The organism is Dictyobacter alpinus (genome assembly GCF_003967575.1).
GTDB classification, from domain to species: Bacteria; Chloroflexota; Ktedonobacteria; order Ktedonobacterales; family Ktedonobacteraceae; genus Dictyobacter; species Dictyobacter alpinus.
The window spans coordinates 2,076,169-2,191,511 of record NZ_BIFT01000001.1 but is presented as its reverse complement, the minus strand read 5'-3'; the positions used below and the strand labels follow the sequence as shown (position 1 = coordinate 2,191,511).

General features: G+C 50.0%; 82 protein-coding genes, 6 tRNA genes and 2 rRNA genes (1 of these 90 running past the window's edge). 53 read left to right on the top strand and 37 right to left on the bottom strand.

What is annotated here, in order from left to right:
• Nucleotides 1–344: 344 nt before the first annotated feature.
• The 3 genes from EL633_RS08650 to EL633_RS08640 form a co-directional block, all read right to left on the bottom strand.
• Nucleotides 345–1,244 (bottom strand): CHAP domain-containing protein, encoded by a 900-nt coding sequence (locus EL633_RS08650; protein ID WP_126626794.1) that lies wholly within the window; start codon nt 1,242–1,244, stop codon nt 345–347.
• A gap of 1,168 nt (nt 1,245–2,412) precedes the next feature.
• On the bottom strand, nt 2,413–3,522 hold the full coding sequence (locus tag EL633_RS08645) for a Gfo/Idh/MocA family protein (RefSeq protein ID WP_126626793.1): 1,110 nt from the start codon (nt 3,520–3,522) through the stop codon (nt 2,413–2,415).
• Between the two features lie 229 nt (nt 3,523–3,751).
• Nucleotides 3,752–4,243, bottom strand: coding sequence for a hypothetical protein (locus EL633_RS08640; RefSeq protein ID WP_126626792.1), 492 nt, complete (start codon nt 4,241–4,243; stop codon nt 3,752–3,754).
• Between the two features lie 345 nt (nt 4,244–4,588).
• Here EL633_RS08640 and EL633_RS08635 point away from each other — a divergent pair, with 345 nt between their 5' ends.
• On the top strand, nt 4,589–6,343 hold the full coding sequence (locus tag EL633_RS08635; RefSeq protein ID WP_126626791.1) for a glycosyltransferase family 39 protein: 1,755 nt from the start codon (nt 4,589–4,591) through the stop codon (nt 6,341–6,343).
• A gap of 395 nt (nt 6,344–6,738) precedes the next feature.
• Here the strand turns inward: EL633_RS08635 and EL633_RS08630 are convergent, their stop codons facing one another.
• Nucleotides 6,739–7,320 carry a TetR/AcrR family transcriptional regulator gene (locus EL633_RS08630; protein WP_126626790.1) on the bottom strand — a complete coding sequence of 194 codons (582 nt, stop codon included), beginning with the start codon at nt 7,318–7,320 and terminating at the stop codon, nt 6,739–6,741.
• 438 nt (nt 7,321–7,758) lie between these two features.
• Here EL633_RS08630 and EL633_RS08625 point away from each other — a divergent pair, with 438 nt between their 5' ends.
• The 3 genes from EL633_RS08625 (at nt 7,759) to EL633_RS08615 (ending at nt 10,772) form a co-directional block, all read left to right on the top strand.
• Nucleotides 7,759–8,955: a M20/M25/M40 family metallo-hydrolase gene (locus EL633_RS08625; RefSeq protein WP_126626789.1), complete on the top strand. Its 1,197-nt coding sequence runs from the start codon at nt 7,759–7,761 to the stop codon at nt 8,953–8,955.
• A 516-nt stretch (nt 8,956–9,471) separates the two neighbouring features.
• Nucleotides 9,472–9,924 carry a DUF1634 domain-containing protein gene (locus EL633_RS37465; RefSeq protein ID WP_246039108.1) on the top strand — a complete coding sequence of 151 codons (453 nt, stop codon included), beginning with the start codon at nt 9,472–9,474 and terminating at the stop codon, nt 9,922–9,924.
• On the top strand, nt 9,924–10,772 hold the full coding sequence (locus EL633_RS08615) for a sulfite exporter TauE/SafE family protein (RefSeq protein WP_126626788.1): 849 nt from the start codon (nt 9,924–9,926) through the stop codon (nt 10,770–10,772). The genes EL633_RS37465 and EL633_RS08615 overlap by 1 nt, the downstream gene beginning before the upstream one ends.
• Here EL633_RS08615 and EL633_RS08610 read toward each other — a convergent pair.
• The 5 genes from EL633_RS08610 to EL633_RS08590 form a co-directional block, all read right to left on the bottom strand.
• Nucleotides 10,769–12,511, bottom strand: a complete 1,743-nt coding sequence (locus EL633_RS08610; protein ID WP_161982040.1) for a sensor histidine kinase — start codon at nt 12,509–12,511, stop codon at nt 10,769–10,771. The genes EL633_RS08615 and EL633_RS08610 overlap by 4 nt on opposite strands.
• A 307-nt stretch (nt 12,512–12,818) precedes the next feature.
• Nucleotides 12,819–17,378 carry a GAP1-N2 domain-containing protein gene (locus EL633_RS08605; RefSeq protein ID WP_126626786.1) on the bottom strand — a complete coding sequence of 1,520 codons (4,560 nt, stop codon included), beginning with the start codon at nt 17,376–17,378 and terminating at the stop codon, nt 12,819–12,821.
• A 914-nt stretch (nt 17,379–18,292) separates the two neighbouring features.
• Nucleotides 18,293–18,367, bottom strand: a tRNA-Gly gene (locus EL633_RS08600).
• Between the two features lie 27 nt (nt 18,368–18,394).
• A 5S ribosomal RNA gene (rrf, locus tag EL633_RS08595) occupies nt 18,395–18,511 on the bottom strand.
• Between the two features lie 169 nt (nt 18,512–18,680).
• On the bottom strand, nt 18,681–19,088 hold the full coding sequence (locus EL633_RS08590) for a PPOX class F420-dependent oxidoreductase (RefSeq protein WP_126626785.1): 408 nt from the start codon (nt 19,086–19,088) through the stop codon (nt 18,681–18,683).
• A 247-nt stretch (nt 19,089–19,335) separates the two neighbouring features.
• Here EL633_RS08590 and EL633_RS08585 point away from each other — a divergent pair.
• The 6 genes from EL633_RS08585 (at nt 19,336) to rrf (EL633_RS08560) (ending at nt 23,226) form a co-directional block, all read left to right on the top strand.
• Nucleotides 19,336–19,410 (top strand) — tRNA-Lys (locus EL633_RS08585).
• A gap of 341 nt (nt 19,411–19,751) precedes the next feature.
• Nucleotides 19,752–20,150, top strand: coding sequence for a response regulator (locus EL633_RS08580; protein WP_126626784.1), 399 nt, complete (start codon nt 19,752–19,754; stop codon nt 20,148–20,150).
• 182 nt (nt 20,151–20,332) lie between these two features.
• Nucleotides 20,333–20,587 (top strand): YtxH domain-containing protein, encoded by a 255-nt coding sequence (locus EL633_RS08575; protein WP_126626783.1) that lies wholly within the window; start codon nt 20,333–20,335, stop codon nt 20,585–20,587.
• Between the two features lie 193 nt (nt 20,588–20,780).
• Nucleotides 20,781–21,713 (top strand): metallophosphoesterase family protein, encoded by a 933-nt coding sequence (locus EL633_RS08570; RefSeq protein WP_126626782.1) that lies wholly within the window; start codon nt 20,781–20,783, stop codon nt 21,711–21,713.
• 340 nt (nt 21,714–22,053) lie between these two features.
• Complete coding sequence (gene larC, locus EL633_RS08565; protein ID WP_126626781.1) at nt 22,054–22,905, top strand: nickel pincer cofactor biosynthesis protein LarC; 852 nt, start codon at nt 22,054–22,056, stop codon at nt 22,903–22,905.
• A 204-nt stretch (nt 22,906–23,109) separates the two neighbouring features.
• A 5S ribosomal RNA gene (rrf, locus tag EL633_RS08560) occupies nt 23,110–23,226 on the top strand.
• A 201-nt stretch (nt 23,227–23,427) separates the two neighbouring features.
• Here the strand turns inward: rrf (EL633_RS08560) and EL633_RS36515 are convergent.
• The 8 genes from EL633_RS36515 to EL633_RS08520 form a co-directional block, all read right to left on the bottom strand.
• Nucleotides 23,428–24,075 (bottom strand): DUF4870 domain-containing protein, encoded by a 648-nt coding sequence (locus EL633_RS36515; RefSeq protein ID WP_161982039.1) that lies wholly within the window; start codon nt 24,073–24,075, stop codon nt 23,428–23,430.
• A gap of 324 nt (nt 24,076–24,399) precedes the next feature.
• Nucleotides 24,400–26,997, bottom strand: a complete 2,598-nt coding sequence (lon, locus tag EL633_RS08550) for an endopeptidase La (RefSeq protein WP_126626780.1) — start codon at nt 26,995–26,997, stop codon at nt 24,400–24,402.
• Between the two features lie 75 nt (nt 26,998–27,072).
• A complete protein-coding gene (gene clpX / locus EL633_RS08545) occupies nt 27,073–28,368 on the bottom strand; it encodes an ATP-dependent Clp protease ATP-binding subunit ClpX (protein WP_307720616.1) in 1,296 nt (431 codons plus the stop codon).
• A 49-nt stretch (nt 28,369–28,417) separates the two neighbouring features.
• Nucleotides 28,418–29,851: a trigger factor gene (gene tig, locus EL633_RS08540; RefSeq protein WP_126626779.1), complete on the bottom strand. Its 1,434-nt coding sequence runs from the start codon at nt 29,849–29,851 to the stop codon at nt 28,418–28,420.
• 343 nt (nt 29,852–30,194) lie between these two features.
• Nucleotides 30,195–30,269 (bottom strand) — tRNA-Gly (locus tag EL633_RS08535).
• Between the two features lie 35 nt (nt 30,270–30,304).
• Nucleotides 30,305–30,387: transfer RNA gene (locus EL633_RS08530), tRNA-Leu, on the bottom strand.
• Between the two features lie 211 nt (nt 30,388–30,598).
• Complete coding sequence (locus EL633_RS08525) at nt 30,599–32,221, bottom strand: serine/threonine protein kinase (RefSeq protein WP_126626778.1); 1,623 nt, start codon at nt 32,219–32,221, stop codon at nt 30,599–30,601.
• A gap of 760 nt (nt 32,222–32,981) precedes the next feature.
• The gene (locus EL633_RS08520; RefSeq protein WP_126626777.1) at nt 32,982–33,827 is read right to left on the bottom strand and encodes a DUF4397 domain-containing protein; all 846 of its coding nucleotides are present in this window, start codon (nt 33,825–33,827) and stop codon (nt 32,982–32,984) included.
• Nucleotides 33,828–34,531: 704 nt separating this feature from the next.
• Between EL633_RS08520 and EL633_RS08515 the strand changes: the two genes are divergently transcribed.
• Nucleotides 34,532–35,722: a helix-turn-helix transcriptional regulator gene (locus tag EL633_RS08515; RefSeq protein ID WP_126626776.1), complete on the top strand. Its 1,191-nt coding sequence runs from the start codon at nt 34,532–34,534 to the stop codon at nt 35,720–35,722.
• 143 nt (nt 35,723–35,865) lie between these two features.
• A complete protein-coding gene (locus EL633_RS08510; RefSeq protein ID WP_126626775.1) occupies nt 35,866–37,617 on the top strand; it encodes a tetratricopeptide repeat protein in 1,752 nt (583 codons plus the stop codon).
• Between the two features lie 15 nt (nt 37,618–37,632).
• On the opposite strand, the gene EL633_RS37805 is transcribed toward EL633_RS08510, so the two are convergent.
• Nucleotides 37,633–37,764, bottom strand: a complete 132-nt coding sequence (locus EL633_RS37805) for a hypothetical protein (protein WP_281275864.1) — start codon at nt 37,762–37,764, stop codon at nt 37,633–37,635.
• 307 nt (nt 37,765–38,071) lie between these two features.
• Between EL633_RS37805 and modA the strand changes: the two genes are divergently transcribed.
• The 9 genes from modA (at nt 38,072) to ilvA (ending at nt 47,373) form a co-directional block, all read left to right on the top strand.
• The gene (modA, locus tag EL633_RS08505) at nt 38,072–38,911 is read left to right on the top strand and encodes a molybdate ABC transporter substrate-binding protein (protein WP_161982038.1); all 840 of its coding nucleotides are present in this window, start codon (nt 38,072–38,074) and stop codon (nt 38,909–38,911) included.
• A gap of 64 nt (nt 38,912–38,975) precedes the next feature.
• Complete coding sequence (locus tag EL633_RS08500) at nt 38,976–39,899, top strand: ABC transporter permease (RefSeq protein WP_246039107.1); 924 nt, start codon at nt 38,976–38,978, stop codon at nt 39,897–39,899.
• 183 nt (nt 39,900–40,082) lie between these two features.
• Nucleotides 40,083–40,409, top strand: a complete 327-nt coding sequence (locus tag EL633_RS08495) for a hypothetical protein (RefSeq protein WP_126626773.1) — start codon at nt 40,083–40,085, stop codon at nt 40,407–40,409.
• Nucleotides 40,406–40,825: a type II toxin-antitoxin system PemK/MazF family toxin gene (locus tag EL633_RS08490; protein WP_126626772.1), complete on the top strand. Its 420-nt coding sequence runs from the start codon at nt 40,406–40,408 to the stop codon at nt 40,823–40,825. The genes EL633_RS08495 and EL633_RS08490 overlap by 4 nt, the downstream gene beginning before the upstream one ends.
• 317 nt (nt 40,826–41,142) lie before the next feature.
• Entirely contained in the window at nt 41,143–42,030 is an 888-nt protein-coding gene (pdxS, locus tag EL633_RS08485) for a pyridoxal 5'-phosphate synthase lyase subunit PdxS (RefSeq protein ID WP_126626771.1), read from the top strand.
• Nucleotides 42,031–42,050: 20 nt separating this feature from the next.
• The gene (gene pdxT, locus EL633_RS08480; protein WP_126626770.1) at nt 42,051–42,659 is read left to right on the top strand and encodes a pyridoxal 5'-phosphate synthase glutaminase subunit PdxT; all 609 of its coding nucleotides are present in this window, start codon (nt 42,051–42,053) and stop codon (nt 42,657–42,659) included.
• Between the two features lie 44 nt (nt 42,660–42,703).
• Nucleotides 42,704–43,777: a hypothetical protein gene (locus tag EL633_RS08475; protein WP_126626769.1), complete on the top strand. Its 1,074-nt coding sequence runs from the start codon at nt 42,704–42,706 to the stop codon at nt 43,775–43,777.
• Between the two features lie 10 nt (nt 43,778–43,787).
• Nucleotides 43,788–45,701, top strand: coding sequence for an AAA ATPase domain-containing protein (locus EL633_RS08470; protein WP_126626768.1), 1,914 nt, complete (start codon nt 43,788–43,790; stop codon nt 45,699–45,701).
• A 400-nt stretch (nt 45,702–46,101) separates the two neighbouring features.
• Nucleotides 46,102–47,373, top strand: a complete 1,272-nt coding sequence (gene ilvA, locus EL633_RS08465) for a threonine ammonia-lyase (protein ID WP_126626767.1) — start codon at nt 46,102–46,104, stop codon at nt 47,371–47,373.
• A gap of 144 nt (nt 47,374–47,517) precedes the next feature.
• Here the strand turns inward: ilvA and EL633_RS08460 are convergent, their stop codons facing one another.
• From EL633_RS08460 to accC, 3 genes are all read right to left on the bottom strand, one after another.
• Complete coding sequence (locus EL633_RS08460; protein WP_126626766.1) at nt 47,518–47,982, bottom strand: acetyl-CoA carboxylase biotin carboxyl carrier protein; 465 nt, start codon at nt 47,980–47,982, stop codon at nt 47,518–47,520.
• A 6-nt stretch (nt 47,983–47,988) separates the two neighbouring features.
• Nucleotides 47,989–49,227, bottom strand: coding sequence for a beta-ketoacyl-ACP synthase II (fabF, locus tag EL633_RS08455; RefSeq protein WP_126626765.1), 1,239 nt, complete (start codon nt 49,225–49,227; stop codon nt 47,989–47,991).
• An 82-nt stretch (nt 49,228–49,309) separates the two neighbouring features.
• Complete coding sequence (gene accC / locus EL633_RS08450) at nt 49,310–50,662, bottom strand: acetyl-CoA carboxylase biotin carboxylase subunit (protein ID WP_126626764.1); 1,353 nt, start codon at nt 50,660–50,662, stop codon at nt 49,310–49,312.
• Between the two features lie 237 nt (nt 50,663–50,899).
• Here accC and EL633_RS08445 point away from each other — a divergent pair, with 237 nt between their 5' ends.
• The 7 genes from EL633_RS08445 (at nt 50,900) to EL633_RS08415 (ending at nt 58,534) form a co-directional block, all read left to right on the top strand.
• A complete protein-coding gene (locus EL633_RS08445; protein WP_126626763.1) occupies nt 50,900–51,361 on the top strand; it encodes an FAS1-like dehydratase domain-containing protein in 462 nt (153 codons plus the stop codon).
• A gap of 236 nt (nt 51,362–51,597) precedes the next feature.
• Complete coding sequence (locus EL633_RS08440) at nt 51,598–52,050, top strand: MaoC/PaaZ C-terminal domain-containing protein (RefSeq protein WP_126626762.1); 453 nt, start codon at nt 51,598–51,600, stop codon at nt 52,048–52,050.
• A 251-nt stretch (nt 52,051–52,301) separates the two neighbouring features.
• On the top strand, nt 52,302–53,495 hold the full coding sequence (locus EL633_RS08435) for a sensor histidine kinase (protein ID WP_126626761.1): 1,194 nt from the start codon (nt 52,302–52,304) through the stop codon (nt 53,493–53,495).
• Nucleotides 53,496–53,641: 146 nt separating this feature from the next.
• Nucleotides 53,642–56,266, top strand: coding sequence for an FAD-binding oxidoreductase (locus EL633_RS08430; protein ID WP_126626760.1), 2,625 nt, complete (start codon nt 53,642–53,644; stop codon nt 56,264–56,266).
• 385 nt (nt 56,267–56,651) lie between these two features.
• On the top strand, nt 56,652–56,903 hold the full coding sequence (locus EL633_RS08425; RefSeq protein WP_126626759.1) for a hypothetical protein: 252 nt from the start codon (nt 56,652–56,654) through the stop codon (nt 56,901–56,903).
• 669 nt (nt 56,904–57,572) lie between these two features.
• Complete coding sequence (locus tag EL633_RS08420) at nt 57,573–58,214, top strand: RNA polymerase sigma factor (RefSeq protein WP_126626758.1); 642 nt, start codon at nt 57,573–57,575, stop codon at nt 58,212–58,214.
• Between the two features lie 116 nt (nt 58,215–58,330).
• Nucleotides 58,331–58,534, top strand: a complete 204-nt coding sequence (locus tag EL633_RS08415; RefSeq protein WP_126626757.1) for a hypothetical protein — start codon at nt 58,331–58,333, stop codon at nt 58,532–58,534.
• Between the two features lie 265 nt (nt 58,535–58,799).
• Here EL633_RS08415 and EL633_RS08410 read toward each other — a convergent pair whose 3' ends face one another.
• Nucleotides 58,800–59,249 (bottom strand): nitroreductase family deazaflavin-dependent oxidoreductase, encoded by a 450-nt coding sequence (locus EL633_RS08410; protein WP_126626756.1) that lies wholly within the window; start codon nt 59,247–59,249, stop codon nt 58,800–58,802.
• Nucleotides 59,250–59,512: 263 nt separating this feature from the next.
• Here EL633_RS08410 and EL633_RS08405 point away from each other — a divergent pair, with 263 nt between their 5' ends.
• From EL633_RS08405 to EL633_RS08385, 6 genes are all read left to right on the top strand, one after another.
• Nucleotides 59,513–60,109 carry a TetR/AcrR family transcriptional regulator gene (locus tag EL633_RS08405; RefSeq protein WP_161982037.1) on the top strand — a complete coding sequence of 199 codons (597 nt, stop codon included), beginning with the start codon at nt 59,513–59,515 and terminating at the stop codon, nt 60,107–60,109.
• A 402-nt stretch (nt 60,110–60,511) separates the two neighbouring features.
• Nucleotides 60,512–60,667 carry a hypothetical protein gene (locus EL633_RS36510; RefSeq protein ID WP_161982036.1) on the top strand — a complete coding sequence of 52 codons (156 nt, stop codon included), beginning with the start codon at nt 60,512–60,514 and terminating at the stop codon, nt 60,665–60,667.
• Between the two features lie 301 nt (nt 60,668–60,968).
• The gene (locus EL633_RS08400) at nt 60,969–62,000 is read left to right on the top strand and encodes a WD40 repeat domain-containing protein (RefSeq protein ID WP_161982035.1); all 1,032 of its coding nucleotides are present in this window, start codon (nt 60,969–60,971) and stop codon (nt 61,998–62,000) included.
• Between the two features lies 1 nt (nt 62,001).
• Nucleotides 62,002–63,120, top strand: coding sequence for a lipid II:glycine glycyltransferase FemX (locus tag EL633_RS08395; protein ID WP_126626753.1), 1,119 nt, complete (start codon nt 62,002–62,004; stop codon nt 63,118–63,120).
• Between the two features lie 105 nt (nt 63,121–63,225).
• Complete coding sequence (locus tag EL633_RS08390; protein WP_126626752.1) at nt 63,226–63,618, top strand: hypothetical protein; 393 nt, start codon at nt 63,226–63,228, stop codon at nt 63,616–63,618.
• Nucleotides 63,619–63,788: 170 nt separating this feature from the next.
• Entirely contained in the window at nt 63,789–65,174 is a 1,386-nt protein-coding gene (locus EL633_RS08385) for a S53 family peptidase (protein WP_126626751.1), read from the top strand.
• Nucleotides 65,175–65,323: 149 nt separating this feature from the next.
• On the opposite strand, the gene EL633_RS08380 is transcribed toward EL633_RS08385, so the two are convergent.
• Entirely contained in the window at nt 65,324–65,704 is a 381-nt protein-coding gene (locus EL633_RS08380; protein ID WP_126626750.1) for a hypothetical protein, read from the bottom strand.
• 540 nt (nt 65,705–66,244) lie between these two features.
• On the opposite strand from EL633_RS08380, the gene EL633_RS08375 reads away from it, so the two are divergent.
• Nucleotides 66,245–66,826 (top strand): RraA family protein, encoded by a 582-nt coding sequence (locus EL633_RS08375; RefSeq protein ID WP_126626749.1) that lies wholly within the window; start codon nt 66,245–66,247, stop codon nt 66,824–66,826.
• Between the two features lie 125 nt (nt 66,827–66,951).
• On the opposite strand, the gene EL633_RS08370 is transcribed toward EL633_RS08375, so the two are convergent.
• The 3 genes from EL633_RS08370 to EL633_RS08360 all read right to left on the bottom strand — a co-directional run bounded on the left by EL633_RS08370 (nt 66,952) and on the right by EL633_RS08360 (nt 68,414).
• A tRNA-Val gene (locus EL633_RS08370) sits at nt 66,952–67,025 on the bottom strand.
• A gap of 41 nt (nt 67,026–67,066) precedes the next feature.
• Nucleotides 67,067–67,146, bottom strand: a tRNA-Leu gene (locus tag EL633_RS08365).
• A 41-nt stretch (nt 67,147–67,187) separates the two neighbouring features.
• Entirely contained in the window at nt 67,188–68,414 is a 1,227-nt protein-coding gene (locus tag EL633_RS08360) for a glucosaminidase domain-containing protein (protein WP_126626748.1), read from the bottom strand.
• A gap of 365 nt (nt 68,415–68,779) precedes the next feature.
• Between EL633_RS08360 and EL633_RS08355 the strand changes: the two genes are divergently transcribed.
• The 4 genes from EL633_RS08355 (at nt 68,780) to EL633_RS08340 (ending at nt 73,369) form a co-directional block, all read left to right on the top strand.
• Complete coding sequence (locus EL633_RS08355; RefSeq protein WP_126626747.1) at nt 68,780–71,167, top strand: serine/threonine protein kinase; 2,388 nt, start codon at nt 68,780–68,782, stop codon at nt 71,165–71,167.
• A 10-nt stretch (nt 71,168–71,177) separates the two neighbouring features.
• Entirely contained in the window at nt 71,178–72,116 is a 939-nt protein-coding gene (miaA, locus tag EL633_RS08350; RefSeq protein ID WP_218027444.1) for a tRNA (adenosine(37)-N6)-dimethylallyltransferase MiaA, read from the top strand.
• Between the two features lie 405 nt (nt 72,117–72,521).
• Entirely contained in the window at nt 72,522–72,800 is a 279-nt protein-coding gene (locus EL633_RS08345; protein ID WP_126626746.1) for an Lrp/AsnC family transcriptional regulator, read from the top strand.
• A gap of 17 nt (nt 72,801–72,817) precedes the next feature.
• Nucleotides 72,818–73,369 (top strand): GNAT family N-acetyltransferase, encoded by a 552-nt coding sequence (locus EL633_RS08340; protein WP_126626745.1) that lies wholly within the window; start codon nt 72,818–72,820, stop codon nt 73,367–73,369.
• A gap of 59 nt (nt 73,370–73,428) precedes the next feature.
• On the opposite strand, the gene EL633_RS08335 is transcribed toward EL633_RS08340, so the two are convergent.
• The 4 genes from EL633_RS08335 to EL633_RS08320 form a co-directional block, all read right to left on the bottom strand.
• The gene (locus EL633_RS08335) at nt 73,429–74,472 is read right to left on the bottom strand and encodes a helix-turn-helix domain-containing protein (RefSeq protein WP_126626744.1); all 1,044 of its coding nucleotides are present in this window, start codon (nt 74,470–74,472) and stop codon (nt 73,429–73,431) included.
• A gap of 108 nt (nt 74,473–74,580) precedes the next feature.
• A complete protein-coding gene (locus EL633_RS08330; RefSeq protein ID WP_126626743.1) occupies nt 74,581–75,459 on the bottom strand; it encodes an ABC transporter ATP-binding protein in 879 nt (292 codons plus the stop codon).
• 124 nt (nt 75,460–75,583) lie between these two features.
• Nucleotides 75,584–76,366 (bottom strand): ABC transporter permease, encoded by a 783-nt coding sequence (locus EL633_RS08325; RefSeq protein ID WP_126626742.1) that lies wholly within the window; start codon nt 76,364–76,366, stop codon nt 75,584–75,586.
• A gap of 28 nt (nt 76,367–76,394) precedes the next feature.
• Entirely contained in the window at nt 76,395–77,108 is a 714-nt protein-coding gene (locus EL633_RS08320; protein ID WP_126626741.1) for a hypothetical protein, read from the bottom strand.
• Nucleotides 77,109–77,508: 400 nt separating this feature from the next.
• On the opposite strand from EL633_RS08320, the gene EL633_RS08315 reads away from it, so the two are divergent.
• Entirely contained in the window at nt 77,509–78,960 is a 1,452-nt protein-coding gene (locus EL633_RS08315; RefSeq protein ID WP_126626740.1) for a sensor histidine kinase, read from the top strand.
• Nucleotides 78,961–78,977: 17 nt separating this feature from the next.
• Entirely contained in the window at nt 78,978–79,640 is a 663-nt protein-coding gene (locus EL633_RS08310) for a response regulator (protein ID WP_126626739.1), read from the top strand.
• A gap of 298 nt (nt 79,641–79,938) precedes the next feature.
• On the opposite strand, the gene EL633_RS08305 is transcribed toward EL633_RS08310, so the two are convergent.
• The 6 genes from EL633_RS08305 to EL633_RS08280 all read right to left on the bottom strand — a co-directional run bounded on the left by EL633_RS08305 (nt 79,939) and on the right by EL633_RS08280 (nt 90,206).
• Nucleotides 79,939–80,940: a Gfo/Idh/MocA family protein gene (locus EL633_RS08305; protein ID WP_126626738.1), complete on the bottom strand. Its 1,002-nt coding sequence runs from the start codon at nt 80,938–80,940 to the stop codon at nt 79,939–79,941.
• 21 nt (nt 80,941–80,961) lie between these two features.
• Nucleotides 80,962–82,005 (bottom strand): helix-turn-helix transcriptional regulator, encoded by a 1,044-nt coding sequence (locus tag EL633_RS08300; protein ID WP_246039106.1) that lies wholly within the window; start codon nt 82,003–82,005, stop codon nt 80,962–80,964.
• 96 nt (nt 82,006–82,101) lie between these two features.
• Nucleotides 82,102–83,124: a Gfo/Idh/MocA family protein gene (locus EL633_RS08295; protein WP_126626737.1), complete on the bottom strand. Its 1,023-nt coding sequence runs from the start codon at nt 83,122–83,124 to the stop codon at nt 82,102–82,104.
• A 279-nt stretch (nt 83,125–83,403) separates the two neighbouring features.
• A complete protein-coding gene (locus tag EL633_RS08290; protein WP_126626736.1) occupies nt 83,404–85,695 on the bottom strand; it encodes a transglycosylase domain-containing protein in 2,292 nt (763 codons plus the stop codon).
• Nucleotides 85,696–86,554: 859 nt separating this feature from the next.
• On the bottom strand, nt 86,555–89,248 hold the full coding sequence (locus EL633_RS08285; RefSeq protein ID WP_126626735.1) for a transglycosylase domain-containing protein: 2,694 nt from the start codon (nt 89,246–89,248) through the stop codon (nt 86,555–86,557).
• 325 nt (nt 89,249–89,573) lie between these two features.
• A complete protein-coding gene (locus EL633_RS08280; protein ID WP_126626734.1) occupies nt 89,574–90,206 on the bottom strand; it encodes a MerR family transcriptional regulator in 633 nt (210 codons plus the stop codon).
• A 560-nt stretch (nt 90,207–90,766) separates the two neighbouring features.
• On the opposite strand from EL633_RS08280, the gene EL633_RS08275 reads away from it, so the two are divergent.
• Nucleotides 90,767–93,835: an ABC transporter permease gene (locus EL633_RS08275; protein ID WP_126626733.1), complete on the top strand. Its 3,069-nt coding sequence runs from the start codon at nt 90,767–90,769 to the stop codon at nt 93,833–93,835.
• A gap of 15 nt (nt 93,836–93,850) precedes the next feature.
• Nucleotides 93,851–96,829 (top strand): ABC transporter permease, encoded by a 2,979-nt coding sequence (locus EL633_RS08270; protein WP_126626732.1) that lies wholly within the window; start codon nt 93,851–93,853, stop codon nt 96,827–96,829.
• Here the strand turns inward: EL633_RS08270 and EL633_RS08265 are convergent.
• Complete coding sequence (locus EL633_RS08265; RefSeq protein WP_161982034.1) at nt 96,826–97,332, bottom strand: NUDIX hydrolase; 507 nt, start codon at nt 97,330–97,332, stop codon at nt 96,826–96,828. The genes EL633_RS08270 and EL633_RS08265 overlap by 4 nt on opposite strands.
• 789 nt (nt 97,333–98,121) lie before the next feature.
• Between EL633_RS08265 and EL633_RS08260 the strand changes: the two genes are divergently transcribed.
• The 10 genes from EL633_RS08260 to EL633_RS08215 all read left to right on the top strand — a co-directional run.
• Nucleotides 98,122–98,484 carry a hypothetical protein gene (locus EL633_RS08260; protein ID WP_126626730.1) on the top strand — a complete coding sequence of 121 codons (363 nt, stop codon included), beginning with the start codon at nt 98,122–98,124 and terminating at the stop codon, nt 98,482–98,484.
• A gap of 133 nt (nt 98,485–98,617) precedes the next feature.
• Nucleotides 98,618–100,426 (top strand): M3 family oligoendopeptidase, encoded by a 1,809-nt coding sequence (locus tag EL633_RS08255; protein WP_126626729.1) that lies wholly within the window; start codon nt 98,618–98,620, stop codon nt 100,424–100,426.
• 318 nt (nt 100,427–100,744) lie between these two features.
• Nucleotides 100,745–101,935, top strand: coding sequence for an FIST signal transduction protein (locus EL633_RS08250; RefSeq protein ID WP_161982033.1), 1,191 nt, complete (start codon nt 100,745–100,747; stop codon nt 101,933–101,935).
• Between the two features lie 453 nt (nt 101,936–102,388).
• Nucleotides 102,389–103,648 carry a lactate racemase domain-containing protein gene (locus EL633_RS08245; protein WP_126626727.1) on the top strand — a complete coding sequence of 420 codons (1,260 nt, stop codon included), beginning with the start codon at nt 102,389–102,391 and terminating at the stop codon, nt 103,646–103,648.
• Between the two features lie 211 nt (nt 103,649–103,859).
• Nucleotides 103,860–106,013, top strand: a complete 2,154-nt coding sequence (gene ppk1, locus EL633_RS08240) for a polyphosphate kinase 1 (protein ID WP_126626726.1) — start codon at nt 103,860–103,862, stop codon at nt 106,011–106,013.
• A 480-nt stretch (nt 106,014–106,493) separates the two neighbouring features.
• The gene (locus EL633_RS08235) at nt 106,494–107,861 is read left to right on the top strand and encodes a CCA tRNA nucleotidyltransferase (RefSeq protein WP_126626725.1); all 1,368 of its coding nucleotides are present in this window, start codon (nt 106,494–106,496) and stop codon (nt 107,859–107,861) included.
• A gap of 21 nt (nt 107,862–107,882) precedes the next feature.
• Nucleotides 107,883–109,664, top strand: coding sequence for a phospholipase D-like domain-containing protein (locus tag EL633_RS08230; RefSeq protein ID WP_126626724.1), 1,782 nt, complete (start codon nt 107,883–107,885; stop codon nt 109,662–109,664).
• Between the two features lie 55 nt (nt 109,665–109,719).
• Nucleotides 109,720–110,214, top strand: coding sequence for a hypothetical protein (locus tag EL633_RS08225; protein ID WP_126626723.1), 495 nt, complete (start codon nt 109,720–109,722; stop codon nt 110,212–110,214).
• Nucleotides 110,215–110,824: 610 nt separating this feature from the next.
• Complete coding sequence (locus tag EL633_RS08220; protein ID WP_126626722.1) at nt 110,825–112,495, top strand: ribonuclease J; 1,671 nt, start codon at nt 110,825–110,827, stop codon at nt 112,493–112,495.
• Between the two features lie 892 nt (nt 112,496–113,387).
• Nucleotides 113,388–115,343: the 5' portion of a DNA translocase FtsK gene (locus EL633_RS08215; protein ID WP_126626721.1), read on the top strand. It continues 1,371 nt past the right edge of the window; the window shows 1,956 of its 3,327 coding nt (coding positions 1–1,956); its start codon is at nt 113,388–113,390; its stop codon lies beyond the right edge, outside the window.

Here is a 115,343-nt window from a genome sequence, read left to right as displayed (position 1 = left end):
GTCAAGTAGCGGCAGGGCTCGTCCCTGCTCCAGTACCACGTACGACACGTCCCTGAGACACGTGGTCATGTTAAGGCGAGCATGGCGAAACATGTCAGCCTCTAACCTGGACCTGATCGTACGTGGTACTGGAGCAGGGACGAGCCCTGCCGCTACGCTGTGATGTGGTTGGAGAGGAGAGGAGGAGGAGGGGGAAAATGCGGGGGCCAGATATCAGCGCTGATATCTGGCCGTCATATTATGCATGGGGTCTTTAAACGTTATCACTAGCCCGGCTGTTCGGCTTCTTTAAATATTTGTGAGACGGTTAAAGAAGTAAGAGCAAGCGGGTTACAAGCAAGTAACTAATGACTTACGAAAGTGACGCCTGTTCCCATTCGGAACAGAGAGTTTGTGACCGCTCCAGGTTTGTTTCCCCAGTTCATGGAACTGGCGATCACCATATTATTATTGAGAATCTGTTCAACTACAGCAACGTGTCCGACACGGTTCGCGCCTTGTACGCCACTGCCCAGGACAAGAATAGAGCCAAGGGCAGGAATACTGGATACATGCCACCCAAATTGTGAGGCACGATCGACCCATTGTCCAGCATTCGCGTTCATTGTCCACGGCACAACTACATTGTGTAGTTGGTAGTAGCGTTGCGCAGCCCACCACGTACATTGTCCAAATGGATAAGTACTCTGGAGCCTGCTCCCCATCACGTATGGGGCAGCCAGTGCTCCCAGGCCTTTTGAGCCTCTATGCGTACCTACACTGAGAGGAAGGGATACTACTCCAGATGGCACGGCCTGAAATTCCGGTGCCATTGGCCGATCACGTTTCTCTACACTTTTATGTGCCGCATGTTTCACCAGTGCCAATGGGGCTGCTATCTTATGCTGCACCCTGAAAGGATGTATAACGCTACTCATACTATCTGCCGGTGCGCTTGGAATACAAATACTCTGGTTGGTGTATATTGAATTGGGTTTGTGCAGGCGATTAAAGGCCGCGATACGGTGTTCGCTAAACCCATAATATGCAGCGATACTCGCCAGTGTTTCCTTCCCAATAACAACGTGTATGCGGTCAGCTTGTGAGCAAGCGACAACTGTTCGCGCGTGCGCACCCTCCACCTTCGCTCGCGACGTTACTCCAGTTAAGCCAAGTCCAAAGACTACAATAAAACAAGTACTCACTACAAAACTCACTACGGTATACCGCTGGAAGCTTTTCCAGCTTCGTGGTTGTGTTTGCAATGTATCCTCTTTCGAATATACAACTTGCAGACCCCCGCAAACGCCCTTGTTACATCTTTGTCTGTTTGCAATGTGATTTGCTTAACATATACATAGATGATCGCGGACGTACATTTGCAATATACACTACCACAACGAATAGTATATGTTGATATATTTTTAAAAGGCATTTTATGAATTTAAAACATAAAATAATCAAAAAATTATAATTATCTATTTTAAAATAATTATCAATCGTAATAATCGCCATAATACTTAAAATGTAACAATGCCATTAAAAGCCCTTCAAATACCCATAGGGGCGTTTTATCGCTATGAGATGCCCTATTAACGCGCCAGATACCTTACAAGGCCCTGAGCGCCATCCAGACGCGATTTAGCACTCCTCCCTTCATCACGACCACGTCATTTGCGTGGTAAGGGGAGGGATCGCTGGGGGATGGCCTCATGGTTACGCTGGCAAAACAATGCACGTCACCGAGGTTTCTGATGACTATGCAGGAAACATAAAAATAAGAACATAAGAAGCCTACAAGATATAAAAATCATCAATCAGGTAGGAAAGATATCACATATACAATTGTTAGCCATGTATCACATATACAATTATTAACCAGGCAGGAAAGATATCACATATACAATTGTTAGCTATGCATAAACATAAGCATAAGATCATAAGAAGCCTATTGCATAGTAAATTGCAAAGGATAAAGGATTTTATTTAGGTTGTTTATAGAATATATACCTTTCAGTAATAAGTGAAATGATTATTGTATCCTTCTCCATTTTTCTGCATGGATACGTATCAATTTTAATAATGTATCTAATAAAAATATAAATCAAAATAATATATATTAAATAATAAATAATATATATTTATATATATAATAATATAATATAATATACATAATAATACATTATTACGCACCGAAATTGGCGCTGTATGGTAAGTTTCTATCTTCTTATGTTGCAAGGTAATATTTACATAAAATTATGATGTTATAGGCATCTTACGTTCTTATTCTTACGTTGCAAGGGAGTATTTATATAAAATTATGATATTGTAGGCGTCTTACGTTCTTATGCTTATGTTTGTGGTACAGGCTATTAACGTAGTCGTGTGAGGAACGAGTAGATGGGTTTAGCTGTTCCCATCTGCTCGTTTGGGTTAGATGGTTTTGTCGGCGAGTTGTGTGAGGAGGGTGGCGTATTTCTGGCGGTCGAGGGGGAGTTCGACGGGACTGCGGGTGTAGTTGGAGTAGATGCAGGCGTTGGCCAGTTCGAGAGCCATGATGCCCTGGGCTCCGCCGGATGTGAAGGGGGTGTTGGTGAGTATGGCGGTGTTAAAGGCACGGTAGACGGTTTCGTGGTTGCCAATCTGGCTCTGGTCGAGGGTGATTGGCAGGTCGTGGCTGGCAGGGGTGGCCATGGCTTTGGGTGAGGTGGCGACAAAGCTGGTGATATCCTCTTCCAGTCCGTGGGCTTTGAGTTGGCCACCCTGGATCTCTAGCTGTCCATGGGTTCCGACGATCTTGAGGTATTCAGATTGATCGGCTTCGGCAGTACTGATATGGAGTGAGCCGAGCGCCCCATCGGGCCATTCCAGGGTGGCTTCTACGGTATCTTCGGTCTCGATAGCGTGTAGTAAACGCCGTGTCCAGGCAAACACGCGGGCGGGCTGTCCAACCAGATGGCATAGTAGGTCCAGTTGGTGGGGAGCCTGATTCATCAACACGCCACCGCCTTCGCCTTTCCAGGTTCCACGCCAGCCAGCGGACTGATAGTAGCGCGCGGTACGTGTCCAGACGGCGGACATGGTGACGTGTTGGATGTGGCCAAGCTTGCCATCCTGGATCAACTGGCGGGCGGCCCGAATCTCAGGCCGGAAGCGCTGCTGAAAAATCACGCCTACGGTTCTGCGCGCGCGCTCGGATGCTTCAACCATCGCATCGGCTTCCGCGACCTGGACCGCCATTGGCTTCTCCACCAGTACATGGCTACCGGCCTGTAAACAATCGATCGCGATACGCGCATGAAAAGGATGGGGTGTCATCACCACCACTACATCTGGTCGTACTTCGGTCAAAAGTTGCTGATGATCCACATAAAAAGGACACTGTAATTCAGCGGCCCGCTGCTGTCCCAGTTCAGGATTAATATCTGAGACGGCAACCACCTTCATACCCGGCAATTTCAGGGCGCTCCGATGCATATTGAACACACCGGCACCCGCTCCAATAAGCGCATAACGCAAAGTAGTTATCTGCTCCGACTGCATAATAATAAAAACTCCTTTATTTGTATTATTCGGCGTCATAAAGAGAAGATACAATAATGCCGCTGTCATCTATCCATTGAGCGAAGTTCTTCGATCTATGTGTGAGTTATAGAAGAAGCTGCGACTCAGAATGATGGCAGCGGCCAGTATCCATCCATGGAAAAAAGTTAGCTATTCGCCGGGTCGAAAGCATCCATAGATGCCACTAGCAACGGCCCGTAGTACAGCGTTATAGGCGCTGTTTACGCTTACCCAGCACATCCTGTCCTGTCCGAGGTTTCTGATCGAAACTAACAGCATCCTTCAGATCTGGATCAGGCATTGGGCGCATCGGACTGGCATCGATAGGCTTACCAGTCTCCTGATTATAGCCAACCTCTACCACCTGTTCGCGACGATAGGCATTCAATGGACGCATTCCCTGAGGCGGTGGCATGGTGGTTGGTCCAGGCTTAGATGTCGGCCAACTGGGCCAGCTTGGTTGCACCGTGGTCACCACCTGCTCCTGATGCTGTTCCTCTTTCACCAACGTCACATCCGTAGGATTCTGAGTCTCCTCGCGAATAGGATTTTCCGCCACCGTCTGAGGGGCAGGTGCCTCTGCAACCGTCTGAGCAGTAGGATTTTCCGTCACCGTCTGAGGGGCAGGTTTCACAACAGGTTTGGCTGCCTTCGCTGAAGTCTGGGATGATTTATTTCTTGCTTTTTGGTCCCGAGCCATAATTACTCCTTTATAATATGTTTTGCCTGTAGCGCAATGATTTTTTTATGTCGTGAACGAGACAGAAAGATACAACCAGCCTTTTAACCCATTCTACCTTCTACTACGTAATAGCCAGGTGCATACGGGTACTGATTTTTCTGCAGTAATATTACTCGCTCCATAATTTAGACAAGCAAAGCTTATTAAATATTGTACACCCTTATAGCCACATATGCGATTCACCTTCGTCAGAAAAATGCTAAGAAATAAAGAAGTCGTCTCTGCGTAACATGTGTGCTATTTGAGCGATCCTTTATAATTTGCATAGGGATATGATGTGTGGCAAGGAAGGGGGGTGTGGAGGTGAGTCGTTTGATGAAATTCGTGCTCAAGGGACGGGATGGCCTGGGGAAAAAGGTTTGCTGGCCGAAGATAGCTATTTGTATGCTGGCCGTGATGGGACTGGCTATGCGGCTCTATGGATTGAATTGGGATCAAGGCTATCGGTTTCATCCAGATGAGCCTTTTATCATTGTATCTTCCCAGCAGGTCCATTGGCCTCAGAGCCTGGGACAATTCCTGGATGCGGCAAATTCTCCGCTTAATCCCCACTTTTTCGCGTATGGTTCTTTTCCGATTTATCTGATGGCTTTCCTGGCTCATGTATTGACCATCTTTATGCCCGATTTTGTCTCCTTTGAACATCTTGCGCTACTGGGACGGGTGGTGTCGTCGGTGCTGGATTGTGGCACTATCCTGCTGACAGCCTGGATGGGATGGCATCTGGTACGTTCAGAGCACGCGGATCATGTGGATCAAAGTGGTTCGCCATGGGCTATGGCCCTACTGGTAGCTGTATTGGTGACGTTTACGCCGTTACAGTTGCAGCAGTCACATTACTGTACTGTCGACACAATGCTACTCTTTTTTGTGATGTTGACCCTGGCGGGCTGTGTGGCGCTGGTCGATGGACATGTCCCGTCTCGGGCGGCGCTACTGATAGGACTGGGCTATGGCCTGGGGATGGCCACCAAAACCAGTGCGGCCCCGCTGGCTATTCCTATATTCATCGCGATAGTGTTACGCTGGCGACGGCATAGCCTGGTTTCAGCGGTACACCTGCTGGTCCTGGTCGTGGGTGCGACCGGTTGGACTTTCATGCTGGCCATGCCATATGCGCTATTAGATCGACATAATTTTTTGTACCAGCTTTCCGAGCAAGGCAATATGTCGATTGGCAAACTTCTCCTCTCCTACACCATACAGTTCGCCTACAACACCCCCTATCTCTATCAGATACAAGATATCCTTCTCTGGGGACTGGGCCCTCTCCTGGGCCTTACAGCCTCACTGGGGCTGCTCTGGATGCTATATGTCACAGTAAGGCGTAAGATGATTCTCTGGCTCATACCGTTGTCCTGGGTGCTTATCTATGGAGCCATTACTGGTGGGCTATATGTCAAATATGTGCGCTATATGTTGCCGATCTATCCTGTGTTGACCTTGTTAGCGGCGGGAGGCTTATTCGCTTTTCTACGCTTTTTACGAAGAAAGGAAAGCTCCACCCAAAGATCATTGACATGGTTTGGATATAGCCTGATCAGTCTAGTTGTCCTGGCCACCGCGTTTCAAGGCCTGGCAATGCTGAATATCTACAGTCAGCCGAACACATTAATCCAGGCGTCCCATTGGATATATGCGCACATCAAGCCTGCGAGCACCATCAGCTATGAGCAAGGTGATGTGGTCATCCCGGTTGGAGATAATGGTGCCTATCCCACCCCGACCTATCATCTACTTGCGCCCGGCCTGAATATGCTGGCAGAAGATACCCCTGAAAAGGCGCAATTTATCATGAGCATGCTGCAGAAGTCTGATCTCCTGATCATCACTTCGGACCGCTCCATCCAACCGGCTCTGCACCTGCCACAGCGCTATCCGTTCACGTCACGCTATTATGAACGGCTCTTGCACGGCCAACTCGGCTTCCATCTAATCGCCCAATTCGAAAATCACCCCAACCTGTTCGGCATCACCTTCAACGACAGCGATGCCGATCCCAGTTTCTCTATCTTCGACCACCCCATTGTGCGCATCTTCATGCGCAACACCCCATAATAAATAATCCTGGTCGAAGAAACATGATTGGTGTAAGCGCCAGACGCGAGGCCGATCGTACGTAGCGACCTTTCAGCCCCAACATGATCATGCTCAGGAACCTTCATATGGAGCGAGGAGACGGCAACCCGCAAGGGGATTGCCGTCTCCTCGCTTGATGCCAATGTCCCTGTTTACGAGCATGATCGCCCTCACATCGACACGTTGTTCGGTTGCTTCATCGCATGCCTGTGGCGCCTACACCAATCTTGGTTCTTCATGCATAATCGCTTAGCAACGTTTTGGTTGGCGGCACTATATAACATAAGAATAAGAACGTAAGAAGCCCGAGACATATCATTTACATGGTTCATGTGTGCGAGATGGGAGGTCGAGGGATTTAAGAGATGAACATTTTAGGGGGCCATAAGGATATCAATCGCGCTTTCTAGTCTGTCATTCCACTTCTCGTTTGTCATCTGCAACCAGCCTTGATGTTGCCAGGAAACGGTGGTGTAGAGGAAGCCTAATAAGCTGAATGTGGCGCTCTCAATATCGATACCTGGACGTAACATCGGGGCCGCCTGTTTCAATGCCTGGGTGACGAGTTGGCAGGCTGCCAGTGCATGGAAGGCCATTTCATCGTGCAAAGTAGAGAAACGCCGATAATCTCTCACGCCTGAGAGTAACAATTGAGGATGTTCACTGAAAATAGTACGCAAAAATTTCATGCATTCTATCAATCCAGACCTTGTTTGCGCGGCTGTGGAAGTATCTATCGCAAGCTGATAGGCAACAATACGCTTTCCGGGGGAAAAATGCTCATATGCCTGACGCATCAAGTTTTCCTTGTCTTTAAAAATACGAAAAATAGTGACCTCGTTGACTCCCGCCTCTTCTGCAATGGCGCGTGTGGTCGTTGCTTTGATGCCGCGCTCATCGGCAAGTTTTAAGAACGCTTCTAGAATCCGAATTGCCGTCTGTGAGGCCTTCTCCATTACTTCTCCTCATCATAATTCTGTTTCCTGATGGGTCCGCTGTATGTCTCCACTATTTTTGCATGAAGCTTGTGCTGAGATCCTATTGATATAATCCCATGAAGCTTTTACACCTATCCAGATTATAAATTGTAGACATGTATTCTTTGAGATCGTTAACCATCGTCTATCTATCGTTTGCTCTGATCTGGATAATCTCATCTTTTAGCGGGCCTGATTTGCTGTAAATACCTTTTGATAGTTGCTGAAAAGTGCTCAAACTCAGAGTATCTGCCTCATGTATGAGATAGTGATGAATAAGAGTGTGTCGATAATGCAATTGATGCAACGATGCTTCATATGCTTTATCTTTTTCCGATCCCTGGTACGTGTCATGTATATACCTGATGGCGTTGGTGGTGATACCTATATGTTGGCGATTTAGAGAAAGCAGGTGTTATGTTTCATCCAAATGAGATACAAGATGGTGTCGCGGCCCTGGTGGTGGATGGTGTGTCCTACATTGAAGGAATCATGCCGCGTTATGTGCAGGATTTGCAGATGCTGTGCGCGATAGATTCGCCTTCAGACCATGCGGCTGGATTACATGCGATGGCGGACGCTTTAGCTACATTGTTGCGGCGCGTGGGGATGCAGACTGTTATGATTGAGCATGCACGTGGCAAGGCCGTACTTGGTACTCTGACAGGAAACGATTCACAGGCTCCAGTCTATTTGTTAATCGGGCACCATGATACGGTCCATCCCGTTGGCTCAGCGGCGGCGCAGATGCGTACGGAGGGGGACAAGTTTTATGCTCCCGGTACGGTTGATATGAAGGCTGGCCTGCTTCAGGGTATCTATGCGCTGGAAATTATCCAGCAGCAACGCTTCCAGAACTTTTCAAAAATCCTGTTTCTATCTGTTCCAGATGAAGAGATCTCTGCGCGCTACCATGTGGATTTTATCAGGCAGTTGGCCCGTGATGAGCAACCCTATGTACTGGGTCTGGAGGGTGCGCGCTCGATTGGCAATGTGGTGACGCGCCGTAAAGGTTGCGTCCACTATCGCCTGATCGCCGAAGGACTGGCCGCCCACGCCGGTAGTAATCCCGAGCGTGGTCGTAATGCGGTCCTGGAACTGGCCCATCAGATTGTGCAGGCTCAGAACTTTATGGGCTGGCGCGAAGGCTCCACTATCAACGCAGGTCCAATTAAAGGTGGCTCTATGCCCAACATCGTCTCAGACTATGCCGAGATCACCTTTGATCTACGCTTCCTGAGGCCGGAAGATCGTGCGGATACAGAGCAGCGCTGGCATGAATTATTGCAGCAGCAGCTTGTACCTGGGGTCAAACTCACGCTTGAGCCAGCACCTGATTACATGGTACCCATGGTCGCCACCGAACAAAGCCTGGCCCTGGCCGCCCGCGCCCAGGTGTTAGCGGAACAACTCCTGCACACCCCCTTTGATCCCGAGACCAGAGGAGGCGCCTCAGATTGCTGTAATACCGCCGCCGCAGGCTGTCCAACCATTGATGGACTGGGCGCAATCGGTGGGGGAGCGCATACCTCCAATGAATACGTCCTGCTCTCGCCTATCCCTCAACGCACCGCCTTATTAGCTGGTCTACTCTCGCCGCTGCCATCCAGATAAGCACTGGCTGTGTCCTCTTTTAGATTTATGAGTACACAGCCAATAGTCTGACCCCCATTATGTGTAAAGCGAAGATGCAATGGGCGGCGAGCCCGGATAAAGGGTCGTGCTCCCGAAACCTCCTCCCTCCCACCCGATCACAAAAAGTGAGTCCTAATAGTCTGACCCACATTGTGTGTAAAGCGGGGATGCAAGGGGCGGCGAGCCCCTTGACTGGGGGCTCGGGGGCTGTGCCCCCGCAACCTCCTCCCCACCCGCCCGCGTAGCGGGCGAAGAGTCCATCACATGAAGTGAGTCAGACCATTAGCTCAAATCATTCATTTTAATTATGACTTATATTATAATCATTCATTTGTATTATGAATAAAGATCAACTATACTTTATATAGGACTTATTGAAAAAGATATCTTTGGATTTAGCAGTGCCATCCAGGCAAGCTAATTCGTTTTTTCTCCCCCTAAAGCTATAGGTTTGATTTATGCAGGGAAAAAATATTGGTAATAGGTAACATAGATATGTCAGAGCAACCTGAAACTATACATAAAAACAACAGTAAAATTACAAATACCCAGGCTTTGGTGGCGGTCGTACCACCAGCAATGAATGATAAGCAGCCAATAGAGGACGCTGGTTTGATGGTCGTGATTGGCTGGGTGTTGCAGATAGGTGTGCTTGTGAGTGCGGTCATTATTGTGCTGGGGGTAGGACTCTACTTTCTCCATCCGTCCGGACAGGCGGGCATCCAGATACCTCACACACTGATACAGATTTTTCAAGGCGTACTGGCCTTCCAGCCAGAAGCTATTATCGCGCTCGGGCTGATTGTATTGATCGCAACCCCTGTTGTCCGTGTGGCCATCTCTATTCTTGGCTTTGCGCTTGAACATGATCGTACATTCGCGCTGATCTCGCTCCTGGTGTTGCTGATCCTGTTGGTAAGCTTCTTCCTGGGAAAAGGGGGCGCGTAATGGATGTTTCTTTATTGTCGATGATGGGGATTTTTGCCGGATCTGTACTGGCAGGTGTGCTTGGTTCTCTTGTGGGCCTTGGTGGTGGCGTATTGATTGTTCCCCTGTTGACGCTGGCTTTTGGTCTGCCGATACAATATGCCATTGGAGCCAGTATCGTGGCTGTTATTGCCACCTCCAGCGGGGCAGCCGCAGCCTATGTGCGGGACCATCTCTCGAATGTGCGCATTGGCATGTTTCTGGAGATTGCCACCACCGTAGGAGCTGTCAGTGGCGCTTTTGTTGCTGGTTTGCTGGCACCGCAACTGCTCTTTATCATCTTTGGGGTTATCTTGTTGATCTCGGTTGCGCCTATCATCTTTAAGCTGGGCGAAGAGTTGCCGCAGGGTGTCCATAATGATCAGCTGGCCACCAACCTGCATCTGGCCAGTAGTTATCCTGATCAACATCTGGGCCAGACTGTTTCCTACCAGGTTACTCGTACTGGATATGGTTTTGTGATGATGTATGTGGCTGGCCTGATTTCAGGCTTACTGGGGATTGGTAGTGGCACCTTTAAGGTACTGGCCCTGGATACGATTATGCGTTTGCCGATGAAGGTTTCGACCACCACCAGCAATTTCATGATTGGTGTGACCGCCGCCGCCAGCGCGGGCATCTACTTCTTCCGTGGCGATATCCTCCCACTAATCGCGGCCCCTGTCGCGTTAGGTGTGCTGGTAGGAGCCTTCCTGGGAGCGCGTCTGCTTACGCACCTGAGTAATAAAACCCTGCGCCTCATCTTTATTCCAGTCATGGCTCTGATCGCCCTGCAGATGATATTTCGTGGCGTGGGTATCTCCCTTTAATTCTCTAGTGGCAGAGGCAGCGAAAACCAGAAGGTCTTGCCATGACCGCGACTACTCTCGACCCCAACCTGGCCATGATGCAAATGGATCAAGGCACGGCAGAGATAGAGGCTGAGCCCCTGGCTTAAATCCAGCTCATTCTGTACTCCGGTCCCCTTTGCCCGATAGAAGCGGTTCCAGATATTCGGCTGATCTTCTGGTGGTATATCAGATCCATTATCATGGACTGAGACCGTGACCTGGTGCTCCTCCAGCACAATGCGGATCGTTACAGGCTGGCTCGGAGGCGAATGGCGGATAGCGTTAGACAAATAGGTATGGAGGACCTGCTTGATACGGTCAGCGTCTATTGCCAGCTTGATATGCGTTGTCGTTGGTGGATCAATCACAATCTCAATGCTGCGCTCAAGATAGCGCTGCTGATATTTTCTGACGACTCTCTGTACCAGATCGATAAGATCGTGTTGCTTGATATGCAGTTCCAGCTCATTGGCTTGAATCCGTGAATCATCGACAATATTGCTAATCATGCGTTCATGCAGGCGTGTGCTCTGGGTCGCATATTCCAAAGGATTTTGCACGCGTGCGATCTCCTGACTGAGCGTATCTAACTCTGACTGACCTGCGAGCTGGCTTCTCAGTTTCTCAAGCCGTCTGAGGGCCAGTTGAATATTACCCATCGTTACCGTCAGGGGTGTCCTTAACTCATGGCTGGCAAGATTCAAAAATTCATTGATAATCTGATTGGTTTCCTGGAGCACAACCTCTTCCGTATTCTCGCCTTTAAGACTGGTGATCAACTTTACGCAGTCAATAATCATCGTTATCAGCGTCCCCACCGCATTGATCAGATCCCTTTCTGGAGGCGTACATACGCGCTCTATGGCAATGATCAGCGCGCCAGCAAATTGTTCCTGCGCAAATAGTGGGACCCAGATAGTATATCTGATTGACTCATTGGGTAACGTGAACGGAGTGCGCTGGCGTTGTCGTTCAACACAGATGGTCTGCCCTGCCTTAAGCTGGTCAATCTGCTCCTGATCCAGATAGTCATCCAGGGTATAGCGCTCATCCCGATCTTTACGCACCTGAACTTGCTCTGCCGTCAGGCCACTCAAAGCCACATAATGGATGCGCTGTTCAGGTTGCTTAAAAGACATCAGTAAGACCATCTGAGTTTTGAGCAACTGGCTGATCAAGTCAGTCATCTGTTGACCGATCACATCGATCGACTCTGGCAAGAGGCGATTCTTATCACCTGAGGTTTGATAGATACAATTATGAATACTGGCAATAGCCTTGATCAACGTGAAGATCGCAGTATTCGCCCGCATTGAATTGGACGCAGCCTCATAAATCTCAGTTAAATCATGCAAGAGATAGACAGTAGCCAGTGCTTGCCCATCCCGCTCTGTCATCTTATTACGGCTGATACTGACACAGATCTCACGTCCTGATGGCACCGTAAAGAGCGTACAATCGCTAAATGGCGCATGGTTCTCACCCTCAGCCACCGTTATTCCCTCTATCCTATTCACCGAGTCAGGAACATGGCTATGATAGCGGCTAATAAAATCCTTATAAGGCACATCCCGATACGGCTCTACAGACGATATTTCAAAGAGGGCCATGGCGGCTGGATTCATCTGCTGAATTCTTCCTTTTGGATCACAGATAATCACGCCATCCGACAAAGACGTAAAAAAATCGTTCATCTGCTGAATCCCAGATGTATTCATGCTCTCATCTCTTTCAGCCGCAGGTTTTTCGCACCGCTTTAACCTGTGCTGTTGAGCTAAAAAACGGCTAAACTGATGCATTGAAGAAGATTTACTTTATCTCATAATGCTAACACGTTTCGCTCCAATCGACTAGCGGTGGTCATGCATTCATATTCGAGTTACTGAACAACGTGGCGGGGAGACGCCGATCATGATCATAAACAGAGACCTTGACGTGGGGCGATGGGTTGGCCTCTGTTACGCTCCCTGAGAATAACCATGTCGGATGTGAAATATCGTTACGTGAAATGTATTGGTCCCTGGATTACCAATCAAGCTCAATATTGATCTGATCTTTATAAAGTTTCTTGCGCTCATCCAGCCAGCTATCGAGGTCGTAGCGTTCTTTGAGGAGCCGTTCAGCGAAACGTTCACGGCGGCGGAAGATTCTGAGGACCTGCTTGACGTCGGTCTCTGAGAAATTATACATGTTGATGAGCGCATCATAATCATCCGGCTGAAACTGACGGAACTGCTCTAATACGCGTGGCTCCAGCAAGAATTCTTCGATACCACATTGGCCCTGTTTGATCCTGGTTTCGATGCCAGCATTGATAAAGACATTATCGATCAGATCATGCAGCGATTTCTGGCGCAGGAACTGATCGGTCTGCCGATGCCATTCGTGGAGATCTCTCTTCTCTTTCTTGTAGTACGCTCGATCTTTGCTGTTCCAGGTCGTATTCTTGATCTTATTATCCACAATCGTGATTCTATAGCCGATATACAGGCGCTTGAACGCATGAATTTTATTGAGTTGATCAAGCATAATCGACTTGGATTGTACGGTGCCAATACTGGTGCGCGCATTGGTTTCCTGTACCGATTGTTCTAGAGCCTTCAGGATCTCGGCGTTGGGTTGGGCCGCTATCTTGGTGAGCATCTGTGAATTGCGATGTTTGAGCAATGGGCGCGTGGCCTTGGATTTTGGTATCAGCACCTCTGGAAGATTGGCAATGCTATACTCGATCTCTGGCGTATAGTGGATCTGATCCTTATATGGCGATTGCTGTAACTCCTGGTGAGCCTGGTGCAGCGCGGCCGGATCCTGTAGTTTGTAGGCGCTAACAATATCGCCAGCGAGCAGTGCGATGTCGCGCTCCTGTTGATTGACGCGCGTACCTGGATATTCAACTTCTTTTAGAACCTGTTGATAAGCCTGGCTAATCTCCTCGACATCTTTCTCTTGGATCGCCTCTTTGAAGATGGCCAGAATGCGCTCAATATGTCTTGCGCGTTGCTGGCGCGCAAAGCTCTGCCAGTTATCCTTATATTCGGTTGGCCAGAGCTCACTGTGGATTGTAATCAGTTCATAGATCTTGAAATTGGTCTCCTCGCCAAAGAGGCGTTGATAAAAACTTTCCAGGAAGGTTTCATTATCTGGATAGAGGATCTCCTGAGCGTGCTCCAGCGCCGCTTTTAGATAGGGGAGTAGACGGCTCACCTGTTGTTTTTGTAGATAGTAGGCATGGACATGGGGAGCCATCTCTAGCAGAAGTGTGGTACTGGTGGTGGTATCCGCCTGTTCCAGCGGGGTGCCCGTCATTACTGCGCTGAGATTATCCAGTATACGGGCAAGATCGAGCTCACTGGTCAAATTCGCGACCAGGATTGGCCAGAGCACATCGCCCAGCGAGACGCGGGCGGTAGGCTTGAGTTTGAGCATACCGTTTAAGCTGGCTCGGGCCTGGCGAAGCCACTGTTTGCTACTGGCGGGCTGCTTGAGTAGTTCTGCTATATAGAGCCATCCCTGTACATAATCGGACAATCCATCTACGAGTGGTTGCATGCTTGTCTGTTCACGTTCCTGCAACCGCTGCAAAAAGGCCTGAGTTGTGGGCTGTTCCAGGCGCTGAGCATCCAGTCCAGCCAAGTAATCAGTCAGCAGTGGCGTAAACGACTCGGGCCAATCGCTCTCCTGAAGCAAAATTTGGGCATCTTGTTCTAAAAAGTTGGCCAGATCCGTATCGGTTAACTGAATCAGGCTGAGTAGCTCTCTGGTAGTCTCGGGCAACTGACTACTGGCCATGAGCAAGCTGCCAAGTACGCGGGTCAAATGAGGATATTTGACCTGGATCAGATGGCGAAAGAAGTTGATGACAATCGGCGCCGTCTCGATTTGTTGGACCAGGTTTTGTAATACCGACTCAAAGAGCTGCCAGTGCTGAGGTGTTGAGAGGAGCGCTTTGAGTTGCGCCGCTCCAAGCGTCACGGGTGCCAGCAGCACACTTTCGATCGCGATAGTGTGCCAGGCCGCTGGTAACTGCTCATCATCGATCAAGCGTCCGATACTATCCCAGGATACGTTCAGCCAGGGATAAAGCGCGGGATGATTTTGTAGCGCAGTCACCCGGGTCCAGGACTCCAGCAAGGTTCTGTGCATCTCCCAGGGATAAAAATCATCAACGGTAATCTGGATTGTCTGGCTTAAGTACTCAAGCAGGCCGCCATCAGTATCCAGCCAGACCGCTTCCTGGTGATGTTTAGGGGTCGCGCTAAGCAAGACACGCAGCAGGATAAACAGATTGTTACGCGGATCTTCCAGTCCCTGATCTTCTTCTTGTTCCAGGAGCAGGTCGATCTGGTCATAGGTCAGAGGCAAAATAGATTCAAAAATAAAGATGGAAAGGTTTTGCTCAACCTCGCACTGTGGATGTAGTTCTGCGCACTGACGAATCGTATTGGAAACTTCCGCCCCCTGGCGTTGCCACCATTGTTCGTATGTTGGAGTAAAAATATAGGGCCAGAGGTTGCCCCACAGGTCCAGCCAGATGCGGCAGGACTCGACATCCGCATGATTCAGGACGATGAGTGCGGAGAGCATCTCATTCCAGATCGACCAGATCGGCCAGCTGGCCGAGGATTGCATGCCCTTAAATGGATCATCCTGCTGCAATATAGCCACGATATTATTGATCAGCAGGTCGCCCAATCCAGCCAGCTTCTGGTTAACTGGCGCATTCTGACGACCGAGCTGGCTGAGTCCATCGGCCCCATATTTACCATAGGCGTTCCACCATTCCCAGTAGAGGGAATTGTATGTATTGGTGATCAGGTTCTCAAACACATAGAGCCAGACCGCAGGTTCTTCGTCGGGTGGTGCCACCTTGATCAGTTTATCCTGCCAGTTATCGATGCCCCAGCGGTCCTCAGCATGGATAGCGGCCAACAACTTATTGGCCACAATCTTACCAAAAGGCGTCAGGACCGTCTCCAGGTCTGGATTGTTGGGCTGCTTGAAGGTCTGGTGAATAGTCACAAAGATCTTCTCACTTTTAACCTGCCACCAGGGTTGAAAGATGGGGGTATCCAGTTCCTCGGCCTTCAGTCCCTGTACCAATGTCAGCCAGACAGGTGCGCACTGATGGAGTGGCGCCGTCAGATCAAGCATATCCATCCAGAAATACATTGAATCCATGGTATTATTGCTGATCGCCTCATTAACCTGTTGCGCCACCAGATTTCCCAGTTCGTTCATCGTATCGCGCAACGTATCAATGATATGCTGAATATTGGATGGGAGAGGATAATTCGCATATTTAGCCAGGCAAGCAAAAAAAGTCACCAGATCGTTACGGCAGATATTCTCCCACCAGCTGCGATTACGGGCGATCCACTGCACAATTGAGCGCTGCACATTCGGACGCCTGAGCCGTGCCAGATCTGCGAGCAAGCTTTTTTCTTGATCGACAATATCATCCAGCCGCTGCTTGACTATGAGTATGAGTTCCTGGACATCATTCTGGGAAAGCGTTTCCTGATAAGAAAGATAGACACGCATAAAGTGCGCCAGCTCACGGCAATTTTCCAGTTCCGCCTGCTTGAGTATTTCTGTGAGTTCCTGATAGTTATGATTATTCTCATCCAGTAGACAATCGACGGCAAAAAGCACAAAGCGGGCCACCACGCTATCTGGTAACAGGGACGTACTGCGACCAGTGTAGCTATTCAGTGCATAGCCATTAATGCCTTGATCCTGATAGTAAGAAGTAGGCAGATCGCCTGTGGAAGAAGCAGGCCAGCAAGTGCCAGTGATCGTGGGATAGCCAGGCGCCTCATCATATTTCCCGTAGAGAGGGGCCACCCGTTCCGCATCCAAGCGCTCATACGTACTGAACGTCAAATTACCCATGATCTCAAGAGTACGGGGCAGACTATGGGTTAACCCCCATAGCAACCTGGCCACCACCTCAGGTTCTGCGGCAATATAGATCCGCTGTCCCGGCTGATGCATCAAAAAGGCCCGCAGGATAAACTCTAACTGTTCGCGGCTAACCAGCTTCAAAGCATCCCGATTCAGGGAACCCTCACGTACCTTATCACTTTCCGTCGTAGTCGTACCAGGTTCCTGTAACGTAGGAAAAGTAATGCGCGGCAGCTCAGTCTGACCTACATTGAGATCAGCATATGTCTTCCAATAGCTAGAGCCCCAGACAGAAATGGCCTCACGAGCCGTAAAGGGCAGGGGGCCAGCTGGGGTAGAAATTCGTGGGAGATCGCTCAACAAATGCGTAAAAGCATTGCCTGATCGACTCACTCCCTCAGGCATAGAGTACGTTTTCTGGAGTAGAATAAACTCCTGCTGAACCCTGACAAATGCCAATGAGACGGGTGCTTCTGGAAAAGGCACATCCGCAGAATCCTTCGTATTTTGGGGGAGCACATAGCGTGCATGCTTAAGAAACGCCTGGATACGCTCGCTAGCGGGATTGGCCGCATTACCCTCCTCCATCAAACCCGGAGAGGCCGCACGAATCTTAAATCCCATGCCCCCTGGCCCCTCCGTTGACCAGGCATACCAGAGTTGTTCGCTCTCCGTCTTCATTACAATACCGCCTTTGTCTCAAGCATATCTAATAGTGTTATTACTTTATATATAGGTGTTATATGTATTCAGGGAGTAAATGAAAGTATATGTATGCCATTGAAGTTGCGATGCTAGCTTTTTTTCGTTCGTTCGTCTACAACTGATCCGTGATCAAAAGCCGCACGTAGAAAGTGCCGCTTATCCGCCAGAGAGCGGCATTCACGATTGAATATAGATTGCAGGTGGATACTGTATGGCGATTTTCAATGGCTCTTTATTCTAGCGAATTAAATAAGAACTATGCCCCTGGAAAAGCTTGAAATATGGACTCAGTATAATATAGATATATATATATTACAAGACAACCCAAATATAAATACAGCATCTGCTACACCCTTCAATCTATTCATGAGCGTGTAGGATCATTGCTGCCAAAAAAAGAAACATCTTGAAACAGTTCTATTTCCATTACCAATTCATTTTCGCTCCCCCCACAAGTCCTATTTACTGTCAATCAGAGATTTGGCCCCAGACAACTTAAGAATAAGAAAATTTTTCAAATAGTATTTGTTTTTCACTCTCATTGTGGAGCGTGCCGCCAGCCGCACTCGGGCCCTGAAGGGCCCTTGCTTCTTTTATGTGTGGTGTTAAAAACTGAGCTTTGCTCAGTTTTTAACACCACACATAAAACCGTTGGGCTCCAAAGACGCGAAAACAACAATCGGCGGAGCATAGATTTCATGTGCTTCAAACACTATTTCATATCCTATTTGTGGTGGAGACGGTGGTGGGGCATTCCGGGCCAATTGGCCCGGAATGCCCCACCACCGTCTCCACCACAAATAAATGCTTGCACCGCAGGTGCAAGAGTGTGCGCCATCGAAAAAGAAAAAAGAACATAAAAAAAAGACACCATCTGTATTGATGGTGTCTGGAGCGGGAGACGGGATTCGAACCCGCGACATCTTCCTTGGCAAGGAAGTGCTCTACCACTGAGCCACTCCCGCGTATCGACTCGCCCGTGTGGGCAGGTGAAACGGCGATGTCCTATTTTCCCATGCAGTTGCCCACATAGTATCATTGGGGCTGAAGAGCTTAACTACCGTGTTCGGGATGGGAACGGGTGTGCCTTCTTCGTTAAAATCACCGGTTCGCCTGCACATACAAGCGGTTCGTTTCGACGTGGTTTATATTAACATGGGTGAGTAGTTCTGTCAACACTTTTAGCAGCTTTTTTTTACGTTCTGGGAAAATTTCACGTTTTCGCCCCCTCAGGTGGTAGCTAAACACGAAATTTTCCCGTATAGATAGCTCTGGCGCTTACGCCTGGGTCGGGCGAATCTCCAGGATGGTTTGTTGTGATTTACGCAATTTGCTGACAAATGTGATCATCTTAAACATGAAACCATATTTACGGGCCAGCAAGGCTCGGGCCGCAGGTTGTTCAGCACTCGGTAACTCTCTACCCTGGGCCTCTATTTCAGCACCATGGACCACGCCACCCCGATTACATGGAGCTAGCAAGACACGTCCATTGTTGCGGATACGTTTGACTTTGCCAATGTTCTGTACTGTTGTGATATAGAGTTTTCCATCATCCTCAACAAACCAGACGGCGGTAGGAACCGCTACGCCAGATTTACGAAAGGTTTTTAGCAAGATAAATTGTTCACCCTTTAAATAAGCAAATGGATGTGGGGTGGTTGTCTGCGAATTCTCGATAGCCATAGAAGCATTTCTCCTTTAGAAACAGGAATGAATACGATAGAAAATACTGATCAATACATATGACGATTGATCGCCTGGAACAAGGTAGCTGAGTTGTAAGATAGTAATTGAGCCATTTCCACAAGCCTGGGAAGCAGCTTTATGGTGATGAATTTTTCATCAACCTCTAAAAAATGGTGAAATTGCCCTCAAATCCTCTTGCATTGATTTAATATATGCACTATAATAGGCAACGTCAAATGTTGATGAGCGTGTAACTCAGTGGTAGAGTATCCGACTTTTAATCGGGTTGCCGTGGGTTCGAATCCCACCACGCTCACCATGAACACTACGCTGGCTTTCCAGGATGCCTGTCCCAATAGGCTGATCGGTGATTGTGACATAGAGCACAACAAAGTTCCAGCGTAGTTTTTTTTTATCTGTACACATGTCGATTTCCTGAATCGTACTATATACAGAACTGAGATACCCTTGTATCCGCACTAGGTAAACTCTACTACTACCCTTGTTTTGATAACCTGTATCGTGATACACTTACTGGCAGTATTCAAGCAAAAAAGTTGTGGCAGAACTTTGGCCAATTGAGGAATTCTGCATACAGTAACAGCAATAACGGGAGGCAGTGCTACCGGGCAATTGCGCGGGTGATGGCACTGATTGGATGTGACAAAACGCATACTTGTTGTCGATGACAGAAACGAATTACTCCACCTGATGCGCCGTGTTTTAGAAGACGAGCAATATCAGGTTTCAATCCTGCAAGAAGGCAAAGATGCTTTTACAACCGTGAAGAGTATGCTTCCAGATCTACTCATTCTCGACTTGAAACTGGGCGACATGTCCGGGCAAGATGTTTTAAAGCAGATCAAGGCTGACTCTAACACGGCTGATGTTCCTGTAATTGTCTATACTGCAGCGGTCCTTGAGGCCGAAGAGGTATCGAAGTCAATTGAGAGCCAGCCTGAATTTTATAATGACGTGCACCTGTTGCGCAAACCATTTGAATTGACGGCACTCCTTGACAAAGTTGAAGAGCTTTTGGATCATCCTGGTCATCAATAAGCCACGGCTAATAAGCGGGCGGCGGAGTATGGCAAGGGTATTGGATAGTGTCTGACATATTTCCCTCTACTAGATTTTAAAATTTGCACCTTCTATCTAAAAGTAGTACATAAAGGCGAATGTTGCTTTAGCACCTTCGTTTATTTGCTATACTTAAGTTATATAAGGAAAGGAATCAAGCAATGAAATTTACGATAGGTTTACTCGTTGGATTTGGTTTAGGTATTGCGGCAGGTTTATTGATCGCCCCTCAGTCGGGTGAGGCTACACGTGCTCAATTAAACGAGCAGGGTGTTCAGTTGCGCTCAAGTGCCTTTAACGATGAGATCCGTGCTCGTGCCCAGGAGGCATTGGTGCAGGGTCGTGAACTGTATTCACGTACAAAAACTGAATTGAATGATCGTTATAGCCGTGCTAAAAGCGGTAACGAGCTCTAGTTTTCTCCAGGCGCATATCATTTATACAATTATGACCTGTTACTCATCTCTGAGTATCAGGTTTTTTTTTGTAATCAGCCGCCGGTTATTGAACGCATCCTCATTACATCTGTTTAACAATCAAGCAGTACAATGGGGCAGGTAATAAGTACTGAGTTTTGTCGTGAATGCGAGAAGAGGAGTTAATGCTACTATGTCACAACCCATATTTTCTTTCTGGGGCCTTGGAGATTTCCATTACCGCGCTATTAAGGCCTGGAATGATTGTCATACTCAGCGTCTATCTGCACTCTTTGATGATCTTCATGAACTCTGGCAAGCTGACGGCCAGCCCGCATTCTGTGTCTCACCTGGCGATCTCATTGATACATGCGCACCCGAAAATTATGAGCTTGCCAGAACCAGCCTGAAGGCCCAATTGGGTGATATTCCCTTTTATCCAGGTGTTGGCAACCACGAATACCATGGACCTGATGGAGAAGATCCCACGGGTATGGCCGCCACCTTTACCGCCATGTGGGACAAGCCACTGCGCTACTCCTGGGAAGTCGAAGGAGCGGTATGCGTGATGCTGGACTATCCAGATCCTACCACCCTGGCAGATCCACAGCGTGTCTATCTTTCGCAGGAGACGCTCACCTTCTTAGATACCACCCTGCAGCAATACCAGGATCGTCCGGCCATTGTTTTCCTGCACTGTCCGCTGCACAATACCGTCCTGGGCCGGGAAGGAGAAGGGAAGCGAGACTATCATTCGCTTGAACACTTCTTCGCGCCCGAGAATTCAGCTGAAGTACGTGCTATCATTGCTCGTCACCAGAACGCCTGCCTCTTCATTAGCGGCCATACCCACTCAGGCTGGGAGGCTCCCCATCTTGTCACGATCGAACATCTTGGTGAACATCCAATCACCTACGTGAACCTGATGTCCCCCTGGTACACAGGTTATCAAAAAGGGCCTGTGCTGAGCGATGACCATCAATCGGTGCGCTATCGAGCCGACGATCCCGATATCATCCCCAGTTTTTCGTTTCAGATCCATGGGGATCGTGCCTCTATCCGCATCCGCAATCATGCCACCAAAAGCTGGCTAAAAGAGTGGAATGTACCCTTCCATACTAAGTGACATCGTGCGAGCTGCTCTCCCAACGTAACGGCAGGGCTTGCCCCTGAACCTGTAACACGTAAGACCAGGCACAAGCCAGAGGCTGACATGTTTAGCCATGCTCGCCTCACGACGACTACATGTTTGAGGAACATTTCGTACGTGAACTGGAGCAGGGGCAAACCCTGCCGTTACGTTGGGAGACATACCAATGTTCGCTGGCATAGCAGCAAACTTGCAACTTCGCGATCTACGGCATAAGCTAAAGACATCATTGAGCAGAGCTACATACTCTCTATTATCCACTGGGAAGAATTCAGGGATAGTACTGGTATTTTTTGTGTAGAAAGACAGGTTGATAATGTCTCAAAAGATAGCTTATCTGGATTGCCATTCTGGCGTTAGTGGCGATATGTTGTTGGGCGCGTTCCTGGATGCAGGCCTCTCATTTGAAAAGTTGCGTGAAGACCTGAAGGCGTTGCCTGTCGAGGGCTATGAACTGAAGTTGACGCCATATAGCGATCAAGGCATCATCGGATCGCGTTTTGAGGTTGTGTTAACCGATCAGGAGCAGCCTACGCGGGGCTTTACGGCTATTGCCGCCCTGTTAGCCTCATCCCAACTCTCACCCTGGGTACAGCAGACCGCGACCGCTATTTTTCGTACGCTGGGAGAAGCTGAGGCGGCGGTCCATGGTGTGAGCCTGGAAGAGATCCATTTTCATGAGGTTGGCGCAGTCGATTCAATTGTTGACATCGTCGGCAATACGCTGGCCATTGAAGCCCTGGACATCACCCAGCTCTACGCTTCGCCGCTACCATTAACACGAGGACACCTCAAGATGGCCCACGGTCTGATGCCAGTACCCGCACCCGCCACACTGGAGATCCTGAGCGCCGTCAAAGCCCCCTGGGTCCCTACCCAGCTCGAAGGAGAGTTTGTCACCCCCACCGGTGCCGCCATCCTGGCCACCCTGGCTCGTTTTGAGATGCCCGCCATCGCCATCGAGCGCGTCGGCTACGGCTTCGGCAAAAAACGCGTCATCTGGCCCAACTGCCTGCGTGCCTGCCTCGGCGAAACCTATGGACTCCCCTTAACAGCACACAATCATGACCATCATCATGATGAGCATAACCATGAGCACGATCATAACCATGGGCACGATCATAGCCATGGACACGATCATAACCATGAGCACGATCATAACCATTAATTTCCGATACTATGATGGCATGAAAAAACACTGGGCGGCGCCCAGTGTTTTTTCATGCCATCATAACAACCCCAGGTTCCCGTCAGGGAACGAGTACAGGTAATAGTATGAATATTTTTTTACACCTCGAAAAAGCTTGACTTTTGACTCTACTTCTGGTAATATTAACTATGTTGAAACAAAAACACCTGTATGTGCAGGCGAACCGGTGATTTTAACGAAGAAGGCACACCCGTTCCCATCCCGAACACGGTAGTTAAGCTCTTCAGCCCCAATGATACTATGTGGGCAACTGCATGGGAAAATAGGACATCGCCGTTTCACCCGCCCACATGGGTGTTTTTTTTATGCCCATTGCTCCCTCACGAATCATTATTGAGATAGAATCTCGTGTGGAGTCAATCGACCGCAAAGGTCGAACCTACCTGTTTGGCTTCCTTTGATTCTTTGAGCATATGCTCATAAAGAAGGCCAGCTAGCTGATTGAGCTAGCTGGCCTTCTTTATGAGTGAGTCACAGGTCTTAGAATGTGCTAGGAGTCTGGTTTGCGTACTTTTCAGCGTATTCGCCAATATATGGCAGCTTGAAGTACTTACCCTGGAACGCATTGACCAGGCAAATGATCCAGACGACAAAGAATGCTATGCCTGCCAAACCACTAAGGCAGCTTAAGGCTGTGTAGGCCCCTGGAATTGAATTTGCTCCAACGCTCAGAACAATATTTACTACTGTCCATGCGCCAGTGAACATGATAGACTGCATCGCATGGAAGCGCACCATACGATTTTTTTTCTCCATCAGGAAAAAGATCAGTCCACTGACCCACCCAAAGATATAGCTCAGTCCGCTGGCCAGATTTGGGTCGATATTCATGCTCGAGCCTTCACGTCCAGGCGTATTGCTGGTGTATGGGTTCTGCTGACCATAGGGAGGCGGCTGCTGGCCGTAAGGTTGCTGCTGCTGACCATAAGGCTGCTGCTGCTGACCATAGGGAGGCTGCTGGCCATATCCTGGCTGCTGACCATACCCAGGCTGCCCCGGTTGACCATATTGCTGGCCGCTGTAAGGGTCTGTTGGTTGAGGCTGCTGGGGATTATTAGGATTGTAACCGCCGTACTGGCCTGAGCCCGGATACTGACCGGATGGTTGATTTGGATCTTGATAACTCATGATGTCAACCTCTCTTTATGCAAGAATATATTGTGCGCCATGGATGCTTAAATATCCAACTTTCTCAACCCAATAAACGCTTGCTAGTCGAGTCTTTTGTACCTGGATTTTCATTAGTAGATGGGTGCGTCTCAATTTTTTAATTGGCGGTTATCTATAATGAGCTATTTTAGTACAGGCCACTCGGGAAAAGATAAAAGATGTAAGTCCTGATGATAAAAACATGCATTATTGGATTTGAAAGTAGCGCTACGAAGAGGCAATTTATGCCTGCCTCTTCGTATGTTAATCTTTCACTACTATTATAACGGATGAGGATACGATTTATCCAATGTTTTTGTCATCAGGTTTGGTACGCGCGGAAGAATAGAAGTTTGGCTCTGATTGATCTTTAGATGGCAGAATGAAGTCGGCTGATTCTGAGTTATCAGTGTCATCATCCCTATCTTCACGGCCGGGCATGCCAGTGCGCCTCAAGCTTTCTGGCAGGGTTGAAGGTCGTTCATCAAAATGCAGTGGACGTGGTTGGTTGCCCTGATTCTCGTTTACAGGAGCTTCGAGCAGGGCGTATTCAATGACTTGATCCATATTTTCGACCGGCATAAAGTGAATTTGCTGGCGAATCTTGGCAGGAATTTCCTGTAAGTCTTTCTGGTTGGCGGCCGGAATAATCAAGTTGTGGATATGGGCTTGTTGTGCGGCCAGCACTTTCTCTTTGAGTCCACCAATCGCCAGGACGCTTCCGAGCAAAGTTACCTCACCAGTCATTGCCAGATCTGTACGGACCGCTCGATGGGTGAGCGCGGACACCAGGGCCGTAGCGATAGTGATGCCGGCCGACGGACCATCTTTTGGAATGGCATTTTCTGGCAAATGGATATGGAGATCGGTATTATCCTGGAAGCTGGAATCAATATTAAATTCATCGGCCCGGGTACGTATATAGGAGAGTGCGGCGATAACCGACTCGCGCATAACATCCCCAAGCTGGCCCGTGACGAGTAGTTCGCCTTTGCCGATCATTGTGACCACCTCAACCGGCAAGAGAATTCCCCCCATCTCCGTCCAGGCCAATCCCATCGCAGCCCCGATCTGGGTACGCATGATCGGTGGCGCGGTCGTATAACGTGGCGCGCCCAGATACGGCTCCACACTGTTGCTGGTCAGCCGAATATGGGTTTTGGGTTTTTCAAGCACGCGGCGAGCGACCTTGCGACAAATGTTGGCCAGCTGGCGCTCAAGATTACGCACACCGGCTTCACGGGTATACTCGGTTACAATCTTCTGCATCACAGTCTGCGGAACCTTTAACTGTTCCGGAGTCAGTCCATGTTCCTGTAACACCTTTGGTAGCAGGTGTTTCATGCCAATATTGACCTTTTCCTCCAGCATATAGCCGGGTAGATCAATGATATCCATGCGATCGGCTAGAGGACGTGGAATCTGATACTTGATATTACCCGTACAGATGAAGAATACTTCTGAGAGATCAAAGGGTAATTCAAGATAGTGATCGGTAAAAGTACTATTCTGTTGGGGATCGAGTACCTCAAGCAGAGCCGCCGCTGGATCACCACGGGACTCGGAGGAAAGCTTATCGATCTCATCGAGCAGGAAGACTGGATTGCTGACACCGACCGTTTTCATGCTTTGAATGATACGACCGGGGAGGGCCCCGACGTAGGTACGGCGATGACCACGGATCTCCGCTTCATCATGTACACCACCCAATGAGATACGGGCGAATTTGCGACCGAGCGCCTTGGCAATCGACTGTCCCAGCGATGTTTTACCGACACCGGGAGGGCCAATCAGACAAAGGATCTGCCCCTGACTCATATTCTTGGTATTACCATTGCGATGGGCGGCCTGAATACGCAACTGCCGCACCGCCAGAAACTCCAGGATGCGCTCTTTAATACCCTCAAGCCCATAATGGTCTTCATCCAGAATATTGCGTGCATTCTCGATATTAAAGTCCTCGGCACTATGCTCGTTCCAGGGCAGAGCCAGAACCCAATCGATGTATGAGCGGATCACTGTAATTTCGGCGGACTGCGAGGGGGTGCGCTCCAGACGATCGATCTCTTTGCGTACCCGTGTAGCGACTTCAGGTGGGAGATGCTTCTCATTCAACTTGGTACGTAGCTCATCGGCCTCAGACGACGTTTCCATCCCCAGTTCTTCCTGGATGGCACGTAGCTGCTCACGCAGATAAAATTCTTTTTGTGAGCGATCAACCTGTGAACGTACACGGCTACGAATAGTTGTTTCAAGTTCCAGAATTTCAATCTCATTACCCATAATCACACAGATCTTCTCCAGCCGCTCCATTGGATCAAGCGTCTCAAGGAGATCTTGTTGCTGGCCCATATCAGTGACCAGATGGGCTGCCAGGGTATCGGAAAGAATCTGTGGAGTTTTGAGGGCGATAATTGAATTAATATCTTCAACGGAAAAGCGCCGATTTAACTGGGCATAGCGCTCAAAAAGGCTTGTGGTATGGCGGACGAGTGCGTCTGCCTGAGGTCCTGTATGTACAGGTTCAGTTTGTACTTTCACACGCACGCGAATGAAAGGCTCATGGTCCAGATACTCCTCAATAGCAACCCGGCTAATGCCACGAATCAGTACCTGTAGACTACCGTCTTGCTGACGATGCATCGTCACAACCTCGATCAGCGTCCCGACAGGGTAGATATCCTTGGGCTGAGGCTCGTCAATCTCAATGCTACGTTGAGTAGCCGCCACCAGAATATGTTCTGGTTGCATCATAGCTTCTTCTATAGCACGTATGGTCTTCTCACGAGCGATGGGGAGCGCTTGACGATTGTGAGGAAACGCAACGATGCTTTTTAACGCCACAAGAGGATAATCAGTATGCGACTCTTCTATCACTTCCAGGCGTTCTTGCTCACTCATTGGTTTCCACCTATCTTCTAACTGATCAACCACAGAGATTTACACAACTATATGGAAAAAGCAGATGAGTCTGCATTAAGCAGACTCATCTTCAGAATACGTTGTATTGCGTTCACCGCGCGTCACCAGTAGCGGCTTATTATGGAGGTTTATCACATCCCCGTTGATCATCACTTTTTTGACATCTGCACGGGAAGGTATCTCGTACATAATATCTAAGAGGACATCCTCAATAATTGTTCGCAGGCCACGAGCGCCAGTCTTTTGCCGTAAAGCACATTCGGCAGCCGCCTCAAGGGCATCAGTGCTAAAGACCAGTTCAACGCGATCAAGTTGTAAGAATTTCTGATACTGTTTTACGATAGCATTTTTAGGTTCAGTCAAAATACGAATCAGTGCCTCTTTATCCAGGCTATCAAGAGTAACCTCGACTGGTAGACGTCCAACAAATTCTGGAATCAGACCATACTTGAGCAGATCATCAGGGATGAGTTGTGTCAGGATGGTTTCCTTGTGTTCCTTGTTTTCCTTTGTTGCTTTTTCTTCTTTGTCTGAATTGCGGAAGCCCATAGACTTGTTACTGCCGAGACGCTGCTCAACAATCTTGTCCAGTCCTTCAAAAGCACCACCACAGATAAACAGAATATTCGCTGTATTGATCTGAATAAAATCCTGATGTGGATGTTTGCGGCCACCTTGTGGTGGAACATTTGCTACGGTCCCCTCAATGATTTTCAAGAGGGCCTGCTGCACACCTTCGCCCGAGACATCGCGTGTAATTGAAGGGTTATCGGATTTGCGAGAAATCTTATCGATTTCGTCGATATATACGATACCGCGTTCCGCGCGCGCTACATCAAAATCAGCCGTTTGGATCAAGCGCAAGAGAATGTTTTCAACATCCTCACCAACATAGCCAGCTTCAGTCAGGGCAGTCGCATCTGCGATACAGAAAGGTACATCCAGTACCTTGGCGAGAGTCTGAGCCAGGAGAGTCTTACCGCTACCGGTTGGACCAATCATCAAGATATTACTCTTGCCGAGCTCGACATCATCTACCTGCATTCCGACGCCAACGCGTTTATAGTGGTTATAGACCGCTACAGATAACGACTTCTTGGCTCGTTCCTGTCCAATAACATACTGGCTGAGTTGTTCGTAGATCTTCTTCGGGGTGGGTAGCTTGCCTGTCTGGAGGCGAGGTTTGGCAACTGTAGCTTGCTCTTCTTCAATGATTTCTCGACACAAGTCAATACACTCATCGCAGATATAAACGCCACCAGGGCCAGCGATTAAACGCTGAACCTGGTCCTGGCTTTTACCACAAAAAGAGCAACGGTATGTCGTACGCATATTCTTTGAGTTTGCCACGTCTGTCACCTTTCCTGCATGTACAACACAGCACCAAGTGGTTGCATTGCTACTCTACGGTCTCCGTCTTTTGGTCGCCAGATAGAGTTGTTGCTGTTGCGGATTCCTCGGCATCATCTTCAGTTGCCTCGGTTTCGCTCGCGAGTACCGCCGCCTCAGCGTTTGCTATAGCTGCATCTTCTTCTGCAGCTTCCTCACTCTCCGCATCGGGATCGGGATCAGTTGTCAACTCAATTAAGCGCGTAAGAGTTTTCTCACGGCGATAGCTCAGCATGAGTGCACGGATCTGCTCTTCAGTTTTGGGGAGAGGCTGTCCAATCTGCTCATAAGCATTGAAGAGGGCTTCAATCTCGCCGGGATCAACCATGATCTGTTCGTCATTAGCGATCTGCTCCAGTACCAGCTGGCGTTTGACACGCTCTTCGGCATCGGCACGTAGCTCCTGGCGATATTCTTCGCGTGACTTCTTCACCATGTTCAGATACTGATTCATATTCAGATGCTGCTGTTCGAGCATATGCCCAAATTGGTGTTCCATCTCATCAACCTCTTGATCGATCAAGGTTGGATGGATGACAAACGTGGACTTCTCAATGACTTCCTTGAGGGCTTTATCGCGCAACTCTTCGGTTGCCGAGCGTTTCTTGCGCTCAAGAATATTGTCACTGATCGCCTTGCGCAGATCTTCCATGTTGTCGAACTGGTCGTCGCTCACCTTTTTGGCAAAATCATCATCTAAAGCAGGCTCTTGCTTGCTCTCGACGGATAGCACGGTCAGGTCATAGTTGGCTTCTTTTCCTGCCAGTTTCTCATTGGAATAGTCTTCAGGAATGGTCGTGGTAAAGCTCTTACTCTCGCCGGTTTTCATGCCAACGATATGCTCGTCCATACCACTAAATAAACCATGACGCTCTTGCGTAATCTCAAAGGTATTATCTTTAAGATCCGAGATCTGCTGCTCACCAGAGGTTAGTTTAAGATCAGCTTTAATACGATCATCATACTCTACCGGCCGCTCAACAGTCTCCCAGTCGGACAAGCGGTTCTGGAAGCCTTTTAGCTCCTCCTCAACCTCTTCAGACGACACCGTGACCTCTTCGCGGTCAAAATGCATTGACTTATAGTCAGCCAGTTCAACTGGTGTAATCACGGGAACTGTCAGGCTGAAGTGGTAGTCCTGGCCCATCTCGAAGACCGGGGCATCCAGCTTGGGCTGGCTGATCGGGGTCAGGTCGTTTTCTTTCAGAGCGTTACTATAGGCCTCTGAGATCAGGTCGTCTAGACCTTCCTGGTAGATATATTCTTTACCTACACGACGTTCCAGGACTGTACGTGGTGCTTTACCACGGCGGAAGCCCTGTATATCTACTTGTTTCACTAATTTACGATATGCCTTGTCTGAGGCCTTTTGCATTTCGTCCCATGTCACATCTACATTCAGGACGGCCTCACTTGTTGGCAACTTTTCTACAGAGACCTTCACATTTCCTCCAAAGGGTTGTTCTTTACTGTATTTGTGTCACTTGTCTGTGTTTATTATAACTTTATACCAGACGCTTTTCACTTCCCTCTAAAAATGTCGCTGATAAGCTAAAGCATAATGCAATGACACCGTTTGAAAAAAGGAATTGCGTTATTGATACCAGACTGCGGAAAGCGCGAGGGGGAATCACATCCATAGACCACCCCACAGCAGAAGCTTGCATAACCGCATTAACCAACTATCTGTATATGTTACAAACGCGTTGTGATCTACGTCTGATGCAGGTTGCTTGTGCGCTTACCAGAAAGGGCATCCAGAAGGGTACCCTCAGTCTTAGATAAGTTGGAGCGGGAGACGGGATTCGAACCCGCGACATCTTCCTTGGCAAGGAAGTGCTCTACCACTGAGCCACTCCCGCTTAACTGCATTTGTCATTATAATACATCTAGTAAGTGGGCGATGAGAGACTCGAACTCTCACGGTTTATCACCAACAGATCCTAAGTCTGCCCTGTCTACCAGTTTCAGCAATCGCCCCTGTTACTACGGATAGGAGACTATGATCTCCACTTGTGGATAATACATCAGTAGCTCACCTGATGTCAAGACAATTTTGGCTGTATTCTGTCGGGATCGCCGTTATTTCTTAGCTTTGCCGCTTTATCCCGTCACTAATAGCCTTTTGCAAGTGTTTGTCTATGGTAATATGCTCGTTACTTACTGCACTACCCAAAATTTTCGTGCTGTATTAATGATTATTATCTCTCTCTATGTCTGCTGTCCAATCGCCATAATCTTCTTTAACCTTCTCGGTTGCATCAGTATACGTCGCAAAATTTCCCCCTGCCAGATTACCACCAATGTAGGTGTGACAAGTAAGTTTCATAATTTCCCCAGAGGTTAAGGTGACCGTAATATTGACCGCGCCCGCTGTAGTAATGGTCCCTTTAAATGGTCCCGCTTGACCCGCAGTGTGAAATTGGCCACTAATATTGCCATCAGGAGTTTGCCGAATAGTCTGCAATTGGAAAGCCGTTTTGTTCAGAGCAAGCCCTAAATGATGTAAATTTCCACTATAGCATGAAGACATGAGAGCACCACTGATATACTCAGGAGGGGCAGCAGTGGGTGGGTCACATGGTCCTCCATGGTGATCACCATCAGGAGGTGGTGGGCGATTAGGATCAGGCCCATAATAATTATTGCCCTGTGTTTGTTGTGTGTTTGTTGCCGCTGGCGGTTGTTGACGCCAGACCGTGCTCATTAGTACTAATTCTACCGCAACGCCAACCAGAATCAAGGCCAGCAGGCCGAAGAGGATTCTCTGTTGAAGGTGATTCTTCCCATCCACATAGACATGAGCCCTGGCAAGTTTTTTGCTACTTTGAGGTTGTGGTTGGCTGATAACCTTTTTGACATCAACCTGCTTGCGGCTATTCGTGAGCACCTGAATATCTTGTTCGGTGAGGACTGGCTGCTTATGGGTCAGGGCCTTACTGATAGGATCAATTTCTGGTTGCATGGCAGCGATACTTAAGGCTTGCCAGAACTCTTCAACCGATGCATAGCGATCCTTAACCCGTATACTCATTGCCTTTTCAATCACTTTTGACACATTGATGGAGACCTGAGGACAAATTTGATGGGCTGGTTCCAATGGATCTCTCAGGTGTTGTCCTACTGTACGGGTAAGCGCATCGGTTGGTACTTTTCCTGTTAACAAGGTGTAGAGCGTCGCCCCCAGAGCATAAATATCTGTGCGTAGATTGGTGCCCTGTCCATATTGTTCAGGAGAGGCATAGCCGGGTGTGCCGAAACGAAAAACGCTGGTAGTTTTATCCTCGACATATTCTTTCGCCAGTCCAAAATCCACCAGCACGGTCTCGCCGCTCCCCTGGGGAACAATGATATTTGACGGCTTAATATCTCGATGGATAATGGGTGTCTCCTGGGTATGGAGATAAGTCAATGCATCCACGATTGGTGTAAGCAAAGTCAGGGCCAGAGCCAGTGAGAAACGTTTCTCAGGCTGATCACGGCGCAGTTGTTCTAGGTCCCTGCCCTGCACATAATCCATAAGCATATATGTACGATTGAGACTAGTATCCTCAAAGACCTGATATACTTTGGGTAGTGACCGATGGGAGAGACGTTGCAACAGACTGGCTTCAAATGTCAGGTGATTTCGTTCCTCACTATCTGGATCAATAATTTCTTTAAGAGCATAATACTCTTGTTTGGAACGCCGTGTTCGGATAAGATAGACGGCGCTAAAGCCCCCCTGCCCCAACAGCGTTTCTATGATGTAACGTTCTCCCGAAGGATCCTGGATGGTTGCTCCTACGGGAAGCGCCTGTTGTTCTTGCAGCACACAACACCTCTCATGCGCAAACCAATACGATGATTTTAAGCCCTATATATATATAACATGTTCCTTAACAGATTAGAAGTATGTCCTGCCGCACACGGGTAAAAACGATCATTCCGAGTGACTTTTGTCGTTGGGTTGGATCTCGCTTTTACCGAGGAACATATGACCAGCCACACGCGGGCCCTGAAGGGCCCAACCTTCTATTCAGGGTGGCGTGAAATCGGGTGCCTGGCACCCGATTTCACGCCACCCTGAATAGAAGGTTGTCATGGTACCAGATGCGCTCAAAAACCAATGGGTGAACCAGGGATTTCACGCCCCCCCTGAATAAAACTGTCATGGCGCCAGAGGCGCTCAAAAACCGATGGATGAACCAGGGATTTCACGCTCCCCCTGAATAAAACTGTCATGGCGCCAGAGGCGCGCAAACACCAGTAGGTGAACCAGGGATTTCACGCCCCCCCCTGAATAAAACTGTCATGGCGCCAGAGGCGCGCAAACATCGGTGGGTGAACCAGGGATTTCACGCCCCCTTGATTGAAATTGTCAGGGCGCCAGAGGCGCTTCAACGGTTTTACGTGTAGTGTCAAAAAATGAGCTGTGCTCATTTTTTGACACTACACGTAAAAGAGGCTAGGCCCTTCAGGGCCCGCGTGCGGCTAGCTGCACACTCCACAATAAGAGTGGGAAACAACCACTATCTCTAACATAGAGTGACCAGCAGAGCTAGCAAGACAAGAAAATCACCAACAAAATCAGACTATGCCCTGCGCTGCTGCACATGCCGCCCTACACCAAGTCCAATCATGGCTAACATTGTCATAACCAGCAGCCAGATGGCGGGAACCGGAGTGGCAAAATCTGCCAGGACTGGTGGGGCTCCAGTTTGTGGCAAGCCAGGAATTCCCTTTGCTGTTGCCGTTACTAACTGGGCTTTAGGATCGCCATCAAGCATACCGACAGCGAAAACACTTGTCACCGTATTTGCTTCCAGTACTTTTGGGATGGACAACGTCTTATTCGTCTGTGGTACTGTGAATGTGAATGTACAAGGGCCGGTATCAACCGTAGTGTATGGGCTATCATCTTCATAATCCATACCGGTAATCTTGTCATCCTCACCAATGGAGACATCCACTTTGCTGGCATCTGGAATCAGGTGATAGATGCGTACTTTAGCGCGATTACTCACGACCTGATTATCATCCACAAAAACCTGTAGATTCAAAGCATCAGGTTTTTCACCCACGGCCGCAATCGTATATGCTTTTCCGGCTTCAACAGGAAGCGTCTTGCTGAGCGCGGATGCATTAATGCCTTTTCCTACCAGTGCGATTTGCACCTTATGATTGCCGGATGGTAGAGCCGCATAATCTGTAATAGAGGCGAATTGGAAGCTGTTTAAGAACGGTTTTCCATCGACAAATACATCAGCGGTACCAACATACGGAGAAGCATGAATGACACGTACATATGATGTATCTGTATCCGCAAACGCATGTGGTGTAGAGCCACTAGCAATAGTGTAGAGTCCAAACAGAAAAAATATTACCATTAATACACAAATGCGGCGAAGAAACGTGTTACAGAACAGTGAACCCTTCATACAATCTTCCCCTTTCCTGATTCTTAAAAGGTTATACAATAAGAGATATTATTATATACACGGAAATAGACATGTAAAAAGTTTGACGATGTCGAATATTAGGGTATGATTACAATCTAATAATATTCTTATTATACCTTTAAGGCCAGCTAATTCCGGTAATGATCTGGTTGCGAAAAATGGATTCTCCTCTGTTTTTCATCCGGTTTCTTAACCAGCAGAATGCAGGGCTTTTTCATTTTCAGCCGGGAGTAACTGTCAGGCAAATCATATACAGAGTATTTCTGGTGTGGTGTGTGTTCTGTGGGCGGCCGCGGCCGCCCACAGAACACACACCACACCAGACTCCGGCGCCGTAGGCGCCAGGAAGAGGAAAATTAAAAAGCCCTGGGCAGAATGAATCAATTTTGCGCTATAGAAAGATCTTTACTAGTATATATAGTATAGTAACTACCAGATTTTTTGTAATGGGATTTTTGTGGCGTCATTTAAATTAGTCACATTTTCAGAGTGACATCATCCTATGATTATAATAAAGTACATATTCTACCAATTTGCTTCCTGGTGTATAGAAAGAAGAGATAGGTTCTTACATAACGCCATGGACAACCTGATCCCTCCACAGAGGGGGTACACACATCAGGCATAGCGTTTTACATGGCATTGAAGCAAGATAGAGGTAATCAGGTGTGGTTGAGGAAAATATGGACAAACAGAATGGTATGCTGAAATCGGTTCGCATGCAGAAGTGCTGGACCCCTGATTTTGTGAGTAAGCAAGTTGGAGTTAGTCGTCATACCTATATTCGTTGGGAAGCCGGCATCCAGACTCCTCGTCATTCTTCACTACAAGCTTTATGTACAATCTTCGAGATGTCACCTGCCGAGCTTGGCTTTGCTGCACAGATGTCGTCGGTTCAGGTGAAGGATGCCGCCCCCCCCAAGGCTTCGGTCCATGATGATCAGCGAGAAGAGGATAATGGAGTAACCAGCGAGGCTGAACATGATCTTTCGGCTCTGCTGACAACGTGGTCGCTGGGCCTCAATTCATGCTGGCAGTGGTACATGGCTGGTGGACAACGTGAGCTAGAGAGCCTGGTACCAACCTATGTCACGCGCTTAATTAAACCTACCCTCACACCAGGGCCCGAGCAGAAAACGGCGGCCAGTTTAATGTCGCAGGTCTATCAGTTGCTCGCGTTATTGGACCTGCAGCGTGGGGATTTCACGTCTGCACAGGCCAATGGTACCCAGGCTTTAGTCTATAGCCAGCTGGCCAAGGATTGGAATCTTTATGTTGCAGCCCAGATCCGCCTGGCTAATATCTATTCGGCGCGCAAGCGGATTGGGGCGGCCCTCAATGCATTTAATGAAGCGCTGCATTGTATTAACATCAATAATGATTTGATCTCGCCGGCCCTGCATAGCTGGATTTTCGCTGGTCTGGCCGAGATTCAAGCCGCCATGGGACGTGAGACTGAGGCGTTGCAGTTTTTGAAGCTGGCAATTGCGGTCTTCCCTGAAAAGCCAGAGGAAGATGCCTGTATGTCCTATGCGCAATGCGATCATTCCATGCTTTATTTGTATCAAGGTCTGGTCTTTCTCCGACTGGGGCAGCCTAGACTAGCCTGGGAGGCTTTCTCACAGGTTGATGAACTTAAGCCGGTTCCTTCAGAACGGATGCGTGCGGAGTTCCTCAAGTATCGTGCCTATACCTCCCTGGTGCTTGGCAATATGATTCAATGTTGTATTTATCTTGAGGCCGCAACCAGGGCCGCCCTGGCCATTAATAGTGATCTGGCCTTCAGCGAGATTTATGCTTTGTACGAGCATATGCTGGCGATCTGGGGTCAGGAGCCGCGTGTTAAGGCTCTGGCCGCTCTCTTTCAAAACTGAGCCTTAACATTATTAGTAGAGCTATTGTGGTTGACAAGCAGCAAGGCACAACATACAATCCATATGAGAAGTTTTTAGTTTTAGGCACATAACGCGCTCCTGGAGGTGTCCCTCCTTTTTCACATGCAGGATGTTATTTCGGAATGAAAGATGACAATGAGTGGCGTACAGCCGCTGATACTCAATATACATTGGGTATGACCTATCGTAATACTTCAACTGGAGATCAGCAGGCTAATTTAGAGCAGGCGATTGCCTGTTTTCAAAGAGCCCTTAATCTTTATTCATTACAAACCACACCTATCGAATGGGCCAGAACCCAGCAGCAATTGGGTATGGCATATCGCGGTCTGATGCATGATCGTCAGCAGTATTTGAGTAAAGCTCTGGCCGCTTTTCAGGCCTCCCTGGAAGTGTTTACTAGCGAAGAATACGCTGTAGATCGGGCTCAAACCCAATATGAGTTAGCCCTTACGTATCTTCAAATGTTGGGAAGCAATCGGCGTCCCTTACTCTTCAAGGCATTAGCTTGCTTGCAATCTTGTCTTGAGGTCTATACCTTTGAGAGGTTTCCTGAACCGTGGGCCCAGACACAGTATAATCTGGGTAATCTGTATTGCTTGCTACCTACAGATGATCGCTATGCCACATTACGCAAAGCGGTTGCTTGTTATGAGTCCGCATTGCGCGTCTATACTCCTGAGTCTGCGCCTGAGGAATGGGCAATGACGCAATACAGCCTGGCCAACGTGTATGCGTTCTTGCCAGGAGGGGAACGTCAAACCAATCTGGAGCGCTCCATCACCCATTACCAGGCGGCCCTCCAGGTCAACACCTATGAGTTACATCCCGACTTATGGGCCAACACCATGCAAAGTATGGGGAACGCCTATCGCAATATGCCAGGTGATGAGAGCGAAGCCAGCCTGCACCATGCTGTGGACTGTTATCAAGCTGCCCTGAGTATCTATACTCGGGAGCACATGCCCCTGGATTGGGCCTCGATCTACACCAATCTTGGTATCACTTATAATCTCATGTCGAGCGGCAATGAGCAGTCCCGTTTAGAGCAGGCCGTCGTCTGTTTTCGCGCGGCCTTGGAAGTCTATACACGCGAATTCTATCCCTCTGAATGGGCCAAAACCACCAATATGCTTGGATTGACCTATCTGGACATGCCCGAAGGCAACGAGCAGTCCCAGTTGCGCCAGGCCATCATTTGCTTTGAGGCTGTACTGGATATTTATACTTTTGCGCAGCATCCACTGGCCTGGGCTAATGTGCATTATAATCTGGGTCATGTCTATCTGCTCGTGCAACCCAAGGATAACCAGGAGCAGCAGGCCAATCTACAGAAGGCCATTATTTCCTTTGAATCGGCCCTCCAGGTCTATAATCGCAAGGATACACCCTATGAATGGGCGAGGACCCAGAGCAATCTTGGTAATGCCTATAAAGATGTACACAGCGATGATCCAGAACTGCACTTGCAGCAAGCCCTCTCCTGTTACCGTGCCGCTTTGCTGGTATATGCCCGTGAGAACATGCAGGACGAATGGGCCGCGACACAGGGTAATCTGGGCCAGACCTACTGGAAGCTAGCGCGCGGCACACACCAGGGTTATCTGGAGCGAGCCATCGCCAGCTTCGAAGAATCCTTACAGATCCAGACCTATGAAACCGCCTTATTAGAATGGTCACAGAATAAATACTTCCTGGGACAGTCCTATGCTAATCTCACTCGTGGAGATCAACAGCATAATATCCGTCAGGCATTAGCCTGTTACGAAGCGGCCCTACGCGGCTTTCAAGCCTTACATCTGCCTGTACAGATCCAGGACGTACAGCAGCACATTCAGCAGGCACGCGAAAGTCTCTCACGAGATCTCGCCTGATCGTAGCTGCGACCCTCAGCGGTCGCTTGCCACCTGCCGCAGCGTGGTGGCCTTGTATCCAGCCTGTTCGGCTCCCCTATAGTTGTTTCCTCGGGTAGAGAGGGTTGCCCCGCGATGCCGCTGGGCGGCCCTGCACTGTGCATTCATGGGAAAGTCTCTTTTGGGCACCGCGTGGGGGAACGTGTCTGGCAAGAGGTAAATGGATCGCAGGGATAGTGGGCCACCACGCTGCGGCGGGTGGCAAACGGCCGCTGAGGGCCGTAACTACGGGGGGCTGGTTCGTGATGAAGGAGAGGGGTCGCTGGGGTACGGTTTTTCTTCTTATGGTTGTGTTTGCAACAAAATTCATAGTACCTGAGTTCTGGACAAGAATGCAAATATACTGAATTTTATGCTATACTCAATTATTGAGTATTCAAGCATAAAGTAACGTTGTGCTAAGAGGAGGTCCCTGGTGAAATTGTTTCGTTCCGCGCTTCCCCTGTTGCTACTGGTGCTATTGATAATCGTCAGTGCATGTGGAGAAAGTGCTCCTGCCCCATCAAGCAATGCTCCGTCGAGTCCGAAGGCTACTCCAGCGCAGGTCTCATTAAAAATTTTTGCCGCCTCATCCCTGACAGAATCTTTCAATTCGCTGAAAACGTCCTATCATAACGCACATCCCAATGTAGATATTACCTATAATTTCAATGGTTCACAGGCCCTGGTTCAGCAACTCACCAATGGTGCTAACGCTGATATTTTTGCTTCAGCTGACCAGACCAATATGCAGAAAGCAGCTAAAGCCGACGTGGTTGGCGAGAGCAAGGTTTTTGCTAAGAACAAACTGGTCATCATTCTACCAAAGTCTAATCCAGGCCATATCACATCCCTCAAAGATCTATCGAAGTCAGGCATCAAGCTGGTTGTAGGTGCGCCTGCTGTACCGATCGGTAAATATGGCTTACAGGTACTGGATAAGATGGGTACGTCTCCTGAATATGGTACGAATTATGAAAGGAGCGTGAAGGCCAACATTGTTTCACAGGAACAGAACGTCAAAGCCGTGGTTCAGAAGGTCCAGTTGGGTGAGGCCGATGCAGGTATCGTCTATCAAACCGATGTCACAGCAGCCGTAGAAAATAAACTTACCACGCTCACTATTCCAGATCAATTTAATGTGATCGCCAGCTATCCTATCGCCATCACCAAAAACTCGGCCCAGGCCACCGAAGCTCAGAATTTCCTGACCTATCTGCTTTCCCCTGAGGGTCAGGCCACCCTGGCTAAATACCACTTCATTGGTATAAAATAGTCCTTACCACCCATGCTTCCCATGCATGACTTTGCGCGCCTGCGGCGCTTGAAATAATTTTTTTATGGTGTTGTTGGTCAAAGTGGGCTCAGCCCACTTTGACCAACAACACCATAAAAAAGAGGGTTGGGCGCTCCGGCGCCTGCGTGAGCGTATATTTGCTGGAGCCACCATGAAAGTGCAGCACTTAAAAGAAACTCTACCGGCATGGCTGGTCAATGTACTCATAATCGTACTGACCAGCCTCTTCTTCCTTTTTCTGGGTATACCACTGGTCGGACTCTTGTTTAGAGAACCGCCGGCTGCGATCTGGCAGGAACTATTACAGCCAGATATCTTTCAGGCTCTGCAACTTAGCATTGTTACGACCACGTTGAGTACACTGATTGCCTGTCTGTTGGGCCTGCCGGTAGCTTACCTGCTGGCACGCAAGCGTTTCTTTGGCCGCGGCCTGCTGGAGACCCTGGTCACGCTCCCAACGGTCCTGCCACCAGTGGTTGCCGGTGTCGCGCTCCTTCTGACATTTGGACGCATGGGTATCCTGGGACACTATTTAGCGCTCCTGAATATTACCATTCCTTTTACTACGGTCGCGGTAGTGATGGCTCAGACCTTTATTGCCGCGCCTTTTTTTGTGAATAGTGCCAAAGCGGGTCTTGAGCAACTGGATCGGCGTTATGAAATGGCGGCTTATACTTTGCGTGCTTCACCACTGTATGCTTTTGTGCACGTGACTCTTCCATTGATCCGACCCGCCCTCCTTTCTGGTATCGGACTTTGCTGGGCGCGCGCGCTGGGAGAATTTGGGGCAACCATTACTTTTGCCGGCAATTTTCCTGGTACAACACAGACTATGCCAATTGCTGTCTATATTGCTTCAGAGTCAGATCTGGATAAATCGATTGCACTGGCCGTCGTTTTACTGGCCGTTTCCTTTGGCATCCTGCTGGCGCTCCGCTTCGGACCGCAGGTACATAGAAGCAGGTGATATGTCCCGAGTATTTTTGGGTTAACGTCCCAATTTTGTGTAAATTTCGCTGAAAAATAGGCATTTTGCCTACTCAAAAATGCTAATCCTGGCAGAAAAACGGTCGTCTCTTTATTGACAATTACCAGACGTCCCGGTACAATAAGAAGAGATGGCGTCATGTTATGACTAGGAGGCACCTTCATGGCTGTTGTACATACAGACCTATATCGTCATGAGAACCTCGTTCGAAAATCCATTCAGATCCCTTCAACGCAGCATAAAGAGCTAAAGGCTCTGGCTGTGGAATTCGACTCCTCCCTTGGAGACGTAATAGAAGCTATTATGGATCTGATGAGGCAAGATGATTATCAGCAACTGAGGACCGTAATAATGGAAAAACGCGAACGTGAACTCTCCTCTCTCAACAACTCTCTCGATGAAGCCTACGCATATCTAGCAACCTCTCCCGATACTCTTGAAGAAGCCCAATTTTGTTTTAGTGCTGGTTGTGAAGGTATGTTTGCATGAGTAATGAGGCCAGGCAGTCTTTGCCGAGCCTGAAACAGCAGCAAGATGCGAATGGGAGTACGCCAAATCCTCGCAGGGGCGAGATTTGGGACGTTAATTGGTCACCTGGCCGTGGTGCAGAGCAACAAGGAACCCGACCAGCGTTAGTGATACAAAATGATCGAGGCAATTCCTCTTCATCATATCCTTTGACGATTGTGGCCTCGATGAGTCGAACGGAGCGCGAGCTTCCGTTACATGTACGCATTACACCTACTCCAAACAATGGTTTAACTGACTACACCGATGTAAAGTGTGAGCAGATTATGACAATTGAAAAGTCGCGGCTGATCAGGCGTCGGGGTTCCATTAGTGCGGATGAGTTGTATCGTGTGGATCAAGCTTTACGCATCAGTCTTCATCTCTTAAGGGATTAAGGCAGGCGTTATTTCACTTCACTTCACTCTCTCCGTTGCTATTTTTGGGGGGCAGGCATAAATATGTCTGTTCTTTTGTTGTATCCTTTGGAGGGACAGCCATTGTCCATGCCAATGCGGGGATGGGATAGTGCTTTTGGGGGCCAATCCTCATATTATTTTTCTGGTCTGTGGGTGTTGGTGGAGATGGATGGTTTGTTTTTTTGCAATTGGCTGTAGATGTTATTTATCCACTTGTGCTAAAATTTTTAGTAGATTTGATTCCTTATTTTTTCATATAGATGAAAATAAATAAGCACGCCAGGAGAGGTATATACATGCAAAAGCAGATTGGGACCGTACAGGTCAAGCGTAGTTTTCCAGAGATGTTAAAAGGTGGAGTTATCTGCGATGTGGTCAACGCTGAACAGGCGAAGATTGCGGAGGAGGCTGGTGCTTCAGCAGTGATGGCTCTTGAGCGCGTGCCTGCGGATATTCGTGCCCAGGGTGGTGTGGCCCGTATGAGCGATCCCGAGTTGATCGTGAAGATTAAGGAAGCGGTCACTATCCCTGTGATGGCAAAGTGCCGGATTGGACATTTTGTGGAGGCTGAGATTTTGCAGTCTCTGGGTATCGATTGTATCGATGAGTCTGAGGTTCTGACACCAGCTGACGAGCGTTATCATGTTAATAAGCATAAATTCTCGGTCCCATTTGTCTGTGGTGCCCGTGATCTTGGTGAGGCGCTGCGTCGTGTTGGTGAGGGTGCGGCTATGCTGCGCACAAAGGGTGAGCCCGGAACCGGAAACGTGATTGAAGCTGTTCGCCATATGCGTACCGTAATGGACGGCGTCCGACGTCTTCAGTCCTTGCCCGAAGAAGAATTGATGGCTGAGGCGAAAGAACTGGGTGCTCCTTACGAGTTGGTATTGGAAGTCGCACGAACAGGCAAGCTGCCAGTGGTGAACTTTTCAGCCGGTGGTATTGCTACACCAGCCGATGCCGCATTAATGATGCGCCTGGGTGCTGAAGGCATCTTTGTCGGCTCCGGTATTTTTAAGTCCGGTGATCCACTATTGCGTGCGAAAGCCATCGTTAAAGCGACCACCCACTTTGAGGATCCAGCCATCCTGGCCGAGGTTTCCCGCAACCTGGGAGAGGCAATGGTCGGCATCAATCTCGATACACTGCCTGAGCAGGAACTCATGGCCCGTCGTGGTTGGTAGACAGATAATAAGAAAAGCACATGGAAAAATACAACCCAACTCTACGTATCGGCGTATTAGCATTACAGGGTGATTTTGCCGCCCACATCAGGATGTTACGGGAACTGGGAGTGGACGCCACAGCTGTTCGCCTCCCCGAGCAACTAGATGAAATAGATGGTATAATATTACCAGGTGGTGAAAGTACGACAATTGGCAAACTAATGATTGTCTATGGACTCCACGAAGTTTTACAAAGAAAGATCCGCGAAGGTGTTCCCGTCTGGGGAACGTGCGCAGGTCTGATCTTGTTAGCGAGAGAGACGGATAACGCGCTTGCAGGCCAACCTTTGTTGGCTAGCATGGATATTCGCGTCCGCCGTAATGCGTTTGGCAGTCAGCGGGAAAGCTTTGAAACTGATCTGTCAGTGCCCGCACTAGGCGAAGCGCCATTCCACACATTCTTTATTCGTGGACCTTTAGTCGAACAGGCGGGTCCCGAAGTAGAGGTGCTGGCGACGCTCGACGATGGAACCATCGTTGCTGTCCGAGAAGGAACCCTACTAGGCACTGCATTTCATCCTGAAGTGTCAGGAGATACACGTTTTCATCAATACTTTCTCCGCATAGTTCAGAGCGTGAAGCGGTAGAAGTGCTCTAAGAGCATAGCTTCTATCTAACGCAGGAGTTGTGGATGATAAGACCGGTGTTATATGTTGATTTACCGGGAATCATCTACGCTATCGACCACCGGGCTCGAGGTAGCCAGCATGACTTTGCAAATTTTGTCTGCTGGCTAGAGTCGGTGGAGAGCGCACTCCCTTCGCCTCCATTATTGAGGCATTTCCTTCCCATCTCTCCAGTTATCCGCACATGGATCTGTGAGGATCACTGGCGCTTACTGGGCTTTGCCCAGGTGCGTGAACGACCATCCCACAATGCCTGGGATCTGGCGTATCTGGCATCGATGACAAACCGCGATGGAGCAAATCTCGCGGGCGATGATATTCTGGCCGCCCTGCTCGAATATGCAGTGGAGATGGCCGCAACCCATGGTATTCTCCGTATCTTCGCGAAGGTTGAAGATGATGTACCCGAATTGGACATGTTCCAGCGCTCGGGTTTTCAACGCTATGCACGCGAGTTGACGTATGTCTATGACCCAACCCAGCAAAAATCCAGGTCTACAGACGTCTCAGCTGAGCCCGTGCTCCCTTCGCTTCGTCGCTGGAATCGCCACCACGCGTGGGGATTATACCAGCTCTATCGTGCGGTAACGCCGCAGCGTGTCTCAACGGCCGAACTGTATGAGAATAGTGAAGAATACGCAAAGCTCCACGCCGGGTCACTACAACCATGGCCTTCCTTTTTTGCGGGGGGCAATGAGAATTATGTATGTGACGTAGGTGTGCGTGTTGGGGCCTGGATGCGATTGTGCCGAGGTCACGGCTCGACACCTCACCGCATCTCTTTACTGGTACATCCGGAACATGCCGAGCTTGCCGAACCGTTAATCCAGTTTGGCATCAAGCGGCTACTGGACGCGGACGTACGGCGCATCTATTGCCTGGTGCGCGAGTACGATTCTTTTGTTAACACCGCTCTTCGCAATAGTGGATTTGAGCAGGTCCTCTCCAAGGTCCTGCTTGTGCGACACGTGGCTTTACTGGCCACGAGGCAGAGCACGGTCCCCCTGCTGGAGCCACGAGCGGTCTATGGCTTGAAGGGCCTGGGGACGGTCAATTCGCGCCAAAAAATAATGAGGTGATAAACTGCCTATGCAACATGTGATCACTGACGATCTGGAGGCTCTGCTGGCAACTCTTCCGCCAGGCATCCACGACGCGGTCAATCGGCTAGAGAACCGAAGCGAACTGCTGGAGATCGTAATGGACCTTGGCCGAACGGCGGAGGGCCGATTCCCAGAAGGGGAAGTGATCCTTAGTACGACACCGGTGACCTATGCCGACCTGGAGTACGTGGTTGAACGTATTGGGGAATTCGGCGATGACAACCGTGCGGGTATCGAACGGACCCTTCACCGAATCAGCGCTATGCGTAATCGGAAAGGGCGAATCGTCGGCTTAACCTGCCGCATTGGTCGAGCGGTGCTTGGCAGTATTGCCCTGATCCGTGATATTGTCGAACAGGGCCAATCCATCTTGATTCTTGGTCGTCCTGGCGTGGGTAAAACAACACTCTTGCGCGAGATTGCCCGTGTGCTTGCAGATGAGGCGAATAAGCGTGTAGTGGTTGTGGATACCTCAAACGAAATTGCAGGCGATGGGGATATTCCTCATCCCGGCATTGGTCGTGCCCGACGTATGCAGGTGGCGCGTACGGCGGAACAGCATGCTGTGATGATCGAAGCTGTGGAAAATCATATGCCACAGGTCATCGTCATTGACGAGATTGGTACCGAGTTGGAAGCGGCCGCGGCACGTACTATCGCAGAACGTGGCGTCCAATTGGTCGCAACGGCTCATGGTAATTCGCTAGGAAACTTGCTTGTGAATCCTACCCTCTCGGATCTCGTAGGGGGTATTCAGACTGTTACCCTGGGTGACGAAGAGGCGCGCCGGCGTCATACGCAGAAGAGCATTCAAGAGCGCAAATCTCTTCCAACCTTTGAGGTTGTGGTTGAACAGCAAAGCTGGGAGGAAGCTGTCGTACATCGTGATGTGGCCGATACGGTCGATAATATGCTACGCGGCCAGCCCATTGTAGCTGAAGAGCGAACACGTGATGAAGAGAATGGTAATGTTTCGATCCGTCGAGTGACGACGGGTGGCATGGATGTTCCTGGATGGGGCAATGGGCTCGGTGGTCCCAATGTACGTCCTGGACAAGGCTTCACCACAAGCATGTTTGAACGCTCGGATCGCAATGATCGTAGCCATTCAGATCGCAATAATACCTATCTGAGTTCGCTACGTGGCAATGTACCGCCCGCCTTAGATCCGCGTGGTGGTGGTGAGCGCGTGCGCAATCGCAATCAATCGACCGCCCGTATCTCTTCACAGGTACAGGCCCTGGCACCAACCGGGACCGCGCCGCATGATGGAGAGGTCCGTGCTACCGTCCTGACACAGACGCGATCGGTGACCGAGATCACTGAAGGCATCTACCAGGCCAGTGAGCCTGCGACTGAGATTCGTCCACCCAAGACCCTTAAAGTGTATCCGTTTGGTGTCAATCGGGATCGGCTATCAGAGTCCGCGCGTCAGTTGCGCGTCCCGGTTGTGATTACAAATAATGAGCACGAAGCTGACGCTGTAATTACGCTGAAAAATTACTATCGCCGTCAACCTGAGCGCCTCCAACAAGCGGAGCAAGAGCGGAAATTAATCATTATTCTCAAGAATAATACCATCATGCAGATGCAGCACGCGTTAGCGCGCATCTTCGATATTCCCGAAGTAGCATCTGCTGAAGAGGATGGTGAAGATTCTGACACGAAGACAAGTTTAAGTGAGAGCGAATTTGATGATCCAACCAAGCAGGCCTTACTTGAGACTGAAGACGCGATCCATCAAGTCCTGAATAAGGGTTTGACGACCGCCGAACTGGCTCCTGCTAATGCTTATGTGCGGCGTCTCCAACATCAGATGGCGACTCGCTACAACCTGATCTCGCGCAGCCGAGGTAAAGAGCCTCATCGCCGTGTGAAGATTTTCCGCTCACGCGACTAATTTCATACTGTTTCAGCCAATTATGACGGGGATGCAGAGGCAATGCATCCCCGTTTTTTTATTATAGGGTTGCAGCAGTCGCGCAGTGCGCGACTGCTGCAACCCTATAATAAAAAAACGGGGATCTTATGAATAATGGATAAGCCCTTTTGGAGTGGTTGTCAGGGCTATTCAACTTGCGCTATAATCCATTTCATAACATTTTTTGCCATACCTGATGATGAATTCGATAAACTGCAAAAACGTTATGCCCCATTGCTGTAACTGACCATGCTCCCCGGCGTAAAGTCGAGAAAACATATGTGCAGCAATTAATCTATGTCCTCTCAGGCGATGTCGCCTGGACCTATCGCCACGAGGTGGGGGCGTCCTAAGCGGGACTTAAAGGAGTCTTACTATCATGCATCTTGTAGGAAATGATCTATCCTCTACCTCTTCTCAAGAGGTTACAAGTTCTGTTAAAATTGCTGATGTCTGGCGAGCCTATAAGTTCCTCAAGCCAGTAATTCATCATACCGCGTTATCACGTTCTCAGACGATGAGCCAATTGACTGGCGCTGATATTTATTTGAAGTGCGAGCATATGCAGCGTTCGGGTTCTTTTAAAGTGCGTGGGGCGGGCTATAAAATTTCGACTCTGACTGAGGAACAATATAAGGCGGGCGTTATTGCTGCGTCCGCGGGTAATCATGCTCAGGGTGTGGCGATTGCGGCCGCCCAGCATAATATTGCCTGTACGATTGTGATGCCGGAGAGTGCGCCGCTGGCAAAGGTTACGGCAACCGAGGGTTATGGTGCGAACGTAGTGTTGTTTGGAGCGACCTATGATGATGCCTATCAACACTGCCTGGAACTTCAACGTGAGACCGGAGCTACCTTCATCCACGCCTTTGATGATCCCCAAGTCATTGCCGGCCAGGGAACCCTTGGTCTGGAGATGCTCAATGATCTTCCTGATGCAGATGCCATTATTGTCCCCATTGGTGGTGGTGGATTGATCTCAGGTATCGCGATTGCCGCGCGTGCGCTAAAACCTGATATCACCATTATTGGTGTTCAGGCCAGTGGCGCTCCCAGTTGTTGCGCCTCCCTTGAGGCGGGCACTATCACAACCCTGCCTGCGATTACTACGATCGCCGATGGCATCGCTGTCAAGCGGCCAGGATCATTAACCTTTTCCATCATTCAACAACTGGTCGATGATGTTGTGCTGGTCGATGATGAAGCCACCATCAATGCTGTGCTGCTACTGATGGAGCGCTGTAAAATGATGGTTGAGGGAGCGGGAGCTATTGGTCTGGCGGCCATGCTTAGTGGCAAAATCAATCTTAAAGGCAAAAAAGTGCTGGTGCCGCTGACCGGAGGCAACATCGACATCAATCTGGTGGGACGCTTTATCGAACATGGACTGGCCACGGCCGGACGCTATTTTGTCATCCACACCCGTCTGACGGACCGTCCAGGCGAACTTATGCGTATGCTGGAGATCATCACTGATATGCGCATCAATATCATCGACGTCCGCCACCAGCGTATCTCCAATCGCCTCCCAATTATGCAACGTGAGGAAACCATCACCATGGAAACCAGTGATCGCGCCCAATGCGAAAACCTCCTCCTCCGCCTCCGCGCCGAAGGTTACATGGTAGAAGAAGCCCAATCCTTCGATTAAGTTCTGCTACGAGTCATCCAATATATGATATGGATGTTTCTATACTCAGATAATCGATGTGGACCGGCAATCACAAAGAGAAGCACCCGTCTTGAGGCGAGACCTCAAGACGGGTGCTTCTCTTTGTGGTGGTACAGCAGTAATTTATAAAGGCTCGATCTTTACCAGAGGATCGCCTTTTTGGACCACTGCACCACTGGTGGCGGGCAAAGCGACTACGCGACCAGAGATTTCGGCATTGATCTCATTAAAGACTTTCATGGCTTCAATCAATGCGACAACCTGGCCAACATGGATCGTATCCCCGATGTTTACAAAGTCCGGTGTGGTTGGCGAGGCGGCAGAGTAGTAGACGCCGGTCAGGGGCGCGTTAATCGCCACTGACTTGTCAACCTTGGGTGCGCGAGGGGCCGCAGCTTGTGGGGCCGCAGCTCCAGTGGCTATCGGACCTGAAATAGGTGCATCCATCAATACCTTCCCCGGACTCCGGCGGATGGTGATTTCTGTTCCTTCTTCAGTTAAGGCTAACTCACCAACGGTGCTGCCCTCAAGTACGGCTGCGATCTCTTCGATGCGCTCCAACCACGATGCTTTTTTATCTCTATCCATGTGCACTTACTCTTCGTAACGCTTGAAGACCAGGCTGGTATTATGACCACCGAAGCCCATTGAGTTCGACATGGCGATGTTGACGGTCGCATGTCGTGCTTCGTTTGGCACATAATCAAGGTCACAGGCTGGATCTGGATGATGCAGGTTGATGGTTGGGGGGATAACGCCATTCAGAATGGATTGAATGGAGATTACCGCCTCGACGGCTCCCGCTGCACCCAGTGTGTGACCGGTCATGGATTTGGTGGAGCTAATGGCGACACGATAAGCGTGTTCACCAAACAGCGTTTTGATGGCCTGGGTCTCTGTACTATCGTTGAATTCGGTACCTGTGCCGTGAGCATTGATGTAGTCAACTTGCTCAGGTGTGAGGCCAGCCTTTTGTAAGGCGCGGCGCATGGCACGAACAAGACCTTCACCGCCGGGAGCTGGCGCAGTCACGTGGCTGGCGTCGCCAGTACTACCATAACCAACCAGTTCGGCCAGAATGGTGGCCCCACGCGCTTTGGCGAATTCCAGGTCCTCTAAAATAAGGATGGCCGAGCCCTCGCCCATCACAAAACCATCGCGCTCAGCATCAAATGGACGACTGGCTTCCTGATAGTTTTCGTTATGGCGTGATAAGGCATGCATATTATCAAAGGCTGCCATCGCGATTGGCGTAATCGCCTTCTCAGATCCACCCGCGATCATTACGCGTGCATCCCCACGCCGAATGGTCTCCCAGGCCTCACCAATGGTGTTGCCGCTGGTCGCGCAGGCCGAGACCGCTGCCCAGTTAGGACCTTTGGCACCCGTCATGATCGAGACAATGCCAGGTGCGCCATCGATGATCATCATATTGATGAAGAAAGGACTGATGCGATCTGGCCCCTTCTCGTGCAGCACCTTAAACTGATCATGTAAGGTTACCAGACCACCGATGCCGCTACCAATATAGACACCAACATCGTCGGCAAAATCACTTGTGATCTCTAATTTTGCGTGGGCCAGCGCCTGTTTAGTTGTAGCAATTGCCAGCTGCTCATAAGGATCATTGCGCCGCAGTTCCTTACGATCCATATATTGGGCGGCATCAAAGTTTTTGATCTCACCACCAAAATGGACCCGGTGCTTGCTGGTATCATAGGCAGTAATCTCCCCGATACCAGATTTACCCTGAACCAGAGCCTCCCATGACGACGCCAGATCATTGCCCAACGAGGTAACCAGTCCCAATCCGGTTACAACTACGCGAGACATAAAGTCACCTCCCGTTTATCTAGAAAGCATCATACAGCGATGCCTGTTGTCTCTGTTCCATGTCACAGAACCCGAAGACGCTTTACTTGATACCTAATGCACCCGCATGTTCTTGAATGAAGCGCGTATAGGTATCCCCACTAATAAAGCCTTCGTGCTTTAATAAGCGTTGATGGAACGGTATGGTTGTAGTAATGCCTTCGATAACAAACTCTTCCAGGGCACGCTGCATACGTGCAATGGCTTGATCCCGATCCTCCGCCCAAACAACCAGTTTGGCGAGGAGAGAATCATAGTGTGGTGGCACTTCATAACCAGCATAGAGATGGCTATCGACACGTACACCAGGACCGCCGGGTGGCAAATATTTCTCAATAACGCCAGTTTGTGGTCGGAAATCCTTGTCCGCATCTTCGGCTGTAATACGACACTCGATTGAATGGCCACGGAGTTGAATATCTTCCTGGCGTAAGCGCATAGGCTCACCTGAAGCAATACGGAACTGCTCCTTGACCAGGTCCAGGCTGGTGACCATCTCAGTAACGGGATGTTCAACCTGGAGACGTGTATTCATTTCCATGAAATAGTAGCGGTTCTGTTCATCCACCAGGAATTCAAGGGTGCCTGCATTACGATAACCGACCTGCTCAACGGCACGTACGGCCCGTGCGCCCATTTCATCACATAATTCGCGTGGCAAAATGGGTGTAGGAGATTCCTCAACAACCTTCTGGTTACGGCGCTGACATGAACAGTTACGTTCACCCAGATGAATGCCGTGACCATAGTTATCTACTAATACCTGAATTTCGATATGGCGGGCCTTGGCTAGATAGCGCTCAAGATAGATGCCATCGTCGCGGAAGGCTTCACGGACCTCATTTTGGGCGACCGTAAAAGTACGCTCAAATTCGTCGGGATGATTAATTAAGCGAATGCCACGACCGCCGCCGCCAGCAACCGCCTTCAACATTAAAGGAAAGCCAATCTCATTGGCAGCGTCTTTCGCCTCAGCCAGTGTGCGCAAGACAGGTGTGCCTGGAAGAGTTGGTAATCCTGCTTCAACCATGGCCTGACGAGCAGAAACCTTGTCACCCATGATTGACATCACATCGGCCGAAGGACCGATAAATGTGATATTTACATCCTTACAGATCTGCGCAAAGCTAGTATTCTCTGAAAGGAAACCATAGCCCGGATGAATAGCTTCAGCATTGGAGATAAAGGCAGCGCTAATAATATTTGGAATATTTAAATAGCTTTTCCCACTCGCTCCTGGACCGATACAAATGCGCTCATCAGCCATTTGAACTGGGAGTGAGTCGCGGTCAGCTTCGGAGTGGGCAATGACACTACGGATCCCCATTTCGCGACAGGCGCGAATGACGCGTAAGGCTATTTCACCACGGTTTGCAATTAAAATCTTACGAAACATATGCTTTTAGACAAAGCGACCGTCTTTGGGTGCTTCACCTTGCTCCTCTCACTATAAGCCCTTGTGAGGGGTGTGATGTAGGCAATTATATCACAGGCTTAAATACAGAAGATAGTAGGAAGAATTTCTTTGGTATCAATCTTGACATACCTGATGGGCAAGGTTGATACTGAGGGCGCAAGATGCCTTTTGATGAATGGACCATGATGTATTCATGATGTATAAAAGGAGCTGTAGATGTTTGATAAAGATAAGATCGGGCATAGTTTTCCCGCTTTTACGATGACGATTGAGCGCACGAAAATTCATGAATTGGCGCTGGCAATCGGCGATGAGAATCCTATCTATCATGATCTGGCGGCGGCTCGCGCGGCTGGCTATACAGATCTTCCGTTGCCGCCAACGGTACCCACTATTTTTACTTTTTGGGGCAATACCCATCTCTGGGAAGAATTGGCCAGTGTGGGCATTAATGTGATGCGGATCCTGCATGGTGAAGAGGAATATGAGTATATAGCTCCCATTGCTGCCAATGATACATTGACCGGGATTACGACTATTGTTGATGGGAAGAGTCGTCGCGGTAAAGATGGCTCCTCGATGGATATTTTGACGACTGAGACCCGTTATACTAATCAACATGACCAGCATGTCCTGAGTGCCAGGACGATGTTTATTGTGCGTGAAGTAGCGGCCTAATACTTTGTCAAACTTCGTTTGATCGGTTGTTCGCCCGCTACGCGGGCGGGAGGGGGGGAGATGCCGGGGGCACAGCCCCCGATCCCCCAGTCAAGGGGCTCGCCGCCCCTTGCATCCCCGCTTTGCCATCACATGATGTCTGACAGACTACTAGTGCTTTGAAATTTCTACCATATTCCTGCAATTGTGTGGGTGGTCTATGCGATTGTTTTTAGTGTATAAGGAGAGAATACGACATGACGACACATGCCAATATTCCAGCGGGACGCTATTTTGAGGATGTTGAAGTTGGTGAGGAGATTCCACAATTAGTAAAGGCTCCAGTTAAACAGCAACAATTGGTGCGCTATTCCGGTGCCTCGGGAGATTTTAATCCATTGCATACCGATCCAAAGGTAGGGGAAGAGATTGGCACGGGCGGAATTATCGCCCATGGCATGCTAATTATGGGCTTTGTGGGTCAGATGCTCAGCGATTATGTTGGTCCAGCCAGCCTGCGCAAGTTTGGGGTGCGTTTTAAAGGTATGACCCATCTGGATGACGTGATTACCTGCAGTGGAACCATCACTGAAAAATATGAGACCGATGGGAATGGCTATATTGCTGGCAAGGTGCAAGCGAAAGATCAAAACGGAGACCTCAAAGTTGCCGGTACCTTTACCGCTATGCTTCCCCACCGTAATGCATAACAATGCTTTAAACGAATCAATACATAATCTGCTTCAAGAGACTCTGTTCAGGAGTCTCTTGAACTTATATATATGCGATAGCCTAAAAGATTGATTTGTATCAATTTTTGGTGTTCACATGGTAAAATAAATTGAAGATAATGAACAAATTCAGAACACTTTAAAGCAAACACGTGTCTTTTTTAATACATGGCAATGAAAAATTCTAAGAGAGTGTGCACCGACTCTGACGCGACGAAGGGGAGGAGAGCGTGCGTTATTTAAATGCTGTAGCTCGTTTCCTACTTGAACAAACTATTGTGACCCAGATAAGCCTGGCAATTTTGTCGGTGTTTATCTCGTTATTCCTAGTGGTTTATACACCCTGGCTTGATCATAATCCTGTCCTTTTTGTGGTTCCAGTTATCCTTGCGTCCTGGATGTTCCGCTATGCAGGATTATACCTCTGTCTGTTTTTACTGGCGGTCTTCTCCTGGTTGTTCAACTACATGCATACCCAGAATCTTCTTCCCTCTAATGGTTCCCTGATTGCGTCTACGATCAATGCATGTGTCCTGATAACTTTTGGTTTGTTGGTGATTGGCTACCTGGATGTGTCTTATTATGCGGAGGATGTAGCGGATCAATTAGAGAACTACCGTGAAGAGCAGCATCGGCTGAATGAGATTAAAGATCAGTTCCTACAAAATGTAAATCACGAACTACGCACTCCATTGACGGCTATCTATGGTTATCTGGAACTGCTACTTGAGCATGGCGATCAGTTAGAGACGAACATGCGCACAACATTTTTACAGCATGCCATGCAAAGCTGTGATGAACTGCAATTGCTGGTCAACAATGTGCTGGATACTATGGGAATTGAGAAAGAGCGGCAATCTTTATTTGTTGAGCAACTGGTGGTACGAGATATCGTCTTTGAAGTTCTGGAGCGCTTTGATCCTCAAAGTGTGCAGCAGCACAACATTTATGTCGATATACCCGATTATGTGGTTGTCCGGGCAAACGCACAATATCTGCGTCAGATTTTGCGCAATCTTCTCTCCAACGCCTTTAAGTACGCCCCTGCACACACGCCTATCTCGATCAGTGGTCATCTTGATGGTATGGTTGTACATCCTCTTCACGCATCCCCGGCGATCTGTATTTGCGTGAAAGACGCGGGTCCAGGTATTCCCCGCGATGAGATCTCATTATTATTCGGACAATTTGTACGCTTGCGCCGTGATACCTCTGGCAATGTACGTGGCTCCGGTCTGGGACTTTTTCTGAGCAAGCAATTTGTTGAGGCGATGGATGGTCGCATCTGGGTGGAGAGTGAAGGGATCGCGGGCAAGGGCAGTACATTCTGCTTTACTTTACCGGGCGTCATCCATCCTAAGGTGCAGGCCACGACAACGGAACGTGATTTCATTCAATTTAGCTCCCCAGTCCCCATCGATTAAAAATCTTCTTCTGCGGGTGCCAGAGATAAAACATGCTATACTCTGTACAAAGCCACCTATTTGCTTGCTATATATTTCCGCAGAGTGGGCGTGGACTGCTATCTCTGATACTACAATGATTTTCAATGACAGAAAGGTTTGGGGCGATGCTAAAAGAGAGTGTTCTCCATACATTGAAGAAGATACTGCCGCCGGGCCAGGTGTTTACTGATAGAGCCTCCTTGATTGCATACGAAGTTGATGCTGGACTTGATAGAGGACTGCCTGAGGGCGTAGTTTTTCCGCGTACGACTGAAGATGTGATGCGGGTGATGCGCTGGGCCGCGGACAATGGGATACCTCTGGTTGCGCGTGGTGCCGGTACAGGGCTGTCCGGTGGCGCTGTGGCGACACGTGGTGGGATCATTGTTGAATTTGTGCATATGAATCGTTTGTGCGAACTGGATCATCTGGGTCGCAGTGCTCAGGTTGAGCCTGCATTGATCAACTTGCGCCTGGATGAGCGGGCTCAGACGATGGGACTCTATTTTCCGCCGGACCCTTCGAGTCAGCGTGCTTCTACGATGGGTGGTAATGTGGCTGAGAATTCGGGTGGCCCCCATTGCTTTAAGTATGGTGTGACGACCAATTATGTTACTGGTATGCAGGTGGTACTGGCCGATGGGCAGCAGATTCACGTTGGTGGCCGGGCCCTGGATTATCCTGAGTATGATTTCTGTGGACTGATTACTGGTAGCGAGGGCCTGCTAGGCCTGATTACGTCGCTTACATTACGCTTATTGCGGCGTCCTCCTGCTGTCAAAACCCTGTTGGCTATCTTTGATTCGGTGGAACAGGCTGGTACAGCCGTCTCGGCCGTGATTGCTGGTGGATTGGTTCCGGCGACGATGGAGATGATGGATCAGCGCATCGTACGCATTATTGAGCCGTTCGCACATGCTAATCTGCCCCTGGACGCGGGCGCGGTACTGATCATCGAGTTTGATGGTTATCCTGAAAGTTTGAACCGGCAATTGGACGAGGTCATCAATATTCTTGAGCAACATGGCGGCAAGGATATGCGCATCGCTCGCGATGAAGAGGAGCGCTATAAAATCTGGCTGGCCCGCAAAAGTGCGGCGGGCGCGATTGCGCGTGAGGCTCCAGCCCAATATACCGTGGATATTACGGTGCCCCGCAGCCATCTGGCCGAAATGCTGGCTGAAGCCAACCGTATCGGTGACGAATTTAATCTGCGCATGGGACACGTCTTCCATGCAGGCGACGGCAACCTGCATCCTCTGATCCTGGTGCCTGATCCCGATAGTGCCGAGTTGATTAGTCGCATCCATGCCGGTGGCCGTGAGATGGCCAGAGCCTGTGTCGCGATGGGAGGTAGTATTACCGGTGAACACGGTGTTGGCATTGAGAAGCGCGATTTTATGCCTATCATGCACCGACCAGCCGAAATGCTCGCCCTGTGGGACATCAAACAGGTCTTTGATCCCCAGCTATTACTGAATCCAGGGAAAGTATTTCCGCTCCCCGCGCAGAATGAAACTGGTCCATACGCAGGCTACGTGCCGCTTTCCCAACTGGTCCCAGAGGTAGCTGAAATCTCTGAAGCTGGCTATACGCCCACCACAGCCGAGGAGGCCGCGCTACAGCTACAGGCGCTCTCACAGGCAGGACGAGCCGTTACGATTACTAGTGCGCCATTGTCTAAAGAGCAAGAACGGGACTCCACTTATATCAGCACCGCCGCCTTACACGGTATCCAGGTCTATGCACCCGAGGACCTGTATATAACCGTTGGGGCGGGAACACCACTGGCCGAGATCCAGGCTTTTCTGGCCGAGCGTGGCAAGTATATTCCGCTCGTCTCACCATGGCCTGAGACCACCATCGGAGACCTGGTGGCCAGCAACCTTAATGCTCCACTACGCATGCGCTATGGAGCAATTCGAGATAACGTGCTCTGCGCCACAGTCGCCCTCGCCGATGGACGCGTGATCCGCACTGGCCGCCCGATCGTGAAAAACGTAGCCGGCTTTGATCTCACCAAAGCCTTTGTCGGATCCAACGGCACCCTTGGACTACTTGCAGACATCTCCCTGAAAGTCTTTGCGCAGCCACGTAGCCGCCAGACCCTGCTCTATCCTGTTGAAGATCTCAGCACAGGACTGCGCTGGGGACAGGAAATGCTGCAACTGGCTCTGACAGCCTCGGCCATTGTGCTCCTTAGTGGCTCGTCTTATGAGAATATCCAGAGTCCTTACCTGCTGGCCTATACTGCTGAAGGGGTACAGGAAGATGTAGAAGCTGAACTGGCCCAGTTACGCCAGGTGCTACAACGTGTTCAGGCTCCAGAACCCATCACTATCACCGCCACCAGCGGGACCGATCTCTGGACCTCAACCCTCGCCGCCGCAGGAGCGGATGCCTTACTCGTACGCATTGGTGTACCAGTTAAAGACCTACCAGCCTACCTGGAAGAGCATTCCGCCCTGCTACAAAACGACGCCTATGTCGTCGATTTTGCCAGCGGCTTTATCTACGCCGCGCACTTATCTGACAATCTTCAGCAAGCCCAACAATGGCTAGAGCGCTTACGCCAGCCGGCCCTGCTACTCAACGGCTACGTCGTCGTAATCGCCCAGCCCTCCGCCTGGCAAAAGCAAATCGACCGCTGGGGTTACCGCCCATCCAGCCTGGAGATCATGCAGCGCCTCAAAAAACAATGGGATCCACAAGCAATACTAAACCCTCACCGCTTCGTCCTCGAAGCCTGAGAAAACTCCTTATAACCACCATTCATATAGGTAGGAAAATTGCGTGGCGGTCGTGACCGCCACGCAATTTTCCTACCTATAATAAAAAGCGAGCGCCGCAGGCGCGAGGCGCAATATATCTCGACATGGTCATGCTCAGGGACATTGCCGTCTCCTCGCCACACGGTTCGGTCGCTTCAACATGATCCTGTCCAGGCTACAAATCCTACGTGAGATGGATTGGGCGCGAGGCGTCAAAAAAGCCTCCGGCACCTTATTGCTCAGTATCTTTTTTGAGCTCTCATGCGTGACTTAAAGAGGAGGAGTTGAAAAACTCTTCTTACATCTGAAATACCCTTTAGTGGTATTCACGATTGTTCTTAGCAACAGAGGGAGGTCGTCAGTAATGACAGAACACGATAAACAACCGGATAAACAAAAGCAGCCAGATAAAAAAGAAATTTATGGCGCTCAAGGCAACCAGGGACAATATGGGCAAGGACAGTACGACAGCGAAGGAAAACCAGACCCTCGCGGTCCTCAGGCCCAAAACATCTATCCTGATGACCAGCCTCAAACATCTGCAGCATCCAAACAAGAGGAACAAAAGCAGCGCACCAAGAAGCAGTTTGAACATCCAGATGTCCCACAAGACTAACACCTGGTTATAGCTCCACCTACTTAGAAACCCATAAACCTATGAAGAAGGACCTTGTTGGCTTGCAATTACAAGCCAACAAGGTCCTTCTTCATAAAAGTTATCCACAAAATAGAACACTTGTCCACATAGTTATCCACATTTAGCAAGTTGCACCAATAATAAGTTGCGCCAATAATAAGTTGTGCTGAATGGTGCGCCTCGCGCACCATTCAGCACAACTCACTAAATGTTGGGCACTTCAGTGCCTGCGTGTGCCTAAGTACTATCAACCCCCATACCTTGGAAATGAAAACCACAAGCATCACCCCTCAAATAAAAGACATCTATATCACGTCAACCATAATCCCAAACATGGTAACGCAGGGATAATTTCCCCAAAAAACCTGTAACAGAACCCTCCTCCACGATCGTGTTCTAAGAAAGAAATACAATCCTCTAATCTAATCCTATACACAATACCTAAGCTTAAAATTTGATAAGAAATAACTGAGAAATAGATTAAAAATAGAAGCTTAGAAAATCTTAAGGTAGTACCAAGATTCTCTTAATCTTTTAAAATTATGCTTAGAGAGCTCAATGGTAGAGCTTATAAGCTCCAAAAACGCTTGCAATTTCAACCTGAAAAAATTATGCTATAGGAGTCAAAAGAAAGTGAGGTTGTCAATTATGCAAGTTAAAGAACACACACGAGTTCAAAAAACACAAAATACTGAAATCACTGATGGAATGCTAGTTACACAAACACTCGCAGGTGACCAGTCTTCCTTTGAAGTATTAGTGCAACGCTACAATACTCCACTCTTCAATTTTATTTGCCACTTGCTGGGTGATTATGATCTGGCCTGTGACGTATCACAGCAAGTATTTCTGCAACTCTACATCTCGATGCCAACCCTGCGGACTGGCGAGCCTCTGAAGGCCTGGCTGTTCCAGGTAGCACGCAACCGCTGTTTGGACGAACTGCGTCGCAAGCGCTCCATCCACTTCTCCGAATTAGAATCAAATCATGATGACGACGATCTGTCGCCACTGGATATCATGCCAGATACACAGCCGCTACCAGACGAAATGGCTGAGCGCAGTGATTTGAAAAGCGCTTTACGTGAAGCCATCGACGCCTTACCACCAAAATTCCGCTCTGTCGTTCTGCTGCGCTATGCCAGCCAGTTAAGCTTCTCTGAGATTGGGAAGACCCTGAACATGCCAGAGGCAACCGCCAAAACATATTTCCAGCGTGCTCGCCCGTTGCTGCGTACCGCGATGGCTAAACACTGGAAACCAGAACAGGTCGCAGAGGCCGTTTCTTAATAATTCTAAAGGAATTCTGAAACTTTGCTGAGAAAGCTTGGAAAATCTGAAACTTCTTTCTAATGTTATTCGTGTTAAAACCAGACAAATGTATGAATAACTTAGAGGGAGTTCTTATGAAGAATATATCACTGGATTTGCTAGAAAACGATTTTGATAATGATTCCGATGTGGATGAACTCTTTGAGCAGCTTGCTCAATTTGAGCCTCCTGTCGACATGGTTGATCGTATCATGCAAGCAGTAGCAGAACTTCCTTTTACATATGAGAAACCCGTATCGCCCTGGACTAACCTTGAAGTACTGGCAATCGCAAAATAATTCACTTTCTACAAAATGACAATAAAGACCCTCACTGGCAAGGCATTTATGCCTTGCCTTTTTGTTGTTAATTTGTGTTAGCGCTAACACTTTGCGCATGGGTTGTGCGCCCGCTACGCGGGCGGGAGGGGGGCACAGCTCCCGATCCCCCAGTCAAGGGGCTCGCCGCCCCTTGCATCCCCGCTTTCTTATTAAATGATGTCTGACAGACTACCAGGCTTTGTTCCATTGCTTATGGAAACCATGTGCATCTATTACAAGTCTTCTAGTCCTTCTCAGTGACACATTCTAAGAGCACTATTGGCATAGTACGAGACGTTCCTTTTTGAGCCTTAGCGAAGTCTGGTGCTTGTCTTACGACTTCTGCGAAGAGACGGTCACGTTCGGCTGGTGGCGCAACGGTCGCACGGACGTTCAATTGCTCGGTCTCAACTTCAATCGTGACATCATTTGGATGAGCGAGAATATTATAGTACCAGTCGGGATTGCGGGGGGCACCACCATTTGCTGCAATAAGGATGTACGTGTCGCCCTCTTTGATGTAGCGCAATGGAGTAGTACGTGGTTGATTGCTCCTGGCACCGTGTGTGTGAAGCAAGAGAAATTCTGGACCTGGAAAATTTTTCATCTTGCCTCTATTTGCGCGAAACTCATCAATAATCTGCGGATTAAGCGTCCTGGCTAGCCGAGTCAACTCTTCGTGATTGGTACTCATGTTTTTTTCTCCTATCAACTGTACGATGCTCATGAAACATGTAGCTTCGCAAACAGCCCTCTCTCCAAAGAAGAGAACCATCTTGCTTCGCTACTACTGTTCTTTCGACAACTGTGTCGTGTATACTACACAGTAGCAAAAATACCATGTGTTTGAGTGCAAAACAACCAGCAAACAGGCAGGCGCGTCGTGTAAACAACACAGAGGTGAAACTGTTGCTTACACATAGGGAATATGAGAGCATACTGAGGGAAGAAATCACTATGACACCATCTGTTAATCTGCGTGATCCACGGGTCAAACGGACCCGTCAGCTGTTGCTGCAAGCGTTCATCGCCTTAGTGGAAGAACAGCACAATCTTCACTCGATTTCGGTGAAAGAGGTTGCGGAACGTGCTACGGTCAATCGTGCTACCTTTTATGCCCACTTTGAAGACAAATATGCATTGTTACAGTGCTGGATGCACCAGAAGTACCACCAGAGACTCACCAGCCAATTTCCTGCCTCCTCCACCTTGCAATTGAGTACCTTGCGTCAACTGATTCAATCGGTGTTCGATGTGCTTGCGCTCTTTCGTTCCTATCTCAAACCAGGCGATAGGCAGTACGAGCCGCTCTTCGAGAATGTGCTTCAACAAGAACTGTACACCCTTCTCTTGAGATGGCTCAAGCAGGTTCCATCAGAAGTTTCTTTGCAAGAAGAGGTAGGAGAAACCACGGCGCAGGTCATCAGTTGGGCGATCCTGGGTCCCGCCACACAATGGAGCCGGGGAGATCAAACGGTTTCAGCAGAAGAGATGACCCAGCGCGTCTTGAGCGTCGTGATTGCTGGCTTATCACCTGTCATCACGGTTGCTTGACTGGAATTTTAGGAATCGGGGTAGCGCTCCAGAAAAGTCAAGTGCCTTTACGTTAACATTGCGTTGAGTTGGCTTGAGAAGGTACCTCAGCTATAAACTACCAGCGCATAGCCATTATTGTTCCTTTTGGCCGATAGGATGCTCGTGAGCGCCCTATCAGCCATTTTATCATGTCCTCTGAGCCACATCATGAGGAAAATTCCTTAGCATAGTTTTTCGGTTCCATTAATACTCAGGAGCCTATACATATGTTGGCATTAAGAAATATTTATGAGAAAAAACTCCCTGTTAGACGCTAAAATTAGTCTTTACTCGTAAAGCATATTATAATGTAAAGCATATTATATGTTCATGTCTTTCTCATTAAATAAATACATTACTCGTTGGAAGGAACTACATTATATGGTACAGGATGTCATTAAGAAAGCATCAAAGGTCTCTTTTATACGCATTATGAATGACACTAGTGGTGAAACTATTTTTAACATTCCAATCTGGGTTGTTGCTTTAATTGCGATTGCTCTTTTCACCATTATTCGTGTGCGTAAGAGTCGCTAATTCAATCTCTTTTATAATCCAGAACATACTTTAAAGACTATAAAAAAAGTTTAAGCGCTAGATAGAATATACCCATTATCTATTCTATCTAGCGCTTAAGCTTTTTTTGTGGATCCAGCGAAGAAAGTTTGAGGATAGCCTATTTGGATTAAGTTGTCATGTTTGATATGCTATAACGATTTTATTGATGAATTGTATCGCATAAGGAGTTCTGTGTTCTCTGAAAGTCTCTATACGTACTTTCGTGTATGAACGTAATTGATTGTAGCCAATACTGGCATGAGCGCAAAGGAAGATGTGTATGAACGTGCTACCTACTGAGCCTTATATGGCGCATTTACGGGCGGCTTCGTTTGAGTTGGAGTGTGGGCTGCTGTTACAGGACCAGTATTATTCGTCGCTTGTCGCGCTTGTCTATGCCGATCAGGAGCCGTCTTTTCATCTCTCTATCGCTTGCACTCTACCTGGATATGCTATCCAGTTGTGGGAGCTGAAAGGTCAGCAGAAGCCTGAAGCTTGTTTGCGCTATCAGGAACATACGGATGAGATAACTGCCCTTGCCTGGTCTAAGGATCATCGGTATGTGGCGTCGGCCAGTGAAGATAGGAAGATTCTTATCTGGGATGCGCTGAGTGGTGAGACACGTCTGGCTTATACAGAGCAAGCTGTTGTGCGTGCCCTTGCCTGGTCGCCGGATAACCATTTTTTAGTGGCGGGTGACGAGAATAATAGTATTTCTGTGCTTCATACTGCTCAAGCAAGTGTACGTGCTATCGATACCAGACAACTGGATGGTAGCTATGGAATTGATGCCCTTGTCTGGTCCCCCCATGGGGATAAATTTGCTTCGGTCGGCGACGATAATGTTGTTTCGATCTGGGATGCCGAGACAGGCATGATCCTTTTGCGCTATACAGGCCATGGGGATCAATGGGTGCTCAATCTTGCCTGGTCGCCAGATGGACAATGGATCGCCTCTGGTGCCGATGATATTCATCTCTGGCACGTAGAGACAGGCGCATGTCAGTTTGTCTATACAAAGCACGACACGGCCCAATTCTGGATCGACCAGATTGCCTGGTCGCCAGATAGCAAGCTTATTGCCTCCAGTACCACCAACAATGTTCTGCATATCTGGAACCCGCAGCGGGAGGATCCGCTGTATGTGTGTAACCATCCTTATCAAGCTGGCCAGCTTGAAGGTCTGATTGCTAATGCATTGGCATGGTCAATAGATTTGAGCCAGCCTGCAAGCGCTGCGAAGCACCTCGCCTTTGCCAGTTGTAACCGTGTAGTCAGTCTGATCGACATATCAGAAGAAGAGAGAGAATAGAATGGAAGCATGCTTAATCACGGATGCGCAAAAATGGAATGATTTTATTGCCACATCTCCTTTTGGTGCCATTACCCAGACCTATGAATGGGGGATATTAGCCCGACGTGCCGAGTCGATCCCGTTGTATTGTGGGGTGCTGGACGATCAGGACAACTTATGTGCCGCCATGCTGATACTGGTTATGCGTCTCCCGAAAATCAACAATAGCTATTTTTATGTGCCCCGTGGACCGATTATCACGGATCCTGACTCAGCAGCCCTCTCATTCCTGCTCCACTTTGTCGATAGCCTGGCCCGCAAATATAATGCTTTTATGCTAAAAATCGATCCGGTCGCTGACCAGCATGACGCAGTCTGGCTACAAGCTTTTGCGCATCATGGCTTCATGGCTACCGACAGCTTCATCCATGGACGTGGAGAATGGGTCCTCGATATCTATCCTGATGAGAAGCAGCAACTGGCCCATATGAAGGAGAAATGGCGCTATAATGTGCGACTGGCGCAGCGTAAGGGTGTAAAAATTCGCCAGGGCCATACTCCCGAGGATATCCAGATCTTTCATACCATCTTGCAGGAGACCAGTGAGCGAGACCAATTTTTCATTCACGCGGTCGATCATTTTGAATATCTGATGAAACTATTTGAAGAAGGTGAGAAGGCGGAGCTATTTCTGGCCGAGTATGAAGGGCAGGCCATCGCGGGAATTATCGTGATGCGTAGTGGCCAATGGTGCTGGTATCGCTATGGCGCCTCCTCATCCCAGGGACGCAATGTGATGCCCAATCATCTCTTACAATGGACCAGCCTCCAATGGGGACGTGAGCATGGCTGTACCCACTATAACTTCATGGGAATACCAGCCGTGCTAACCGAAGCCGAGGGTCCGAAAGATCCCAACTGGGGCGTCTACAACTTTAAGCGCGGCTTTGGTGGACAGGCCCGCTGTGCCATGCGTAGCCAGGAGAAGCCATATAATCCGACCGTCTATCGACTCTATACGCTGGTCCGCGAACTGAAACACCGCTATGCCACCGCCAGATACGAGCGCTCAGAACTTGCCAGGAAGCGCCAGGAATACCAGACGAAAAAAGGAGAAGAGTCGCTACCGGCCAGATAAATTATCGATAAAACGCAGATAACGACTTCTTACCACGATAACGTGAGCCCTATATGCATCATTATGCGTACCAAACTTAAACTGAAAAAAAGTTGAGGACAAGTAATGATGCATATTTCCGCGCAAGTATTGACCATACTCATAATCGTAGGAATATTTTTTATGATCATAGGATCGATATTAGGGATCTATTTTGATTTAAAAGCTCTACGCATGTACAGGCAACTGGGTAGCACACAACGCTGGTATCAGCGCCCTACCCTCATGAATGCTTCAGGTTCGCTTCTGCTGCTCACCTTCCCGGTACTGAGTATTGCGATGGTAGCTCATATCTTACCTGAAAATATTTTTATCTATATACTTGGAGTCTGCCTGCTTTTACTGGCGTTTACTTTAGTGACCTATGGTTTTATCCTGTCACTCAAGGCTCGAAAAGGTGACAATCTCCCTCCACAAGTCAGAGCCATGATAGAGGAGCAAAAAAATAAAAATAGCTAAATAGTGCTAGTGAGTATGATGTATGGTAACTATTTATGCTTTTCGTAAGACATCTTAAATAGGGATATATCATCATGAAGGAAGTCTGATATATCCTTAATCAGGTTTATAGATGCTTTAGTCGAAAAGTCCGTTCCATGATAAAGCGGCTTTTTTGAAAGGGATTTCAGTTGAAACGTAGCGAGTATTCACGATCTGTTCGGCCATACTACTATGTATCGGTAGTGGCCCTTATTCTGAGCGCCGTCCTCTTTACTTCGGAGGTTGCCCTGGTGCCAGCTAAAAAGAGTCTGGCACACTCGACCGGGGCTCTTTCCAGCCAACATAGTCAGGCGCTTATCCAGGCTGGCCCCATTCCACCGAGTGGCGCGTATTGTCGGTCCCAATTTAATATCGATTGTTATAATCCACAGCAGATGCGGGACATCTATAACGTCACGCCACTGATCAAGGCAGGTTATACTGGCAAAGGCCAGACGATCGTGATTATTGATTCCTATGGTAGCCCGACTATTGAAGAAGACTTGAAAACTTTTGATGCCGGTTTTGGTCTGCCAGATCCTCCCAGTTTCAAGATCATGGCCCCCCTGGGAACCCATACCTTTGATGATAGTGTTCCAGACGATGATGCATGGGCATTAGAGACAACACTGGATGTAGAGTGGGCCCACGCCATTGCTCCGGAGGCCAGCATTGTGCTACTCACCAGTCCAGTTGATGAGACACAGGGTATTCAAGGCTTACCAGAGTTCCTGAAATTGGAACAGTATGCTCTTGATAATCATCTTGGCAAGATTATTTCTCAGAGTTGGGGTACCGCTGAGAATAATCTTTTTGCCGCCGCCGATAGGCATATATTCGAGGACTTCAATTCATTCTACAAAAAAGCCGCCGATCAGCACGTTACCGTTTTCGCGACCTCGGGCGATTACGGGACGGCGAATAATGATCTGACAGGCAATGTCTATCCCTATCCAACAGTCCTCTTTCCTGGCTCCTCACCATATGTCACGACCGTTGGTGGAACCGAGTTGAAGACCAGTACAGACGGTAGTTATCAGGGAGAGGTCGCCTGGGATGTTGATCCCTATGTTGCCACGGGTGGTGGTATCAGCCAATACTATCCAGAACCTGCTTACCAGAAGCAGCATCTGCCGGGTGCTATTCAGCGGCAGCTGGGTGGGCATCGCGGCACGCCTGACGTTGCCTATAACGCTTATGCAGGCTCATCAGTCTTATTCTACTTTAGCTTCCGTGGAGCCGCCAAAGCTGGCTATTACAATGTTGGGGGAACCAGTGAAGGCGCGCCCCAGTGGGCTGGTATCGCGGCCATCGCCAACCAGTACGCACATTGTCCGCTCGGCTTCTTGAATCCCAAATTATATAAACTCGCCGATAGCCACGCATACTCCCGCGACTTCCATGATATTACCGAAGGAAGTAACGGGCTCTATGGTGTTCCTGGTTATAATGCTGGACCGGGTTGGGACCTCCTCACTGGTTGGGGATCGCCAAACGCCACCAATCTCGTACACGATCTGGCCAGAGACAAATAGGTACTACTTGTATTATTGCCAGTTTTCCGTCGCAGCATGATCCAAAAAAAATACTATGCAGAGAATTTTCTCTGCATAGTACTCTGGCACCCTCGACAGATCAGCCCATGCGGGCGAGTGAATGAACGAACGTAAATGAAGCGCTCTGTTTAAGTACGCCGTGAGACATTTTGCCGCCAGTGGAGGATCAACAAGAGGCAAAGGATCACTTCAATAACTTTAACAGAGACATCGAACGGATCAAATGATCCCTCACTTGGACTTCCCAGGAACAACCAGAGAATGATGGTGAGGAGTGTGTAGCCGAGCAGCACCCAGCGTGTTATCCCCTGATACGCTTTCAGTGCTGGTAAGAAGAATGCTCCCAGAAGACCCAGATAGCCAATGCCATTTAACAAGAACCAGAAGCGCAGGTCCTCATCTGGTTGAGCCGCCAGATAGAAATGTGCAAGGGCAGTACCAAGAGCAAGTAGCAGAATGGCAATAGACACAAACTCAACGCGGGACTCTCTCTGTGTAATATCACTCATGGTGAAACACTTTTTCCTTTTCTGATGAATAGGAACAACGTTAAGAGCTCCAGGTTACTTTGAATTCAAAAACCTCCTTTCAAGAACGTATGCATATCTGTATACATACCCTTATATATTAATCTACAATTATGAGAATGGGCTTAAATTTACAATAATTATTCTAGACCATTCTTCTATAATATCTATATCCGATGACCTCTATGGTTATTGATTACATATAAATAATCTAATGATTACTTAATATTGAGCTTGTATATGAGCTTGTTCATGTTAATAGTAGGTTAATTATTATCGAAATCACTCTCTATTCCAAAAATGCTCAAGATGTTTTTGGTAATAGTATGGGCAAAATAGCTATAATTTTTTTATGATGTGGTAGTGAGCATATATGCTTCAAAGGATTTTCAGGCTGATGATTTATTTTATGATAGATAAAGCAAGACATGATGTTTTTTACTACCAAATTGTATTTCTGCCTCCTGGGAGATATACTGAACAAGCAAATAAGCAATTGATGAAAGGCAGATACAAATATTTATGGAAAAATTTCCAGAGTGGCTTAACGCAACATTGGCATCGGATGCAAGTGAAGGTGAAGGTGTTCTTCCCGGCAACATACTGCCTCTACAAGCAAATGCTTTGGTTGTGGGTCCTGCTTATGTGCTGCTGATGAGCCAGGATGATAATCTGTCTGTGCGCAAAGTGTTAGAGAATCTACCTGCGCCAGGTACGGTCCTTGTTGTCGCGGGTGGTAGCAGCTCGCGTGCCGCTACTGTGGGTGGCTTGATGGCACTAGAAATACAGAACGGTGGCATTGCAGGCCTTATTACTGACGGGTTAGTACGCGATTCCCGTGAGATCCGTGAGCTGGGTTTCCCGGTCTGGTGTCGTGGTGTCACACCCATTGCACCAAAGAAAAATGGACCTGCCATCGTTGGCGGTACAGTCTCTATTGGCGGCAAGGTAATACGTGAAGGTGATCTCGTCATTGCCGATGATGATGGCGTGGTTATCTGGCCCCAGGAACGTATCGCAGACCTGCTGCAAAAGGCTGAAACACGATTGAAGCAAGATAATGAGCGCCTGGCACGTCTACACATGAACAAGCCATCTGAATAAGAAGCGCCCTTCACTGACTTTTGGTAGAGCGGCTGCTTTACACGCAGTAGGTTTAAAGTACCAAAAAGCCCATTCATAGCATTTGTACCTGCTTGCTATGAATGGGCCTGGGAAGCACTTAGAGGTGGGCGATTAGGGATTCGAACCCCAGACCTACTGCGTGTAAAGCAGCCGCTCTAACCAGCTGAGCTAATCGCCCTTGTTTATCATTTAGTTCTCAGGATGAGATGCTAAATTGGATGCCCTCGAGTGGACTCGAACCACCACGCCTCTCGGCACAGCCCCTCAAGCTGCTGCGTATACCATTCCGCCACGAGGGCATTTCCTTTCGGATTACGTGAAGTATCATACACCGCTGACGCTACTTTGTCAACTGTTTTCTATGCGAATTTTCTGGCACTTTGCTGAATCGTGAGTTTAATTCTGTTGTTTTCTGGTTGTTTGTGCTTGACTGGCTGATTATGAGCGGCTGGAGCTTTTCGGTGACGGTTGTGGTTATGTAAGGAGTTGGCGGTACTGCTCCCAATTTGACGAGTATAGGGGTCGGTGGGACTGGTACTGGCGCCAGTTCTTCTGTGGTGGTGAAGCGCCACAGTATCTCAGCTTTTTCTGGCTGTATGTGCATAGAAGATGTGGTTGCAACTGCTATTGGTAACGCTGTGACCATCTTTCCCCTTGTTTTACGTCGTCCGATGGCGAGCCCTGTGAGTGTCAGGATGGCGATGAGGACCAGGATGGTTCCTGTGGTGAATATGGGTTGTTGCTGAAGCGGGGTTGCGGATGTGGGTGGCTTCTTTGTCTGGTGGATCGGGTGCGCGCGATGATGGATTGGTACGTCGACTGACTTTTCGGTGGCGCTATTGCCTTCGTTCTTTGCCTGCCATAACTGACGGCGCTTCTCGGCGATCAGGTGTTCCCAGTCTTTTTCGTGGCCGATGGGTATATAGGCACGGACCCGGACTCCGGCTTGTGATGTGGGATGTTGCCGGGTGGTTGCGGTTGGCACTGGTGCCGGTGGCGGGGCTTGATAACGGTATCTGGCCATCAAGCTGGTGACTTTATAGGCCCAGTTGCCGGCTCCTGAGGTGCCAACATAGGGGATGCTGATGCTATAGACGGTGGTGACGCCACGACCAATGATGTAGCCGTTGCTGATTAAGCGAAACCAGTCGATGATGGCTGCGGCATAGGATGGATACATGGTGTAGCCGTCGTAGCCAGATGGATAGCCAGCACTTCCACGGACACTACCGGGATTGCGGTTTCCAAGTCCGACTCCGGCCATGCCGTCGTTGGTTTCGGCCCACCAGACACCCATGGCGAAGGCATCATCAATGTTGCTATTGCGTGAGGCTTGCTCTACGATTGTGCCTGTGCCGACCATTGGGCTCCCCATCTGCGCGAAAATATGGTCAATCGTGGTTGCCGATAGGGAAGGACCTCCAGTGACAACGGCATCAACGGCATGGCTGTGCCGTGGCGTCTGCCAGAGGCAGCCTGCCAATCCGCCTGTGGCAATGGTAAGTGAACTTAGCACGAGAACTAGATACGTTTTTTGCCAGCTACGAAAGCTAAAACTACTTGTCATACAAAAATACTACCTCTGACTCTCCTACGAACATTTGTTAGAGTTATTATAAACAGAGGTATGAAATAATGAGCTTGTCAATATTTTGTGCAACATTTGTACTATAAGGCTCGCAAAATGTTACCTGAAATTGTGGTTGTGTACGTTTTACATAGTGACACTGAATTACGTCAAATTATGTGTACGATTCTTTGAAGGCACAGTGATAGAAGTAATGGGCATACATCTAAATGGATCTTAACATGACTCAATGTTCTAGTCAGTAATCTACCTTCCTATTAGGTAGTAGGTTCTAACAGAGGTATGCTATACTGAAGGGCACTCTTTTCAATCGTGTGAGCGGCGTTCACGGTTGCATGTAGAGCATGTCATATCCCGTACAGATGCAGAGAAAAGATGGGGGGCGCACAATCAGCGGCCGATCGAAAAACCTAACCGGTCATCTGGACCGAGGCACCTTTCTTCATAAGCGCTACCAGATCCAAAAGGTGATTGGAAAAGGTGGCATGGGTGCGGTATATCTGGCGAAGGATCTCAAGGAGCAAGGGGAGCTCTATGCGATTAAGGAAATGAGCCTGTCGTTGATCCCGCCAGCTGAACAGCAACAGACGATCCACAACTTTAAGGTTGAGGCCAAGATGTTGTGGTCTTTGCATCATCCCAATCTTCCGACGGTCCATGGGGTCTTTACCCAGAATGATCGCTATTTCCTGGTGATGGATTATATCGATGGACTTACACTGGAGGAGCTGTTAGAGCGCAATGGTGGCCCATTCCCTGAGCGCAGGGCGTTAGATTGGGCACGTCAGCTCTGTGATGTATTGGCTTATCTGCATAGCCACTCACCTCCGATTATTTTTCGCGATATGAAGCCTGGCAATATTATGTTGACGCGCAATGGACAGATTAAGCTAATTGATTTTGGTATTGCGCGTTTTTTTCGCCCTTCACATGCACAAGATACTCAGGTATTGGGTACGCCGGGCTATGCTCCACCAGAGCAATATGGGAAGGCGCAGACGGATGAGCGCTCAGATATCTATGCGCTGGGCATGACGGTATTTCATCTTTTGACCAATACCCTTTCGGATGAGGGCTTTGGCTTGGAGAATGTGCGTAAGATTAATCCGCGCATTTCTCCGATGGTGGCGCGTGCGCTTGAGAAGGCCACGGCCATCAAGCCTAGCGATCGCTATGAGAGTGTGGAGATGTTCCGCCATGCGTTACTCGGTGTGGGTACCTTTGGTTTCGCTAGTGGCGAGGTGGCTTCGACCCCTGAAGAACTGGCAACGCTCTGCGCGACCTATCCAGAGGAGGCTGCGGAATATCTCCTGGATAAAGAGATTGAGTCCTGGCTGCTGGACCTGGGTGAAGATGAGTTGTCCACGCTAGCCAGCGAACTGGCGCATACTGTACCGGATCCGATGGATGCGATTGAGCAGTTTGTCGAGTCCGTCTTTATGAATAAAACTGGTGTGGCGGTTTATAATCCAGCACCAGCTATCAATACCAACAGCACAGTGAACAACATCGATGCGAAGGGGCGCAATGGTACGATACGCCACCATACGCCGCCACCCGTGACGCCAATCAGCGGTAGTACGCGCACACGCTCGACCCCTAAAGGCCATACACCAGTGCCGGTGAGTCCGCGTACCCTGGATTTCGGCACGGTCTATCCAGGCATCTCGGCACCATTGAAGATGAGTATTGGCGATAGCGCTGGCTATGATATCAGTGGGACAATCCATACATCCGACACCTGGATCCAATTGAGTCAGACGGTATTTGATGCGCCCCTGACCGAGATCAATGTGCGAGTGAATAGTTTACAGCTTACGCGCCACACGCATTATAGTGGCATGATCTTTATCCAATTAGATGATGATACGCGCGCCGAAATTGTCGTCAAGGTCGAAGCGGAGGTCCAGGGCTTCATTGTGCGCAACAAGCGCCATCCTGGCCGTACCAATGGTGCTGACCTGGATTACTATGATGATGAAGATGATCTCGATTATTATGATGATGTCGCGGAACTTGAGGACGCAGGAGCAACGCAGATCATAACTCCCGCCATGGTGCTCAAAGGTCATGGGAAGGATGTAGAGAAGTACGGAACCCCATATCGGAATGATTGGGATCTCCAGCCGATGGGACCGCTTCTACAGCGCTGGCAGTCGCTGATCCTGACATTTCTGTGTTCATTTATGACGGCCAGCCTGGGCTATATCTGGCTGGCACCCTGGCATCCATTACCGTCCAATATGAATCCGATCTTTTTGCTCACCCTTTTTATTGCCATTCCAACCGCCGCGCTTGGCTCGCTGGTACTCCAATATACCCGCAAATGGCGGCCGCAGGATATCTATAACCGTTTTCTGACCGGCATGACCAGTTCGTTGCTGGTTGTGGGTCTGGCAGAGATGATCTGGCAAATAGCTGTGCGCGCGCAACTTGGTTGGATCCAGTTGATAGTGATGCTAGCCTGTGCGGCCCTGGGAGCCACGGTTGGCGTTTGTCAGCGACCCAATCGAGCCATTCTGGCCTCGATTAAGAGTGTCCAGACCTCAACCAGCCAGTCGCGCGTGATGATGATCGTGCTGGCGGTCCTGGTCGGCTCAATCCTGGGCATCTTTCTCACCTTTGGTTTTGGCCTGAACCTCTTTACACTGTTTGGTATCCTGTTAGCGGTAAGTATTACCGTAGGATTAGTTGAGCGGGTCGATTATCTGGTCAAATATAAACGGTTATAGAAGGTTTGCAGTGGAGAATGAAACGAGCGAGCAGCCGGACTTGGTAGTGCTACTGGGACCGACTGCTTCGGGTAAAAGTGCCCTGGGGATAGCGTTGGCACAGGAGTTTAACGGTGAGATTGTCTCGGCGGATTCCCGCCAGGTCTATATTGGTTTGGATATCGGGACGGCCAAGGTGACGCCCGCTGAACGGGCCCTGGTACCTCATCATCTGTTGGATGTGGTGGAGCCGCAAGAGATCTATAGTGTGTCGCAGTTCCAACATGATGCGATCGCGGCGATCCAGGCTATTTTGCAGCGTGGTCATCAACCATTTCTCGTTGGTGGGTCCGCCCATTATATCCAGACCGTCGTTGATCACTTTGATATTCCGACCGTCGCGCCTCAACCCGATCTGCGTGCCCGCCTGGAGTCCCAACCTCTTGAACAGTTACTGGCGCAACTGGCGGTATTGGATCCTGTCAGTGCGGAGACCATTGATAGCAAAAATCCACGCCGTGTCATACGTGCGCTTGAGGTCTGTCTGGTAACCGGAAAACCCTTCTCACAGCAGCGTGGCATCTCACAACCACTGTACCGTTGCCTGCTGCTCGGCATCGACTGGCCGCGCCCACTCCTCTATCAGCGTATCGATAGCCGTATCGACGAACGCATGCAGCAAGGCCTGCTACAAGAGGTCCAGGAACAACTGGCTCGTGGCCTGACCCATGAGCGCCTGGATTCCTTTGGATTAGAATATCGCTTTGCCAGCCGCTTGCTCCGTGGTGAATTTGCCAGCGAAGCCGAGATGATCCAAAAGTTAAAATACGCCTCACACGATTTTACGCGTCGCCAGCTCAGTTGGTTCAGGCGCGACAAACGCATCATCTGGCTCAACGCAGAAGGTGACCTCCTCGCCCAGGCCAGTTCAGCCGTCCAAACCTTCCTCGCCCACTGCTCCCCCACTTGAGCATGACCATGGGTGGTGATCCGAGCGTGGATGTGACAACGTGAGAAGCAGGCCGAGCGTGCGTCGAGTGGGTGTGAGAAGTTGGCGTGACGCCCACTCGGCGTACGCTCGGTTGGCTAATGGCGCTCACTCGACGTACACGACGCCACGCCATGGAGTCGGAGAATTCCTCTTTTCCCATCTTCAAGATGACATGTTTGAGCGGCGTGTCATGCGTGAAACGATAGCGGGGACAAGCTCTTCCGCTATGTGGGCCCAACTATTTGTCCTGGTATGCGATATAATAATGAGGACCTATCCATTGTCGGGTTGGGATTTTGGTTGAGAGGTGGGATGGGTAAGAAGGGCTACTGGCTAAAAGTGGCGCAATTGTAGTTGGTTTGTTTGCAGAAAGGGAATGTTGCGATGGTTACCGCTCTTGTCTTGATCAATGTGCAGCGAGGCACCGTGAATGAGACGGCACAACGCTTATTAGAGGTGGATGGAGTGGCGGAAGTCTACTCTGTGACCGGCGAATATGATCTGGTAGCGTTGCTGCGCTTCCAAAATTATGAGGACCTGGCTGGCGTTGTGACCGACCATATGCTGCAAATTACCACGATTACTCAGACCCATACCTTGATGGGCTTTAAATGTTTTTCCCGTGCCGACCTCCAGCAAGCCTGGGACCTGGGAGTGGAGTGAGTAGAATATAATATTTTATGATTCTGACAACAGAACGATTGATTCTTCGCGATTTTGAGGAGCAAGATTGGAAACCGACCTTAGAATATCAATCGGATCCCGAATTTTTACGCTATAATCCGTGGACGCAGCGTTCAGAGATGGATGTGCGTTCTTTGATCCGGATCTTTATCAACTGGGGACGTGAGCGGCCACGTAAGAAGTATCAGTTGGCGATTGTGCTGAAGGAGAATAATCAGGTGATCGGCAATTGTGGCCTGCGTATGACCTATGCTGAGGCTGGTATGGCCGATCTAGGCTATGAATTGGATCGTCGCTATTGGGGTCGTGGTTATGCAACTGAGGCGGCGTATGCCTTGCTACAATATGGCTTTGAGCAACTCCATCTCCACCGCATCTGGGCCTATTGTCTGCTGGAAAATACGGCCTCGGCACATGTGCTGCAAAAGATTGGCATGCGCTATGAGGGCTCACAGCTAGAGAGCGAATGGATGAAGGGACGCTGGTGGACAACCCTGCTGTTTGGCTTACTTGAACGCGAATGGTGGGAGCAACATCACCGCTACTAGCCATCCGCTTTACCACATTGAATGTATCCAACTGACATGGCTAGCCAATTGATAACTGGCTACCATGTCCATACGCGGGCATCTTTAAACGCAGCCTCTCCTGGTCCTGTAGACATAGAGCCCGCCAGTACCCCGATCCCTCCATGATTGTATCCCTGATCTTCTAACGCTGTGATTTGCTGACGATTGACGTAGAGCGCCAACGTGTTATTCTGGGCCACCACTGCCAGCAAATTGTGCTGATTTAGTCCACTATGGAAATTCTGGCTAATCCCTTGATCCAATAATGTGGCGTGTTCAATATCATGGCCGTTGAAGCGATAGAGTTTATAATCGCCGTTGGTGTGGATGCGGAAAAGATAATACTGTCCGTCAATACTATTTTCTGAGCGGAAGACGATGCCCCCGAAGTCGCCCTGATGGATCGTCATATCAACCTCATAGGCAAAGTTTTTATAATCGGTTTTCTGGGCCAGACAGGCATGGAAATAGCCTGTGTTTGGTTGGAAGGCCACATATTCACCATTCTTAAAGAGGCAACTAGCCTGGGATTCATTGGCTCCCTCTTGCCAGTTGAGGTTAGCATCTGGCTGCCGCAAACTATCATCAAGTACCAGTTGGCCAGTATGCGCCACATACGGATTGGGTGCGCCAAAGCTTATAAAGCCAGTGGTATAAGCGATGATGATGCTGGCGATGACCAATAGTGTGCATGTTGATGCAGCCAGCAGCCAGGTCCGTTTTGTCTGTGGATGGCGGGTAACGGATTGCAGTGCAGCAGGATTTTCTGGAGCCTGGACTGAGATCGACGTTTCTGGTGCCTGGAGTGTAATGTTGGTGGCAGGTGTGTCTTCTGTACCTTCAGGAGTGCCGATGGTGGGAGTGGATGCGGTAAGCAGACCAAGTTCCTGGGCATCCATATCCAGTTGTGAGCAGAGCTTCTCACGGAAGTAAGCGGATGGGAACGATATATTGCGTTCCCAGGCACTGATGCGATTGGGCGTTGTGCCTAGCTCTTCAGCCATACGGGCCTGTGACCAGCCTCGTACCTCGCGCTGATATTTTAGAATCTCATGGAATGCACCATGTTGCCTGGTCTCCATCCTGCACACCTGCTTTGCCTGATAAGCGAGCTTTCTATGTCCTGCTCAAAACAAATATAATGCATGATCCTCATCATATTTAAGTATAACTGTTTTGAGCAGGAATTTCTATGCATGCTGTGCCGTTTTCTGCATGAACCAGACATAGCCATCTTCCAGTCCTGGCTCGGCTGGTGTGGCGCGGTGATTGGCTGCGGGCGTACCCACGATACGATACTGGCTACTATTTTGCATATGGATAGTTGAGACGATGCTAAAGTCGCCCTCAGGCCGTGAGCCGTTGGTAGCAATATTCCAGACAGAGCCCTGGGTCTGTTGTAGCATCTCGGTGATGGTGCCCTGGAAAATGACCTGACCAGCCTTCATCATGGCGATATTGCGGCAGGTCTGAGCGATATCTTCAACGATATGGGTTGAGAGCAGGACGGTGCGCTCGCCAGCCAGATCTGAGAGCAGATTGCGGAAGCGGATACGCTCCTCGGGATCCAGTCCGGCGGTTGGCTCATCGACGATCAGGAACTTTGGATTGTTGAGCAGGGCCTGAGCGATACCGGCACGGCGCTTCATACCTCCCGAATAGGTCTTTAATTTGCGGTTGGCAACATGCGTTAAGGCCACCATTTCAAGTAATTCCTCGACCCGTTGTTGACGTATCTTGCGCTCACTCAGACCTTTGAGTAAAGCGATATAATCCAGAAATTCACGCGCACTCAGATCGGGATAGACACCCAGTTCCTGGGGTAAGTAACCCAGAATATTCTGGACAGCCTGACGTCCGCGCTCGCTGCTGGCATCATATTCGCCAACCATAATTTTCCCATCGGTCGGCTGTAAGATGCCTGCCAGGATACGCATAAATGTCGTCTTACCAGCTCCATTGGGACCAAGCAGGCCAAACATACCATTGGGAATCTCCAGAGAAAGATTATTTAAGGCGTGTACATTACCATGATAGACTTTATTGAGGTTTTCAATCTGGATCTGCATAATAGTAAGAATCCTTTCAGAAAAAGCTGGATGATTTCATATCTATAGGATAATGGTTAGAGCTGCTAAATGGATGCGGCCAGAGGCCTGTTTTTCTGGTAGGTCTGGAGTCCTGTCGCTTTCGCTATTGGCGGGCCTTCTGCCACTGCTGGTAGCTGTTTAATGCCAGGATCAACAGGATTGAGAGCCCTAACAGGACAAGGATGCTGAGCAGTCCGTCGATGGCGCTGGCGTGGTCTACGGGAAAGACTGTGAGGCCAAAGAAGCCACGGCTACTGTAACCACCGGCTGGTGTCAGGATGGTGTCGCTGATCGTTGGGATGCCTCTGGGCTTGTAGAGATTGCCCCAGAACCAGTAGCCGACAAACAGGAATTGGAAGACGGGCGCCCAGATCAGTGCTGGTATGGCCGTGGCTACGGCTCCGACAAAGAGCATGCCGGGTAGGATGATGGTGACAAAGGTCGTGATGGCTAGCAGGAAGACCTGCGCATTCAGTGTTTGTATAAAGATGACCAGGATACCAAGCAGGTAGAAGAGTATGATCGGGAGCATGGTGGCACAGGTGTTGCCAAGGTACTTACCAAACAACCTGGCACCCGCCGAACCCGGTAGCGTGGTCAGGATCTCCTGGACATGGATACGTTTATCGCGCGGCAGGCGATCGGCGATCAGGATAGCCACGGCCACCGGTAATAGATAATTAACAAGATTGGTCCAATAGACAGTCGTAACCAGTAGCGGCGCATTCTTCAGGTGTAGCACCACATCAAGTACTCCCGGTGTACGGAACATAAAGCCCAGCATGATCAACTCGATCAGTCCCATAGTGATCCAGAGCCATGGACGGCGTGCCTGCATCAGAAACTCGTATTTCCAGGCTCCATAGAAGGTTGCCAGCTTATACATTGGTCGTATTTCCTTTCCCCATCTGGCCTTATTCGGCACTCGCACTTTTCAATAAACTTTCCGTGTTGCGTAAGAGTAGCCAGTTGATCGGTAGCAGTACGATGGCCATGACCAGCAACTCCAGGCGATTACTGAGCCAGAATGAGGCTTCAGGTAGCAATGTCGTAGGAAAGAGCACCAATGGTTGCAGCCAGGGACTGGTGGGCAGTAGATTCTTGATGAATAGCGCCTCCAGGATCCATAGTCCTCCCAGGATGGCACCGCTGGCGGCGATACTGTGCGTTAGCAGGGTAATGCAGAGCCCCACACTCATAAACCAGAGCAGCGGAGCAAGCCAGATGAGTTGGCCCAGCAACCATTGCACGAGTAGCGGCAAGGGCTGTAGCTGTGCGGGCTGATAGCCAAGATGGAAGAGAAACATGATGCTATTGGTCAAGAAACCGATACAGCAAGCCCAGATAGTAACCAGCGCAAAGCGGCGCAACACTGTGCGTTGATATTTGGTCGGGAGCGCCATCTGAAGCTCTAACGCTGGATCATAGAGACTGGTCGCCGCCACAATAGCGCCCACGGCCAGCGGCAAAAACATCTCCTGACAGGAGACCAGAGCATGCGATACATCCACTCCCAGCAGGTGTAAGAAGAAGCCCAGCAACGCGAACAGCAGCACGACCAGTAGGGGAGGGACGATCACCTTCAAACCCAGCAGGCGTAGCTCATAGCGTAACAACTGTGTATCCATACTATTTTCCTTTATGCTTTAAATGCTCAAACCATGGTGACAACAAGAACAGCAAAAGACCAGATCTCCCAGCGTAACGTAGCGGCAGGGCTCGTCCCTGCGCCCAGTACCACGTACGACCACGAACGCGTAAGAGGCTCGACACACTCGGATCTGCCAGCCTCAGGAATACGTGTTTGAGAGGCATATTATACGTGAAGTGGTAGCAGGGGCAAGCCCTGCCGCTACTTTGGCGCTTGATCTGTCTAAAGCATAAGAGGAAATGCTGTTTTTGTGATGCGTCTTCAGGCGTGTCTTGTTGATACGACTCGGGACCTATCAGAGCCATAATGATGTGTTATACTTGGATTTATCGCTTATTTGCTGCGATAACAAGCTTGTGCATTGGAGCCGTCTATTTATGGCATTGTTGAGGCGATTGCGGCAGCGCTTACAATGGAAATTGACCCTGTCGGCGCTGCTGACGACGGTGATTACCGTTTTTCTGATTGAATTGCTCACGGTCCTGCTCGTCCTTGGCTATTTTTTTGTGTTTCCGACCCACATATGGGAAAACAATCTGCAGAGCCTGGCTACTCAGGCCAGCCCCTTTTTTGTGAATGATCGTCCGGATCGTGCGGAACTGAGCAGCTGGCTCAAGATCTCTAATAATCAGGTGAATACAGCCTATGTGCAATCCCCCCATAGCTTTATGGCTGTAGTTGATCGCCGGGGAACAATTCTGGTCGCGCAGGGAGGTAATGCCCATCCTCAACTGGCCGCCCTGCTCTCTACTGAGGAGCGCCAGCATCTTCAGGATCTTTTGAATGGAAAGCCACAGGCGAGCTCGGTCTGGTCCCGGCAGGATGCGGATCAGGTGACACTGATTATGGCTCCCGTGAAGGATGGTGCACAGATCAAAGGGGCGCTGATCTTGCGCTCCGATCAACTGGCGAATGCGGGCTTTTCAGCGAATCTGGGCAATCTCTTGCCGCTGCTGATCCTCAATCTGGTGGTGATTATGTTGCTGGCCGCCATTACAGGCATGATTGCCGGCTATCTGATGGCCCGTAGCTTTACCCGTCGTTTCCAGCGGCTCTCGGTCGTGGTAGATGCCTGGAGTCGTGGAGATTTCACGCTACGGGCTAAAGATGCTTCTGAGGACGAGTTGGGACAACTGATGCGGCAGCTTAATCGTATGGCGGAACAGTTGCAGCAATTGCTCAGCACGCGTCAGCAACTGGCGACCTTAGAGGAGCGTAACAGGTTGGCGCGCGATCTGCACGATAGTGTGAAGCAGCAGGTATTTGTACTGGCCATGCAAGTTGGCGTTATCCGCATACTGCTGGGCCGGGATGTGGCCGCCGCCGGTCAGCGCTTAAATGATATGGAGCAACTGGTACGGGATGTACAGAAAGAGTTGACCTCTTTGATTCGTGAGCTGCGTCCAATTGCGCTAGAGGGTAAGCAGCTGGGACAGGCGCTACAGGCGTATGTGCAGCAGTGGCGGGACCAGACGTGGATCGCTACCGATATCCAGATTGATGACAGCTGTGCCGTCTCGGCTGAGCTGGAAGATGCGTTATTTCGTATCGCGCAGGAGGCCCTCTCAAATGTGGCCCGCCATAGCAATGCCTCTCATGTGCAGGTTCAGTTGCATTGTCAGGATGAGCAAGTGACGCTACTGATCGCTGATAATGGGAAAGGCTTCCAACAGGATAAGCTGGAGAAGCGCGGTGTGGGCCTGCTCTCTATGCAAGAGCGGATCCAGGCATTAGACGGCCAGATCGAGATTGAGAGTACGCTTGAGGAGGGTACACGGGTACAGGTGTACTGTCGCAATCGTTCTGTACCTGTAAATGCAGGCGAGTAGAAGAAAGGACGTAAACGATGCAAGAAGCGGCGATCACCGTAATGTTAGTCGATGATCATAAGCTAGTGCGACAAGGGGTACGCACATTTCTAGAGTTACAACCAGACATCCTGGTCCTGGGAGAAGCGGATAACGGTGAGCAAGCCATCCAACTGGCAACGCAGTTGCAGCCCTCCATTGTCCTGATGGATATGATCATGCCAGGTATGAACGGCATCGAGGCCACCCGCCGCATTCGCCAGGCCAGCCCACAGTCCAAAGTTATTATCCTGACCTCATTTCATGATGATGAATATATATTTCCCGCATTACGAGCAGGAGCCCTCTCGTATGTCCTGAAGGATGTCGGTCCCGACGAGCTAGCTGATACCATTCGTAAGGCGGCCCGTGAAGAATCTGTCTTGCATCCACGGGTCGCGGCGCGTGTCGTCCAGGAGATCCAGGGTGTGAAGAAAGAGGCCCGTAGCCTGGGTGCAGACTTAAGCGAACGTGAGCTAGATGTGTTGCGCTTGATCGCAGCCGGCCATAGTAATGCCGAGATCGCCGAGCGACTGGTGATCAGTGAGAAGACCGTGAAAGGTCATGTCAGTAATATCCTGGGGAAATTGCATTCTGTGGATCGCACCCAGGCCGCAGTCTATGCCTGGGAACACGGCATCGTCCGCCGTAAAGAAGAGTAAGATCAGAGATCAGGAAGGCGATCCACTTGCCATGGATCGCCTTCTTGATCTCTGATAGTGTTCTATGTCTATTGCGCTTATGTTGCATTGCCGCACTCGTTTCCCTGACGGGAAACAACAATTTTTATATTATAATGCTGCCAAAAATGTGCAAAGCACATTTTTGGCAGCATTATAATATAAAAAAGAGAGAAGCACCTTGGTGCGATACTCATAAAAGAGAAAAGTATTATATAATAATGACGAATTAAAGCTGCATATTTGCTAATATGCAGCTTTAATTCGTATAAAACCAGCTTTATTTGAGTTCGGATAGTGTGATGGTGCGTTTGTCTTCGACGGATTTGTAGGCGCCGAGGATTACTTTGAGGACGTTGATGCCTTCGACCTCGGTGTTGACTGGACGGCGGCCTTCTTGCAGACAGGTGACGAAGTCTTTGATCTCTTCGGCGAACGTGTCGACGCCTTCGAAGGTAATCTTCTGCTCTTCGCTACCACGTATTTTATAGGAGAGGTCCTTGCCATTGCTGTAGGCATAGCCTTTTTCCGCTACGATCGAGAATTTCTCTGTGATCGAGGCTGCCTCGTAGGCCCAGCTGGTGACGATGTTGCCAACACCACCATCGGCGAAACGGACCAGTACCTGGGCGGAATCTTCTCCGTCCATGAATTCCAGGCGGTGCTTGCTGAGCATGGCGGTAACTTCAACTGGCTCGCTACTGGCAAGATAGAGGAGCAGGTAGGTTGGATGATAACCGGTATCGATCAGCTCACCACCACCGATCATGGCACGATTACCACGCCAGCCGATGCTCTTGGGATCAAAGTTGTTGAGGAAGCTATCGGTGGTGCGTACCTCGTAGACTTTGCCAAAGGTGCCGTCCTGGATCATCTGTTTGACTTTGGCGACCGGTGGCATGGTTAACTGATTATGGGCACACATCAGGGTAATACCGTTCTCGCTGACAGCTTTCTGGACTTCTTCTGCCTCGGCGATGGTCAGACAGAGTGGCTTCTCACATAAAATATGCTTTTTGGCTCTGGCGGCCGCTACGATGGCATCTTTATGGAGATGGTGGGGGAGACAGATATCGACGGCATCAATATCGGCCTTCGCGAGCATCTCGTTATAGTCACCATAGATTTCCGCGCCACCGACTTCGCTGGCACGTTTCTCAGCATTGGCTGCAACGACATCGCTGACAGCAGTAACTTTGGCCTGTTCTGGAATACGCAGATAGCCTCTAATGTGGGGTGCAGTAATGCCTCCGGCGCCGATTAAACCAATCTTAATAGTCATGCTATGTTCCTCCTTGAGTCGTTAAACGGTTGGCGTAGCTTTCGTTGCTACGTTACTACTGTCGTTGAATTTATGAATGCGCTGCTGTTCACGATACTGCAAGGGCGTGATGCCCATGCGCTTCTTGAAGACATAATGCAGATAACTGCCGCTGGAAAAGCCATGTTGGACCGCGAGCTGCTCAATCGTTTGATCCGCATGGGTTAGAGCCATACAAACCTGGGTTAAGCGATAGCGTTCCAGATAGCCACTAAAGGTTTCCTGCGCCTGCTCATCCAATATCCTCTGGAGCTGACGACCACAAATATGCAGCTCCTCGGCCACCTCTTCCAGGGTCAAGGGATGGGCATAGTTATCGCGAATATACTGGGTTGCTAATCCATAACGATAGGCGTTCATGTCGCGTGAAGGTAGCGCCGTATTGATCTGAGTGACATGGTGTGCGCGTGCAGCTCGCAACATAATCTGGATCAATGCCTGCCGGATAGTGGAAAAGGCTCCCAGTTCGCGATCATGCCAGGCGCGATAAGCGGTCAAAAACCAGCTCATCGCATCATATTGATCCACCGTTGGATGGGCCAGCATCGTATCCAGTTGGCGGATACATTCGTCGGCCTCACCAACCTCCCAGGACTCTCCCCACTGCACCTCATGTTCCGTGCCAGCCGCTTGCTCAGCCAATTTGACGATATCAATATGTAGACAGAGCTCGTCCAACTGCTCATTCACATCCGCCTCTTGCTGGTGGATAACCTGTGGACCGGTCAGATAGAACATGCCAGCATGCACAGGATAGCTGCCATCCTCCAGTATTACCGAGCCGGTACCACTGGGAATAAAATGAAACTCGTAGTCCCGATGCTTGTGCGCCTGGATAACGTGTCCGGCTGATAGCGTTGCCAGATGACAGCGCAACACCTGAATGCCATAATGGCCCCAGCGGAAGCGGATATCCAGGCGATCAAGCGCCTGGGGATCCGCCTGCATCAATTGAAATTGTGATGGTCCCATTGTTTTTTTAGAGGCGTGGTAACGGGATCGACTCAAACCTTTTGCTACATTCACCACATGGCTCCTCTGTACTTTCCAGCCTTACTATGCAATACAGCCAATGATATTTCTACATACAGACATAGGTAAGTAAAAAAATCTGCCCGGCTGTTATTGTTTAAGCGAGCTCAGCTGTACCGCCTGATTGGTACGTGCGGAGATGTTGGCCGCTTCCATTAATGCCGTGAGCTCAATGGCGGTCTGAATATTCTCTGTCGCGGTCGTGCCCTGCTGAATATGGCCGACCCACTGCTGGAAGGCACCGGGTAGATCCTCAGGAAGCGACTCGATTGGATGCCATTTGTCGCCTCCGGGTGTACCAGAGCGCGTGCTGCGAATGTACAGTGTATCTTCCGGTGTACCAAAGAAGAGGCTCCCCTCGGTTCCATGGGCCTCAATGGTGAATGGTGAGAAACGATTGACAAAACCGGCCTCAACAACGCCAATGGCGCCATTTGGATAACGCAGGGTCACGACCGCGTTATCTTCAACTTCGCGACCAGTGACATAGCCATAAGTGGCGCTGACACTCTCAGGTAGACCCAGGAAGAGGCGGGTCAGGTACATTGGATGGCAGCCCAGATCGATCATGGCTCCGCCACCACACTGTTCCGCATTAAAGAAGTGAGCGGGTAGCCAGCCCTGAGGATTCTCGCTGGTCGCTACGGCACCGTTATGTGAAAGTCGGACACGCGCCTGTGTGGCCTGTCCAAGCTGCTGCTGCTCCATAATCGCGCGAATCGCCTGAGTATAACCGGCATTGATGCGTGGTAGAGAGACCGTCAACTTAACGCCAGCCTGCTCAATTGCAGCAATAATTTCATTACACTCATGCAGCGTGGTCGCGATAACCTTCTCAGTGAAAATATGCTTGCCCGCCCTGGCCGCCGCAATCATAACATCCCGATGCATAGTAGTGGGAGTATCAACGACAACCGCATCTATATCCTTTTGAGCCAGCAGCTCAGCTAAATTATCGTAGAAGCGCACACCCAATGCCTCAGCCTGTTTACGGCCCCGGTCAGGCTCCTCATCCCATGCGGCAACAATCTGTGTATCAGGATGTTCCAGCGCTTGTCGTGTATAGTCACGGGCATGCACATGCCAGAAACTAAGCATAGCAACACGAATCATCACTATTCTCCTTTGAAATTGCGACTAGTATCAAATCATTTACTGTAATTCTACAATCCAACATAGCCTTTTTACAATCTTATGTTGCGACACACATGTTTGAATTCACGACAAACTCAACCATAACGACTGGTAATGGCAGGGCTTGTCCCTGCTCCAGTTCACGTACGATATGTCCCTCTGACACGTGGTCAGTCTGTAACACGTACGACCAGGCACATCCAGCCTCGGGATTGTGCCTGGTCGTACGTGTTACAGGAGCAGGGGCGAGCCCTGCCGTTACTTGAAATGCCAGTCGGTGGTGGTTTTACCGGGATAGGTTTCTGTTTTCATGATTAGCGTTGGCGGTGGTCCTGGGAAGACGTTTAAGGGATGGCCGCGTTCGGCCAGGAGCATGGTGTCGTGCCAGATGGGGCCAGCGCCGTCTACACCGGTGACGTTAACCATGGGCGTGTTATTGTTGTTACCTGCCCAGACGCCAACGGTGAAATCAGTGGTAAATCCCATGGTCCAGTTGTCGCGGAAATCATTGGATGTACCGGTTTTGGCGGCCGAAACACGGATCGGACCAGGCTTGCCGGCGTAACACTGGTTCATGGTGGTGGAGTATAGGACGAGTGAGCTACATTTACCGAACTCGTAGATACGCGAGTTGTTGTCGCTCAAGACGTCAGTGATCATAAAGGCAGTCTCTTTACGGAGGACACGGACACCTTTGGGCTTGAATTGGAAGATCATCTTGCCGGTTTGATCCTGGACAGTCTCAATGGCATGGGGGGCCATGCGTATCCCACCGTTGGCGAAGGTTGAATAGGCGGCGGTATTATCCAACAGGTGAATACTCAGTGAGCCCAGTACCATGGTGTAGTTGGGCGTGCCCTGATACGTTTTGACGCCCATGGATTGCGCGGTATGCAAGGCTTTATCTACCGTTGTGCGCATCAGGAGTTTGACGGCCGGAATATTAAATGAGTTCTGCAAGGCGTAGCGCCAGCTTACCCAGCCATGAAATTTCAGATCATAGTTGGCGGGTGTGTAGGATGGGAGTCCACAACACATATTCACGGTCAGCGGCCCATCCATGACGGTCTCACCCGGGCTGATACCTTGATCAAAGGCGGTAGCATAGATGAAGGGTTTAAAGGATGATCCTGGCTGGCGATAGCCCTGGGATGCGACATCGAAGGCCCCATATCTGGGATTCTCAGGATCGATGTTGCCAACCAGCGTACGAATGGCGCCCGTATGGTGGTCCAGTACGACGACGGCGGCATTGGACATATTGTGGGCCCGAGCCATCTCGGCGATATGTTTTTTTGCCACCTGGAGGACTTTATTTTGTAAGTCCAGATCCAGGGATGTTTTTACGACCAGACCGGCGCGCGAAAGGTCAGCAACCTTGACGTGCAGGGTGTTGGCAAGCTCGCGTAGCGTATAGTTTGCGAAATGGGTCGCCTGCCCATTCTGTTTGATCCCTGGCTTGAAGAAGGTTGGCTCCTGGGCCTCCGCAATCGCGGTTGAGCGCTCCTTCGCAGTGATATAGCCCTGCAGATACATCTGCTGTAGCACCTCTTGCATGCGATTTAACGCGGCCTTGGGATGGAGCAGAGGATCACGCGCGATTGGAGAACTGGGGATACCAGCCAGCATGGCCGATTGGGCGATATCTAATTGTGAGGCCGCCGTCTGGGTTGGTGTTCCATTCAAGCCGAAGTAACTAAAGGCCGCCTCCTCAACGCCATAGGAACGCTCACCATAATAGGTGGTGTTCATATACATTTCAAGAATCTGCTCTTTAGTGTAGTAGCGGGATACATCTGGTGCCAGGATGATTTCTTGCAGCTTACGCAATACGGTAGCTTGATTGCCGACGATCGCGTTTTTGATCAACTGCTGCGTGATGGTGCTACCACCGGAAACCACTTTTTTGGTGGTCAGATTCTCGATAGCGGCACGTGTGATACCAGTGATATCATAGCCAGGATTTTTGTAGAAGTATTGATCCTCAATCGCGATTTCAGCATGTGCCATATGGGGTGAAATCTTGTCCAGCGGCACACTGGTCTGCCGTCCTTGATCCATAGCCTGGAAGATCAACTTGCCCTTAGAATCATAAATTCTCGTGCTATCGTGTGGCAGAATATCCGTGAGCGTGGTGATTTTATCGCCAAACTTCTGATGGGTGGCATTGATAAAGCCAGTGATCGTGACAAAGATAAGCACCACAACCACAAAGACAGAGAAAAGGCTAATCGCCAGTGGCAGGAGTGCCTGTGTGCCGACGCGATCACTCCTGTTGATCGTTTTGATGGTCTGTCGCAGATTCTTGCGCTTAATATGCCGCCGCGTGCGCCAGCCCGCCGGACGAATCGGTTGCTGTGATACCGCGTAACTAACTCCAGGCACGGGCCGTTCAGGAACATCATTCATCCTCTGGGCAACTGCCGCCTGGCTATTGGCGGGCAACCTCGCAGGAACTCTATGTGGGGACTGCCCCTCCCCCCCTTGTGCCGCTCCCTTATCCCCGCCAGGCGTGGGAGATGGCTCTTCGATATGTTGATCGGTCTGCATAGTTGAACCTCTTTCTACATCCGCTCATCGCTAACTACTACACCTGCGGTCCAGACAAAGCATCCCTGCGTGCAACATAATTACGGATACCCGTAATCCATTGCAGAACATACTACCGTAACAAAATGTATATATAGAGTGAGGAAGTTCTCTGCTGTAAATCTATAAAAAGGTGAGGATATATTCATTGATTCTATTCCCGGTGTATGAATTGGAATTCTACGCTGGTATTCTGCACGATCATGACCAGATACGTTGACGTGGGTCAAGGAGACGGCAACCCGCAAGGGGATTGCCCTACATGAATCATTTCCAGGTCATGTTATCGTCTTTCTCAGCGATAAAGTGAATACCTCTACCAGAGGCAAATGAAGAAGAGACACGGAAACTGTAGGGCAATCCCCTTGCGGGTTGCCGTCTCCTCGCCCGACTGTTAAGGTCCCTATTGACGACCATGACCGCCGCCTCCTCGCCCGACTGTTAAGGTTCTTATTGACGATCATGATCGCCGCCTCCTCGCCACATTATTCGATCACCTTAACATGATCCTGTCGATTCGTTGCACCATATATTGATAGACAGAACTATTACAAAAAAGTTATCTGTACATAGTAACGCTGTAAACAAAGCGATAGTAACTCGCTAAAAGATCATAAATATTGATATCGGTAAAAATCCTATTTTCCGTACTCTATAAATATTTATGTCATGATAGCGGCATTGCGCTATCTCTGACTCACTATTTTGACAGTACTTTTAGAGAACATGAGATGTCCGCTGGTGAACTACATGTTTCTCTATGGATAATGGGAAGGCAGAAGCGAGGATGGTGGATGATACGCTCCTCGCTTCTGTGGACCTACCACCAGCCACGATTACTACTATGATTATTCGGGGTGGGGAAGGCGAAACTATAGTTGCTACAATAAGGATGGCTGCTCAAGACGGTTGGTTTTTCGGTCTTAAAAGGATTGAGATTGGTCTCGGTCGCGGTTGGTACCGGGCTGGTTGGATAGAGGCTTGGTACTGCCTGAGCCATAGTGGGATAGTGCCCAGGTAGATACCAATCGGTACTCTGTATCCCATCTGGATAGATCATCGAGCCTTTATCGAGGCCGCCAGGATTGCTGAAGTTGGTCACCGGCTTTCCCTGTTCGGCCAGGAGCATGGAGTCGTGCCAGATTGGGGCCGCGCCCTGAATGCCGGTGACATCGTTCATGGGAGTGTAATTATTGTTGCCGGCCCAGACTCCCATCACAAAGTCTGTGGTGTAGCCCATAGTCCAGTTGTCACGGAAATCATTGGTCGTGCCGGTCTTGGCGGCGGCGGGCCGCACCACGCCACGGTTGCCAGCGTAACACTGATTGGTGCTATTAGAGTAGAGCTGTAAGGGATTGCAATCGAAGAACTCTGGTAATCGTGAATTGTTGTCACTGAGGATATCGGTCATCATATAGGCGACCTGTGGGCTGATGGCCTGCTTGCCTTCCTTTGATTGGTGCTTGGTGGTCTTTTTATTATACGTGGTGACAACTTTCTGGATCGCGTACGGGGTAAAGGCTTTGCCCTTATTGGCGAAGGCACCAAAGGCCGTGGTGTGCTCCAATAGATTCACATCCAGTCCACCCAGTACCATTGAATAGCCGGCCTCACCTTTGGTATCGGTGATGCCCATCGCTCTGGCCGTAGCGAGTGAGTTGTTGATGCCAACATGCTGGAGCGTCTTAACGGCTGGAATATTCAAGGAGTTCTGTAGCGCGCAGCGCAAGGTGACATGGCCATGATAGAGCTTATCATAGTTCTTAGGCTCATAGGTCGCTGGATTTGATCCAGGCGGCATCTGAATGATCAGTGGCGAGTCCTCGATGGCCTGGGCCGGTGTATAACCCTGCCCAAGCGCGGTGGCATAGACATATGGCTTAAACGATGAGCCAGGCTGGCGATAGCCCATAGTCGCCACATCGAACTTGCCATCAATAACCTTGCTATTATAATCCAGACTGCCCAGTAGCGAGCGAATCGCGCCCGTGTGATAATCGATCAGCACCTCGGCCGCATTGGTAATATTATGTCCCTGCAATTCATCGATATGCTGCTGCATAATCTTCTGAATCTTGTCCTGTAGATCAATATCCAGGGTGGTATACACCATCAAGCCTGAACGTGAGAGCTGTGAACGCTTCAACTTGAATTGCTTCTCAAGCTGTAGCAATACATACTGTGTAAAGTGTGGGGCCCGATCTTGCAGATTGGGTGGACCCTTGAAGAAATCTGGTTTCTGCGCCTCTTTAATGGCCGCGTCGGCCTGAACCTGGGTAATATAGCCTTCACGTATCATCAGGTCCAGCACGATGTTAAAGCGATTAAACGTCGTTTGGGGATGCACATCAGGATCATAGAGTGAGGGCGAACTGGGCATGCCGGCCAGCATGGCGGACTGGGCCAGATCGAGTTGCGCTGAGGCTGGCTTGCCCGGTCGATCGACCAGGCCAAAGTATGCGCTCGCCGCCGCATCGATGCCGTAGGCCTGGTGGCCGAAGTAAATGGTATTGAGATACATTTCGATAATATCGCTTTTGCTGTAGCGGCTATTGATCTCCGGCGTGAGCACAAACTCCTGTAATTTACGTAAGACGTTGGCCTCGCTACCGACCAGCAGGTTTTTAATCAACTGCTGGGTGATAGTACTGCCTCCCTCCACCACGCGTCCATGTTGCAGATTTTGAATCCCCGCCTCCAGGATACGGAAGATGTCGAGGCCCGAGTTCTTCCAGAAGTTTTTATCCTCGGTAGCCACAGTCGCGTTGATCAACAGGGGCGAAATCTTGTCCAGGGGCACCTCGGTATGCATACCTTGATCGGTGAGCTGTGAGAGCAGAATGCCCTTACTATCATACAGCTTCAAATTGTCACGTGGGGTGAGATCGCGCAAGGAGAGGATCCCGTGTTGATAGGTTGTGCTTGTGTCGTTATAGAAACGATAAGTGACATAGGTGCCGGCCCCGGTGATAGTCAGCAGAATCAAGGCCAGCAGGCCAAAAGTGCCCAGGATGGTCAGCCAGAAGCGATGAAAATTATAGCGATTTTTGTGGCGCGTATCGCGCAGATGCCTGCGTGAGATGTGGCTTAAGAGTAGTCGGCGCCGCCGTGGATTGGCCGGTAAGCGTACTGGATGCTGGTGCAGAACAATATCTGGATCTGTGTCGTCTTCCACAGGATATGCTCTGGTAATAGCTGCCGTGGTCTCTACATGCTGATGAAGCAGGCTCTGCCGCGTATTATCTGGACGAATGACCTCAGGGGTTACATTCAGGGCAGCGGCGTGCTGCTCACGACGCCTGCGCTTCTGCTCAAGATAGCGCTGTGCCCGCTCGGTTCTTTCCCGCCGAGTTTGTGCGCGCTGATTTGCCGCCTCCGCACCCTGTTTGTATCCAATTGGTGGCGTAGTCGGTGGGTGGGGAAACGGAATCTCCTCCACATGAGATGTTAGCGACGAATCCTCATGGTCTTTGTCTGGCGTCGTATCTTCAGGTCCTGGATATTCTATCGGCATAAGAGCTACCCCTTATCTCTTCAAGCAATCTCCTGAGACAACCATAAAACTATCTATGCACGGCTGCGATTCCCCATGTATGCTTATAAATCGACCTACCGATCATGAATCTGAAGCTATACACAGATTCTATAACGGTTACGTCAAAGCACGTCTTGTGAGAGAATACGCTTTATTTAAGAAGAGGTTACGCTTTGCTTAACAAGTCTAATCGTATTTCTTTTCTATACATATTAGACGTTGCAAAAAGCAAATCGTCTCGCAGCAATAGCATAATTTTATGGAATATGATAGACACCAGAGATATATCCTGACATATGCCAGGCTAGCTTTGCGCGGCCTCAATCAGGGCCGGCAAAATCTCATTGGTGATGGCCTGTACCTGCTGAAAACTCGCGATCCAGAGGAGATCATGATCCCGACCGCTCCGTACCTCGGCCAGTTGCAGGATGCCTTCATCGATCAATGTACGGAAATAGAGAAAGGCGCGCACAGCATCGGCGACCGGAACATGTGAGGCCCAGGTGATCGAGCCATATTCGCGTCCCAGTTCAATGGCCTCTTTTTTCAGATCATCAATATGATGGGTATCATCATTGAGTGCACGCAGCATCAGATCCAAGAGACGCCGACCGAGTTGGCGATACGCATCGCGGGCCGTCGTATCAAAATGTTGATACCAGGGGAAAGTATCGAGGGTGCCATCGGTAAAAGCAATGCGTACCCGGCCCAGCACACTCTGAACAAGGAGAATTGAAGCCGGATCAGGTTTAGGAGAGGCCTCCTGCCGTACACGCTCCTCAATATCTGCGCGCCGGAAGCGGCGATGCCCGCCACTCGTACGACGTGAAGGAATCTCATTGCGATCCGCCCAGAGACGTACAGTTGCCGGATGCATGCCCAGTAGCTCAGCCGCCTCACGTAAGCTAAGCCACTCTTCTCCTGTGTGCGATGTCACCACGATACCTCCTGAGACTATGGGGGATTATTTAGACAATAACTAAATGCGCAATATGTAGCTTGATTGTATGGAATTCACACAGTAACGTCAAGTCTAATTTCAAACTCTTCCGACATTGCCGGTAGACTTCTACATGCATTGGACGCATCGCACACGGAAACCCACGAGGTATATAACTGCTATTCTCAGTCTTCTCCCCATAGAATATCAGGAATTTGCTCTATTATCTACCAGTCTCAACCCCTGACCGCCGATTATACAATCTCTACGACCCCATTTTTGAGTGCCATGCATTTTTTGACCTTCCCACGCAAAAGACGTTTCATTGGATGGTGACGCCCACTCGACGGATGGTTTGCTCGATTATCACGTCTTCCCATCCCCAAACCTTTTATGATATTACATTTCATGGCAATCCACGATGATTTGATGAGCTTATGCATTTAACATCGCTGGCTTTCTGTGAGGTTTTGCCGTTTAAATGCATTATATATAAGTGAATATATTATTTGCGATATAATCTCTCTGCTCGCTTCAATGCTAGGAAGGATATTTTTATGCCTCGCTCTATCAAGCGAGAGAAGTCTCCGGTTGGCCGCTCCTGGTTTCCGGCTTTTGTGCCGCTGGCCTGGTGGCAATTACGAAGGACGAAGGGGCTGCTGGCTATTGTGGGCCTGGGTGTGCTGGCTGCGGTGATTTGTGTGTGTGTGGCCCCGCTCTATACGCAGGTGGCGATGACCGCCGGACTCCAGGAGGCCGTCAACGCGACTCCTGCCAATGCTAGCATTTCGATTGTTAGCAAGGATACTCGTCCCAGTTGGGCAAGTGTGCAGGCTGTCTCCGACGCTTTTGCAAATTATTCAGTTCAACCTCTTTCCACGTTTCTGGATAGTAGCAAAAACCAGATGCAGATTGAGAGTGGTCAGCTTCAGTTATTCCGTGCAGATCCGTCTGCCGCTAAAGTGAAACCTTTGGCGGATGTACTGCTGCTTGAAGGGAACAATATGGGGCAGATTGCCAGTGGGAAGCATCTTTCGTTGCTCAAAGGGCGGTTGCCGGATTCAAAGGTAAAGGCGTATGCGGATACTGATAGCACGATTGAGATGGCGGTATCTCAGGATACCGCCGGATATTTGCAGCTCTCACCTGGCTCTGTGATCTATACGCGGGTCGCGGTACAGAATACCACAGGCATACGTGCAAATGCCGATTGGCATATGGTTTCGTTGAAGGTGGTCGGTATATTCCAGAATATGGATGGACACGATCCTTTCTGGCATGGGAGTACGCTGGACAAAAATACTTTGGGAGGTAAACCTAATGGTCCTTTCATTTTTAAGGCCCTGGTCTCCAATGAGTCGCTTGGCTCTACGTATGCTCGTTTTATTCCTGTGAGCGATCAGCCTGATACCGATTCAATCCTACCTTTTTCAGAGCCGCCGCTGGGAATTAAACAACCGGCACACTCTCTGACGGATGCGCTGACGATTAACTGGTATTTTTCGTTGGACCAAAAAACTATTACTAGTTCTCAACTTGACTATTTAATCAATACTTTGCATACCTTTCAATTTCATTTTTATCCTACTGATCTTCTTCTGGTGCATTATGGCATTGTAGACACGCATAACTTTGTGCCCCTGGATGGTCTGACAGATTATCAAAATCAGTTGCAGGTTTCACAAGTGCCTGCCCTGGGATTAGTGCTGGTGATCTTTTTTCTGTTGTTGTACTTTGTGGCTCTGATGGTTGATCTGCTGGTTGAGCGTCAGGCTGCGACGCTGGCGATTGTGCGCAGTCGTGGTGGCAGTCGTGGTCAGGTGTTTGGGGCTCTGTTAATGCAGGGTGTGGGCGTCTGCCTGCTGGCTTTGCTGTGCGGACCGCTGCTCGCGTTCCCGGTGACCAGTCTATTGGGCCGACTTCTGTTGCCTGTACAGAACTATGCCGCGATCGATACGGTCTTGCAGAACTGGCGGCAGGCGCTCCTGTCGGTCGAGTTGTATGCTTTCGTTACGGTAGTCGTGGTGTTGCTGACATTAGCGGTGGCTATTTATCAGGCGACCGCCATGGACGTGCTGGCGCTGCGTCGTGAGTCGAGCCGTGCCACCCGCAGGCCGCTCTGGCTGCGTTTCAGTCTGGATCTGATCGCGGTCGTGGTGATGATCGTCGGCTATATCCTTTCGGTCTATCTGACGGACTCAGATGTACTTGATCCCCATCTGCGTCTGACCTTGCTCTCGCCATTGGTGCTGGCGCGAGCGATCTTTACCATTATTGCGGCCATGTTGTTATTTTTACGCTTCTTCCCCTATCTGTTACGCTGGGGATCCTGGTTGGCGACGCAGCGCAGCCGTGGGGCCGCATCCATGCTGGCCTTCGCGCAGTTAGCGCGTTCCCCACGCCAATCTTTACGCATGGCCTTGCTTTTCGCGCTGGCCACCGCCTTTGCAATCTTTGCGCTGGTCTTTTCGTCCTCGCAATTCCAACGTACCAGTGATATCTCCACGTATACCGTGGGCGCGGATATCGCGGGTAATTTTGTGGATCAGCCGGATGCGGCCTCATTGCCTACCCAGTTGCAAATCTATGGCAAACTGAAGGGCGTGCAGGGCGTAACGGCCGGCTATAGCGATCAATTACAGGTAGCTGATCGGGAAGATCATGTGCGCTTTCTAGCCATGGATGCTGATACTTATACGCATACGGCGTACTGGCCTGAGAATAATACTTCTATGTCCCTGCCTGTGTTGATGCAGCAACTGGCGCGCGGCAGAAATAGCCAGGACCAACTGGTGCCGGCGGCGATCGATGCGACGATGGCCAGCACGTATCATCTCTCGATTGGCAGCAAGTTTGGTCTGAATGGCTCGCTCAGCGATGAGGGCTTGATCTATTTTAAAGTGATCGCCATCGCCAGATATATTCCGACCCAGACCGTACCAGGTGGCGTGCTGGTAGATCTGCGTGCCTATCAACGGGCATACAATCGTGTGGTGAATATCGTTGGGAGCCAGCCCTTGCCTTTGAATCAGCTCTGGTTGCGTACCAGCGATGATCCTGCTACCCAGGCCCAACTGCGCCATGAGTTGCTCAACGGTACTGTCCAGTTGTCTACTTTTGTGGATCGCCGCCAGTTGATGGCGCGCCTACAAAAAGAGCCGCTCTACCTGCAGATGATTGGTATTCTGGCCCTGGGACCATTGATCGCGCTCATCCTGGTGCTGGTGGGAAGTCTGGTCGCCTCCTGGTTACAGTCACGAGATCGGTTGACGAACTTTGCGATTATGCGCGCGCTGGGGGCGAGTCCCGCTAATATAACTTCTACCCTGGCCTGGGAGCAAGCGGTGGTCTATGCGGTCGCTATTATCCTGGGAGCGATCTTTGGTGCCGTACTCTCGTGGATGGTGGTACCCGCGTTAGTCTTCACCAGTGCGCCTCTGCAGCAGACCGATATCAGCGAATTTTATCTGGCCCAGAGTATTCCACCGGTCCAGGTGGTGGTGCCTGCACTGCTCGGCCTGGGTTTCGCCATCCTGATTATGATCTGTGTGCTGGCATTGGGTATGATGCTACGTACCATCTCGAAGCCTTCACTGGCAACCACGCTCCGTATTAACGAAGATTAGAGAGAGAGTTCGCATATGTCTTCGGTGTTTACATTGGCCCTCTGGCAGCTACGGCGGACCAAAGGACTACTCTTTATTGTGGGATTAGGCATTATCGCGGCGGTGGTCTTTGTATGTGTGGCTCCGATCTATTCAAAGATCGCGATGACGGCCGGCCTGCGTAGCGATTTACGCTTGAGTGGTAGTAATGTTAATCTGGTCATGAGCGGCGATATTAATCGTCCTTTTTTAGCGCGCATCCAGGCGGCGGGCCAGATGATTAGCGGCAGTTCAGGAACGTTACTGCAGCGCTATCAGGATCCAAAACAAACGCGTTTCTCGGTGTCGAGTGATCTGCTCCCTCTGTTGAATGCGCAGTCTGGCAGTAAGCCAGCTAAAGAGAGTGGTAATAATCTGGTGCTCAGCGGTAGCGATATGGAGCAGGCACGGTCACATCTCAAGCTACTGTTCGGACAGCTACCACAGGCTCATATTAAGGGCCATGATGAGCCTGATGCGACTATCGAGGTAGTACTTACCACTGCGACCGCTAAGGCGCTGCATGCGGCTCCTGGCACGATCCTGCAGGTGCAGGTAGATCTCGTACGCAATTACGCCCTGATCAAAGAGATAACTATTCCGCTCAAAGTCGTTGGCATTGTACAGGCACCTGGTAATGATCCATATTGGCGTGGCATAACATTTGATCCTCTGCGTGATGCGGCGGATAATGCCAGCAACCAGCGCGTCAACTATGCCGCCCTGGCCGCTAACGAAACTCTGGTCTCCACCCTCTCACACTGGATTCCCACCGCTGATGAACCGGGTGTGGGATCAAACACGACCGGCGCATATACCACGTTATCGGAGCCGCTGCACATCTCCTGGAACTATGCGCTAAATCCTGATACGTTGCAGATAGATGATCTGGATCAACTAATTACCACGCTGGGTCGTTATCAGTTCGCAGGTGGTTCCAATGCTGCTCTGGGCCAGCAATACGGCATGGACAATGTGCATACGACGGTACCGCTGGATGGTTTAACGCGTTATCAGGCGCAGATCTCGATCTCACAGTTGCCATCTGTCAGCTTGATTGTGATTATCTTCCTGCTCCTCCTCTACTTTGTCTCGTTGATGACGGACCTGCTGGTGGAGCGGCAGGCGGGCGCTATCGCGATCCTGCGCAGCCGTGGAGCCAGCCGTGGACAGGTCTTTGGCTCTTTACTGATCCAGGGCGCGAGTCTGGCCGTGCTGGCATTGATCCTTGGACCCTTACTGGCTCTACCCATTGCTCGAAGCTTAAGCCGCTTGCTACTGGCTCCCCAGGACTATCCAGCGATCGACCTGGTATTGCAACAGGGCTGGCCGTTGATGCTGTCGGTGGGATGGTATGCCCTGGCTACCGTCCTGATGGTAGCGCTCGTCCTGATCCTATCGATTAACCGTACCACCTCGCTAGATGTACTGGCTATTCGGCGTGAGTCCAGTCGTAGTCGGAACCGACCATTCTGGCTGCGCTTCAATCTGGATGTGATTGCCATTGTACTGATGCTGGTGGGCTATCTGATCTCGATGTATCTCACGAACACCAATGCTCTGGATGCCAGATTACGCTTGCTCCTGCTCTCGCCATTGGTGCTGGCACGCACCATCTGTACCATTCTGGCGGCCATCCTGGTCTTCCTGCGTTGTTTCCCATTCCTGTTACAACTGGGATCCTGGCTGGCGACCAGACGTAGCCGTGGAGCATCCTCGATGGTTGCGCTGGCGCAACTGGCGCGCTCACCACGGCAAGCGGTACGCATGACCATGCTCCTCTCGCTGGCTACCGCCTTCTCGATGTTTGCCTTGATCTTCTATGCCTCGCAGATCCAGCGGGCCGATGATGTGGCAACGCATAGCGTAGGAGCAGACTTCCAGAGCGATCTAGCGCCGAATACGGGCCTTGACAGTGTTTCAGGTATAATTAACCACTATCAAAGCATACGGGGCGTAAAGAGCGTCTCAGTCGGTTCCAGGGCTATTACGCAGATAGGCGATAGCCAGGGAACGGTCAATCTCCTGGCCGTGGATGCCACGACCTATGCGCACACGGCTGCCTGGCCACAGGATAATAGCCTCCAGCCATTAAATCAGTTGATGCAGCAACTCGTCAGTGAACGTGCGCAGGCGATCAGCCAGCAGGAGATACCGGCCATCATCGACGATTCCTTCTGGCAGAACTACCACCTGAAGGTAGGAGATAAATTCGCGCTCACCGATCCAAATAACTCGGACACCCCCTTCCACTTCCGCGTGCTGGCAAAGGTCCAGCAGATTCCAACGCAGAAGACGCCAGCGGGAATCCTGATTGATCTCCAGAGTTATGGGACCATCTATAATCAACTGCTGAATCGTGATGGGCGGGGAGCCTTTCAGGTAACCACCGTCTGGCTACGGACCAGCGATGATCCCGCGACTTTGAGTACGCTGAGAAATACATTACGTACCAGTGCCAGCACGCTGAGCGATCGCCGTATCCTGGTTGAGAATCTGCATCAAGAGCCACTCTATCTGCAAGTCATGGGCATACTCGCCCTTGGACCAGCGGTAGCGCTCCTCCTGATCCTGGTTGGTAACCTGGTCTCCTCCTGGTTAAGTGCGCGCGACCGCCTGACCAATTTCGCACTCCTGCGCGCCTTGGGGGCGGCCCCACGTAATATCGCCACCACACTGACCTGGGAGCAAAGTATCATCTACGCCACATCCATCATCCTTGGAGTCATCTTTGGCGCGCTCCTCTCCTGGATGGCCATACCAACGCTCCTCTTCACCAGTGCTCCGGGCCAGGACTTGACCAACGAACAATTTTTCCTGGCGCAGAACATCCCACCGATCCAGGTCATCATCCCGGCCCTGCTAGGCATTGGTCTGGCCCTGCTGGTCGCGCTCTGTATCCTGGCCCTGGGCATGATGGTCCGGATCGTGTCCAGTCCCTCCATGGCCATGACCCTGCGCCTCAACGAAGACTAGCGGCGCAGGATCACATGCTCAGTATGTGCCGGAAGGGTAGCAAGCGCATGGCGAAAGAAAGGAGGGCGAATATCCAGCCTGTCTGGTAAATCCGCAATGGGGAGCCATTCAAAGATCATTGGATGGTTCTCCTGCTCCTCGGGCAACTCAAATGGACCAGTATGTTGATACAGGTAAGAATTCTCTGGAAAATTCAACTCAAAATAGAGTCCGATTTCATGATGGGCCGTAGTGTCAGTAAAAAAGTTCTCAACAATATAGAGAAGGCGTCCAACCTCCCCCTCCTCACCTAGTTCCTCCTGCACCTCACGCCTCAACGTCTCCTGTGAACTCTCACCCAACTCCGCCCGTCCACCCGGCAGAAACCAGAAATTATCAGCAGGATCAAGCGTACTCTTCTGACAGAGCACCCGTCCCTCATGGATAGCTATACCCCCAACCCGATACGTAAATTTATAATGAGCCGTCTTAAACTTAATCATCGTTCGATCTTGATCAGCCATAGTCACCGTATAGACCTTTCTTATATCATCCATTATTGTAACGACGATTTATCGCGCCAAAAAGGAACAGTTTAATTTCTCCTCCGCTATTAAGGGATAGAGCGAACATCGTGGCAAACGTTCCTGATCAGGTGGTGATTCGGTTTTGGATGGGAAAACGTGTGAAGCGGACTGGTCGTACGTCGAATGAGCGCCACACGCGAGGCCGGCATGCGGCTTGATCAAGTGTGATATGTGTTTAGAAAGCATCGCATGCCTGTGGCGCCTACACCAATCATGTTTCTTCAAGCATGATCGCTCCGGAACGGTCTGGTGGGAGATCATGGTCATGGTTAGTGATCTCGCTCGTCAAGGGACGCTATGATAGGATCTTGCCTCACACACGTTCCAACATGATCAGGCAACATCCACCGTGATTCGTGTAGGCGCCACAGCACTGCGAGTCGTTCTGATCCGTTGGCCTACGAAAACCCAGCAGTGCGGCCTCGCGTGTGGCGCCCACTCGACGTACGTAACGCCGGCTGATGGCACTCCCATAACTTCGGCGTACGATCGGCCTCGCGCATGGCGTACGCTGCGGGCCACAGAACCCGCCATCCTATTCGGATACATGTTGGTGGTGGGGTGGGGAAGATTAGATTTTCATGAGTCTTTCTTATGGCTGTGTTTTATCCATTGACCCGGCGTATATGGCGGATGTTATGATAGAAATATGCGTATCCAATGTGACATACATGTGATTAAAAGAATGTATGCATAAACAGATAGAAGAGCAGAAAGGGTGAAAATATGGAGCAGCATACTGGCAATGAGCGTGATCTGGCAGGTGCCGGTGGTGGAAATATTCCGAGTAAGGGTGAACCACAGCCTGTGATGGAGAAGAGTGGATTCAATACGTCGGATAAGGCGGTTGATGCTGATAATGCAAGTAACCAGTCGGCACAGGGGACGCTCGGTGGACGTAATCCCGGGCAGTTGAATAAAAATATTGGTGATATGGATCGACCTCGTGAGCATAGTGATATCGAGAATACTCCGGTTGATCCGATGGTTTCACGCGCCCCTGATAAAGTGAATGCTCAGCAAAGAGAAGAGGCTCAGCAGAAAGAGAAAGAACAGCAGAAAGCTGATCAAGATAAAGACAAAGAATAAGACTATGCCTGTGGCGGGTGCGCACCCGCCACTCCTTCCCCCGTCCTGTTCCCCTGTGTCTCTCCTCGCCGCATTGAATTGCATGCTACAATGCTTACATTGAGTATATGTAGAACGAAAAGGAGTGCGATTCGTGACAACAACCCAATCTTTGCCACATTGGAATATGGATGTGGTCTACCCTGGTCTGCAATCGCCTGAATTTGCGCAGGGATTTGCCGCGGCCGTTGCGGATATAGATGCACTGGTCCAGCTTTTTGATACATCCCATGTGCAGAAACAGGATAATTTAGCGGTAGATGCTGCTCTGGTCAAGACGTTTGAGACGGTGATTGAGCGCTATAATAGCGTGCAGGAGCGTGTCTTGACGCTGGCCGTGTATATCAGCTGTTTTGTGAGCACTAATTCGCGGGATGAGGTGGCCCAGGCTCGGGATAGCGAGCTTGAGAACTCTCTAGTCAAGCTGTCTCAGTTGGATACGCGCTTTACCGCCTGGCTTGGCTCGTTGGATGTCGAGCAGCTCATCGCGCAATCCGCAGTTGCTAACGCGCACGCTTATGCGCTACGCCGGGCCAAAGCCCAGTCATTGCATATGATGTCTCCGGCTGAAGAGGCATTGGCCGCAGAACTTACTTCGAGCGCCGGTCTCGCCTGGTCCAGGTTGCATAGTAATATTACTTCCCAGTTGAATGTGCCGCTGGAACTGGATGGTCAGACGCAGCAGGTGCCGATGAGCATGGTACGCAACCAGGCATCCAGTACGGATCGTGAGGCGCGTCGTCGTGCTTATGAGGCTGAACTGGCCGCCTGGAAAACGGTGGCGATGCCATTGGCGCAGGCCCTTAATAGCATCAAGGGTGAAGTCAATACCCTGGCCCGTAAGCGTCAGTGGGAGAGCGCGCTGGATGTTTCGCTGTTCGCGAATAGTATTGATCGCCAGACACTTGATGCTATGTTGAGTGCGGCCCGTGCCTCATTCCCTCATTTCCGGCGCTACCTTCAGGCTAAGGCACAGGCTCTAAAGGTGCCAAAATTGGCCTGGTATGATATTGTCGCGCCACTGGGCTCTAATGAGCGGGTGTGGGAGTATGGTGATGCCGAGCGCTTTATTGTCGAGCAGTTTGGCACCTTCTCTGAGCGCCTCTCGAACTATGCGGCCCGCGCTTTTAGCGAAGGCTGGATCGACGCCGAACCACGTCCAGGCAAGCGTGATGGCGCCTATTGTACGCCTTTACGTAAGGACGAGTCGCGTGTCTTTACCAACTATAAAGCCAGCTTTGATGGTGTTTCGACCCTGGCCCATGAACTGGGACATGGCTATCACAATTTAAATCTGGCCGAGCGCACCGCGATCCAGCGTTCCTTGCCGATGACTCTGGCGGAAACGGCCAGCATTTTCTGCGAAACGATTATCAACCATGCCGCTATGAAAGATGCCGAGCCGCAGGAGCGCCTCGCGATCCTTGAGGCTTCAATTCAAGGGGCATGTCAGGTTGTCGTCGATATCACCAGTCGTTTCTTGTTCGAGCAAAATGTCTTTGAGCAGCGTAAGCAGCGCGAACTCTCGGTAGAAGAGCTGAATGAACTGATGTTGCAGGCTCAACGTGATACCTATGGTGATGGACTTGATGAGCAGACGCTACATCCTTATATGTGGGCCGTGAAAGGCCACTACTATATCAGTGACCTCTCCTTCTACAACTATCCCTATATGTTTGGCCTCCTGTTCGGACTCGGCCTCTATGCCCAGTACCAGCAGAATCCAGAGACCTTCAAGCAGGGATACGACGAGCTCCTGTCATCAACAGGGCTGGCTGATGCGGCCGCACTGGCGGCTCGTTTCGGGATTGATCTGCGTTCAGAAGCCTTCTGGGCTGCCAGTCTGGACATCGTGCGCCAGGACATTGATGCGTTCTGTGAACTCGTGCAGTCACAGGCTTAATTGCGACCATCCGACGTGATATGCGATACTTATAGGAAACAAGATTTCAACTTGATGTCTTATTACTAAACCTTTTTTGAATCGTATATACACTGGAAGTAGGTGAAAGGGCCATGGCAGGCACACTTTCACGTCTCGCTTCGAGAATACTGTGATATGTAGTCAAGATCTCTGCCAATTTCGGCTGCATAGAGCATGCATGTCGGCGGGTGAAAAGACTCTACAAGATGTAATGAAGGGGCACCGTTGACCAGCGGTGCTCTTTCATTTGTGACGTTGTTTGTCTTTCAGCGCTGGATGGCCGACAGAGGAGTAAGCATGGATGATCGCAAACCAGCCGCACTAAGTGCGCTTGTCATAGATGAAGATTGGGAACTGGCGCTTGAACAGGCCCTGGAACAGATTAAAGATATTGCTGCGGATGTTATTTTCCTGTTCGCGAATATTGAATTTATGCCGTATTTCGCCGATATGTTGCAGATGATACGCAGCGAAACAGGTGTAGAGGTACTCTTAGGCTGTTCCGGCCAGGGTATTATTGGCACAGACCAGGAACTTGAAGATCTGCCTGCTCTGTCGTTGCTGGCCTTATCTTTACCCGGAGCAGAACTGCATCCCATTCATCTCACCCCGGAGATGGTAGAAAAGAGCCAGCAGCCACAAGATTTACGCCAGAAGCTTGGACTGGAGAAAGACGACGCCAATGCCTGGCTGATCTTCGCCGATCCTTTTCACCTGGATTGTGATATTCTCACCGAGAAGTTGTCCCAGGCATATCCAGGTGTGCCAATGATTGGTGGTCTAGCCTCCAGTGATATCGAGGATCGCTCAACCCAACTCTTCTTTAACGATACAGTCTTTGATGAAGGTGTGGTAGGACTGGCAATCGGCGGGCCCTATACTATTCTCCCTTTGGTATCTCAAGGCTGTGATCCTATCGGTGAAGCCTGGACCATCACCGGTGTCCTCGACAACGGACTGATCCAGAGCATCTCTAATCGTTCCGCCCACAGTATGCTACTGGAGACGCTGCGGACGCTCAGTCCAGACTTGCAACGTCGCGCGCAACGCAACCTGCAAGTCGGCCTGGCCGCCGACGAATATCAGGATGACTATCAGCGTGGCAGTTTCCTGATCCGCCAACTATTTGGTGTAGACCGCCGTAGTGGAGCCCTCGCCATCGGTGCCCAACCCCGTGTCGGCCAGACCATCCAATTTCAACTACGAGACGCCAGTTCCGCCGACCTCGACATGCACGAAGTCCTCATGCGAGCCAAAGCCGAACTTGGCGAAAACCAGCCCATCGCCGGCATCCTCTGCACCTGTAATGGACGCGGTATCGGCATGTTTGGCATCCCCGACCACGACGCCAGCGTCATCGCCCGTGAATTCGGCCAGATCCCCCTCGGCGGCCTCTTCTGTAACGGCGAGATCGGCCCCGTCGGTCAACGCATCTTCCTGCACAGCTTCACCGCCAGCCTCGGCCTCTTCGTCAAAATCACCCAGTAGTAGCGGCAGGGCTCGTCCCTGCGCCCAGTACCACGTACGACCACGAACGCGTAAGAGGCTGAACGCACTCTGAGATGCCAGCCTCACCGCGAACACGTGTTTGAGGAATATTTTATATGTGAACAGGCAGCGGAAGCAAAAACCAATGAATTTCACTTAATCATTTTTTTCACCACGGAAACGGTGGAAAAGTAGCGAATCGTCCATCGAGGAGAAGACGTGAGAAGCCAGCCGAGCGTACGTCGAGAGTGTGAGAAGCCGGTGTGACGTGCGCTCGGCTCGTTTCCAGTGTTGTTATGTTGAAAGTGTGGTCCTGGTTTTTGTGTTACACTTGCAGGATAGTTTTGTATTTCTGTAGAGTATATTGTGATGCTCTCGTGCAGGTTGAGGAGCCGTGATACAATAGCGATTACGGCAGGACTTATTATCCAAGTAGTGTAAGGCTGTTTGATTATGTATGGACATGGTTCAATTTCACAGACATTAACTTCAGCGGACATTGAGCAGATTCTGGCCCGATGCTTTGGTGAGATGGCATTGGACGGAAAACGTATCCTGGTTATAATTCCTGATGGCACGCGTACCGCGCCTCTCCCTACCCTTTTTCGCTTGCTGTATGCACAATTGGGCACACGGGTCGCGCGCCTGGATTATCTGATCGCATTAGGAACACATCCTCCGATGTCTGAGGAGGCGATTGCGCACCTGATTGGTGTCACTGAAGAGGAACGTGCGGCCAATTATCCAAATGTACATGTGTATAATCATCATTGGTCTGATCCCGCCACTTTGAAGACGGTTGGCGTAATCACTTCTGATGAGGCTCGCCAGTTGACTGAGGGTACGCTCACAGATGAGGTGCCGGTGACGCTCAATCGGATGATTTTTGATTATGATCAGTTGATTATCTGTGGTCCCGTTTTTCCTCATGAGGTCGCGGGCTTCTCCGGTGGGGCGAAATATCTGTTTCCGGGTATCGCGGGGGCCGATATTATCAATTTTTCGCATTGGCTGGGGGCTCGTAAAACCAGCATGGCTACCATTGGTGTAAAAGACACCCATGTACGGCGCGTCATTCATCGCGCAGCCGAATTTGTCGCTGTGCCGCTGCTCTGCCTGGCTCTGGTCATGAAGGGACAGGATCTGCACGGCCTCTATGGCGGCACTTATCGCGAAGCCTTTGAGCAGGCCGCCGATCTCTCCGCGCAGTTAAATATCGTCTATGTCGAGCAACCCTTTAAACGCGTCCTTTCAATGGCATCTGAGCATTATGATGATCTGTGGACCGCAGCCAAGGCTATGTATAAGACCGAGCCAGCGATTGCCGATGGGGGCGAAGTTATTATCTATGCACCACATATCACTGAAGTTTCTTATACCCATGGAGAATTGATTGATCGCATTGGCTACCATGTACGTGACTACTTCTTGAAGCAATGGGAGCGTTTTAAGGATGTGCCCGGTGGTGTTCTGGCACATAGTACCCATGTGAAGGGTTCCGGCAGCTATGATGCTGAGACCGGCATAGAGACGCCACGTATCCAGGTCACGCTTGCTACAGGCATTAGTGAAGAGCGTTGTAGACGCATCAATCTAGGGTATATCGATTATCGGACCCTGCATCCCCAGGAGTGGGCAAATCGTGAAGACGAAGGCATTTTACTGGTACCAAATGCCGGAGAAGTCCTCTATCGTCTCAGTCCAGGAAGGTAGACACGTATCCCTCATAGGACCGCGAAAAGATCGTATTTTTCCACGGTGGGGGATGTGGGGTGCAGGGGCGGCAGCCCATGACATCGCAACGCTTTTCCCTTCCCCTGGAATGACGGAGAGCCAAATATAAGCAAGAAGCCTGTTTGCTACGTTTTTAGCATACATGATAAAATATTACAGTTACAGGCGCCAACAGAGCGGGGTATATGTTATGGATCAACAAATAGTGAGCGAATCAGCCACACCATCACTAGAGAGACCGGACCTCTACATTAACCGGGAGTTAAGTTGGATTGAGTTTAATCGTCGCGTCTTCGAGGAAGCCAAAGACGAGCGGCATCCACTATTAGAGCGTGTCAAGTTTATCTCTATCTTTGAGACCAATCTGGATGAATTTATTATGATTCGTCTGGCTGGCCTGAAGGATCAGATTGTTTCGCGTACCACACCGCGTAGTCCTGATGGACGTACGGCACAGCAGCAGTTGACGGCCCTGCGCCAGCGGCTTGCTCCCTTGATACAGGAAGTCAGACGTTATTGGCGTGATGTGTTGCTACCAGCACTGGCCAGAGAGCATATTCATGTTCTGGATTACGAGCAACTGGATTCAGCACAGCGCGATGCGATGCGACGCTATTTTGAGAATGAAATCTTTCCAGTGCTGACTCCGCTGGCCGTAGACAAAGGACATCCATTCCCGCATATCTCAAATCTCAGTTTGAATCTCGCGGTGGTTATCGTCTCTACCAACGAGGATCAAGAGGATCCATTCGCTCGTATTAAAGTACCCCCGGCCCTGCCACGTCTCCTACCGGTTCCTGTCGCATCCACTGAGCCCCAGGCCGTTGCCTTTGTCTGGCTTGAACAAGTGATTGCTGCAAATCTACAGATGCTCTTTCCGGGCTTTGAGATTCGGGAATCGTATCCGTTCCGTGTGCTCCGTGACGCCGATATTGAGTTGCAGGAAGATGAAGCATCCGACCTGCTCGAATATATCGAACAAGAGGTACGAGAGCGTCGTTTTGGTGCGGTAGTGGATCTTAATGTCAATCCCTCAATGCCACGGCGTATCCGCAGCCTGCTGCTGGAAAACCTTGAGATTACTGAGGATGACCTGACCGTCATCGATGGTCCTCTGGGATTAGGCGACCTGATGGAACTCCAGAGCATTACGCGACCTGACCTCAAGGACCCCCCTTTTACGCCACGGGTCCCGCCGATTATTCGCAATAGTGAAAACATTTTTGACGCCATTCAGCAACACGATATCTTGTTGCACCAACCCTATGATAGCTTCAATCCGATCGTAGATTTTATTCGTGCGGCCGCCGAAGATCCACAGGTATTGGCCATCAAGCAGACCTTGTACCGCGTCGGCTCGAATTCTCCGGTAGTCAAAGCGCTCTTGCATGCGGCCGAAAACGGCAAGCAGGTGGCGGTACTGGTGGAACTCAAAGCACGCTTCGATGAAGAAAATAACATCGGTTGGGCGCGTGAATTAGAGCGTATGGGCGTCCACGTCGTGTATGGATTGGTGGGCTTAAAGACCCATGCTAAAGTGGCGATGGTGGTACGTAAAGAGGAAGATGGTCTGTGCCGCTATATCCATCTGGGAACCGGCAATTATAACGCCTCAACCGCCAAGATCTATGAAGATCTATGTATGTTTACCAGTCGCCACGATATCGGTATGGATGTAACCTCATTGTTTAATTCATTGACCGGCTATTCGCGGCAGGGCTCCTACCGTAAATTACTGGTCGCCCCGGTAACCTTACGTAGAGGCATCATTGATCGTATTGAGCGCGAGATCAGCATCCACCAGGAAAAAGGCAACGGGCGCCTGATCTTCAAAATGAATGCACTGGTAGATCCTGAGGTCATCAGTACCCTGTATCGGGCCTCCCAGGCCGGTGTCTCGATTGAACTCATCATTCGTGGTGTCTGCAGCTTGCGTCCAGGTGTACCAGGTGTCAGTGAAACCATCCGTGTCCGTAGCCTGGTCGGACGTTTCCTGGAACACAGCCGTATCTACTACTTCGGCAACGGTGGACAGGCCGAAATCTTTCTGGGGAGCGCAGACATGATGCAGCGTAACCTGAATAATCGTGTTGAAGTACTCTTCCCAATCGAATCACGAACCATGAAAATCGCCCTCATGGACCAGATGATCAACCCAATATTGCGAGACAACGCCAACGCCCACATGCTTCAACCCGATGGTAGCTATATCCCCATCGAACCCGCTGAAGGAGAGGAACTCTTCGACTGCCAGCAATGGTTTCTCGATCATCCCCTCTTTGAGCTAAACATCGATGACACCATGACCAATCCAACTATTAGCGCCATCCCTTCAAGCTCCTAACAAGAGTGGGGATAACTCCCATCCCAATGGGAGTGATGAGTTTTCTGCCAGCCTGGGGGCGCTGACGCCCCCAATCTTTTTTATAGTAGTGCAGCAGGTGCGCTCAGCACACCTGCTGCACTACTATAAAATTTGTAGGCTCTATGCCCTGGTCCCGCCTCGCCCAAAACAAAGCGGGGGTGCAGGGGATGGCAATTCCCTGACTGGGTTCCAGGGCTGTGCCCTGGTCCCTCCCCCCTCCTCGTCCGCGTAGCGGGCGCATCTTTCTCAGATACCCTGATAGAACACTTGGTTTGAGAAACTTGAAAAAGTTAGATCAAGACCCACTTTAAAGAAGCTATCTGAACATGATACAATAGTCCCATTGTAAGATTTGCGATGGGATTATTATCATGTCCAATTTAAGACCGTAGCTAACCGTGTCTTTAAAACGGGCACAGCAGTTACGAACGAAACGAAGCGGATACATAGATTTTAAGTATGCTTGATATTATTAAAATGCTGGCGGAAACCTTTCACGACCAGCATAAACAACTTTATATGGTTGGTGGGACAGTGCGTGACGACCTGCTCCTGCGCGGGCAAGCCAGCGATGGAGATCTGGCCACGGACGCCAGGCCCGACGAGATCAAGCGCCTTGTTGCCCCAACGCATCCAACTGCCGTTGTCCTGGTCGGAGAGCGGTTTGGCACCGTGCGTCTCCACTACGATGACAGCATCATTGAAATCACGACATTTCGCTCCGAGCGCTACAATCCTGATTCTCGTAAACCAGAGGTTTGTTTCGGTGATAGCCTGGAAGAGGATCTTGCCCGGCGTGATTTCACGATCAATGCTCTGGCGCGTGACCCGTTAAGTGACCGTATTCATGATCTTTTCAATGGACGAAGAGATCTTGAGGATCATATTCTGCGTGCCGTTGGTGATGAGCCTGATAAGCGTTTCGGGGAAGACCCACTGCGCCTGTTACGTGCGGTCCGCTTTGCCGCTCAACTTGATTTTGAGATTGAGGCGGAAACGCGTGCCGCGATTGTGCGCCAGGCCTCTACTCTGCAAAAGATTAGCCGTGAGCGTATTCGCGATGAGATGAATAAACTATTGCTATCCCCCCATCCCACCAAAGGACTGGACCTGCTGGTCGAGCTTGGTCTGATGGAATGGATTATTCCTGAGGTGCTTGAATTAAAAGGGGTGAGCCAGAAGGCTACGGTCGGTAAGTCTACCAAGGATATCTATGCCCATGTGTTACGTGTGGTTGAGCGTTCCTCAGCACGACCGGTGACCCGCTGGGGCGCATTATTACACGATATTGCCAAGCCGCGCACCAAGAGCGTGGAGGACAATAAGATTCATTTCTTTGGCCATGAAGATGTCGGAGCTTATATGGCACGTGACATCTTGAAGCGCTTGCACTTTGATCGTGAGTTCATCTACCACGTCTCGCAAGTCGTCAAGCTGCATATGCGTGCCAACGCTTATACATCGGACTGGACAGACGGGGCGGTCCGTCGCCTGATGCTCGATAGCGGGGATGTCCTGCCAGATCTCCTGGATCTTTCACGGGCAGATATTACTAGTTATCGCATGGACAAAGTCAATCGAGCCGCCGCACGCGTCCAGGAACTTGCGGAACGTTGTCAGCACCTCCGAGAAGAAGCTGAGCGCGTTCCGATCAAGAGTCCTCTGGACGGAAACGAGCTAATGGAAATGTTTGGTCGTGGTCCCGGACCCTGGTTGCGTCCATTGAAGGACCACCTATTGGGACTGGTCATCGATGGAGAGCTGGCCTCAGACGACAAAGAAACAGCCACTAACATCGCCAGGCAGATGATGAGTGAGCAGTCGTAAAGCGAAAGTTGATAACGTGCTATGAGTGTAGAGAAGAATTTCGTTGCCAACTCTGAGTGGTGGGCGCCCACGGACTTTCCGGTCCGAGAAATGCAGCGCCTGGCCTTTTTAATTGATGGGCGCACGACCATGCTGGAAATGTGCCATCGCTTCTTGAGTGCGAAGGAGACCATCTATATTGCCAGCTGGGGCTTAACGCCCGACATGCCCATGGTCCGTGGCAAGCATCACCGCGCAGGTGAAGATGGTACGCCCGATCAAGAGGTACTCCTCTCCTGGTTGCGAGATAAAGGCATGTCAGAGTCCGATTTACGCTTCTGGCAAAAATGTGAAGTGCTGAGTGTGGTCAACGTGCTTGGCTATGCCGTTGCTAAAGGCGTTGATGTGCGCATATTACTCTGGGATACACTCAAAGTACCGTTTCAAGCTGGCCGTAAACAGGTGAAAGAAGCCCTGGAAGCGGTCGGCGTACAATGTGTGCTCGATGATAGCCAGCTGACCATCGAACATCCGATTGCTTCACTGCATCAGAAAGCCATCACCGTAGATGGCCAGATCGCCTTTGTCGGCGGTATCGACCTGATGACGGAAGCCGATGGTGACCATGATCGCTGGGACACTAAGGGACATGTCTATAATAATATTTTGCGCACCCGCAAAGATGGCAAGCTCTCATATGGCTGGCATGATATGCATGTTACCTTCGAGGGACCAGCCGTCGCCGATGTTGAGGCCAACTTCTGTCAGCGTTGGAATGCCTTGCACCTCCGGCGCGATGCCAATTTTTCCGAGCCTTTACAGCCCTCGTCACCCGAAGATCAACAACCATCTAATCAGGTTGAAAAGATCCAGATGCAGGTAGTACGCACCATTCCGCGTAACACCTATACCTTTGCGCTTGAGGACGGCATTGCCACCATCATGGATGTTTACCAGCGTGCCTTCGCTCGTGCTCAACGCTCAATTTATTTAGAGAATCAATATTTCTGGCGTCGCACCTATTTAGGACTGGAGACTCCGCTGGTCAGTCTGCCCACCGAAGTTATGGAGCAACTCTTCACATCGCTCGCCGAAGCCCTGAATCGTGGCGTGACCGTCACCATGCTCCTGCCAGATAACCCTAACGTTGGTCGGGACTTTACAGATGACGGGCTCAAATTGCTGTGGGAACGCGCTCCAGAAGCCGTGGCGGCCGGTAAGTTGCAGGTCTACACCCTGGCATCATCTTTACAGCAAGAAGAGACGGTCTATTACCGTCCAATTTATATTCATGCTAAAATTGCCATTGTTGATGATCAATGGGTTACAATAGGATCGGCGAATCTCAATAATCGTGGTATGAGAGACGACGCGGAGATCAACGTAGCCCTCTACCATCCAACCATGGCACGCGGCCTGCGTATGCTTTTACTGGCCGAACACCTGGGTCTGGCAGATGAAGACACGCTTTTCCGTGTCGTCCAGACCATGGGACGAACCGATCCTAGCGAGCACCTGCAAAAAATGGATAGCGACTTGCAGCAAGAGTGGCAGCGCCTGGAACACCTTCTAGGAGAGCCCGAAGCCGCCATGGATCTGCTCATTCAGCAGGCGCAGTCAAACATACAAGCGGTAAAAGAGCGGCGTGTCCTCTCAGGTCATATCGTGCCATACATCCGTCGTGATCTGGCCCAGGAATATGACATAAACGTAGACGCCGCCAGCGGATGGTTAGACCATCTCAACGACAAAGATACACCTCTAAACGAACAGAGCTCCGACGACATATCTGAAGAGCAGAGCATAGAGGCCTCGGCATCCTAGTCGCGAACAAAGAGCGCCGACACATTCAACCTAAGAGCAGAAAGAGGTTTTTCATATGGCAAAAGCGAACAAGCAGGGAGCGGGCAAGAACCAGCAGCAGCAGTCCATTTCGCAGATGGTTGGAGGCACAACCCCCGCACCAGCATCCCGGAAAAGCCAGCAACGGAACAGCAACAAAGGGTCTCGACCCGTCGTTGGTGGAACCGCCGTACCGGGAGCCAAATCAACCCAGCCCAAACAAATTACCGAGAGCAGCAATCAGCAGCAGCAGCAATATGAAAGCTACAATAGAGACATGCGTCGCCGCATGGAGCGCATGGGCTATGAAGAGGAAAACGACCGTGCCCAGAACGCCCAGAGCCAGCGCAAAAAACGCATGGATCGCCTGAAACAGCGCCGTCAAGAACAACTCTCCCGTGCCCGGAGAACCCTCCCCGGCGGAAAAATCGACACCAGCCCCCGCCGTGTCTATTGGATGATCGCTGGCGTAGCCATCTTAGTCATCGCCATCATCGTCGCCTTCGCCATCTGGCGCTCCATGGGCCATTAATCCAACCCATCAAAAAACAAAACAGCAGGACTGCATGCCCCTGGCCCAGTCCTGCCAGAACCCAGGGCATAAAAACAGCAACATATTTGTTATCTTATAATAAGACAAACTCATTACCCATTTATTTGTACAAGAAGAGCCAGCAAAACTCTTTTCCATGTATGCGAGAAGAGCCAGCAAAACTCTTTTTTATGTATGCGAGAAGAGCCAGCAAAACTCTTTTTTATGTATGCGAGAAGAGCCAGCAAAACTCTTTTTTATGTGGGTGAGAGGCGGCCGCAGCCGCCTCTCACCCACATAAAAATAAAGCGAGCGCCGCAGGCGCGAGGTGTCAGAGAAAAAACCACTAACGGTACTAAATAGCCAAATAGTACCCTCTACACCAATCCAAAAAGAATGCCGGCAACCAAAAACTGCCCAAAAAACACACAAGCTTTATACACTACCTTGTGCCACCTAACCATGGTATGATACACTCTAAATGGCAAAATATTGCTTAAATTTGGCTTTTACTCCTGTGGTAGAGGCAGGAGTGGAGATAGATATAAAAAATTACCGCAAATCCATGCACCCTGTGCATTATGTTATAAGGTAGGAGGTTGTTTATACCTTGACAAAAGAAAAAGTTCGACTTATCCCCCTGGGTGGACTGGGAGAAGTTGGCAAAAATATGATGGTCGTAGAGTACGGAAACGATATTATTATTGTGGACGTAGGGGTCATGTTCCCCGATGAAGAAATGTTTGGAGTCGACCTGGTTATCCCAGATACCACATATCTGATGGACAAAAAAGATCGCATCCGCGCTATTCTGATTACTCATGGTCACGAAGACCACGTTGGGGCCCTTCCATATGTCTTGCCAATGCTCGATTTTCCCCCGATTTACGCAACCCGTCTGACCCAAGGTCTGATCAATGTGAAATTGAAAGAGCACCGATTACTTGATAAAGTATCCGTGACCGCAATTGCTCCCGGAGATCATGTAGATCTTGGTACGTGTTCCGCTGATTTCTTCCGCGTCAACCACAGTATTCCAGACGCAGTCGGTATTGTAATCCACACACCGATTGGTGAGGTTGTGCATACGGGCGACTACAAATTTGATTATACGCCAGTCGATGGCAAGCCAGCCGACCTTGGTCTCCTGGGAAAAATCGGCAATGATGGCGTGCTAGTCATGATGGGTGATAGCACCCGTGTCGAGTCACCTGGATATACACCATCAGAGCGGGTCATTAATGATTCATTTGACAAAATTTTCGCGAACGCACCAGGTCGTATCTTAATCGCGACCTTTGCTTCACTGATCTCACGTGTTCAGCAGGTAATCGATACCGCGCAACGCTACGAACGCTTTGTAGCATTTGTGGGTCGTAGCATGCAGAACAACGTCCAGATGGCGATTGAACTGGGCTATCTTAATATGCCTAAAAACATGTTAATTCGTCCTGAAGACATCAACAAGTTCAATCCTGATCAGGTTGTAATCATGTGTACTGGTAGCCAGGGCGAGCCCACCTCTGCGTTAACTCGTATCGCCAACCAGGATCACCGCCAGATTCGCATCCAACCGGGAGACACCGTCATTTTATCCGCCACACCAGTGCCGGGTAATGAAAAGATGGTCCATCGTACCATCAACAGTTTATTCCGGCAGGGAGCCGAGGTATTCTATCAGGGTATCTCAAACGTACACGTCTCTGGTCACGGTGCGCAGGAAGAGCTCAAATTGATGCTCAGCCTGTTGCGACCACGCTTCTTCGTACCTGTCCATGGTGAATATCGGCAACTCGTCCTGCATGCCAAACTGGCCTACTCGCTGGGCATTCCCGAGCAAAACATCATCGTGGCTGAAGATGGAGACATCATCGAAGTCACCGAAGATAGCATCAAGCTAAAAGAGCATGTCTCATCAGGCAACGTATTTGTCGACGGCCTCAGCGTAGGTGACGTTGGACAGATCGTATTGCGTGATCGCAAAGTGCTCTCTCAGGACGGTATCCTGATGGTTGTTCTGACCATCGACAAAGAGACCGGCGAGCCCCTGGCAGGGCCCGACATCGTCTCCCGTGGTTTCGTCTATATGCGTGACTCCGAAGAACTGCTAGAAAACGCCCGCTTACGCGTGCTGGAAGCCTTCCACCACATTGAGCAGCGTGGCCACGGCGGCTCCGACTGGTCCTTCGTCAAAGACAAGATCAAACACACGCTCAGCGAGTTCCTCTACGAACAAACTCGCCGCCGCCCCATGATCTTGCCCATGGTGATGGAAGTCTAAAGTTATACCAGACACAAAGAAAAGAGGATGGAAAATTAATCCATCCTCTTTTCTTTGTGTCTGGTATAAGCAACTCATCACTCCCCGCCTGACGGCGGGTAGGAGAGGGGAGAGAGAAGCGCGGGGGACACCCCCGCACCCCCGGCAGGAGGGCCTCGCCGGCCCTCCTGCACCTCCCGGCTCAGTGGTTTAAGGATCATATTGTGAGAGGGAAGAGAAGCGGGACACCCCGCACCCCCGGCAGGAGGGCCTCGCCGGCCCTCCTGCACCTCCCGGCTCAGTGGTTTAAGGATCATATTGTGAGAGGGAAGAGAAGCGGGATACTCCCGCAACCCTGGCAGGCGGGCCTAGCCGGCCCTCCTGCACCTCTCGGCTCAGTGGTTAAGATCATAGTGTGAGAGGGAAGAGAAGCCCCCATACCATTTTTATTCTATGGTGCAAAAAATGGGCCACAGCCCATTTTTTGCACCATAGAATAAAAAAAGCAGGTTCCCGTCAGGGAACGAGTGTGGGTACTGTATGAATGACCACCAACCATAGGTATACAGACAAAGGTAATTAGATGCTATATTATATCTATCAAAAGCTCCTATAATAGGATATTGCCATCGGATAGACAAATACCTACCGAACTCCGTCTGTTTTTCGTATATATATAAGGACTATTTATAACAACACACCAACAAAAAAATTATGTGTGAGGCATAACAGTAGATTCCGCATATGTTTTAAAGGGCTTATAGGTCATTCACTTTGGAAATATCGATATACACTCTAGATAGATTTTACATATTTCTGTCACCGAACGTGCGAGCTATTCGCTATTGCGCCTATGGAACATGTGCGCTATTATACTCTTGTCTGACTCTTAGAAAAGGAGGGAACCAGCAACATGGCAGGCAGCGACCGCAAATCAGAGGTGAGGCGCAGAGGCGATAGAGTAGTGCCCAGCCTCGATCGTGGCTACTCGCGCGCAAGCCGGGCTGTTGGGGGACAAGGTTCGATAAGCTCGCAACGGGTCGAACAGCGTTCAAATTCATCTTCACCGAGATCGGGTTCTCGTAATAGTGGAGGTGCTGGAGCGCCCAGACAAGCGGCGCGCGGCCGACAAAATGCTGGTGCCAGTACAGGTAAAAAGGGTACGTCATCCAGTTCACCGCGTTCGGCACGAACTCCTTCTGCATCAGGTGGTGCAAACGATACGCATTTCCTCCAGTTTATACTGGATAGATGGAATGGATTGTCTCCAAATCAGCAGCAGCGCATTTCGAGTTCATTATTACTTGTATTATCTTTACTTTTATTTGCGTCCTTAACCGTACTTAGTGCAGCACCGATTTGGGGCAACATTGGCAAATTTTTCCTGACATTCCTGGGCTGGTCGGCCTATGTGCTGGCCTTTGGCTTTGTAATGTTTGCCGTGACACGCTTATATGAGAGTCTGCGCAACGAGAAGTTGATGCGCAGTTCTATGGTCCTGGGCCTGATTGTGATGTGTCTGCTGCTCCTCCTGGAGAGTCGGCTGATTATGGGACCCCAGACCGCCGGCGTATTGGCAGACCTGCTGGCTATGCCTTTTTCAGGCTGGCCACCAGCTGTGGGACATGTGCTGGTAATCGGACTTATCCTGGTCGTGACGATCTTTACGTTCCGCATTACATTTGCCCATGTGTTGATGATCTATCATTTTGTGGAGCGCATCATCGGTGATGTGCCGCGTGGTGGCGAGCAAGAGGAAGAAGATGATAATGTTTCATCGCGCTTCCTTGGACAGCGCCCACAATTTAGCCGCTATAGTTCCGGCCGCACCGCCCTGGATGATACTGGTGATATCGATGAGTTCGAGGAAGAACTTGAGTTACCCTCGACCCCTTCACGCCGCCAGGTAGCTTCACGCGTAGGACAGCAGCCGCAAGCAGCCGCGTTACCTTCACGGTCAGGGAAAAAGCAAGCGCAGGCAGCTGCATTACCCTCACGTTCAGGAAAAAAGCAGCAACCCGCGCCAGCACCTCTTGTAGATGAAGAAATTTATTATGACGATGGCTTTAATAGTTACGATGATTATAGCGACAAAACAATAGCCATTGAGCCAGAAGAATACGCCTACGAAGAAGAAAACTTCTACTTTGATGACGAGGATCCAATGAACGATATTAATCTGCACAAGCAGCAGATTAGTATGGTACCACGTGGTGTCCATGATCCTCAGCCATTGGATATAACAGATCATACGGGCGCTACGCGTGGAGCGCGGCAGCAGCCACTCGCGTTTCAAGATGAGACGATTGTAGACGACGATGTAATGTTGCGACCGCCAACGGACGACGAGCCTTTGATCCTGGAGCCAGCGCCTCAGCCGCGTTCACTGCCCCAGTCCAGTCGGGTGGCTGCTCGACCGATAATGCCCAGTGTGCCAACACCAGCGCCAGCATCCAGGCCAGCCGCCAGCAAGAACAGCAAGGCGGCCCAGGCCGTAGCGAACGCTAATCTTTCACATATTAAATCCAGCTGGCAATTGCCAAAGATGGAAGTCCTGCAGGTGCCGGATAACGCCAAGCAGCAGCTGTATGGGGAAGATACGGAAGATCTGGCTAAGTTGATTCAGGATACGCTTCGTAGTTTCCGGGTTGAGGCCGAGGTACGTGAAGAGGATATCAGCATCGGACCAACGATTATCCGCTTTGGTATTCGTCCAACGGGTCGACCGCAGATGGTTGTTGATGAGAAGACCGGCAAAATGATGCCGGTACGCGATGCCTCGGGTCAGATCGTCTATGAGACACGTACCCGTGTTAGCCGCATTATGGCTTTACAGAACGATCTCGCTCTGGTACTAGAAGCCAAAACC

Coding starts and splice junctions, on each gene's coding strand:
- EL633_RS08460 (WP_126626766.1), bottom strand. CDS start 47,982: ATGGATAGAGATAAAAAAGCATCGTGGTTGGAGCGCATCGAAGAGATC.
- EL633_RS08415 (WP_126626757.1), top strand. CDS start 58,331: ATGAAGAATATATCACTGGATTTGCTAGAAAACGATTTTGATAATGAT.
- EL633_RS37465 (WP_246039108.1), top strand. CDS start 9,472: ATGTCAGAGCAACCTGAAACTATACATAAAAACAACAGTAAAATTACA.
- EL633_RS08520 (WP_126626777.1), bottom strand. CDS start 33,827: ATGAAGGGTTCACTGTTCTGTAACACGTTTCTTCGCCGCATTTGTGTA.
- EL633_RS08245 (WP_126626727.1), top strand. CDS start 102,389: ATGTATGGACATGGTTCAATTTCACAGACATTAACTTCAGCGGACATT.
- EL633_RS08445 (WP_126626763.1), top strand. CDS start 50,900: ATGTTTGATAAAGATAAGATCGGGCATAGTTTTCCCGCTTTTACGATG.
- EL633_RS08615 (WP_126626788.1), top strand. CDS start 9,924: ATGGATGTTTCTTTATTGTCGATGATGGGGATTTTTGCCGGATCTGTA.
- EL633_RS08575 (WP_126626783.1), top strand. CDS start 20,333: ATGAAATTTACGATAGGTTTACTCGTTGGATTTGGTTTAGGTATTGCG.
- EL633_RS08570 (WP_126626782.1), top strand. CDS start 20,781: ATGTCACAACCCATATTTTCTTTCTGGGGCCTTGGAGATTTCCATTAC.
- EL633_RS08425 (WP_126626759.1), top strand. CDS start 56,652: ATGACAGAACACGATAAACAACCGGATAAACAAAAGCAGCCAGATAAA.
- EL633_RS08410 (WP_126626756.1), bottom strand. CDS start 59,249: ATGAGTACCAATCACGAAGAGTTGACTCGGCTAGCCAGGACGCTTAAT.
- EL633_RS08355 (WP_126626747.1), top strand. CDS start 68,780: ATGTCATATCCCGTACAGATGCAGAGAAAAGATGGGGGGCGCACAATC.
- EL633_RS37805 (WP_281275864.1), bottom strand. CDS start 37,764: ATGAATGCACAGTGCAGGGCCGCCCAGCGGCATCGCGGGGCAACCCTC.
- EL633_RS08390 (WP_126626752.1), top strand. CDS start 63,226: ATGATGCATATTTCCGCGCAAGTATTGACCATACTCATAATCGTAGGA.
- EL633_RS08325 (WP_126626742.1), bottom strand. CDS start 76,366: ATGTATAAGCTGGCAACCTTCTATGGAGCCTGGAAATACGAGTTTCTG.
- EL633_RS08405 (WP_161982037.1), top strand. CDS start 59,513: ATGACACCATCTGTTAATCTGCGTGATCCACGGGTCAAACGGACCCGT.
- lon (WP_126626780.1), bottom strand. CDS start 26,997: ATGAGTGAGCAAGAACGCCTGGAAGTGATAGAAGAGTCGCATACTGAT.
- EL633_RS08440 (WP_126626762.1), top strand. CDS start 51,598: ATGACGACACATGCCAATATTCCAGCGGGACGCTATTTTGAGGATGTT.
- EL633_RS08275 (WP_126626733.1), top strand. CDS start 90,767: ATGCCTCGCTCTATCAAGCGAGAGAAGTCTCCGGTTGGCCGCTCCTGG.
- EL633_RS08400 (WP_161982035.1), top strand. CDS start 60,969: ATGAACGTGCTACCTACTGAGCCTTATATGGCGCATTTACGGGCGGCT.
- fabF (WP_126626765.1), bottom strand. CDS start 49,227: ATGTCTCGCGTAGTTGTAACCGGATTGGGACTGGTTACCTCGTTGGGC.
- EL633_RS08500 (WP_246039107.1), top strand. CDS start 38,976: ATGGTGTTGTTGGTCAAAGTGGGCTCAGCCCACTTTGACCAACAACAC.
- EL633_RS08645 (WP_126626793.1), bottom strand. CDS start 3,522: ATGCAGTCGGAGCAGATAACTACTTTGCGTTATGCGCTTATTGGAGCG.
- EL633_RS08610 (WP_161982040.1), bottom strand. CDS start 12,511: ATGAATACATCTGGGATTCAGCAGATGAACGATTTTTTTACGTCTTTG.
- larC (WP_126626781.1), top strand. CDS start 22,054: ATGTCTCAAAAGATAGCTTATCTGGATTGCCATTCTGGCGTTAGTGGC.
- EL633_RS08420 (WP_126626758.1), top strand. CDS start 57,573: ATGCAAGTTAAAGAACACACACGAGTTCAAAAAACACAAAATACTGAA.
- ppk1 (WP_126626726.1), top strand. CDS start 103,860: ATGGATCAACAAATAGTGAGCGAATCAGCCACACCATCACTAGAGAGA.
- EL633_RS08510 (WP_126626775.1), top strand. CDS start 35,866: ATGAAAGATGACAATGAGTGGCGTACAGCCGCTGATACTCAATATACA.
- EL633_RS08260 (WP_126626730.1), top strand. CDS start 98,122: ATGGAGCAGCATACTGGCAATGAGCGTGATCTGGCAGGTGCCGGTGGT.
- EL633_RS08320 (WP_126626741.1), bottom strand. CDS start 77,108: ATGGATACACAGTTGTTACGCTATGAGCTACGCCTGCTGGGTTTGAAG.
- EL633_RS08340 (WP_126626745.1), top strand. CDS start 72,818: ATGATTCTGACAACAGAACGATTGATTCTTCGCGATTTTGAGGAGCAA.
- EL633_RS08375 (WP_126626749.1), top strand. CDS start 66,245: ATGGAAAAATTTCCAGAGTGGCTTAACGCAACATTGGCATCGGATGCA.
- EL633_RS08590 (WP_126626785.1), bottom strand. CDS start 19,088: ATGGCTATCGAGAATTCGCAGACAACCACCCCACATCCATTTGCTTAT.
- EL633_RS08475 (WP_126626769.1), top strand. CDS start 42,704: ATGATAAGACCGGTGTTATATGTTGATTTACCGGGAATCATCTACGCT.
- EL633_RS08490 (WP_126626772.1), top strand. CDS start 40,406: ATGAGTAATGAGGCCAGGCAGTCTTTGCCGAGCCTGAAACAGCAGCAA.
- EL633_RS08395 (WP_126626753.1), top strand. CDS start 62,002: ATGGAAGCATGCTTAATCACGGATGCGCAAAAATGGAATGATTTTATT.
- EL633_RS08380 (WP_126626750.1), bottom strand. CDS start 65,704: ATGAGTGATATTACACAGAGAGAGTCCCGCGTTGAGTTTGTGTCTATT.
- EL633_RS08270 (WP_126626732.1), top strand. CDS start 93,851: ATGTCTTCGGTGTTTACATTGGCCCTCTGGCAGCTACGGCGGACCAAA.
- EL633_RS36515 (WP_161982039.1), bottom strand. CDS start 24,075: ATGAGTTATCAAGATCCAAATCAACCATCCGGTCAGTATCCGGGCTCA.
- EL633_RS08470 (WP_126626768.1), top strand. CDS start 43,788: ATGCAACATGTGATCACTGACGATCTGGAGGCTCTGCTGGCAACTCTT.
- EL633_RS08290 (WP_126626736.1), bottom strand. CDS start 85,695: ATGCAGACCGATCAACATATCGAAGAGCCATCTCCCACGCCTGGCGGG.
- EL633_RS08605 (WP_126626786.1), bottom strand. CDS start 17,378: ATGAAGACGGAGAGCGAACAACTCTGGTATGCCTGGTCAACGGAGGGG.
- EL633_RS08335 (WP_126626744.1), bottom strand. CDS start 74,472: ATGGAGACCAGGCAACATGGTGCATTCCATGAGATTCTAAAATATCAG.
- EL633_RS08640 (WP_126626792.1), bottom strand. CDS start 4,243: ATGGCTCGGGACCAAAAAGCAAGAAATAAATCATCCCAGACTTCAGCG.
- pdxT (WP_126626770.1), top strand. CDS start 42,051: ATGGAAAAATACAACCCAACTCTACGTATCGGCGTATTAGCATTACAG.
- EL633_RS08315 (WP_126626740.1), top strand. CDS start 77,509: ATGGCATTGTTGAGGCGATTGCGGCAGCGCTTACAATGGAAATTGACC.
- EL633_RS08310 (WP_126626739.1), top strand. CDS start 78,978: ATGCAAGAAGCGGCGATCACCGTAATGTTAGTCGATGATCATAAGCTA.
- EL633_RS08225 (WP_126626723.1), top strand. CDS start 109,720: ATGGCAAAAGCGAACAAGCAGGGAGCGGGCAAGAACCAGCAGCAGCAG.
- EL633_RS08265 (WP_161982034.1), bottom strand. CDS start 97,332: ATGGCTGATCAAGATCGAACGATGATTAAGTTTAAGACGGCTCATTAT.
- EL633_RS08430 (WP_126626760.1), top strand. CDS start 53,642: ATGCTAAAAGAGAGTGTTCTCCATACATTGAAGAAGATACTGCCGCCG.
- ilvA (WP_126626767.1), top strand. CDS start 46,102: ATGCATCTTGTAGGAAATGATCTATCCTCTACCTCTTCTCAAGAGGTT.
- accC (WP_126626764.1), bottom strand. CDS start 50,662: ATGTTTCGTAAGATTTTAATTGCAAACCGTGGTGAAATAGCCTTACGC.
- pdxS (WP_126626771.1), top strand. CDS start 41,143: ATGCAAAAGCAGATTGGGACCGTACAGGTCAAGCGTAGTTTTCCAGAG.
- EL633_RS08250 (WP_161982033.1), top strand. CDS start 100,745: ATGGATGATCGCAAACCAGCCGCACTAAGTGCGCTTGTCATAGATGAA.
- EL633_RS36510 (WP_161982036.1), top strand. CDS start 60,512: ATGGTACAGGATGTCATTAAGAAAGCATCAAAGGTCTCTTTTATACGC.
- EL633_RS08515 (WP_126626776.1), top strand. CDS start 34,532: ATGGACAAACAGAATGGTATGCTGAAATCGGTTCGCATGCAGAAGTGC.
- EL633_RS08360 (WP_126626748.1), bottom strand. CDS start 68,414: ATGACAAGTAGTTTTAGCTTTCGTAGCTGGCAAAAAACGTATCTAGTT.
- EL633_RS08230 (WP_126626724.1), top strand. CDS start 107,883: ATGAGTGTAGAGAAGAATTTCGTTGCCAACTCTGAGTGGTGGGCGCCC.
- EL633_RS08235 (WP_126626725.1), top strand. CDS start 106,494: ATGCTTGATATTATTAAAATGCTGGCGGAAACCTTTCACGACCAGCAT.
- EL633_RS08495 (WP_126626773.1), top strand. CDS start 40,083: ATGGCTGTTGTACATACAGACCTATATCGTCATGAGAACCTCGTTCGA.
- EL633_RS08330 (WP_126626743.1), bottom strand. CDS start 75,459: ATGCAGATCCAGATTGAAAACCTCAATAAAGTCTATCATGGTAATGTA.
- EL633_RS08625 (WP_126626789.1), top strand. CDS start 7,759: ATGTTTCATCCAAATGAGATACAAGATGGTGTCGCGGCCCTGGTGGTG.
- EL633_RS08295 (WP_126626737.1), bottom strand. CDS start 83,124: ATGATTCGTGTTGCTATGCTTAGTTTCTGGCATGTGCATGCCCGTGAC.
- EL633_RS08345 (WP_126626746.1), top strand. CDS start 72,522: ATGGTTACCGCTCTTGTCTTGATCAATGTGCAGCGAGGCACCGTGAAT.
- EL633_RS08305 (WP_126626738.1), bottom strand. CDS start 80,940: ATGACTATTAAGATTGGTTTAATCGGCGCCGGAGGCATTACTGCACCC.
- EL633_RS08630 (WP_126626790.1), bottom strand. CDS start 7,320: ATGGAGAAGGCCTCACAGACGGCAATTCGGATTCTAGAAGCGTTCTTA.
- EL633_RS08285 (WP_126626735.1), bottom strand. CDS start 89,248: ATGCCGATAGAATATCCAGGACCTGAAGATACGACGCCAGACAAAGAC.